At 41.7% G+C, this 115,343-nt stretch carries 114 protein-coding genes, 14 tRNA genes, 3 rRNA genes, 8 pseudogenes and 1 riboswitch (2 of these 140 only partly in view); of the genes and pseudogenes, 108 read left to right on the plus strand and 31 right to left on the minus strand.

Translation table 11 applies throughout. The features are described from left to right. The 5 genes from JNUCC1_RS11780 to JNUCC1_RS11800 form a co-directional block, all read right to left on the minus strand. Window positions 1-72 carry the 5' portion of an ABC transporter permease gene (locus JNUCC1_RS11780; RefSeq protein WP_156645689.1) on the minus strand. The gene continues 705 nt to the left of window position 1, outside the view, so the window shows 72 of its 777 coding nt (coding positions 1-72); the start codon lies at window positions 70-72; its stop codon lies off the left edge, out of view. Beyond that, window positions 72-980 (minus strand): ABC transporter ATP-binding protein, encoded by a 909-nt coding sequence (locus tag JNUCC1_RS11785; RefSeq protein ID WP_156645690.1) that lies wholly within the window; start codon window positions 978-980, stop codon window positions 72-74. The genes JNUCC1_RS11780 and JNUCC1_RS11785 overlap by 1 nt, the downstream gene beginning before the upstream one ends. Further along, complete coding sequence (locus JNUCC1_RS11790) at window positions 980-1,183, minus strand: PLD nuclease N-terminal domain-containing protein (RefSeq protein WP_231784198.1); 204 nt, start codon at window positions 1,181-1,183, stop codon at window positions 980-982. The genes JNUCC1_RS11785 and JNUCC1_RS11790 overlap by 1 nt, the downstream gene beginning before the upstream one ends. Window positions 1,184-1,914: 731 nt before the next feature. Beyond that, window positions 1,915-3,408, minus strand: a complete 1,494-nt coding sequence (locus JNUCC1_RS11795) for a glycine betaine uptake BCCT transporter (RefSeq protein ID WP_156645691.1) — start codon at window positions 3,406-3,408, stop codon at window positions 1,915-1,917. A 168-nt stretch (window positions 3,409-3,576) separates the two neighbouring features. Further along, window positions 3,577-3,999 carry a helix-turn-helix domain-containing protein gene (locus JNUCC1_RS11800; protein ID WP_231784199.1) on the minus strand — a complete coding sequence of 141 codons (423 nt, stop codon included), beginning with the start codon at window positions 3,997-3,999 and terminating at the stop codon, window positions 3,577-3,579. Between the two features lie 174 nt (window positions 4,000-4,173). Here JNUCC1_RS11800 and JNUCC1_RS11805 point away from each other — a divergent pair, with 174 nt between their 5' ends. Next, complete coding sequence (locus JNUCC1_RS11805) at window positions 4,174-4,467, plus strand: hypothetical protein (protein WP_156645693.1); 294 nt, start codon at window positions 4,174-4,176, stop codon at window positions 4,465-4,467. A gap of 132 nt (window positions 4,468-4,599) precedes the next feature. Here the strand turns inward: JNUCC1_RS11805 and JNUCC1_RS11810 are convergent, their stop codons facing one another. Continuing rightward, window positions 4,600-5,157 (minus strand): GNAT family N-acetyltransferase, encoded by a 558-nt coding sequence (locus JNUCC1_RS11810; protein WP_156645694.1) that lies wholly within the window; start codon window positions 5,155-5,157, stop codon window positions 4,600-4,602. Between the two features lie 245 nt (window positions 5,158-5,402). Then, window positions 5,403-6,305, minus strand: coding sequence for a TIGR01777 family oxidoreductase (locus JNUCC1_RS11815; protein ID WP_156645695.1), 903 nt, complete (start codon window positions 6,303-6,305; stop codon window positions 5,403-5,405). A gap of 52 nt (window positions 6,306-6,357) precedes the next feature. Here JNUCC1_RS11815 and recX point away from each other — a divergent pair, with 52 nt between their 5' ends. Next, entirely contained in the window at window positions 6,358-7,176 is an 819-nt protein-coding gene (recX, locus tag JNUCC1_RS11820) for a recombination regulator RecX (RefSeq protein WP_156645696.1), read from the plus strand. Window positions 7,177-7,228: 52 nt separating this feature from the next. Here the strand turns inward: recX and JNUCC1_RS11825 are convergent, their stop codons facing one another. Further along, window positions 7,229-7,888, minus strand: coding sequence for an SDR family NAD(P)-dependent oxidoreductase (locus JNUCC1_RS11825; protein WP_156645697.1), 660 nt, complete (start codon window positions 7,886-7,888; stop codon window positions 7,229-7,231). An 85-nt stretch (window positions 7,889-7,973) separates the two neighbouring features. On the opposite strand from JNUCC1_RS11825, the gene JNUCC1_RS11830 reads away from it, so the two are divergent. Next, complete coding sequence (locus JNUCC1_RS11830; protein WP_156645698.1) at window positions 7,974-8,300, plus strand: YfhH family protein; 327 nt, start codon at window positions 7,974-7,976, stop codon at window positions 8,298-8,300. Between the two features lie 670 nt (window positions 8,301-8,970). On the opposite strand, the gene JNUCC1_RS11835 is transcribed toward JNUCC1_RS11830, so the two are convergent. Next, window positions 8,971-9,957 carry a metal-dependent hydrolase gene (locus tag JNUCC1_RS11835; RefSeq protein WP_156645699.1) on the minus strand — a complete coding sequence of 329 codons (987 nt, stop codon included), beginning with the start codon at window positions 9,955-9,957 and terminating at the stop codon, window positions 8,971-8,973. A gap of 82 nt (window positions 9,958-10,039) precedes the next feature. On the opposite strand from JNUCC1_RS11835, the gene mutY reads away from it, so the two are divergent. From mutY to perR, 8 genes are all read left to right on the plus strand, one after another. After that, complete coding sequence (mutY, locus tag JNUCC1_RS11840) at window positions 10,040-11,107, plus strand: A/G-specific adenine glycosylase (RefSeq protein ID WP_331713768.1); 1,068 nt, start codon at window positions 10,040-10,042, stop codon at window positions 11,105-11,107. An 81-nt stretch (window positions 11,108-11,188) separates the two neighbouring features. Beyond that, entirely contained in the window at window positions 11,189-11,353 is a 165-nt protein-coding gene (locus tag JNUCC1_RS11845) for a gamma-type small acid-soluble spore protein (protein WP_156645700.1), read from the plus strand. Window positions 11,354-11,926: 573 nt separating this feature from the next. After that, on the plus strand, window positions 11,927-12,460 hold the full coding sequence (gene ntdP, locus JNUCC1_RS11850; RefSeq protein WP_156645701.1) for a nucleoside tri-diphosphate phosphatase: 534 nt from the start codon (window positions 11,927-11,929) through the stop codon (window positions 12,458-12,460). A gap of 30 nt (window positions 12,461-12,490) precedes the next feature. Next, window positions 12,491-14,257 carry an ABC transporter ATP-binding protein gene (locus JNUCC1_RS11855; RefSeq protein WP_156645702.1) on the plus strand — a complete coding sequence of 589 codons (1,767 nt, stop codon included), beginning with the start codon at window positions 12,491-12,493 and terminating at the stop codon, window positions 14,255-14,257. A 129-nt stretch (window positions 14,258-14,386) separates the two neighbouring features. Further along, window positions 14,387-14,812 (plus strand): potassium channel family protein, encoded by a 426-nt coding sequence (locus JNUCC1_RS11860; RefSeq protein ID WP_156645703.1) that lies wholly within the window; start codon window positions 14,387-14,389, stop codon window positions 14,810-14,812. An 85-nt stretch (window positions 14,813-14,897) separates the two neighbouring features. Continuing rightward, on the plus strand, window positions 14,898-15,848 hold the full coding sequence (locus JNUCC1_RS11865) for an NAD(P)-dependent oxidoreductase (protein WP_156645704.1): 951 nt from the start codon (window positions 14,898-14,900) through the stop codon (window positions 15,846-15,848). Window positions 15,849-15,850: 2 nt separating this feature from the next. Further along, complete coding sequence (locus JNUCC1_RS11870; RefSeq protein WP_156645705.1) at window positions 15,851-16,408, plus strand: cob(I)yrinic acid a,c-diamide adenosyltransferase; 558 nt, start codon at window positions 15,851-15,853, stop codon at window positions 16,406-16,408. A gap of 109 nt (window positions 16,409-16,517) precedes the next feature. Then, complete coding sequence (gene perR, locus JNUCC1_RS11875) at window positions 16,518-16,961, plus strand: peroxide-responsive transcriptional repressor PerR (RefSeq protein WP_156645706.1); 444 nt, start codon at window positions 16,518-16,520, stop codon at window positions 16,959-16,961. Between the two features lie 117 nt (window positions 16,962-17,078). Here the strand turns inward: perR and JNUCC1_RS11880 are convergent. Further along, window positions 17,079-17,429, minus strand: a pseudogene (locus JNUCC1_RS11880) (YgzB family protein); the annotation flags it as partial. Window positions 17,430-17,868: 439 nt separating this feature from the next. Here JNUCC1_RS11880 and JNUCC1_RS11885 point away from each other — a divergent pair. From JNUCC1_RS11885 to JNUCC1_RS11980, 20 genes are all read left to right on the plus strand, one after another. Next, window positions 17,869-19,435 (plus strand): 16S ribosomal RNA (locus JNUCC1_RS11885). A 186-nt stretch (window positions 19,436-19,621) separates the two neighbouring features. After that, a 23S ribosomal RNA gene (locus JNUCC1_RS11890) occupies window positions 19,622-22,542 on the plus strand. Window positions 22,543-22,672: 130 nt separating this feature from the next. Further along, a 5S ribosomal RNA gene (gene rrf, locus JNUCC1_RS11895) occupies window positions 22,673-22,788 on the plus strand. Together the 16S, 23S and 5S rRNA genes with 14 tRNA genes alongside form the textbook arrangement of a ribosomal RNA operon. Before the next feature lie 75 nt (window positions 22,789-22,863). Continuing rightward, window positions 22,864-22,938, plus strand: a tRNA-Asn gene (locus JNUCC1_RS11900). Window position 22,939: 1 nt separating this feature from the next. Beyond that, window positions 22,940-23,032 (plus strand) — tRNA-Ser (locus JNUCC1_RS11905). Between the two features lie 23 nt (window positions 23,033-23,055). Further along, window positions 23,056-23,130 (plus strand) — tRNA-Glu (locus JNUCC1_RS11910). A gap of 13 nt (window positions 23,131-23,143) precedes the next feature. After that, window positions 23,144-23,219, plus strand: a tRNA-Val gene (locus JNUCC1_RS11915). A gap of 79 nt (window positions 23,220-23,298) precedes the next feature. Continuing rightward, window positions 23,299-23,375, plus strand: a tRNA-Met gene (locus JNUCC1_RS11920). 58 nt (window positions 23,376-23,433) lie between these two features. Then, window positions 23,434-23,510, plus strand: a tRNA-Asp gene (locus JNUCC1_RS11925). Between the two features lie 19 nt (window positions 23,511-23,529). Then, window positions 23,530-23,605: transfer RNA gene (locus tag JNUCC1_RS11930), tRNA-Phe, on the plus strand. Between the two features lie 17 nt (window positions 23,606-23,622). Then, window positions 23,623-23,707: transfer RNA gene (locus JNUCC1_RS11935), tRNA-Tyr, on the plus strand. Between the two features lie 10 nt (window positions 23,708-23,717). Next, window positions 23,718-23,791: transfer RNA gene (locus JNUCC1_RS11940), tRNA-Trp, on the plus strand. Window positions 23,792-23,801: 10 nt separating this feature from the next. After that, window positions 23,802-23,877: transfer RNA gene (locus tag JNUCC1_RS11945), tRNA-His, on the plus strand. Window positions 23,878-23,887: 10 nt separating this feature from the next. Further along, window positions 23,888-23,962 (plus strand) — tRNA-Gln (locus tag JNUCC1_RS11950). A gap of 4 nt (window positions 23,963-23,966) precedes the next feature. After that, a tRNA-Gly gene (locus JNUCC1_RS11955) sits at window positions 23,967-24,041 on the plus strand. A 16-nt stretch (window positions 24,042-24,057) separates the two neighbouring features. Next, a tRNA-Cys gene (locus tag JNUCC1_RS11960) sits at window positions 24,058-24,131 on the plus strand. Window positions 24,132-24,174: 43 nt separating this feature from the next. Continuing rightward, a tRNA-Leu gene (locus tag JNUCC1_RS11965) sits at window positions 24,175-24,256 on the plus strand. Between the two features lie 132 nt (window positions 24,257-24,388). Then, window positions 24,389-25,462 carry a 23S rRNA (adenine(2503)-C(2))-methyltransferase RlmN gene (gene rlmN, locus JNUCC1_RS11970; RefSeq protein WP_331713769.1) on the plus strand — a complete coding sequence of 358 codons (1,074 nt, stop codon included), beginning with the start codon at window positions 24,389-24,391 and terminating at the stop codon, window positions 25,460-25,462. 969 nt (window positions 25,463-26,431) lie between these two features. After that, window positions 26,432-27,028, plus strand: coding sequence for a YczE/YyaS/YitT family protein (locus JNUCC1_RS11975; protein ID WP_442915498.1), 597 nt, complete (start codon window positions 26,432-26,434; stop codon window positions 27,026-27,028). A 27-nt stretch (window positions 27,029-27,055) separates the two neighbouring features. Beyond that, window positions 27,056-27,625 carry a Uma2 family endonuclease gene (locus JNUCC1_RS11980; protein WP_231784200.1) on the plus strand — a complete coding sequence of 190 codons (570 nt, stop codon included), beginning with the start codon at window positions 27,056-27,058 and terminating at the stop codon, window positions 27,623-27,625. 55 nt (window positions 27,626-27,680) lie between these two features. On the opposite strand, the pseudogene JNUCC1_RS11985 reads toward JNUCC1_RS11980, so the two are convergent. The 6 genes and pseudogenes from JNUCC1_RS11985 to JNUCC1_RS12010 all read right to left on the minus strand — a co-directional run bounded on the left by JNUCC1_RS11985 (window position 27,681) and on the right by JNUCC1_RS12010 (window position 32,187). Next, window positions 27,681-28,936, minus strand: a pseudogene (locus JNUCC1_RS11985) (ABC transporter permease). Beyond that, a complete protein-coding gene (locus JNUCC1_RS11990; RefSeq protein WP_156645709.1) occupies window positions 28,929-29,828 on the minus strand; it encodes an ABC transporter ATP-binding protein in 900 nt (299 codons plus the stop codon). The pseudogene JNUCC1_RS11985 and the gene JNUCC1_RS11990 overlap by 8 nt, the downstream one beginning before the upstream one ends. A gap of 676 nt (window positions 29,829-30,504) precedes the next feature. Continuing rightward, on the minus strand, window positions 30,505-30,990 hold the full coding sequence (locus JNUCC1_RS11995) for a hypothetical protein (protein ID WP_156645710.1): 486 nt from the start codon (window positions 30,988-30,990) through the stop codon (window positions 30,505-30,507). A 17-nt stretch (window positions 30,991-31,007) separates the two neighbouring features. Then, complete coding sequence (locus tag JNUCC1_RS12000; protein ID WP_331713770.1) at window positions 31,008-31,208, minus strand: helix-turn-helix transcriptional regulator; 201 nt, start codon at window positions 31,206-31,208, stop codon at window positions 31,008-31,010. 101 nt (window positions 31,209-31,309) lie between these two features. After that, window positions 31,310-31,852, minus strand: a complete 543-nt coding sequence (locus tag JNUCC1_RS12005; RefSeq protein WP_156645712.1) for a DUF2812 domain-containing protein — start codon at window positions 31,850-31,852, stop codon at window positions 31,310-31,312. Then, on the minus strand, window positions 31,849-32,187 hold the full coding sequence (locus JNUCC1_RS12010; RefSeq protein WP_156645713.1) for a PadR family transcriptional regulator: 339 nt from the start codon (window positions 32,185-32,187) through the stop codon (window positions 31,849-31,851). Before JNUCC1_RS12010 ends, JNUCC1_RS12005 begins: the two co-directional genes overlap by 4 nt. A 122-nt stretch (window positions 32,188-32,309) precedes the next feature. Between JNUCC1_RS12010 and JNUCC1_RS12015 the strand changes: the two genes are divergently transcribed. From JNUCC1_RS12015 to JNUCC1_RS12030, 5 genes and pseudogenes are all read left to right on the plus strand, one after another. Continuing rightward, window positions 32,310-32,819 carry a hypothetical protein gene (locus tag JNUCC1_RS12015; protein ID WP_231784201.1) on the plus strand — a complete coding sequence of 170 codons (510 nt, stop codon included), beginning with the start codon at window positions 32,310-32,312 and terminating at the stop codon, window positions 32,817-32,819. A 171-nt stretch (window positions 32,820-32,990) separates the two neighbouring features. Beyond that, window positions 32,991-33,706, plus strand: a pseudogene (locus JNUCC1_RS19285) (sodium:solute symporter family transporter). Window positions 33,707-33,730: 24 nt separating this feature from the next. Beyond that, window positions 33,731-34,354, plus strand: coding sequence for a sodium:solute symporter family transporter (locus JNUCC1_RS19290; RefSeq protein WP_331713771.1), 624 nt, complete (start codon window positions 33,731-33,733; stop codon window positions 34,352-34,354). A 124-nt stretch (window positions 34,355-34,478) separates the two neighbouring features. Then, window positions 34,479-35,681, plus strand: a complete 1,203-nt coding sequence (locus JNUCC1_RS12025) for a DUF418 domain-containing protein (protein WP_156645715.1) — start codon at window positions 34,479-34,481, stop codon at window positions 35,679-35,681. A 123-nt stretch (window positions 35,682-35,804) separates the two neighbouring features. Then, window positions 35,805-36,536 carry a Fic family protein gene (locus tag JNUCC1_RS12030; RefSeq protein ID WP_156645716.1) on the plus strand — a complete coding sequence of 244 codons (732 nt, stop codon included), beginning with the start codon at window positions 35,805-35,807 and terminating at the stop codon, window positions 36,534-36,536. 52 nt (window positions 36,537-36,588) lie between these two features. Here JNUCC1_RS12030 and JNUCC1_RS12035 read toward each other — a convergent pair whose 3' ends face one another. Continuing rightward, complete coding sequence (locus tag JNUCC1_RS12035) at window positions 36,589-37,605, minus strand: hypothetical protein (RefSeq protein WP_197431726.1); 1,017 nt, start codon at window positions 37,603-37,605, stop codon at window positions 36,589-36,591. A 302-nt stretch (window positions 37,606-37,907) separates the two neighbouring features. Between JNUCC1_RS12035 and JNUCC1_RS12040 the strand changes: the two genes are divergently transcribed. From JNUCC1_RS12040 to JNUCC1_RS12065, 6 genes are all read left to right on the plus strand, one after another. Beyond that, window positions 37,908-38,216 (plus strand): DUF4181 domain-containing protein, encoded by a 309-nt coding sequence (locus tag JNUCC1_RS12040; RefSeq protein WP_156645718.1) that lies wholly within the window; start codon window positions 37,908-37,910, stop codon window positions 38,214-38,216. A 145-nt stretch (window positions 38,217-38,361) separates the two neighbouring features. Further along, window positions 38,362-39,429: an RNA-guided endonuclease InsQ/TnpB family protein gene (locus JNUCC1_RS12045; RefSeq protein WP_331713887.1), complete on the plus strand. Its 1,068-nt coding sequence runs from the start codon at window positions 38,362-38,364 to the stop codon at window positions 39,427-39,429. Window positions 39,430-39,610: 181 nt separating this feature from the next. Further along, window positions 39,611-39,730, plus strand: a complete 120-nt coding sequence (locus JNUCC1_RS19515) for a DUF4181 domain-containing protein (RefSeq protein WP_442915499.1) — start codon at window positions 39,611-39,613, stop codon at window positions 39,728-39,730. Between the two features lie 31 nt (window positions 39,731-39,761). Continuing rightward, window positions 39,762-40,178 carry a PaaI family thioesterase gene (locus JNUCC1_RS12055; RefSeq protein WP_156645720.1) on the plus strand — a complete coding sequence of 139 codons (417 nt, stop codon included), beginning with the start codon at window positions 39,762-39,764 and terminating at the stop codon, window positions 40,176-40,178. Window positions 40,179-40,205: 27 nt separating this feature from the next. Beyond that, on the plus strand, window positions 40,206-40,397 hold the full coding sequence (locus JNUCC1_RS12060; RefSeq protein WP_156645721.1) for a hypothetical protein: 192 nt from the start codon (window positions 40,206-40,208) through the stop codon (window positions 40,395-40,397). 37 nt (window positions 40,398-40,434) lie between these two features. Next, a complete protein-coding gene (locus JNUCC1_RS12065) occupies window positions 40,435-40,626 on the plus strand; it encodes a DUF6366 family protein (RefSeq protein ID WP_156645722.1) in 192 nt (63 codons plus the stop codon). A gap of 96 nt (window positions 40,627-40,722) precedes the next feature. Here JNUCC1_RS12065 and JNUCC1_RS12070 read toward each other — a convergent pair whose 3' ends face one another. After that, window positions 40,723-41,706 carry a DUF3231 family protein gene (locus JNUCC1_RS12070; RefSeq protein ID WP_156645723.1) on the minus strand — a complete coding sequence of 328 codons (984 nt, stop codon included), beginning with the start codon at window positions 41,704-41,706 and terminating at the stop codon, window positions 40,723-40,725. A gap of 301 nt (window positions 41,707-42,007) precedes the next feature. Between JNUCC1_RS12070 and JNUCC1_RS12075 the strand changes: the two genes are divergently transcribed. The 11 genes from JNUCC1_RS12075 (at window position 42,008) to JNUCC1_RS12120 (ending at window position 49,029) form a co-directional block, all read left to right on the plus strand. Beyond that, on the plus strand, window positions 42,008-43,291 hold the full coding sequence (locus JNUCC1_RS12075; protein WP_156645724.1) for an IS110 family transposase: 1,284 nt from the start codon (window positions 42,008-42,010) through the stop codon (window positions 43,289-43,291). A gap of 478 nt (window positions 43,292-43,769) precedes the next feature. Beyond that, on the plus strand, window positions 43,770-44,114 hold the full coding sequence (locus tag JNUCC1_RS12080; protein ID WP_156645725.1) for a TIGR04104 family putative zinc finger protein: 345 nt from the start codon (window positions 43,770-43,772) through the stop codon (window positions 44,112-44,114). After that, entirely contained in the window at window positions 44,092-44,835 is a 744-nt protein-coding gene (locus JNUCC1_RS12085) for a class I SAM-dependent methyltransferase (protein WP_156645726.1), read from the plus strand. The genes JNUCC1_RS12080 and JNUCC1_RS12085 overlap by 23 nt, the downstream gene beginning before the upstream one ends. Window positions 44,836-44,964: 129 nt before the next feature. Further along, the gene (locus JNUCC1_RS18750) at window positions 44,965-45,192 is read left to right on the plus strand and encodes a hypothetical protein (RefSeq protein ID WP_231784202.1); all 228 of its coding nucleotides are present in this window, start codon (window positions 44,965-44,967) and stop codon (window positions 45,190-45,192) included. Then, window positions 45,167-45,463, plus strand: coding sequence for a hypothetical protein (locus tag JNUCC1_RS12090; protein ID WP_156645727.1), 297 nt, complete (start codon window positions 45,167-45,169; stop codon window positions 45,461-45,463). Before JNUCC1_RS18750 ends, JNUCC1_RS12090 begins: the two co-directional genes overlap by 26 nt. 379 nt (window positions 45,464-45,842) lie before the next feature. Next, entirely contained in the window at window positions 45,843-46,469 is a 627-nt protein-coding gene (locus JNUCC1_RS12095; protein WP_156645728.1) for a class I SAM-dependent methyltransferase, read from the plus strand. 702 nt (window positions 46,470-47,171) lie between these two features. After that, window positions 47,172-47,351 carry a hypothetical protein gene (locus tag JNUCC1_RS12100; RefSeq protein WP_156645729.1) on the plus strand — a complete coding sequence of 60 codons (180 nt, stop codon included), beginning with the start codon at window positions 47,172-47,174 and terminating at the stop codon, window positions 47,349-47,351. A gap of 133 nt (window positions 47,352-47,484) precedes the next feature. Further along, window positions 47,485-47,625, plus strand: coding sequence for a hypothetical protein (locus JNUCC1_RS12105; protein WP_197431728.1), 141 nt, complete (start codon window positions 47,485-47,487; stop codon window positions 47,623-47,625). A 202-nt stretch (window positions 47,626-47,827) separates the two neighbouring features. Further along, the gene (locus JNUCC1_RS12110) at window positions 47,828-48,094 is read left to right on the plus strand and encodes a hypothetical protein (RefSeq protein WP_156645731.1); all 267 of its coding nucleotides are present in this window, start codon (window positions 47,828-47,830) and stop codon (window positions 48,092-48,094) included. Beyond that, window positions 48,078-48,428 carry a type II toxin-antitoxin system RelE/ParE family toxin gene (locus JNUCC1_RS12115; protein WP_156645732.1) on the plus strand — a complete coding sequence of 117 codons (351 nt, stop codon included), beginning with the start codon at window positions 48,078-48,080 and terminating at the stop codon, window positions 48,426-48,428. The genes JNUCC1_RS12110 and JNUCC1_RS12115 overlap by 17 nt, the downstream gene beginning before the upstream one ends. A gap of 286 nt (window positions 48,429-48,714) precedes the next feature. Further along, the gene (locus tag JNUCC1_RS12120) at window positions 48,715-49,029 is read left to right on the plus strand and encodes a sigma factor (protein WP_156645733.1); all 315 of its coding nucleotides are present in this window, start codon (window positions 48,715-48,717) and stop codon (window positions 49,027-49,029) included. 35 nt (window positions 49,030-49,064) lie between these two features. Here JNUCC1_RS12120 and JNUCC1_RS12125 read toward each other — a convergent pair whose 3' ends face one another. After that, window positions 49,065-49,391, minus strand: coding sequence for a hypothetical protein (locus JNUCC1_RS12125; protein WP_156645734.1), 327 nt, complete (start codon window positions 49,389-49,391; stop codon window positions 49,065-49,067). A gap of 272 nt (window positions 49,392-49,663) precedes the next feature. Further along, window positions 49,664-49,766, minus strand: a riboswitch (SAM riboswitch). A gap of 300 nt (window positions 49,767-50,066) precedes the next feature. On the opposite strand from JNUCC1_RS12125, the gene JNUCC1_RS12130 reads away from it, so the two are divergent. The 5 genes from JNUCC1_RS12130 to JNUCC1_RS12150 all read left to right on the plus strand — a co-directional run bounded on the left by JNUCC1_RS12130 (window position 50,067) and on the right by JNUCC1_RS12150 (window position 52,822). Then, window positions 50,067-50,795: an ABC transporter ATP-binding protein gene (locus tag JNUCC1_RS12130; RefSeq protein ID WP_331713772.1), complete on the plus strand. Its 729-nt coding sequence runs from the start codon at window positions 50,067-50,069 to the stop codon at window positions 50,793-50,795. 57 nt (window positions 50,796-50,852) lie between these two features. Beyond that, window positions 50,853-51,626, plus strand: a complete 774-nt coding sequence (locus JNUCC1_RS12135) for an ABC transporter permease (protein WP_156645735.1) — start codon at window positions 50,853-50,855, stop codon at window positions 51,624-51,626. A gap of 222 nt (window positions 51,627-51,848) precedes the next feature. Next, window positions 51,849-52,115, plus strand: coding sequence for a type II toxin-antitoxin system Phd/YefM family antitoxin (locus JNUCC1_RS12140; RefSeq protein WP_156645736.1), 267 nt, complete (start codon window positions 51,849-51,851; stop codon window positions 52,113-52,115). Then, window positions 52,105-52,410: a type II toxin-antitoxin system RelE/ParE family toxin gene (locus JNUCC1_RS12145; protein WP_156645737.1), complete on the plus strand. Its 306-nt coding sequence runs from the start codon at window positions 52,105-52,107 to the stop codon at window positions 52,408-52,410. The genes JNUCC1_RS12140 and JNUCC1_RS12145 overlap by 11 nt, the downstream gene beginning before the upstream one ends. Window positions 52,411-52,624: 214 nt before the next feature. After that, window positions 52,625-52,822, plus strand: a complete 198-nt coding sequence (locus JNUCC1_RS12150; protein WP_156645738.1) for a cold-shock protein — start codon at window positions 52,625-52,627, stop codon at window positions 52,820-52,822. A 263-nt stretch (window positions 52,823-53,085) separates the two neighbouring features. Here JNUCC1_RS12150 and JNUCC1_RS12155 read toward each other — a convergent pair whose 3' ends face one another. Together JNUCC1_RS12155 and JNUCC1_RS12160 are read right to left on the minus strand one after the other, a co-directional pair. Then, a complete protein-coding gene (locus JNUCC1_RS12155; protein ID WP_156645739.1) occupies window positions 53,086-53,730 on the minus strand; it encodes a hypothetical protein in 645 nt (214 codons plus the stop codon). Window positions 53,731-53,847: 117 nt separating this feature from the next. After that, window positions 53,848-54,162 carry a hypothetical protein gene (locus tag JNUCC1_RS12160; protein ID WP_156645740.1) on the minus strand — a complete coding sequence of 105 codons (315 nt, stop codon included), beginning with the start codon at window positions 54,160-54,162 and terminating at the stop codon, window positions 53,848-53,850. A 398-nt stretch (window positions 54,163-54,560) separates the two neighbouring features. Between JNUCC1_RS12160 and JNUCC1_RS12165 the strand changes: the two genes are divergently transcribed. The 4 genes from JNUCC1_RS12165 (at window position 54,561) to JNUCC1_RS12180 (ending at window position 60,165) form a co-directional block, all read left to right on the plus strand. Beyond that, on the plus strand, window positions 54,561-55,553 hold the full coding sequence (locus tag JNUCC1_RS12165; protein WP_197431729.1) for an Ltp family lipoprotein: 993 nt from the start codon (window positions 54,561-54,563) through the stop codon (window positions 55,551-55,553). 675 nt (window positions 55,554-56,228) lie between these two features. After that, window positions 56,229-57,548, plus strand: a complete 1,320-nt coding sequence (locus tag JNUCC1_RS12170; protein WP_156645741.1) for a cytosine permease — start codon at window positions 56,229-56,231, stop codon at window positions 57,546-57,548. After that, a complete protein-coding gene (locus JNUCC1_RS12175; RefSeq protein WP_156645742.1) occupies window positions 57,545-59,095 on the plus strand; it encodes a hydantoinase/oxoprolinase N-terminal domain-containing protein in 1,551 nt (516 codons plus the stop codon). Before JNUCC1_RS12170 ends, JNUCC1_RS12175 begins: the two co-directional genes overlap by 4 nt. Continuing rightward, a complete protein-coding gene (locus tag JNUCC1_RS12180; protein WP_156645743.1) occupies window positions 59,092-60,165 on the plus strand; it encodes a DUF917 domain-containing protein in 1,074 nt (357 codons plus the stop codon). Before JNUCC1_RS12175 ends, JNUCC1_RS12180 begins: the two co-directional genes overlap by 4 nt. A 734-nt stretch (window positions 60,166-60,899) precedes the next feature. Here JNUCC1_RS12180 and JNUCC1_RS12185 read toward each other — a convergent pair. Both JNUCC1_RS12185 and JNUCC1_RS12190 read right to left on the minus strand, forming a co-directional pair. Next, window positions 60,900-62,132, minus strand: a complete 1,233-nt coding sequence (locus JNUCC1_RS12185; protein ID WP_156645744.1) for an ISL3 family transposase — start codon at window positions 62,130-62,132, stop codon at window positions 60,900-60,902. Between the two features lie 73 nt (window positions 62,133-62,205). Continuing rightward, window positions 62,206-62,664: a hypothetical protein gene (locus JNUCC1_RS12190; RefSeq protein WP_156645745.1), complete on the minus strand. Its 459-nt coding sequence runs from the start codon at window positions 62,662-62,664 to the stop codon at window positions 62,206-62,208. Window positions 62,665-62,865: 201 nt separating this feature from the next. Between JNUCC1_RS12190 and JNUCC1_RS12195 the strand changes: the two genes are divergently transcribed. The 8 genes from JNUCC1_RS12195 to JNUCC1_RS12230 all read left to right on the plus strand — a co-directional run bounded on the left by JNUCC1_RS12195 (window position 62,866) and on the right by JNUCC1_RS12230 (window position 73,984). Further along, window positions 62,866-65,331, plus strand: coding sequence for an AAA family ATPase (locus JNUCC1_RS12195; RefSeq protein WP_156645746.1), 2,466 nt, complete (start codon window positions 62,866-62,868; stop codon window positions 65,329-65,331). Next, complete coding sequence (locus JNUCC1_RS12200) at window positions 65,306-66,358, plus strand: 5-methylcytosine restriction system specificity protein McrC (protein ID WP_156645747.1); 1,053 nt, start codon at window positions 65,306-65,308, stop codon at window positions 66,356-66,358. The genes JNUCC1_RS12195 and JNUCC1_RS12200 overlap by 26 nt, the downstream gene beginning before the upstream one ends. Before the next feature lie 95 nt (window positions 66,359-66,453). Beyond that, on the plus strand, window positions 66,454-66,954 hold the full coding sequence (locus tag JNUCC1_RS12205) for a hypothetical protein (RefSeq protein WP_156645748.1): 501 nt from the start codon (window positions 66,454-66,456) through the stop codon (window positions 66,952-66,954). Window positions 66,955-67,103: 149 nt separating this feature from the next. Then, window positions 67,104-67,976 (plus strand): GIY-YIG nuclease family protein, encoded by an 873-nt coding sequence (locus JNUCC1_RS12210; RefSeq protein WP_156645749.1) that lies wholly within the window; start codon window positions 67,104-67,106, stop codon window positions 67,974-67,976. Between the two features lie 101 nt (window positions 67,977-68,077). Next, window positions 68,078-68,551 (plus strand): hypothetical protein, encoded by a 474-nt coding sequence (locus tag JNUCC1_RS12215; protein ID WP_156645750.1) that lies wholly within the window; start codon window positions 68,078-68,080, stop codon window positions 68,549-68,551. Between the two features lie 154 nt (window positions 68,552-68,705). Continuing rightward, window positions 68,706-71,069: an EcoAI/FtnUII family type I restriction enzme subunit R gene (hsdR, locus tag JNUCC1_RS12220; protein ID WP_156645751.1), complete on the plus strand. Its 2,364-nt coding sequence runs from the start codon at window positions 68,706-68,708 to the stop codon at window positions 71,067-71,069. 17 nt (window positions 71,070-71,086) lie between these two features. Further along, window positions 71,087-72,553, plus strand: a complete 1,467-nt coding sequence (locus JNUCC1_RS12225) for a class I SAM-dependent DNA methyltransferase (protein ID WP_231784203.1) — start codon at window positions 71,087-71,089, stop codon at window positions 72,551-72,553. Next, window positions 72,554-73,984: a restriction endonuclease subunit S gene (locus JNUCC1_RS12230; RefSeq protein WP_156645753.1), complete on the plus strand. Its 1,431-nt coding sequence runs from the start codon at window positions 72,554-72,556 to the stop codon at window positions 73,982-73,984. Between the two features lie 268 nt (window positions 73,985-74,252). Here JNUCC1_RS12230 and JNUCC1_RS18290 read toward each other — a convergent pair whose 3' ends face one another. From JNUCC1_RS18290 to JNUCC1_RS12245, 4 genes and pseudogenes are all read right to left on the minus strand, one after another. Continuing rightward, the gene (locus tag JNUCC1_RS18290; RefSeq protein WP_197431730.1) at window positions 74,253-74,507 is read right to left on the minus strand and encodes a hypothetical protein; all 255 of its coding nucleotides are present in this window, start codon (window positions 74,505-74,507) and stop codon (window positions 74,253-74,255) included. 82 nt (window positions 74,508-74,589) lie between these two features. Then, window positions 74,590-74,781 (minus strand): annotated as a pseudogene (locus JNUCC1_RS19520) (zinc-binding dehydrogenase); the annotation flags it as partial. A 28-nt stretch (window positions 74,782-74,809) separates the two neighbouring features. Continuing rightward, window positions 74,810-75,346 carry an RNA polymerase sigma factor gene (locus tag JNUCC1_RS12240; protein ID WP_156645754.1) on the minus strand — a complete coding sequence of 179 codons (537 nt, stop codon included), beginning with the start codon at window positions 75,344-75,346 and terminating at the stop codon, window positions 74,810-74,812. Window positions 75,347-75,421: 75 nt separating this feature from the next. Further along, a complete protein-coding gene (locus JNUCC1_RS12245) occupies window positions 75,422-75,649 on the minus strand; it encodes a helix-turn-helix transcriptional regulator (protein WP_156645755.1) in 228 nt (75 codons plus the stop codon). Between the two features lie 370 nt (window positions 75,650-76,019). Here JNUCC1_RS12245 and JNUCC1_RS12250 point away from each other — a divergent pair, with 370 nt between their 5' ends. The 4 genes from JNUCC1_RS12250 to dnaB are packed head-to-tail and all read left to right on the plus strand — an operon-like array spanning window position 76,020 to window position 78,578. Next, on the plus strand, window positions 76,020-76,193 hold the full coding sequence (locus JNUCC1_RS12250; protein WP_156645756.1) for a helix-turn-helix domain-containing protein: 174 nt from the start codon (window positions 76,020-76,022) through the stop codon (window positions 76,191-76,193). A gap of 53 nt (window positions 76,194-76,246) precedes the next feature. Further along, complete coding sequence (locus JNUCC1_RS12255; RefSeq protein ID WP_156645757.1) at window positions 76,247-76,969, plus strand: DnaD domain-containing protein; 723 nt, start codon at window positions 76,247-76,249, stop codon at window positions 76,967-76,969. Next, the gene (locus JNUCC1_RS12260; protein WP_156645758.1) at window positions 76,966-77,292 is read left to right on the plus strand and encodes a hypothetical protein; all 327 of its coding nucleotides are present in this window, start codon (window positions 76,966-76,968) and stop codon (window positions 77,290-77,292) included. Before JNUCC1_RS12255 ends, JNUCC1_RS12260 begins: the two co-directional genes overlap by 4 nt. After that, a complete protein-coding gene (gene dnaB / locus JNUCC1_RS12265) occupies window positions 77,289-78,578 on the plus strand; it encodes a replicative DNA helicase (RefSeq protein WP_231784204.1) in 1,290 nt (429 codons plus the stop codon). The genes JNUCC1_RS12260 and dnaB overlap by 4 nt, the downstream gene beginning before the upstream one ends. 149 nt (window positions 78,579-78,727) lie before the next feature. Here the strand turns inward: dnaB and JNUCC1_RS12270 are convergent, their stop codons facing one another. Continuing rightward, on the minus strand, window positions 78,728-79,612 hold the full coding sequence (locus JNUCC1_RS12270; RefSeq protein WP_156645759.1) for a LysR family transcriptional regulator: 885 nt from the start codon (window positions 79,610-79,612) through the stop codon (window positions 78,728-78,730). A gap of 166 nt (window positions 79,613-79,778) precedes the next feature. Here JNUCC1_RS12270 and JNUCC1_RS12275 point away from each other — a divergent pair, with 166 nt between their 5' ends. From JNUCC1_RS12275 to JNUCC1_RS12340, 14 genes and pseudogenes are all read left to right on the plus strand, one after another. Continuing rightward, on the plus strand, window positions 79,779-81,515 hold the full coding sequence (locus JNUCC1_RS12275; RefSeq protein WP_231784205.1) for a thiamine pyrophosphate-requiring protein: 1,737 nt from the start codon (window positions 79,779-79,781) through the stop codon (window positions 81,513-81,515). A 114-nt stretch (window positions 81,516-81,629) separates the two neighbouring features. Next, the gene (locus tag JNUCC1_RS12280; protein WP_156645760.1) at window positions 81,630-82,721 is read left to right on the plus strand and encodes an NAD/NADP-dependent octopine/nopaline dehydrogenase family protein; all 1,092 of its coding nucleotides are present in this window, start codon (window positions 81,630-81,632) and stop codon (window positions 82,719-82,721) included. A gap of 27 nt (window positions 82,722-82,748) precedes the next feature. Then, a complete protein-coding gene (locus JNUCC1_RS12285; protein ID WP_156645761.1) occupies window positions 82,749-83,876 on the plus strand; it encodes an FAD-dependent oxidoreductase in 1,128 nt (375 codons plus the stop codon). 75 nt (window positions 83,877-83,951) lie between these two features. Further along, complete coding sequence (locus JNUCC1_RS12290; protein ID WP_156645762.1) at window positions 83,952-85,616, plus strand: peptide ABC transporter substrate-binding protein; 1,665 nt, start codon at window positions 83,952-83,954, stop codon at window positions 85,614-85,616. Between the two features lie 144 nt (window positions 85,617-85,760). Further along, window positions 85,761-86,699 (plus strand): ABC transporter permease, encoded by a 939-nt coding sequence (locus JNUCC1_RS12295; protein WP_331713775.1) that lies wholly within the window; start codon window positions 85,761-85,763, stop codon window positions 86,697-86,699. Then, on the plus strand, window positions 86,699-87,631 hold the full coding sequence (locus tag JNUCC1_RS12300; RefSeq protein WP_156645763.1) for an ABC transporter permease: 933 nt from the start codon (window positions 86,699-86,701) through the stop codon (window positions 87,629-87,631). The genes JNUCC1_RS12295 and JNUCC1_RS12300 overlap by 1 nt, the downstream gene beginning before the upstream one ends. Window positions 87,632-87,745: 114 nt before the next feature. Then, on the plus strand, window positions 87,746-88,798 hold the full coding sequence (locus JNUCC1_RS12305; protein WP_156645764.1) for an ABC transporter ATP-binding protein: 1,053 nt from the start codon (window positions 87,746-87,748) through the stop codon (window positions 88,796-88,798). Beyond that, window positions 88,795-89,678 (plus strand): annotated as a pseudogene (locus JNUCC1_RS12310) (ABC transporter ATP-binding protein). The gene JNUCC1_RS12305 and the pseudogene JNUCC1_RS12310 overlap by 4 nt, the downstream one beginning before the upstream one ends. Window positions 89,679-90,095: 417 nt before the next feature. Continuing rightward, a pseudogene (istA, locus tag JNUCC1_RS12315) lies at window positions 90,096-91,614 on the plus strand (IS21 family transposase). Then, window positions 91,611-92,329: pseudogene (istB, locus tag JNUCC1_RS12320) on the plus strand (IS21-like element helper ATPase IstB). The pseudogenes istA and istB overlap by 4 nt, the downstream one beginning before the upstream one ends. Before the next feature lie 55 nt (window positions 92,330-92,384). Then, a complete protein-coding gene (locus tag JNUCC1_RS12325) occupies window positions 92,385-92,885 on the plus strand; it encodes a restriction endonuclease (protein WP_156645765.1) in 501 nt (166 codons plus the stop codon). 52 nt (window positions 92,886-92,937) lie between these two features. Beyond that, window positions 92,938-93,153: a hypothetical protein gene (locus tag JNUCC1_RS12330; RefSeq protein ID WP_156645766.1), complete on the plus strand. Its 216-nt coding sequence runs from the start codon at window positions 92,938-92,940 to the stop codon at window positions 93,151-93,153. A gap of 173 nt (window positions 93,154-93,326) precedes the next feature. Then, window positions 93,327-94,289 (plus strand): methyl-accepting chemotaxis protein, encoded by a 963-nt coding sequence (locus JNUCC1_RS19060; RefSeq protein ID WP_156645767.1) that lies wholly within the window; start codon window positions 93,327-93,329, stop codon window positions 94,287-94,289. Between the two features lie 176 nt (window positions 94,290-94,465). Beyond that, the gene (locus JNUCC1_RS12340) at window positions 94,466-94,792 is read left to right on the plus strand and encodes a hypothetical protein (protein WP_156645768.1); all 327 of its coding nucleotides are present in this window, start codon (window positions 94,466-94,468) and stop codon (window positions 94,790-94,792) included. Between the two features lie 123 nt (window positions 94,793-94,915). On the opposite strand, the gene JNUCC1_RS12345 is transcribed toward JNUCC1_RS12340, so the two are convergent. Beyond that, window positions 94,916-96,118 carry an IS110 family transposase gene (locus JNUCC1_RS12345; protein WP_156645769.1) on the minus strand — a complete coding sequence of 401 codons (1,203 nt, stop codon included), beginning with the start codon at window positions 96,116-96,118 and terminating at the stop codon, window positions 94,916-94,918. A 291-nt stretch (window positions 96,119-96,409) separates the two neighbouring features. Between JNUCC1_RS12345 and JNUCC1_RS12350 the strand changes: the two genes are divergently transcribed. Next, complete coding sequence (locus JNUCC1_RS12350) at window positions 96,410-96,574, plus strand: hypothetical protein (RefSeq protein WP_156645770.1); 165 nt, start codon at window positions 96,410-96,412, stop codon at window positions 96,572-96,574. Window positions 96,575-96,947: 373 nt separating this feature from the next. Next, a complete protein-coding gene (locus JNUCC1_RS19065; protein ID WP_269448172.1) occupies window positions 96,948-97,076 on the plus strand; it encodes a hypothetical protein in 129 nt (42 codons plus the stop codon). Window positions 97,077-97,124: 48 nt separating this feature from the next. Here JNUCC1_RS19065 and JNUCC1_RS12355 read toward each other — a convergent pair whose 3' ends face one another. After that, window positions 97,125-97,268 (minus strand): hypothetical protein, encoded by a 144-nt coding sequence (locus JNUCC1_RS12355; protein WP_156645771.1) that lies wholly within the window; start codon window positions 97,266-97,268, stop codon window positions 97,125-97,127. 281 nt (window positions 97,269-97,549) lie between these two features. On the opposite strand from JNUCC1_RS12355, the gene JNUCC1_RS12360 reads away from it, so the two are divergent. The 16 genes and pseudogenes from JNUCC1_RS12360 (at window position 97,550) to JNUCC1_RS12435 (ending at window position 110,998) form a co-directional block, all read left to right on the plus strand. After that, window positions 97,550-97,906, plus strand: coding sequence for a hypothetical protein (locus JNUCC1_RS12360; protein ID WP_156645772.1), 357 nt, complete (start codon window positions 97,550-97,552; stop codon window positions 97,904-97,906). Window positions 97,907-97,993: 87 nt separating this feature from the next. Next, on the plus strand, window positions 97,994-98,545 hold the full coding sequence (locus JNUCC1_RS12365; RefSeq protein ID WP_156645773.1) for a hypothetical protein: 552 nt from the start codon (window positions 97,994-97,996) through the stop codon (window positions 98,543-98,545). 58 nt (window positions 98,546-98,603) lie between these two features. Further along, window positions 98,604-98,786: a hypothetical protein gene (locus JNUCC1_RS12370; protein WP_156645774.1), complete on the plus strand. Its 183-nt coding sequence runs from the start codon at window positions 98,604-98,606 to the stop codon at window positions 98,784-98,786. Between the two features lie 155 nt (window positions 98,787-98,941). After that, window positions 98,942-99,886, plus strand: coding sequence for a YecA family protein (locus tag JNUCC1_RS12375; protein WP_331713776.1), 945 nt, complete (start codon window positions 98,942-98,944; stop codon window positions 99,884-99,886). 226 nt (window positions 99,887-100,112) lie between these two features. Beyond that, window positions 100,113-100,499 (plus strand): NUDIX hydrolase, encoded by a 387-nt coding sequence (locus tag JNUCC1_RS12380; RefSeq protein ID WP_156645775.1) that lies wholly within the window; start codon window positions 100,113-100,115, stop codon window positions 100,497-100,499. A 166-nt stretch (window positions 100,500-100,665) separates the two neighbouring features. Next, on the plus strand, window positions 100,666-101,124 hold the full coding sequence (locus JNUCC1_RS12385) for a hypothetical protein (protein WP_231784206.1): 459 nt from the start codon (window positions 100,666-100,668) through the stop codon (window positions 101,122-101,124). Between the two features lie 24 nt (window positions 101,125-101,148). Continuing rightward, window positions 101,149-101,742, plus strand: coding sequence for a TetR/AcrR family transcriptional regulator (locus JNUCC1_RS12390; protein ID WP_156645777.1), 594 nt, complete (start codon window positions 101,149-101,151; stop codon window positions 101,740-101,742). A gap of 150 nt (window positions 101,743-101,892) precedes the next feature. Next, window positions 101,893-103,056, plus strand: coding sequence for a DUF418 domain-containing protein (locus JNUCC1_RS12395; RefSeq protein ID WP_156645778.1), 1,164 nt, complete (start codon window positions 101,893-101,895; stop codon window positions 103,054-103,056). Window positions 103,057-103,783: 727 nt separating this feature from the next. After that, on the plus strand, window positions 103,784-105,577 hold the full coding sequence (gene ltrA, locus JNUCC1_RS12400; RefSeq protein ID WP_331713660.1) for a group II intron reverse transcriptase/maturase: 1,794 nt from the start codon (window positions 103,784-103,786) through the stop codon (window positions 105,575-105,577). A 215-nt stretch (window positions 105,578-105,792) separates the two neighbouring features. After that, window positions 105,793-106,626, plus strand: a complete 834-nt coding sequence (locus tag JNUCC1_RS12405; protein WP_156645779.1) for a DUF5700 domain-containing putative Zn-dependent protease — start codon at window positions 105,793-105,795, stop codon at window positions 106,624-106,626. Window positions 106,627-106,779: 153 nt separating this feature from the next. After that, entirely contained in the window at window positions 106,780-107,622 is an 843-nt protein-coding gene (locus tag JNUCC1_RS12410; RefSeq protein ID WP_156645780.1) for a hypothetical protein, read from the plus strand. 317 nt (window positions 107,623-107,939) lie between these two features. Next, a pseudogene (locus JNUCC1_RS12415) lies at window positions 107,940-108,466 on the plus strand (DinB family protein). A 24-nt stretch (window positions 108,467-108,490) separates the two neighbouring features. Next, on the plus strand, window positions 108,491-109,057 hold the full coding sequence (locus JNUCC1_RS12420; RefSeq protein WP_156645781.1) for a DUF4256 domain-containing protein: 567 nt from the start codon (window positions 108,491-108,493) through the stop codon (window positions 109,055-109,057). Window positions 109,058-109,451: 394 nt separating this feature from the next. Beyond that, window positions 109,452-109,838, plus strand: coding sequence for an immunity 22 family protein (locus tag JNUCC1_RS12425; RefSeq protein WP_156645782.1), 387 nt, complete (start codon window positions 109,452-109,454; stop codon window positions 109,836-109,838). Between the two features lie 30 nt (window positions 109,839-109,868). After that, entirely contained in the window at window positions 109,869-110,561 is a 693-nt protein-coding gene (locus JNUCC1_RS12430) for a hypothetical protein (protein ID WP_156645783.1), read from the plus strand. After that, window positions 110,519-110,998: a hypothetical protein gene (locus JNUCC1_RS12435; RefSeq protein WP_197431732.1), complete on the plus strand. Its 480-nt coding sequence runs from the start codon at window positions 110,519-110,521 to the stop codon at window positions 110,996-110,998. Before JNUCC1_RS12430 ends, JNUCC1_RS12435 begins: the two co-directional genes overlap by 43 nt. Window positions 110,999-111,143: 145 nt before the next feature. On the opposite strand, the gene JNUCC1_RS12440 is transcribed toward JNUCC1_RS12435, so the two are convergent. Continuing rightward, the gene (locus JNUCC1_RS12440; RefSeq protein ID WP_156645785.1) at window positions 111,144-111,842 is read right to left on the minus strand and encodes a YetF domain-containing protein; all 699 of its coding nucleotides are present in this window, start codon (window positions 111,840-111,842) and stop codon (window positions 111,144-111,146) included. A gap of 1,592 nt (window positions 111,843-113,434) precedes the next feature. On the opposite strand from JNUCC1_RS12440, the gene JNUCC1_RS12445 reads away from it, so the two are divergent. Continuing rightward, window positions 113,435-114,445, plus strand: coding sequence for a M24 family metallopeptidase (locus tag JNUCC1_RS12445; RefSeq protein WP_156645786.1), 1,011 nt, complete (start codon window positions 113,435-113,437; stop codon window positions 114,443-114,445). Window positions 114,446-114,491: 46 nt separating this feature from the next. Next, on the plus strand, window positions 114,492-115,343 hold the 5' portion of the coding sequence (locus JNUCC1_RS12450; protein WP_231784207.1) for a M20 metallopeptidase family protein. Its footprint extends 393 nt past the window's final position; 852 of the gene's 1,245 nt are visible here — the first part of the coding sequence; its start codon is at window positions 114,492-114,494; its stop codon lies beyond the right edge, outside the window.

Genomic DNA, 115,343 nt, shown 5'->3' on the forward strand with positions numbered 1-115,343 from the left:
TGGCACCCAGATCCACTTTTTATTTCGCCAGTTTTCCAGAACTTCTTTCCGAAATAAAGCATTCCATTGCATTATGCAGTCACCACCCTCATAAACATGTCCTCGAGTGAAGCACGATTAATACTGAAGTATGTGAGCGGCCAGTTTTCTGCAGCGGCCTTTGTTAAAATGCCTGCACGGGCAGCCTCAATGTCATGCGCGATGACGTGCAGCATGTCTTTGTCGACGTAGGCGTTTTCCACCGAATCAAGTTGATTGACCAGTGTTTGGAATGGTGCGGGGTCCGTGTCAAAAGAAAGCTCCAGCTTGGTGGTTTGATACTTTTTCCGGAGGGTTGCCAGTGAACCGGACTCGACCATCTGGCCTTTGTTCAACAAAAGCAGCTCATCACTGACTTCATCGGCATCGCTTAAAATATGTGTGGAAAAAAGAATCGTCATATCCTGCTTGAGTTCTTCCATAAGGGTGAGCACATCGCGTCTGCCGATTGGATCGAGAGACGAAACCGGCTCATCAAGCATCAGCAATTTGGGCTGATGAATCATCGCTTGAGCAATGCCAAGCCGTTGCTTCATGCCCCCAGAATACTTCCCTATACGCTGACCTTTGGCATCCGCAATCCCGACTTTTTCCAACAGATTATGGGCACGCTGCTGAGAATCATTTTTTGAAAGCAGGGCAAGCTCTCCGCTGTAGGTGAGAAATTCCATCCCGGTCATCCAATTGTAAAAAGCGGGATACTGGGGCAGGTAGCCTATGTATGAGCGAATGTCATCCCCTTGTTTCATCCCTCTGAACGTTACTGATCCCTCTGTCGGTTTAAGCAGACCCGCCATCGTGCGTAAAATGGTTGTTTTTCCCGCACCGTTCGGACCGATCAGTGCAATGGTCTGGCCTTCTTGCAAGGTGAAATCCACATGATCGACAGCCGGTTTGCCGTCAAAATGCCTTGATAAATTCGAAACCGTAACAAGTGCCATTACTTTTGCCTCCTTCCGAAAATGAAATAAGCAATCGGTCCAATCAAGTTGACCAAGAGGATGATCAGCAGCCACATCCATTTCGGCCCGTTCGTTTCATCAGCTTTCACCCAATCAACAAGCGCCACGATCATGAGAATCAATTGAATGATGACAATCGGCAAAAGCATCAGCAATAAATTAGAATCCATAAGTTCAGCCATAACGAATCTCTCCTTTCATAGTGTTATACGAATGAGCAGAAGAAAAGTTCGGATAAAAAAGAGCCCAACCGATTGATGTCAGTTGGGATCCTTTTTTATAAGGTTGTATTCTTATAAGTTTCTGCTATTTACTAAGGCACAGTATCTCAAAACCACGAAGTAAGAGAACGTGAATGAACCCCTTATGCGTGAGAGAGGACCGTGATTTACGCTCCGGGAAGTGGCTTTAACTTTATCACAGCTCAAGTGCGACATCTGTTCAAGAAACCCGCTTTCACAGTGTCTTCTAGCCGCGGGCACGGCCTCACCCTCCTTGCCCCGGCGAGGGGTATGTCGACGTTGTCCGCAAAGGACGGTTTTAGTCGACCTTCCTTAAAATACGCTTGCTGTGGGGTCTTCGGACTCGTGCTGTTCCCGCAGGAGTCGACTTCCCTCCGCTCCAATCACTTTACTTAATTCAGTGGCTTGGACGGTTCTACTCATATAAGAGTTAGAGAATAACCTCTCATACCAAGCTCGGGGAAAACACGGAGACTCCTATGGGAGCTAAAGCCTAGATGAGACCCCGGAGGTCGTCAGACTGAGGAGGCTCATCAGCGCCCATGGAAAGCGCAGTGTTTTCCCCGAGCGGTTGCTAGAAGCAGTCATTTCAAGTTTTCTCCAGGCTTTTATGTCACCTATTTGTTGAGCAGGGATCACTTTATAAAGCAGCCTGTTATAAACCCTACAGGTTATTTCTTCTTCAATTCCTGCACGTCTTCTTCATTTGATAAAGCCTTGAAGAGGGCGAACATCATCAAAATCATGACGAACGAGAATGGTAAGGCTGCCGATATGATCGTGTTTTGGATGGCTTGGAGACCGCCAACGTATAACAGGATCAGGGCAACGGCAGACTGAGCAATTCCCCAGACGATTTTGACCTGTGCAGGTGGAATGAGAGACCCATTGGTCGTTTGCATCCCGAGTACGAATGTCGCTGAGTCGGCTGATGTAATGAAGAACGAGCCAATCAGCAAAATAGCAATAACCGATAAGATGATCGACATCGGCATCTGGTCAAACATGTTAAACAAAACAAGTTCAGTCGCATATTGACTTAAATCTACTCCGCTGTCCTGAATCGTTCCGGCTGTTGTGCCAAAAACCGCATACCAGATTGAGATAAACAATGTTGGGATGACAAGCACGCCGGTGATAAACGAACGAATTGTGCGGCCGCGGGATACGCGAGCGATGAACATCCCGACAAACGGTGCCCAGGAAACCCACCAAGCCCAATAGAAAATCGTCCAGCCGTCAAGCCAGCCACGATTATCGCCTTCAAGTGGCGCGGTTCTGAAACTCATTTCCAAGAGATTTTGCAAATACAGACCAAACGTCTCTGTAAACATATTTAAAATCAGCAGAGTCGGTCCAATAATGAGGACGACGATCAGTAACAAGACAGCCAAGACCATATTCGTGTTGGATAAGTATTTGATCCCTTTTCCGATCCCAGACCAGGCTGAGATTAAAAACAAGACCGTAACGACGGCAATAATGAAAAATTGCGATGTAAATCCAACTTCTATTCCAAACAGATGGTTAAGCCCGCCATTAATCTGAGCGGCACCAAATCCAAGTGTTGTCGCTACACCAAATACAGTAGCAAATACCGCGAGTACATCAATCAAAACGCCCCACGGACCATTCATCTTATCGCCAAACAAAGGCTTAAGCGTTGCGGAAATCAAGCCAGGTTCTTGCTTGCGGAACTGGAAATAAGCAAGTGATAGGGCGACCATGGCATACATGGCCCATACGTGGACCCCCCAGTGGAAATAAGCAGCAGATAACGCTTCTTTAAAAGCTTGAGGCGTACCTTCTTCAGAAAGAGGTGCATCAGATACGTAGTGAAACAGGGGTTCTGCAGCACCGTAAAACACGAGACCGATTCCCATGCCCGCGGAAAACAGCATGGCGATCCAGGTTGGTGTTGAGAAATCCGGCTTGTCATCATCCTTGCCAAGTTTAACTTTCCCGTAAGGACTGACAGCTACAATAATCGATAATAAGACCATTGCTGACATGAGCAGCATATAATACCAACCAAATGTCGTTGCAACAAATCCTTTAATATTTTCCGTGATTACTTTTGCTTCTTCAGGATAAAGAACCCCAAGAATTACTCCAATGGCTACGAGTGCTAATGTGATGTAAAAGACTTTCGATACTTTCCTCATATTCTCTCCCTTTGTTAAAATGGTATGTTATTTAACATACTCAAAAAAGATAAAGCGTGCAAGCGAATACAGTTAAAATTATCTTATTCCCATTTTTAAAAATTTTAGTATTATTTTACAAGCCATATAAAAACGCCGACAGACCACGGAAAACCCAGGTGTCGACGTTTAACTGTGATATAAATCAAATTCTTGCATCATCGCATTCATCAGCCGAAAAAGAGACTGCTGTTTTTTGAATGGCATGTCTTTTACGTGATAGATCTGTTCTTTCACATCAGGATGCATCATTAAATAATCTGCCAAGGCGACCGTTTCCGCATCTAATGGTTTGAGACCGGCCTGATATTCGCGCTCGGCATCTTTCATAAGATCGTCCCTGAGCCGGTGATTGCTGACGAGCCGGTCCAGTGAAATATGAAAGAGCTGGCTCATCCGGGTGAGCGCATCAATATCTGGTTTAACAGCGCCGTTTTCCCATTTGGCAATGACCGAACGGGAAACAAGCATCAGATCAGCCAGCTGCAATTGGGTCCAGCCGTTCTGTTCACGATAGTATTTAATGTTGTAAGCCAACCGTTCGATATCCATAACCATCACGCTCTGCAATAGGATAGGGACCGCGCATCATAAGCCGGTTCCCGTATAGTAAATTTAATCCTATCATGATTAAAATGGTTCTGGAGATATTGTTTGTTCTTAATAGGAACATATAGTAAAATGTTCATTAATAGAACAAAAAATCTGAAAAGGAAGGTGATATAAATGATTGGGTGCTTAATGGTTGACCATCCGACAGTGTCTCCGCTTTCTAAATGCAAAATGCTCAGGGCTAGTTTCTATGCTGAGGACTATGAAATAGAAGTCCTTTCACAAGCTCGTGTGATGGTGATCGTTTACAATGCAGACCAATATGACATTTGGCAAGCAGCTGGGATGTTTGAAGCTGCAGGCATTAAAACAGGGTATGGCTTTGCGCAGTCCAAAGGAGAAGCAATTGCCGACGCATTGAAGCATTTGGAAAATGACATGCATGAAGAAATTGTCCCTCAGGTTTAAATTGTTGATAACTGATCAGTTACTCACAAACTTACACACAAATAAACACCCACAACAAGCGCCCGCATCCAGATTATCCACACTCATCCACAGATAAATGACAACTTATCAACAAGCACACATCTAAAAACGTTAAGAAACTTCTTCATCCCCAGTAACTGCTGTCTCCATTTGAGCGTTTGTGCACACCGCATAAGCTGTTTTTGTAATGGCAAACAAGTCATACACATCTTCTCGTTCATTGATCGCTTTATAGACATCCGGATATAAATGGTTAGCAGGTACGGCATAAGGCAATTTGGCTGCAGCTTTGGCTGAGCGCACATTTGTCCGGCGGATCTTCATAAATACTGTTTCAATGCCCAGTTCTGTGAATAACTCGCTCAAAAACAATTCTTTCGCAAGTTTGTTGTATCCCTGCCCGAAGTAGGGTTCGCCGATCCAAGTGGCCAAGAAACCAGCATTGTTCTCAACATCAAATAAATTAATGGTACCAATGGGCTGAAGATAATCATCTGTAATTGTCCGAGAAATCATTGTGCCTGCCGCTTCTGCTTCAATGGTTTGTTTGGTTAGGAAGTAAAGTTCGTCGGAAGAATAAGCCTTGTGCCTGACGTAAGGAAAAACGGCAGGGTGCGCCATTAAGTCATAAAGACCAGGAACTTCATGTAATTCACGTTTTTTGAGCATAAAAAATACCCTCCTGTTCTCCAGGGGGTACCTTGAAAAGAACGGCAAAACAGCCGGCCATACCCACCCTCGAATTTAAGTTAGCTTTCAACTGAAATTCGGGGTGGGAATCGAACCCACTAGAACCAGCACCCAAGCTGGTGGCGCACCATTTGCCTTCCCAGAAACCGCTCATTTTATTGTTTGGTTGAACTTATTTTACTATCATTTATATGAAAAGGGAATACTTTTTTGCAACAAAACGATCATTTTTCAGCTTCTTTTTCCAGGATGCTTTTCAAGGCGGTTTCAGCATCGGTATACCGGAAATGGTAGCCGTTAAATTGTGCTTTCTGCGGCAGGACGTATTGTCCCCTGACGATCAGTTGGCTCATTTCACCAAGGGCTGTCCGGATCATAAAACCGGGGGCAGGCAGCCAGTGGGGCCGGTGGAGCGTGCGTGCCACGAGCTTCATAAAGATGTCGTTTTGTTTCGGGTTGGGGGCTGTCGCATTAATCGGGCCACTGATGGCGTTGTTGTGCAGACAAAATGTAATCAGTTCAACGACATCATCAATATGGACCCATGAGAGCCATTGTTCCCCGTCACCGATTTTTCCACCGGCAAAATACTTCACCGGAAGCTTCATCATGGAAAGCGCTCCGCCATCTCCAAGAATGACTCCAAATCGAGTGTACACCGTGCGGATGCCCAACTTTTCCGCTTGAGAAGCGGTTTTCTCCCAAACTGAAGAGACATGAGCGAGAAAGTCATCGCCTGGGGTTGTCGTCTCCTCGGTGAATATCTTTTCCCGGCTCATGCCGTAATATCCGACGGCAGATCCGTTCACCCATACAGCTGGCTTCTGATCCATGGTCCTTACAAGATCGAGCACTTTTTCCGTGATGGAAATGCGACTCTCTTTGATTGCTTGTTTCTTCGCCTTGGACCAGTAACCGAATATCGATTCACCGGCCAAGTTGATAACGGCATCGATAGCCGGGAGATCCTGCGCTGTTATATCATAGGAGACATAGGTGACAGAAGCCTCGTTTTCGTGGTGATCAGGCGAGCGCGTCAAAATAAACAGCTTGTGCCCGCCTGTCTTGAGGTGTTCGGTTAAGCGGCTTCCGACAAAGCCTGTCCCCCCAGTTAAAAGAATATTCATAGCTTCAACCCCTTTAAGGATGTTTTTGGTATGATAGAAATGAGGTGATGATATGGCAACAATTACACGTATCACAACACAGAAAAAACAAAAGCAGCGATATAACATCTATCTTGACCGCGGTGCCGGTGAAACATTCGGGTTCGGTGTCGACGAAGCAGTTCTGATCAAACACCGGCTTCATAAAGGCATGGAGCTGGATGATGCGTTCATGAACACACTCATAGATGAAGACACGCAGTACAAAGCTTATTCCCTTGCCATCAATTATTTAAGCTACCGGATGCGGACAAAAAAGGAAATCTATGATTATTTAATTAAAAAAGAGATCCATCCCGAGCATGTGGAAAGCGTGATGCAACGGTTAATCGACGAGCAGCTTGTGGATGACCGCCAGTTTGCTAAGATGTTTACAGAAAGCAGGATCCGCACGTCGGCAAAAGGGCCTGGCCTGGTAAAAAAAGAATTGCTGGAAAAAGGCGTGCCTGCTCTATATGCAGATGAAGCTGCTTCACTTTATACATATGCTATACAATATGACAAAGCAGCCCATTGGATGCAGAAACGTCTGAACAGATCCAATCGCGATTCTTTCCGGCAACAACTGCAGAAGTTACACGGTTTTCTGCTGCAAAAAGGTTTTGACCAAGGTGTGATTCAAGATGTGCTTGATACGGCCGCTGAACATCAGGATGACGGACAAGAGTGGGAGGCACTGCAAAGCCAAGGTCACAAGTTGATCCGGAAACATCAGTCAAAACGGCAAGGATTCGAATTGCAATCAAAAGTTAAAGAAGGTCTTTATCGCAAAGGTTTTCCAATGGAATTGATCAACGCATTTATAGAAGAAACTTTTCAAAGTGAGACATAAATCATAATAAAGGAGGGCAGTGCGCCGAACGCATCATGCCCTTTAAAGCTTATTATTGATCGATGATAATCTCTCTCCGGCCATCATCTTCCTGGAAAATGTGCTGGGCCACACCTTCTGGACCTTTCAGATGACTGGCATCTTCCACATGTGTTGACTCTTTCCAGAACGGCGTATTCATGCCGCCCATATAAACGGATGTAATCGAATAGTCCTTGTCTTTCCATTCTTCCTGCAAACTTTCAGCAAAACCTCTAACAGCAAATTTACTTGCGGCATAGACAGATTCATGAACTTTGCCGCGTAAACCTGCAGTGGAAATAATCATAAGGATCCTGCCGTTTGTCGCTTTGATGAGCGGAAGCGCCGATTGCACGGCATAAATGGAACCTTTCACATTTGTATTAAACGTTTGTTCAATATCTTCGTTGGTATAATCCTCAATCGGACCAAAACGGCCAATACCGGCGTTGTTAATGAGCAAATCGAGTTCACCGATTTGCTGAAAAGCAATTCCGACAGACGCCTGTTCTCGAATGTCGCATAAGACGACTTCTGCTTGTCCGCCGCTTTGCAGGATTTCTTCCTGAACCATGTGAAGTTTCTGGACTGTGCGTCCTAGTAAAAAGATTTTGTAACCATTTTTAGCGTATTCGAGAGCAAGGGCGCGCCCCAGTCCGCTGCCTGCTCCTGTAATTGCTGCATTTGGCATGTTTAAGCACCTCATTATAAAAAAGTTATTTGTTTCTATTGTCCTAAACTCTTGCTAAAATGTAAAGGTGAAGGAGCTGAAGAAAATGAATTACAGATATAGTGATTATTCGATCGAGCAATTGCGCGAAATTGCCGCAGAGCATAAGGAGAAAGCTTTGAAAGCAGAGCGGCTCGGCGATTACAGTGAAATGCAGATCCATGAGCGTAAGCAAATGGTGGCTATGGCGTATATGCTGAACCCTGAGGATTATAAACCTGGTGAGGTTTACGGCATGAAAGGCGACCCCGGCCACCGGTTTAAAATCAATTACATCAACGGCGTCTTTGCCTGGGGCCACAGAGTAAACCTATTGGATGAACTATACGAAAAAGAAGAAGCCGTCCCAATCTCCATATTGGAAGAGCAGTAACCCTAAGGCAGATGTTTATGACTGCCTCTGGCGACCGCTCGGGGAAAACACTGCGCTTTCCGCGGGCGCTGCTGAGCCTCGGGCCCACAGGACGTGGGTCATGAAGGCGTTGCGACAGGACGTCGCGGTTTTAGCCTTCCTTCTCCTATACCGCGCTCCGGGGTCTCACCGAGGCTTATCCTCCCGCTGGAGTCTCCGTGTTTTCCCCGAGCTGGGTTAGAGCGAATAAATGTTCTCGATGATTATGTGTGCGCAGCCGTCCAAGCCACTGACTAACATAAAGTGATTGGAGCGGAGGGAAGTCGACTCCTGCGGGAACAGCACGAGTCCGAAGACCCCACAGCGAGTACATTAAGGAGGGTCGACTAAAACCGCCCTTTGCGGGCAACGTCGACATACCCCTTGCCGGGGCAAGGAGGCTGAGGCCGTGCCCGCGGCTAGAAGACACTGTGAAAGCGGGTTTCTTGAACAGATGTCGCACTTGAGCTGTGATAAAGTTAAAGCGACTTCCCGCAGCGGAAATCACATTCTACTTATAAAGCATATTGATTTGTATTTACCTTAAGTAACCAGAACGTTTTTTAGTGTTTATTCTCTACTTAGCAGTTTGTGTCATATGTTCGTTAAAAAAAGGTAAAAAAAGGCTGCCGCGGGGGCAACCTTTTTAGGATCAGACGGGGTAGTCGCTGATGTAGAGTTTGTTTCTCAGTTTGTGTTCTGAGTAGATCCAGCCGGTGTAGGAGCTGGTGATTTCGCCGTTGGTGTTGATTTGTACGACGGCGACGAAGGGGTATCTATCCCTTGCCCGGTAACGCAAGTCGGTAAACCGGACTTCTGTAAAATCACCATATTCGTTAATCACCCAGCGGTAAACAGGTGAAAATGATAAGAAAGCGGCGATGTTTTTATCGGTCTGAGCAAGGCGCATAATCGGTGTGTCCGGCAGCGGCTTGCGGTCAAACGTGTCGACAATTTCAATGTGACCGTCATTCACAGCGCCAACATGAAATTGACTTTTAGTTGTAATTGCGACACGCCAAACGTTTTGTTTAAGGGTCGGTGAGGTCGCAATTTTTTCAACATCGCCATAATAATCCTTGATTTTATTGACGATTTCCCTTTTTTCCATATAGCGTTTAATATAGTACAGAAAAATCACCGCGTAAATCGTCAGCCACGTCATGCCAGGGTCTAGTCCAATAGCCCAAGCGATAATGCCTGCGATATGCAAACCGAAGATATATGGGTCAAATGTGTTGATAAACCCGTAAGCGACCCACCTTCTGGAAAAAGGCCTGAACGCCTGGGTTCCGTACGCGTTGAATATATCAGTCAGGACGTGGACAATGACCGCTAATGCTGTCCAAGCCCATAAATGCGGATAGCTGACGGAGGGGACGAAGGCATGAATAATGCCTGAGATAAGAACGCCCCACATTAATACGGCCGGCAGAGAATGGGTGACACCACGGTGATGTCGGATATACGTCGCATTGTTTCTTAATTTTAAAACAGTATCGAAATCCGGCGCATGTGACCCGGCAACTGTACCGATGAGCACAGCATTAAACAATGCTGGATCTGCGCTGACAGCCGGATCAAGTGTTGCCAGTCCGCCTAAAGCAACACCCATAACGATATGGGTTCCAGTATCCATTTATGGTAAACCTCCTTGAAGATGGTTTTTATAAACGTACAACCTAATAGTATCATTATAACATGAGAGGTGTTATTTATTCGTGCAACCTATATTACAATATATTGACACTTCAGCTTTTCAAAACGATTTGCTCGAGTGGTATGACCGGAATAAACGTGATCTCCCATGGCGCGAAAATCAGGATCCCTACAGCATCTGGGTATCGGAAATCATGCTTCAGCAAACCCAGGTTGATACGGTTATTCCTTATTTTAATCGATTTATGTCGCAATTCCCCACTGTGTTTGACCTTGCTAAAGCAGAAGAACAAGACGTGCTCAAAGCGTGGGAGGGTCTGGGTTACTATTCCCGTGCACGCAACTTACAAAACGCCGCCCAAACAGTTGTTGAACTTTACAATGGTGTGATTCCGTCTGAAGTGAAAGCACTTGGTGCGCTTAAAGGCATTGGTCCCTACACACGCGGGGCGATTTTATCAATTGCCTTCAATCAGCCTGAGCCCGCGGTTGACGGAAATGTGATGCGTGTGATTGCCCGGCTGCTTAAAATTGACGACAATATTGCGGAACCTGCTGTTAAGAAAAAATTTGAAACCATCGTGAGAGACCTAATCCCTGATCACGATCCATCCTCTTTTAACCAAGCTGTGATGGAACTTGGGGCGCTTGTCTGCACACCGAAAAACCCGATCTGCAATTTGTGTCCGGTTCAATCGCATTGCCGCGCATTTGAGCACAATGTGGTTTCAGAGCTTCCCGTTAAAGCCAAGGCCAAAAAGAAAAAGACAGAAGTGTATGCCATTGTGCTTTTGCAAACCGAGGGCGGGGATGTGATTATAGAAAAGCGTTCTGATCAAGGGTTGCTTGCCGGTTTATGGCAGTTTCCGATGATTCCCGTTGGAAATATCGGTTTTGAACATATGGAAACCTGGCTTCAAAATGAGTACGGACTTACGGTAAAGCACTTGGATTTTGCTGAAGATCTGAAGCATGTATTTACACATAAGATCTGGAAACTTTCCGTGTATACCTCTGAAGTGGAAGTGGCCGGTCATTTGGACGAAAGACTTAAATTGGTTCAGAAATCAGATCTCGACCATTATCCATTTCCAGTTTCACACCAAAAAACCATGCAGCATCTGAAATGATTATTTGTAGTTTTTACCAGTTTATTATGTGGATAGTCTAAACCGTTCCGGGACAAATTAATGCATGCGGAGGTGATAAGAATGGCTAAAAAACCAAACCAAACTCAATCCGGAACGAACGTTCAGCATGTAAAGAAACAAAACCAGAAAGCACAACAAGGCCAATATGGCACTGAGTTTGCTTCTGAAACCGATGTGCAGGAAGTAAAAAAGCGTAACCAAAAGTCACAGCAAAACAAAAAGTAACCTCATTTCAGAGGAAAAAGGCGTCCGCATAAGGGCGTCTTTTTTATCGTCTAAATAGCGACACAGAAAAATTCAAACTCAATAATCAAGGTGAGAGCGTCGTGATCTGCGCTGCGGGCAGTCGCTTTCCGCGGGCACGGCCTCAGCCTCCTCGCTCGCAAAAACCGCTCGCTGTGGGGTCTTCGGACTCGTGCTGTTCCCGCAGGAGTTCGACTGCCCTCCGCTCCGATCACTCCATGCAATTCAATGGCTTGGACGGTTCTACTCACATAAGAGTTAAAAATTAACCTTTCACACCGAGCTCGGGGAAAACACGGAGACTCCAGCGGGAGGATAAGCCTCGGTGAGACCCCACAGCGCGGTAGCGCGAGGAGGCTCAGCAGCGCCCGCGGAAAGCGGAGTGTTTTCCCCGAGCGGTTGCATGTGGCAGTTATTAGATTTATTTATATCGTTGCGATGTGTGGATATTGTGATAGTGTTATCGTCCCTTATTTTTTAGGAGCATTATCCTTTATGTTTATGGCGCGTACTATTATAATGAAGGAATATTGTCGAGATGAAAGGAAGATTTTCATGGCTGGGCCAGCTTCAGGCGCGCATATTCAAATTGAAAGCTATAAACATAATGGCTCCCTGCACCGGGTTTGGCATGACAGTTTTGTTTTAAATGGCACGGAACAGGAGTGCATCATTGCCAATGACAGAACGCTGGTGAGTGAAAGTGACGGGCGGTCGTGGGTGACGCGAGAGCCGGCTGTCTGCTATTTTCATGCTGAAGTATGGTTTAATGTGATCGGCATGATCAGGGATGATGGCATTTATTATTACTGTAATATCGGATCTCCTTTTGTTTACGATCAGAACATGAACGTGCTTAAATACATTGATTATGATTTGGATGTTAAAGTCTATCCGGATATGACTTATGATCTTTTGGATGAGGATGAGTACGAAGCCCATCGTATTGAAATGGGCTATCCTGACAAACTTGACCGCATCCTCAAATCCCAAGTGGAGGAGTTGCTCCTCATGATTAGGCAGCGGCGGGGGCCGTTTGCGCCGGACTATGTGGATTGGTGGTATGAGCGTTTTTTAACATACAGATAGCACGCATTATGAGTTAAAAGAGGTATGGACATGCATACGATTAAACAATACATGAAATTTGTAAAGCCGTATAAATGGAAAATCGTTTGGACGATTCTTGTCGGGATTATAAAATTCGGGATCCCGCTTTTGATTCCGCTGATTTTAAAATATGTGATTGACGACATAATTGGGGCCAGCGATATGGGACAGGCGGAGAAGACGTCTCAGCTTTTGTGGCTGATGGGGATTGCATTTGGTGTGTTCCTCTTAGTCCGCCCGCCTGTTGAGTATATTCGCCAGTATTTGGCCCAGTGGGTCGCAAATAAGATTTTGTATGATATTCGTGATAAATTATTTGATCATCTGCAGCGGCTGAGCCTTGGATTTTACTCACGGACCAAAACGGGGGAGATCATTTCCAGGATGGTCCATGATGTGGAGCAGACGAAGACGTTTGTTGTAACAGGGCTGATGAACGTGTGGCTGGATCTGGTTACGATTATGATCGCCGTCATCATCATGTTGACAATGAACGTTCCGCTGACGATTGTGTCGATCATTTTGTTCCCGTTATATGGCATATCTGTGAAATACTTTTATGGACGCTTACGCAATTTGACGCGTGACCGGTCCCAGGCGCTTGCTGAGGTGCAAGGACATTTGCATGAACGGGTCCAGGGCATTCCGGTTACCCGGAGCTTTGCCCTGGAAGATTATGAGCAGGGGCAGTTTGACAACCGTAATGGAAACTTTTTGACCAAAGCATTGAAGCATACGGATTGGAACGCAAAAACCTTTGCTGTAATGAATACCATCACTGATCTCGCCCCACTGCTAGTCATTGGTTTTGGCGGTTACCAGGTTATTAACGGATCATTGTCCGTCGGTACCATGGCGGCGTTTTTCGCCTATATGGAACGGGTGTACAGTCCGCTGAGACGTCTGATCAACTCATCCACGGTGTTGACACAATCCATTGCATCGATTGACCGTGTGTTTGAATTGATGAATGAAAAATACGATATCGCGGATAAAGACAATGCCAAGAAGCTCGGCCGTGTGGATGGTTCAATCCAAATTGACAATGTTTCGTTCCGTTATGAAGAAGAAGAAGCAGACGTGTTAAAAGGTGTGAACTTGAATGTGGCCAAGGGTGAAACGATCGCTTTTGTCGGTATGAGCGGTGGCGGGAAGTCGACGCTGATCAGCCTGATACCGCGTTTTTACGATGTGACGGGCGGCTCGATCAAAGTCGATGGTCATGATGTCCGGGATGTTCAGGCCCGTTCGCTTCGGGACAATATCGGTATGGTGCTGCAGGACAACCTCCTGTTCAGCGAATCGATTTCTATGAATATCCGCATGGGGAATCCTGACGCAACTGATGAAGAAGTGATCGAAGCGGCCAAATCGGCCAATGCGCATGAATTTATCACTGAACTCGCTCAAGGGTACGATACGTTGGTCGGTGAAAGAGGCGTGAAACTCTCTGGCGGGCAGAAACAGCGTATCGCCATTGCGCGCGTATTTTTGAAAAATCCGCCGATCCTGATTTTCGATGAAGCGACATCTGCGCTTGATTTGGAAAGTGAGCATACGATTCAGGAAGCGATGGAAAAATTGGCTGCGAGGCGCACGACGTTTATTGTCGCCCACCGTTTGTCGACGATTACACATGCCGACCGGATCGTGGTGATTGAAAATGGTGAGATTCAGGAAGTTGGGACTCATGATGAGCTGATGGCCCGAAAAGGCAGTTATTACGGGTTGTATGAAATCCAGAATCTCGGCCATCCGGAACATTTGGGAACATAGGCCTCAATAAACATCCGAACCAATTTGCTGTGACGCAAATCGGTTCGGATTTTTTGTTTGGGGGATAGACAAGGTTTGGGGTGGTGTTGCATATCATCTTATCAAGGTGGTACGGGAGGCGGTTTGGAAATGGCTTGGGTGTTTGTCATTCTGTTTGCGGTGATTGTCGTGCGGAGTTTAAGCGTGTTCGTGCTGTTTAGGGACAAGACCGAAAGCGGTTTTGCGGATACGCGGTTTTCACTGGAACTCTTTGTCACGCTCCTGATGATATATGTCACCGTGATCATCGGGTTTGGTGCGATCTATTTTATTCTATCCCTTAAAGGGGTGGTCCTTGTTGAGCATAATGAGCTGAAGCGTTTGAGTGTGATAGGGTCGATTTTACATTCGATGTATTTCAGCGGGGTGACGATGCTGACGATCGGGTACGGGGATATTGTGCCGGTTGGCATCGGGCGGCTGATTGCGATCGTGCAGGCATTGATCGGTTACGTGTTGCCGGCTGCCTTCGTTCTCAAAATTGTTCAGGCATCCCAATATGAACGATCACGCTGAGTTGCGGTGGCCTTTTGTTGATTTAAAACCATGGAAACGTTTAATATGGAAGAAATGAACATATAAAGGGAGTAGGTATTGACAGATGCATATTTTATTCTCAGCAAAAATTTCTGAAAAACATCGAACAGCGCTTAAAAACAATCATGCTGATCTTACATTTAACTTTTGTGAAGGCATGGAGGAGGCAGAGAGTTACCTGCCGAAAGCGGATGTGCTGGTCACTTATGGGGAAGATGTGACCGAAGCCCATCTCGAAAAAGCGAATCAGCTCAAATGGATCATGGTCATTTCGGCGGGAATGGACGAGATGCCGCTGAAGACCTTGGAAAAGAAAGACATCCTCGTGACCAATGCACGCGGCATTCATAAGGTGCCGATGGCAGAGTACGTCATTTCCATGCTGCTGCAAGTTTATCGCAAGGAAAAACAGCTTTTTGAATATGAAAACGACCATGTTTGGGGAAAACATGCCCACATGGAAGAGATCTCAAACCGCAAGATGCTCGTAGCAGGGACAGGCGCGATCGGACAGGAAGTGGCACGGCTCGCCAAAGCTTTCAATATGACTACGGTTGGTGTATCCCGGAGCGGCAGACAGGTAGAGCACTTTGATGAAACCTATCCTAATACAGAATTGGAAGGTCTGCTTGGCGATGTGGATTTTGTTGTATCCGTTATGCCGAGTACACCTGAGACATACCATTTCTTTGAGCAGCGGCATTTCAAAGCGATGCCTGAGCATGCCGTCTTTTTGAATATGGGCCGGGGTGATGCCGTCTCGAGCGATGTGATGCTTGAAGCCGTTCAGAACGGGGATATTGCTCATGCGGTCTTGGATGTATTTGAAGAAGAACCGCTTCCTGAAGACCATCCTTTCTGGGATGAAGCGAACATCACCGTTACGCCGCATTTGTCGGGCGTGTCTTCGCAGTATGTAACCCGTGCACTTGGTATTTTCGAGCAAAACTTGAACGTCTTGAAGCAGAACGGCACAGAATTTGTGAATCAAATAGACGTAACCAGGGGGTATTAATCATGCGCATTTATACACGATCAGGTGACAAAGGAAAGACATCGCTCATATATGGGCAGCGTGTTCCGAAAAATGATGTCCGAGTAGAAGCTTACGGGACGTGTGATGAGGCCAATTCAATGATTGGGCTTGCTTTAAGCTTTCTTGATGGAGAGGACTGGAGCGGTAAAAGCGATTTCGTTGACCACATTCACCGGGTACAGACCATTTTGTTTCATGTCGGTGCTGAACTGGCAACACCGAAAGAAAAAGACGTGATGTGGCAATTGAAGCAATCGCATATAGATGAGCTTGAACAGCAGATCGACGAATGGGACAAGGATTTGGACACACTTAAAAACTTCATTCTTCCATCCGGCCATAGTGCATCCAGTGCGCTTCACACTGCCAGAACGATTGCCAGACGTGCTGAACGGGCGGCTGTCGGCCTTGGTGATGAGCTGGGCAATCCGCTTGTCGTACAATATTTGAACCGGCTGAGTGATTATCTGTTTGTCGCAGCGAGATTTGTCAACAAACAGCTGGGCGGTACCGAAACACATTTAAAAGCGGACGTATAAGGCCACATTCGTTGACATATGTATAGAAAACAGGGTAAACTAATTATAAAGATTATAAGATGATAATTCATTCGATATCGGATTATATATGAAAGTGAGGTGCATGACGATGGAAAATGATAAATTACATCACGCGATAGACACATTAAAAGAATCTGGTGTACGCATTACACCACAGCGTCATGCGGTCCTGGAGTTTTTAATGAATGCTGAAACACATCCTACTGCAGACGAGATCTACAAAGCACTTGAAGGGAAATTTCCTAACATGAGTGTTGCTACAGTTTATAATAACTTGCGTGTGCTTCGTGAAATCGGTCTGGTCAGAGAATTGACTTATGGCGATGCATCCAGCCGTTTTGATGCAAACGTGTCGGATCATTACCATATCATCTGTAATGAGTGCGGCAAGATCGTGGACTTTCATTATCCGGTCCTCGATGAGATTGAGTCGCTCGCTGAACAGGTGACAGGCTTTGATGTGACCCATCATAGAATGGAAGTTTACGGCGTATGTGAGGAATGCGGCAGTAAACAAATGGTGAAACATTAGTATAAGGTGCTTATAATAGAACAAATAAAAAACCAAATGCATATGCTGCATTTGGTTTTTGTGTTTATGATTCATCTTTTTAGCTTTGGCTTTGGCTTCGGCTTTAGCGGCTCTTATATAGCTGCGTTTATTGTATTTCTCATCAAACTCTTTGCCCTCAAGATCTTTATCTAGCGTGAGCGGTTGTTTACAATGCATGCAAGCATCCACACGTCCAAGCATTTTGGTCGGCTTCTCGCAGTTTGGACAAATAATCGGCAATGCTCGTGTCGAAAGCGTTCCGATCCATACGTAAACCACACAACTGAAGGCGATGAACAGAAGTCCGATTAAGAAAAATATCCACATCAGCCATTCTATTTTCTTCGTCAAAATGCCTCCATACATAAAAGCAAACCCGACAAAGATTAATATAAGAGCAAAAGATCTTATTTTATTTATCTTACTTGAATAAACAAGCTGCGGCATACTATACCTCCTTACTTCCATTAAGCATTATAGCATAATTTTGTCTGAAAAAGATATGAAATGAATTGAAATACCGCGCCTGAAAGTGTGTGTTTCCATTGTTTTAGACATTTTTCTTATGAATGAATGAAAAAGTGTTGACTTTAAAATCTGAGCGTGGTAAATTATTGTTTGTCGCCAAAATGATAAGCGACCAACCGAAAAAACTCGAAAAAAACATTTTAAAAAAGTGTTTGACTTACGTTTCTCGGTGTGTTATATTAATAAAGTCGCTTTTGAAGAGCGCACAGCAATTTTGTTCCTTGAAAACTGAACAAACAACGAAGCAGATGTCTGTAAAACAGATGTCAGAGGTAAGAAGTTTTAAACTTCAAACCCTGAATCAATTTTTTAAGAAGCTAAGACCGTTCATCGATTGGTGTCGATGAACACCCAAACTTTTATGGAGAGTTTGATCTTGGCTCAGGACGAACGCTGGCGGCGTGCCTAATACATGCAAGTCGAGCGCGTGAAGCAGGCAATTGCCCTTCGGGGCATGCGCCTGTGGATCGAGCGGCGGACGGGTGAGTAACACGTGGGCAACCTGCCTGTAAGACTGGGATAACTCCGGGAAACCGGAGCTAATACCGGATAACGCCTTTCATCGCATGGTGAGAGGATAAAAGATGGCCTTTGGCTATCACTTACAGATGGGCCCGCGGCGCATTAGCTAGTTGGTGGGGTAAGAGCCTACCAAGGCGACGATGCGTAGCCGACCTGAGAGGGTGATCGGCCACACTGGGACTGAGACACGGCCCAGACTCCTACGGGAGGCAGCAGTAGGGAATCTTCCGCAATGGACGAAAGTCTGACGGAGCAACGCCGCGTGAGTGATGAAGGTTTTCGGATCGTAAAGCTCTGTTGTCAGGGAAGAACAAGTGCCGTTCGAATAGGGCGGCGCCTTGACGGTACCTGACCAGAAAGCCCCGGCTAACTACGTGCCAGCAGCCGCGGTAATACGTAGGGGGCAAGCGTTGTCCGGAATTATTGGGCGTAAAGCGCGCGCAGGCGGTCCTTTAAGTCTGATGTGAAATCTTGCGGCTTAACCGTGAGCGGTCATTGGAAACTGGAGGGCTTGAGTGCAGAAGAGGAGAGTGGAATTCCACGTGTAGCGGTGAAATGCGTAGAGATGTGGAGGAACACCAGTGGCGAAGGCGACTCTCTGGTCTGTAACTGACGCTGAGGTGCGAAAGCGTGGGTAGCAAACAGGATTAGATACCCTGGTAGTCCACGCCGTAAACGATGAGTGCTAGGTGTCAGGGGGTTTCCGCCCCTTGGTGCTGAAGTTAACGCATTAAGCACTCCGCCTGGGGAGTACGGCCGCAAGGCTGAAACTCAAAAGAATTGACGGGGGCCCGCACAAGCGGTGGAGCATGTGGTTTAATTCGACGCAACGCGAAGAACCTTACCAGGTCTTGATATCCTCTGCCAGCGCTGGAGACAGCGTGTTCCCTTCGGGGACAGAGTGACAGGTGGTGCATGGTTGTCGTCAGCTCGTGTCGTGAGATGTTGGGTTAAGTCCCGCAACGAGCGCAACCCTTAACCTTAGTTGCCAGCATTTAGTTGGGCACTCTAAGGTGACTGCCGGTGACAAACCGGAGGAAGGTGGGGATGACGTCAAATCATCATGCCCCTTATGACCTGGGCTACACACGTGCTACAATGGATGGAACAAAGGGCAGCGAAGCCGCGAGGTGTAGCAAATCCCATAAAACCATTCCCAGTTCGGATTGCAGGCTGCAACTCGCCTGCATGAAGCAGGAATCGCTAGTAATCGTGGATCAGCATGCCACGGTGAATACGTTCCCGGGCCTTGTACACACCGCCCGTCACACCACGAGAGTTGGCAACACCCGAAGTCGGTGGGGTAACCTTTATGGAGCCAGCCGCCGAAGGTGGGGCCAATGATTGGGGTGAAGTCGTAACAAGGTAGCCGTATCGGAAGGTGCGGCTGGATCACCTCCTTTCTAAGGATATCTAGCATAGATGCCCGTCAAATGGCATCACAGCTAAATTAACGGAAAGACATCACTTCGTTTGTTTGTTCAGTTTTGAGGGAGCAAATCTCTCAAAACTTTGTACCTTGAAAATCAAATAAGAGCAATCAAGACATCAAATAAATCGTATGTTTATTCATTGAAATAAAACACGCCAGTTAAGTGAATAAGGGCGCACGGTGGATGCCTTGGTACCAGGAGCCGAAGAAGGACGGGACTAACACCGATATGCCTCGGGGAGCTGTAAGTAAGCTTTGAACCGAGGATTTCCGAATGGGGGAACCCACTGTTCGTAATGGAGCAGTACGCACATCTGAATACATAGGATGTGTGAGGCAGACCCGGGGAACTGAAACATCTCAGTACCCGGAGGAAGAGAAAGCAAAAGCGATTTCCCAAGTAGCGGCGAGCGAAACGGAATCAGCCCAAACCGGCAGGCTTGCCTGTCGGGGTTGTAGGACACACCATATGGAGTTACCAAGCTGTTTGTTAGACGAATCGATCTGGAAAGATCAGCCAAAGACGGTAACAGCCCGGTAGTCGAAAAGAAGCAGCCTCCGGTGTGGATCCTGAGTACGGCGGAACACGAGGAATTCCGTCGGAATCCGGGAGGACCATCTCCCAAGGCTAAATACTCCCTGGTAACCGATAGTGAACCAGTACCGTGAGGGAAAGGTGAAAAGCACCCCGGAAGGGGAGTGAAAGAGAACCTGAAACCGTGTGCCTACAAGTAGTCGGAGCCCGTTAATGGGTGACGGCGTACCTTTTGTAGAATGGACCGGCGAGTTACGATTGCATGCAAGGTTAAGTGGTAGACACGGAGCCGCAGCGAAAGCGAGTCTGAATAGGGCGTTTGAGTATGTAGTCGTAGACCCGAAACCGTGTGATCTACCCATGTCCAGGGTGAAGGTCAGGTAACACTGACAGGAGGCCCGAACCCACGTATGTTGAAAAATGCGGGGATGAGGTGTGGGTAGGGGTGAAATGCCAATCGAACACGGAGATAGCTGGTTCTCTCCGAAATAGCTTTAGGGCTAGCCTCAAGATCAGAGTACCGGAGGTAGAGCACTGATTGGACTAGGGGCCCTCATCGGGTTACCGAATTCAGTCAAACTCCGAATGCCGGATACTTATGCTTGGGAGTCAGACTATGGGTGATAAGGTTCATAGTCGAAAGGGAAACAGCCCAGACCGCCAGCTAAGGTCCCAAAGTATACGTTAAGTGGAAAAGGATGTGGCGTTGCACAGACAACCAGGACGTTGGCTTAGAAGCAGCCACCATTTAAAGAGTGCGTAATAGCTCACTGGTCGAGTGACACTGCGCCGAAAATGTACCGGGGCTAAACGTATCACCGAAGCTGCGGATTGTTCTTCGAACAATGGTAGGAGAGCGTTCTAAGTGCTGTGAAGTCAGACCGTGAGGACTGGTGGAGCGCTTAGAAGTGAGAATGCCGGTATGAGTAGCGAAAAAAGAGTGAGAATCTCTTTCACCGAAAGCCCAAGGTTTCCTGAGGAAGGCTCGTCCTCTCAGGGTTAGTCGGGACCTAAGCCGAGGCCGAAAGGCGTAGGCGATGGCCAACAGGTTGATATTCCTGTACCACCTCGTGACCGTTTGAGCGATGGGGGGACGCAGGAGGATAGGACAAGCGCACCGATGGACGTGTGCGCCCAAGCAGCGAGGGAGTTGGATAGGTAAATCCGTCCAACAATCCCAATCTGTGATGGGGAGGGAAATTGAGTACCGAAGTGTCTGAATCCACACTGCCAAGAAAAGCCTCTAGCAAGGTCACAGGTGCCCGTACCGCAAACCGACACAGGTAGGCGCGGAGAGAATCCGAAGGTGAGCGGGAGAACTCTCGTTAAGGAACTCGGCAAAATGACCCCGTAACTTCGGGAGAAGGGGTGCTCCTTTAAGGAGGAGCCGCAGTGAATAGGCCCAAGCGACTGTTTAGCAAAAACACAGGTCTCTGCGAAGCCGAAAGGCGAAGTATAGGGGCTGACACCTGCCCGGTGCTGGAAGGTTAAGGGGACGCGTTAGAGCCTACGGGCTCGAAGCGTAGAACTGAAGCCCCAGTAAACGGCGGCCGTAACTATAACGGTCCTAAGGTAGCGAAATTCCTTGTCGGGTAAGTTCCGACCCGCACGAAAGGTGCAACGACTTGGGCACTGTCTCAACGAGAGACCCGGTGAAATTATACTATGCGTGAAGATGCGCATTACCCGCGACAGGACGGAAAGACCCCGTGGAGCTTTACTGTAGCCTGATATTGAATGTTTGTACAGCTTGTACAGGATAGGTGGGAGCCTTGGAAGCGTGAGCGCCAGCTTACGTGGAGGCACCGGTGGGATACCACCCTGGCTGTACGACCATTCTAACCCAGGGCCGTGATCCGGTCCGGAGACAGTGTCAGGCAGGCAGTTTGACTGGGGCGGTCGCCTCCCAAAAGGTAACGGAGGCGCCCAAAGGTTCCCTCAGAATGGTTGGAAATCATTCGCAGAGTGCAAAGGCAGAAGGGAGCTTGACTGCGAGACCTACAAGTCGAGCAGGGACGAAAGTCGGGCTTAGTGATCCGGTGGTTCCGCATGGAAGGGCCATCGCTCAACGGATAAAAGCTACCCCGGGGATAACAGGCTTATCTCCCCCAAGAGTTCACATCGACGGGGAGGTTTGGCACCTCGATGTCGGCTCATCGCATCCTGGGGCTGTAGTCGGTCCCAAGGGTTGGGCTGTTCGCCCATTAAAGCGGTACGCGAGCTGGGTTCAGAACGTCGTGAGACAGTTCGGTCCCTATCCGTCGTGGGCGCAGGAAGTTTGAGAGGAGCTGTCCTTAGTACGAGAGGACCGGGATGGACACACCGCTGGTGTACCAGTTGTTCCGCCAGGAGCATAGCTGGGTAGCTACGTGTGGCAAGGATAAGTGCTGAAAGCATCTAAGCATGAAGCCCCCCTCAAGATGAGACTTCCCATCACTTCGAGTGAGTAAGATCCCTCAGAGACGATGAGGTTGATAGGTCTGGTGTGGAAGCGTGGCGACACGTGAAGCTGACAGATACTAATCGATCGAGGACTTAACTAGCGTAAAGTACGATGATGACTTGACCTCTTATTTGATTTTCAGGGTACAAAATCCAACATATTTTATACAATAAGCTTGATTTTTCCTGAAAATCGCTTATAATATTGTATGTGACTAAAATTCATAAAGGTCTGGTGGCAATAGCGAAGAGGTCACACCTGTTCCCATGCCGAACACAGCAGTTAAGCTCTTCTGCGCCGATGGTAGTTGGGGCATCGCCCCTGCAAGAGTAGCTCGCCGCCAGGCTTTTACCAGATTTGCCAACTTGGATAAGTTTTTAAATCCGGGCAAAAAATATGAGCTATAAACATTATTTTCTAATCCACAGTAGCTCAGTGGTAGAGCAATCGGCTGTTAACCGATCGGTCGCAGGTTCGAATCCTGCCTGTGGAGCCATGGAGAGCTGTCCGAGTTGGTCGAAGGAGCATGATTGGAAATCATGTAGGCCGCTATCGCGGTCTCGAGGGTTCGAATCCCTCGCTCTCCGCCATTTATTACTTAGAATCTTAGCACGGCCCGTTGGTCAAGCGGTTAAGACACCGCCCTTTCACGGCGGTAACACGGGTTCGAATCCCGTACGGGTCACCATGATTTAAAATACGGAGGATTAGCTCAGCTGGGAGAGCACTTGCCTTACAAGCAAGGGGTCGCAGGTTCGAACCCTGCATCCTCCACCATTTATAACCTGTGGTCACATGCAGAATTTATATGCATAACATATAAACGCATGGTTAACAGTTCAATATTTTTTTATATCGCGGGGTGGAGCAGTCTGGTAGCTCGTCGGGCTCATAACCCGAAGGTCGCAAGTTCAAATCTTGCCCCCGCAACCAAATTATTTTAACTGATGAAATCAGTTAAAAATCAGTAGTACTTTAGTGCAACCAAATTGGTCCGGTAGTTCAGTTGGTTAGAATGCCTGCCTGTCACGCAGGAGGTCGCGGGTTCGAGTCCCGTCCGGACCGCCACTTAATTTAATAAGAATCAGGCTCGGTAGCTCAGTCGGTAGAGCAAAGGACTGAAAATCCTTGTGTCGGCGGTTCGATTCCGTCCCGAGCCACCACTCTTATGTATTTTCTTGGAGGGGTAGCGAAGTGGCTAAACGCGGCGGACTGTAAATCCGCTCCCTCAGGGTTCGGCAGTTCGAATCTGCCCCCCTCCACCATTTAACATATAGGGGTATAGTTTAATGGTAAAACGAAGGTCTCCAAAACCTTTGATGTGGGTTCGATTCCTACTACCCCTGCCATTTTTATATGGCGGTCGTGGCGAAGTGGTTAACGCACCGGATTGTGGCTCCGGCACACGTGGGTTCGATCCCCACCGGTCGCCCCATATAACACATTGGGCTATAGCCAAGCGGTAAGGCAACGGGTTTTGGTCCCGTCATTCCCAGGTTCGAATCCTGGTAGCCCAGCCATTAAGCGGAAGTAGTTCAGTGGTAGAACACCACCTTGCCAAGGTGGGGGTCGCGGGTTCGAATCCCGTCTTCCGCTCCATTTACTTTTTATGGCTGGCGGCATAGCCAAGTGGTAAGGCAGAGGACTGCAAATCCTTTACCACCGGTTCGAATCCGGTTGCCGCCTCCAATACTTGACTGATTGCCTTCAATTCATTTAAACTTTATCATATGCCTGAGTGGTGGAACTGGCATACACGCAGCACTCAAAATGCTGTGCCGCGAGGCTTGTGGGTTCGAATCCCACCTCAGGTACTAATTATAGAAACGCTTGTACATCATCCGTTGTACAAGCGTTTTTCGTTGGTCACAGGACCAGGCATCATTGAAGTATCCACGATCTTATAGTACAATAAATAGATTGCAATAACGAATGAGGGTGAGAACGTGAGTCAAACATCAATTTACGGATTAACATATGACGCTCTGCAGTCTTGGTTAATGGAACATGGTCAAAAACGTTTCCGGGCTGAACAGGTTTGGGATTGGCTGTATAAAAAGCGTGTTGGCAAATTTTCCGAGATGAAGAATTTAAATCAAGCTACGATTGCTTTATTGGAAGAGCATTTCGTATTGCATACATTGGATGAAGAAATTAAACAAGAATCTGAAGATGGCACGGTTAAATATTTGTTCCGTTTGTCAGATGGCAACTTAATTGAGACCGTTCTGATGCGTTTTAACTACGGGTTAAGCGTATGTGTCACGACACAGGTTGGCTGTAATATCGGGTGTTCGTTCTGTGCCAGTGGTTTGCTGAAAAAGAGCCGTGACTTGAACGCCGGTGAAATTGTTGAGCAGATCATGAATGTCCAAAAGAGTCTGGATGAGAAAGGGAACGGCGAACGTGTGAGTCATCTTGTTGTTATGGGCATCGGTGAGCCTTTCGATAACTTTAATAATCTGATGGACTTTATCAATGTCGTCAACGACCATAATGGGCTAGATATCGGTGCCCGTCATATGACTGTTTCGACAAGTGGTCTGGCGCATAAGATCTATGAGTGGGCCGATGCCGGGACACAGGTGAATCTTGCTATATCACTGCATGCGCCAAACAATGAATTAAGAACCCAGATCATGAAGATCAACCGGGCTTTTCCAATTGAAAAATTGATGAAGGCTGTAGATTATTACTTGGAAAAGGTGAACAGACGCATCACGTATGAATATATTATGTTAAGAGACGTGAATGATCATGTGGAAGAAGCAGAACAGCTCGCAAAACTGCTTAAAGATAAGCGGCACTTGAGTTATGTGAACCTGATTCCATATAATTCCGTTGATGAGCACAACCAGTATCAGCGCAGCCATACCGAAGTCATTCAGACATTTGCAGATGTGTTGAAAAAGAGAGGCATTAACTGCGGCGTCCGCTGGGAAAACGGTGCTGATATCGACGCAGCATGTGGCCAGCTCAGAAGTAAACAGGTTAAAAAGAACAAACGCGATGCTGTTTGATTATAAATAAAAAACGTTGCTTAAGTGCAGCGTTTTTATTTATAATCCCTGTTAAAGGATTGGTGCATTGCAGATAGAACCTTTTGAGCTAAATTGCGAATCAGCGAAAAACAAACTTAAATCCCTGGCCTGGGAAGTTTTAGGTTGCAACTCGTATAGTAATTTCATGCGATTTTCCGATATAGCTAAGTTAAACAGCATATATGTTTGTGTGAGCACCGTGATTTGCGCTTCGGGAAGTCGCTTTCCGCGGGCACGGCCTCAGCCTCCTCGCTCGCAAAGATCGCTCACTGCGGGGTCTTCAGACTCGTGCTGTTTCGACGAACACGACGTTCTAGTGTCGGCGTTGGTCACAGGACGTGACCGTTCTTAGCCGACCCGCAGGAGTCGACTTCCCTCCGCGCCAATCACTCTATGTTATTCAGTAGCTTGAACGGTTCTGCTCAAGAAATCAAGTATGAACGTGAATATTTCTTGAGCTACTGACTAATAGGTATGATTCTTTATTTAGTCGTAATCTCGGCTTACTTATGGGTGTTTATTTACTTATGTTTTTTCTATTCCTATAACCCGCATTCACACTTTTATCCGATCTATCCACAATGGCGAGAATAAAGATCTTCTCACACAGCTCGGGGAAAACATGGAGACTCCTGTGGGAGCAAAAGCTAGATGAGACCCCAAAACGCGCAGCGCGAGGAGGCTCATCAGCGCCCACTGGACGCGCAGTGTTTCCCCCGAGCGGTTGCAAGAGGCAGTCATTAGTCACTTCGCAGTCTAAGGAAACTGTGTCTTTATCACTTTTGACATTGTTCAATAAGCAATTTTTCAATAAAAGCATTTAGCAACAGGGTAAAAGGTTAACGTGATACAATAGAGTTAGAAATGGAGTACGTGAGGAAGGGAAGGGTTTATGTGGTTTTGGCTTTGCGGTTGTTGTTTTATATTGGTGGCTTATTGATATTCAGCATGGGCATTACAACTGCCATTAATGTGCAGCATCTCGGCATACACCCTTGGGATGTGCTCAACGTGGCCATGTACGATAAGCTCGGTTTGACCATCGGCTCGTGGACAGTGATCATCGGGCTCATCCTGATTATAACATCATTAATACTTGATAAACGCTATGTAAAACTGGGCACGTTCTTGAACTTATTCCTTGTCGGGATCTTTGTTGATTTCTTCCTATGGGCTGATTTCCTGCCAAGTGCCCACCATACATGGGTGGATGTCATCACCATTATTTTCGGGATTGTACTGATGGGGCTGGGCGGTGGCATGTACAACGCAGGCGGCGTCGGCTCCGGACCAAGAGATGGCTTTATGCTGTCGATTTCAGATAAAACGGGCATGTCGATCGGCAGAGTGCGCATCCTAACTGAGAGCCTGGTCTTGGTCATTGGGTTGCTCCTCGGAGGCCCTGTATTCATCTTTACATTTGTATTTACCTTTATTCAAAGTCCATTGTTTCAGTTTTCTTACCTTAGACTTTCAAAAGTGGTTGAAACGGTCAAAGCTTATCAGGTGAAAAATAGATCGGAACAACGGGTGAATCAAGCATAGTGGTGAAAAGACGATAATCTAAAAAAGATGGTGACTATATTGGCTTTGTTTAATGAAAGGCATAGCTCATATCGCGATTTCCAGTCTTTACGCGAAGCAACTGATGACATTTTAGAGTTTATCGATGGGTATATTTATATGGCGCCGTCACCGGGGATCAAACATCAGAAAATATCTTCATACTTACATGGAGAGTTGTACAATGCCTTGAAAAACAGCGGATGCAATGTTTTTGCTGCCCCTACCGATGTATTATTCGATCATGTTGATGATGAAAGGAAGAAAAAGGTCGTACCGGATTTGTTTGTTGCCTGCGATCCAGACAGCTTTACTGAGAATGAACATGTCGGGCCGCCAGAATTCATTATCGAAATCCTTAGCCCATCCAGCAGATCTCATGATATGGTCACAAAACTCAATCTTTATATGAACAGTGGGGTCAAGGAATATTGGATTGTCGATCCTGTAAAACAACACATTATGGTCTACACAAAAGATGAGAACAACGAAGTCCAATTTGATTTGGTTACAGAACCAAGTATTGCTGTTTCCAAGTGTTTTCCCGAATTCAAGATTGACCTTGCTATCTTATTTTAAAAAGGCGTGCTCATTCCTATTGGAAGAGCACGCCTTATGTGTTCTGAGTTCACCGTTATGAATCTTTTTTCGATAGTGCCAATGCTTTTTTAAAGTCTTTAAGGGAGCTGGATTTACCATACATAAGCACGCCGCCCCGGTAGATCCGGGCACCTACTGCGGCAAAGAGCACGATCGTAATCACTAGGATGCCCATTGACAGTGCAACTTCCCATGCCGGAATATCAAGCATGCCAATCCGCATGAACATGATCATCGGCGTAAAGAAGGGAATGTATGAACTGACGGTCACGATTGTTGATTGCGGTGCGTTCAGTCCGAACATGGCAATGAAGAAAGCAATCATTATCAGGAAGATCATCGGTGTCAGGAATTGCTGCACGTCTTCCACCCGGCTGACGAGTGAGCCGAGCATTGCGGCCATGGTAGCGTATAGCAGATAGCCAAGAATGAAAAAGACGACCGCATAGACATAAATCACCGGTGACGTGTTTCCGAGTCCAAAGAATTCAAAGACACCGCCCGTTAATTCATCCTGTTTGGATTGAATCACCCCGTATCCCGCAACGATAAAGATTGAGACCTGGGTCAGGCCAAGCAAGGCGATGCCGACGATCTTGGCAAACATGTGCGTCACAGGAGAGGCACTTGAGATTAACAGTTCCATAACGCGTGATGATTTTTCATTGGCGACATCTTGAGCAATCATCATTCCGTACGTCATAACCGACATATATAGCAGGAACAGCATGACATACACAATCCCGCGCGCCTGATTGAGTTCTTCATCGGTTTTCGCCGTTTCATCAAGGGCGACTTTTTCGAATGAGACCGGGGTTTGAATATCAGCCAGTGTCGACTGGTCAATTCCGGCTTGTTCTGTAGCCATCGCCACCTTCATTTGCTGAAGCTGTTGCTGAATCGTGCCATGAACGCCGGAATCGGTGATCGTGTTGCTGTAGTATATGGCTTGCGGCAGCCCCGAGTCGTTCAAGGACAAGGTGACAAGGCCGTCATATTCACCCTCAGAAACCTGTTCTTTAGCAGCATCTTCCTCACCACTCAGCTGTACGAGTTCAATGTCTTCGTTTGTCTTTTCAGCCCCTGCTTCAAAGGGGTGAACAGTTCGTTGGTGTCATCGAGCACGGCAATGGTGTCAGGTTCATCCCCGCCGGAAAAGGTCTCAATAATCGTTTGGATATTGGCAAGCCCCACAATAAGTGCCAGCGTCAGCACCGTACTGATCAGGAATGATTTCGTTTTAAAACGGGTCATAAACGTATGAGACATAATGATCCAGAATTTATTCATACGAGGCACCAACTTTCTCTATGAAAATATCATCGAGTGAAGGCTCTTCAAGTTCAAATTTGCGAATAAACCCTTGCGACTGCAACTCTTTGAAAATAGCTTGTGAGACATCTTCATTCTCAATTTGCAGCTCACAGCCTTCTGTAACCGGCTTAAACTGGACAACTCCAGGAAAGTTTTTCAGGAAATCCAGGTTGTCATCTGAGTGGATGATCAGATTTTTCTTGCCGTAAGAACGTTTGATATCGCGGAGATCGCCCTGGACAACCTGACGACCTTGGTGAAGGATGCACAAATGTCTGCACAGTTCCTCAACGTGATCCATTCGGTGAGACGAAAAGACGATCGATGTGCCGCTGTTTTTCAAATCGACAACCGCTTCTTTGAGCATCTCGACGTTGATCGGGTCGAGTCCGGTAAAAGGTTCATCTAAAATAAGCAGCTCTGGCTTATGTATGACAGCAGAAATGAACTGGATTTTTTGCTGATTTCCTTTTGAAAGCTCTTCAACTTTCTGGTCCAGATATTCAGGTACTTTGAAACGGTCGAGCCAGCTTTTAAGTTCTGACAAGGCATCTTGCTTGGTCATGCCGCGAAGTTTGCCCAGGTAGATGAGCTGATCCCGAACCTTCAACTTCGGATACAGCCCGCGTTCTTCAGGGAGATACCCGATCAAATGGCTTTTATTGTAGCCGATCGTATCCCCGTTCCAAGCGATACTGCCTTCTGTTTGATCCAGGAGCCCGAGAATCATACGAAAAGTCGTCGTTTTCCCAGCTCCGTTACCCCCGAGAAATCCGTACATTTCGTTGTCAGGAATTTCAAGAGAAAGATCGTCAACAGCCGTGTGCTGCCCGAACTTTTTAGTAATGTGATCAAGTACTAATGTCAATATACTCACTCCTTATTTAAATAGTAATACGTATAGCGACGGTGGAAAGTTTCTGTTAGACCTGTGTATATGGTATTGCTTTTTGTTAAGATAGCGTATTTGTAGACTGCGAACTGAGTAAACCCACTATGCTTTTATGTGAGAGTCGTGATTTTCGCTCCGGGAAGTCGCTTTCCGCGGGCACGGCCTCAGCCTCCTCGCGGAAGACCACCGCTGTGGGGTCTTCGGACTCGTGCTGTTCCCGCAGGAGTCGACTTCCCTCCGCTTCAATCACTTCATGTTAGTCAGTGGCTTGGACGGTTCCTCTCATATAAACGTTAGGGAATTAACCCTCCTCACCAAGCTCGGGGAAAACATGGAGACTCCAGCGGGAGGATAAGCCTCGGTGAGACCCCAGAGGTCGATATAGGGGAAGGAAGGCTAAAACCGCGCCGTCCTGTCGCAACGCCTTCATGACCCACCTCCTGTGGGCCCAAGGCTCAGTAGCGCCCTCGGCAAAGAAGACACTGTGAAAGTGAACTTCTTGAACAGATGTCACACTTTAGCTGTGATAAAGTTAAAGCGGAGTGTTTTCCCCGAGCGATTGCCAGGAGCAGTCATTCCATGTTTTCACTGGTTCGCATTTTCGTAAGAATTTTAACTGTAAAAGCCCTAATCTATCAGAAAAAGTTCTTTGTCAAAATGATTCTGTGTGCTTGGGTCGCATGAGTGTGATGATTAATCCGCCGGCTGCGAATGGGATTCCGAGCAGGAGGTACCACCAGACGTGGGTGGCGATGGTGATGACCGTAAATATGAGCACAGAGAGACAGATTAATATAATTCCCCCTGCCACGTAGGGTGGTTTGAACGGTTCTTCCCGTGATAAATTCACTTCCATAATGACAGAGGTGATCCCCCAGCTGCCCACATGCCCAAGCAGAAGAAGAGACAGGACCATGGCCATGCTCATTTCTATACCGATCATGGTCAGCGTCAGGAAAAAGTATATAAGCACCAAGGTGACATACCACGCAAATGACTTGGCTTTTGTCCGTATGTGCACATGTACCTCATCCAGTCCGCGTTCCTTTTTTAATTTTATGCGCGCATACCCCCATCCTATAAGCCCACAAATCATGCCACCGTAAACCCCAATTAATCCGCCGATTGACACATCCATTGCCTAGTCGCCCCTTTTTAAAGCTCATCCTCAAACACAAACACATCTTCAATCTTGCAATCAAACTGCCGGGCAATCCGAAATGCCAGTTCAAGCGAGGGGTTGTATTTTCCCGATTCAATCGCCACGATAGACTGCCTTGAAACCCCAACACGCTTTGATAGATCTTCTTGTGTGAACTTATGCTGTTTACGCAGCGCTTTAATTTTGTTTTTCACTATAATCCCCTGCCGATCTTTTGACAAGTTACCTTGACATTTTCATCGTACAGGAGGTTTTTTAAAATGTCAAGGTAAGTTGACATTTTTGTTAGAATCAATCAGCAATGGAGCTTTTTTAATTTCCTAACTTTCCATGCATACCCGAAAAACGGCAGGGCAGTAAAAATCAGAACGAGGTAGGCGAGACCGCCGAAAATGAGGGCGAGCGTTCCAATAAAATCCGGCATCCAGTTGGAATGGCTTAATTCCCTTAGCACGTATAACAGCAATATGGCGAATAGAGCATATAAAGCAGCGATTCCGGTTTTTCGTTTTTCAGTTTCATACTTCGTGAGCAGCGAGCTGTTGTCGGTGTAAATGGGAGGTGTCCCAGCCGGTGCCCTGAATATGTGCATTGAATTTCCAGCAGAACAGACATGTGACCAACCGCCTTCCTCGAAGTAAGAAAAATAATCACTGTCAGCATCCTTCTGATAGTCGAGTGCGAATGCAACATCTTGCGGCGTGCCTTGTCTGAGTTTATAACCAAATGGGGTAAAACTTTCTAAAATCCAGCCTTCTCTTGCAAAGCGTTCCAGCTTTTCCATGTCGCCTTCTTCTGTAAATGCCAGTCCGCCGCTGGAGATGTACTTTTTCTTCACAATTGATCTACTCCTTTCTCTGTGAATATCACTTCAGCTTGGTGAACCATTTGCCGCCGTCGTTCCACTTCTTGCTTGAGCAATTTAATCCCTTTGTCAGTTGCCTGGTAAGTTTTCTTCTTCTTGTCACCTTCATCGATGAGCTCAATGAGCCCGCTTTTCAATAATTTTTGAATGGTTGTATACATCGAAGCTGGCCCAATCACAAACGCGCCATCGGTCATCGATTCAATCGTCTTCATGACAAGATAACCGTGCTTGGCTTCGACGAGTGATAATAAAATATAATAGGCCGTATCCGTGAGTTCCCTCATCTCGGGTTTTTCTTTCGCCATTAATTTTAGACCTCCTTCGTATATCATGATGTGATATATCATAACCAGATTATATCATAATATGATATATGTCAACTGTGTGAGGAAAAGTTGTGAGGGGAGAGCTTTGAAATGTTTTTTGAATGCTAGGGGAAGAGAAGGGAGGGGTGAGCGGAGAAATAAAAGAGCCGAGCGAAGAAATAAATAGCATGAGCAGAGAAATAAAAGTGGTGAGCAAAGAAATAAATGGCATGAATGAAGAAATAAAAGAGCGGAGTGAAGAAAATAAAGGAACGAGCAAAGAAATTAATAGTGTGAGTGAAGTGAATTCAGTGCTGAGCGCACCGAATAATGGTGCGAGCGCGTCAAATAAAGAGCTGAGCGCATCGAATAATGGAGTGAGCGCGTCAAATAAAGAGCTGAGCGCACCGAATAATGGTATGAGCGCGTCAAATGAGGAGCTGAGCGCATCGAATAACGGCATGAGCGCCCCAATAAAAGCAGTGAGCGCTGCAGAAAAAGGGTTAAGCGCTCCAATAAAAGTAGCGAGCGCTCCAATAAAAGCAGCGAGCCCCCCAATTAAAAGCCCAAGCGCCCCAATCCCGCGCACTCCTCTCACCAAATATGCATGTTTGCAAACCTCCCCCGCATAGAATGATAGAAAAGTTGACCGGGGAAGGAGGGCAATCCACCATAAGCAGGTCTAAATGTAAACGCTATCAATCGTACAAAGGAGGGGCATGATGAATAACGTTATTCTGTTTGAGTTCATTATTTATTTTGCGGTGATTATTGGGATTGGTTATGCGACGAGCCGGACGACGATGAGTCATTCGGTGTTCCTTCTGGGCGGGAAGAAGCTGCCGGGCTGGGCGCTGGCGTTTTCGGAACGGGCGACGGGGGAGTCGGCGTGGCTTCTGCTCGGGTTTACAGGGTTTGTTTTCACCACTGGTCTTGCCGGGGTATGGGTTGCGGTTGGGATCGGTCTGGGGATCATATTTTCCTGGCTGTTCTTGGCCAAGCGCTTCATGAGAGAGACCGATAAGCATGGGGTGCTGACCTTGCCTGATTTTCTCGCGGTCAGTTTTGGGGAAAAGGCGAACCTGATCAGGTGGATCGCGAGTATTTTGATTGCGAGCTTTTTCATGTTTTATGTGGGGCACAGCTGGCAGGCGCGGGGAAGCTGTTCTTTACAACGTTTGACATGAGTCCGAAAGTCGGGATTGTCCTTGCGACGATTGTCGTTCTTGGGATTGCGTTCTTCGGCGGATTTGTCTCGGTGGTCTGGACGGACATGATTCAGAGTTTGATGATGCTCACGACTTTGGTCGTGTTGCCGATTGTTGCCCTCATCTATATCAATACGAATGATTTGTCGATCAGCACATCACTCATCGAAGCCGGGGATTCGTTTAATTCCTGGTTTGGCGGGCGACCGGTTTCACACTCGGGGTGCTGTTTTTTAACAACTTTTCCTGGTTCTTCGGTTATCTCGGGGCCAGCCACAGCTCAGCGCCCGTTTCATGGCTTTGAAAAATGACAGAGAAGCCAAGCAGGGATTATCGTGTCGATTACATGGACGGTACTTGCATATATCGGTGCCTTCCTCATCGGTCTTTCAGCGATTGCCATATACAAACAAGGGTCCTTCGCCGATACGGAAACCATTCTCCCTCATATGATTCTCGACCTGATGCCGACTTGGATCGGCGGTTTGCTGCTGGCAGGGATCCTCGCTGCGATTATCACGACTGCGAATTCTCAGCTACTTGTGGTCACAAGCTCGGTCAGTGAAGACATTATTCACAGAGCGCTCGGTATTCGTCTAAGCGATCGCCAGCTCGTCTGGCTGTCGCGCTTCGTGATTCTCATTTCAGGTGTGATCGGCATGATCATTGCGCTATCGTCACAGTCGCTCGTGTACCTTGTTGTCAGTTGGGCCTGGGCGGGGGTCGGGTGTACGCTCGGACCGGCGATTCTCATGACCTTTTTCTGGAAAAAGTACTCCAGCACTGGCGTCGTTGCGACCATTCTATCTGGTTTCGTCTTCACAGTCGTCTGGATCAGCACCGATTTGGATGAGCAACTGACAGCACGGTTTGCAACGTTCTTTGTCGCAGCTTTCTTCGGCATCGTGTTCAGCTTGCTGTTTCCGGATAAAAAGAAGGAACAGCCCGCTGACGTTTAACGCGTGCCCCCAACCAAGGCGTCCATAGAAACGGCCGTGGACGCCTTCTTTATAATAAAGTTTGAAAAATTATTAACATAGCCTATAATGAGGAAAGATATATAGAAACAGGGGGATATTACGCATGAGATCATCACCAATTTCACAAAAAGAACGGATCTACACGATTGACATCATTAGGGGCTTTGCGCTGTTTGGCATCTTTCTCGTCAACATGCCGGCGTTTCATTCGGCGGATTTTATGAAATCAGTTTATGGATTTGAAGTGTCGTACACAGGACTGGACTACTGGGTGGATGTGTTTTTCACCTTATTTGTCGAGATGAAATTTTTCACCACGTTTTCGTTTCTTTTTGGCCTTGGGTTTTACATTTTCATGAGCCGGGCCGATGCGAAAGGCTTGAAAACGGCTACCCTTTTTCTCAGGCGAATGCTTGGGCTGCTTGCGTTCGGCGTTGTTCATCTGATCGCTTTATGGTACGGGGATATTTTGCATACATATGCCATCGCTGGTGTGTTCCTGCTGTTCTTTTACAAACGGAAAATCATGACGATGCTCATCTGGGCCGCGAGCCTGCTGTTTGTGTATAACGCCTTTCTTGGGCTCACACTGCTGGTGCCGAGCAGCTTTCTGGAGAGCATGGAAGCTTCCGAGTCCAGTCTGATGGCGAGCTTCCTCAGGGAGTATGTGGCCGTCTATGAAAATGCTGGATATATCGAATGGGTCACTTACCGGCTGGGAGCTGAGCTGCCCATTATCCTAATCAACCTGATCCCAGCGCTGATCCCGGTTTTTGCGATGTTCTTGATTGGACTTGCTGCAGGGAAAGCCGGGATTTTCCACAATATAGCCGGGCACCTTCCGCTCATTAAAAAGATCTGCCTGATCACAGGGCTCATCAGTTTACCGCTCGTCGTGCTTCTGGGGTTATTCAAAATGGATATCCTCGACTGGGGTGTTAAGCAAATTTACATCGTTCAGCTTTTAACAAGCATCGGCAGCACGTTCATGAGCCTGTTTTACGTAAGTGCGCTGACGCTGGTCTTGAGAAAAGATACGTGGCAACAAGCGCTGCGCCCGCTCGGATTCACAGGTCAGATGGCCTTGACCAACTACTTAATGCAAACCGTCATCGCAATTGCTATATTTGTTGGATTCGACCTATACGGGAAGGTCAGCTTGGTCACCGGAACCCTGATCTGCCTTGCCATATTCGCCGTACAGATGATCTGGAGCACACTCTGGCTCAAAACCTTCAGATTTGGCCCATTCGAATGGCTCTGGCGGTCATTCACGTACCTTAAAATTCAGCCGTTGAAAAAATGATAGTGGAGGGGGCTAGGCCCCTAGGATTTTCAGCCTAGGGACCTGGCCCCCAACTTTATACTTATGGGTTTTTCATATATAATCGTATAACTAGATGTTATGTTCTACATGGAAGGTGATGAAATGTTTGGTCGTATTGATCAGAAAAAAGCACGCTTGGACAAAAGACGTCCTTTACCTAAGTACACATTGCAAAGTTTGCGTGAAAAGCTACTGCTCGAATGGACATACCACTCAAACGCAATAGAGGGCAACACCTTAACCTTACAGGAAACAAAAGTCGTACTTGAAGGGATAACGGTGGGTGGTAAGACCATGAGAGAACACTTGGAAGTAATTAATCACCGCCATGCTATTTCTTATGTTGAAGACATCGTTCAGCACCAAGAGCCTTTATCAGAATGGCAAATTAAAAAACTGCACCAGCTGATCCTAAAAGATATTGATGATCAAAATGCAGGTGTCTATCGTCTAGAACAGGTGTTTATTTCAGGCGCTGCACATATACCGCCTGCACCATATTTTATAAAAGAAAAAATGGAAGCGCTCATAACATGGTACGAACAGGAAACACCTTACATGCATCCATTGACTCGCGGTGCGATGCTCCATGCAATATTTGTGGGAATTCACCCTTTTGTTGACGGAAATGGCCGTACATCACGTTTGTTACTGAACTTAGAGCTAATGAAAGAAGGTTTTCCCCCGATTGTGATCAAAGTACAAAACCGACTCAGCTATTATCAGGCTTTAGATAAGGCTCACACAAAAGGGGAATATGAGGACTTTATTCAGCTTGTTGCTAAAGAGGCGGAGGATTCTTTGGATCTGTATTTAAGTGCAGCCGAATCCTGAGCAGAAGCAAAAACCCTTGAGCAGTCCGCCTGTCCAAGGGTTTAACGTTTTCCTATTGAAGTTCACCAATCAAAACAGCTTCCATGTCCGTGACTTTAAATTGCGTGTTTTCCGCGCTAATATAGATTTCATCTCTGCCACTCACATCAAATTCAAAATCTATTTTTTCTCCTGGCTTAATGGTGCCGATGACTTCAATCACTTCTCTTTCACTGTCAAGCAGTCTCAGCTCCATTGGGTCGTCGCCTTCTTTGTGATATAGGAATCCAGAGAACTTCTTATAGTTCGATTCAGGGTGCAGCTGAAGCTTACGGGAAATCGGATCAATCTCTGTCATCTTAATGCCTTGCTCATAATTCTCACCGTCAATGGTCACATCTGTCGCTTCATTCGTAATGTAAATCATTGAATCATGGGAACGGCCGACCCCGAGATCATACACATCCGTCGGTTCACCGCGCAACCCGAACTCGACAGTCTGGTCACGCCTTAAATAGTTAACCGGTGTCTCCAAATGCTTCATGATCAGACGCTCAGGCAAATAGAGCTTACCCTCAAACTCAATGAACTTATACTGGTCAACTTCATCATCTGATGGTGCAAAATAATCGTCCATCGATTCCAAATAAAACTGCCCGACATCAAGCAGTGCACCTTCCTCTTCCTCGTGCATCGGCTCATAAGTGAAATCTCCCTTCCCCTTATAAACCTCAGCCGTGCGTTTCTCAGGATCATATGTAATTTCATAATCAAGCAAAGACGTCACAAACTCAGATTCCACATATTTATGTTCTTCATGCTCAATCAGAATCGTGTCTTCCTCGTTAAAATCAGAGACTGCTTCCTGATCCAAAAGCACCTCTCCCACGTCCAGGACATTCACCTCATTAGCAAACGTCTCTTCCTCTATGACTTCCTCTTCTTCCGTATCTGTCTCATCTTCTTCAATTGCATCTGCTTCTGTGTTTGCATTGTTTTCTTCAGATGCAGCGGCTTCCGCATTCGCACCCGACTCTTCATCTTTACCGGAACATGCGTCAAGCAGTCCCACAGTCATCACGACTGCCAAAAGCCCTAACAACCATTTTCTTCATCAATCTCTTCCTCCAATTTTTAAAAATGTTTAAATGACATAAATTCTAATGTAGCATTAAGTTTAAACAAACACAATGGACTTACTGCCTAGTGCTTTAGTAACGAAAACCAAATCTATTAATGTAACCAATACCCAAAGTAAATTAATACCACTTTTACAAAAAATTGTTTTTATTGATTCCAGATGATAAACTTCTTATCATGAGTGATTATTTTGAAAAAATGGTTATTGCTGAAGTATAAACATAAGGCTGAGCTTGAAGAAGGGGAGGTTGAATGGGAACGGTAAATTATGGCATTGATTCATCGTTTTGGCTGAAGCTTCTTTTCATATTGGTGTTGGTCGGGGTATTGCTGTATTCATTTAATGCGATTATGAGAAGGGTTCTTAAAGTTGAAAAAAGGAAATTGTTCTCACTTGATCACGTGAATTCATTGCACAAGAAAATGGATTGGACCATTAGAATGACTTTTATTGTCCTACTGATTTTTGGAGGGATCATCAATATCTTAAGACAGCCAGAGCCAATTTTAATTCTTCAACCATACATTTTAATGATTATGTTGGTCTTTTTACCGTACTAATGAGCGGGAAAGCCCATTCCTTCAGGTGTGGGATGAGAGCGAATATATTAAGACATGATCTTAAAAATAAAAGGGTCAAAACAATTAAAATAAAACTGGAACATATGTTCTTGATTTGATATAATACAGTTGAGGAGGTGAAATGGTGCCAACAATTTCTCTGAAAGTAGAATTGCTAAAGCCGACAATAGAAAAACAAAATGTGTTTCAAACAATGACACAAACAAACACGGATTTCGCTAATTGGCTTTTGACTTATGACGATCTGAACAAAGCGACATCCAAAGTTTTCAAGCTGTTCTCATCCAACAAACAACTGCCCTCAGCAGTTGTTAATCAAACGATTCGGGATGTAAAAAGTCAAAAGAGACACCAAAAAGCGAAAAAATATAAACGACTCTGGTGTGCTTTCAATAACCAAAACGCCAAAATAGAATATGACAGCCTTTATAAAATCAGCTTCCCGACACTTGAAAAACGCATCGGCGTGCCTTTGGTCGTCCGACCGTTTCAGCAAAAATGGCTCGATAAGATTTTAAACGGTGAAGCCAAACAAGGTACGGTTGACCTTTTTAAAAAGAGAGGCCGCTGGTTTGTGACAATTGCCATTTCCTATGACGTAGAAAAAACGAACAATGAGAAGGTATTGGGTATTGACCTTGGGTTGAAAAACATCGCCACATGCAGTGTCGGCACGAAAAGTTTATTTTTTAAAGGCAATCAAATAGCCTTCAAAAGAAGAAGATTTTCTTCAAGAAGACGCAAGCTGGGCAAGCTGAAAAAACTTCAAGCTATCAAAAAATCAAAAGATAAAGAGTCCCTTTGGATGAGAGAAATGAATCATACCATATCCCGTCGAATCATACGCTTTGCCAGGTCCAACGGTGTTGGACTGATCAGAATGGAAGATTTGACAGGTATTCGCATGGCTAAATCAAAAAAAGAGGCAGGCAGAAACCTGAACAATTGGAGTTTCCATCAGCTTCAGACATTCATTCAGTATAAAGCAGAAATGGCAGGCATCACGGTTGAATATGTCGTGCCAAATTATACATCGCAAACATGTAAATGCGGAAATTGTGACAAGCAAAACCGCAATGGTTTGATGTTCAAATGTAAAAAGTGTAGCTATAAAAACCACGCGGCTTTAAATGCAAGCATCAATATCGCAAAAGCCCTGTCAGGCATCTCCAAACATAAACAAGTTATATAACTCGTGTACCGGTAACAGGTATACCGCCAATTGCGGTACAATTCATAACGCAGTTGGACGGGCCATGGCAGCCCCCTTAACTTGAGGCTAGTTCAAAACCGAAAGGGACTGCGAACGTCTTAGCACTCGAGAATCCCACTGCTTTAGCTGTGGGAGTGTCAAGGAAGTTCTCAGAGCGGTTATAGAATGGAAATATGCAAAGGAAAGAAACGCTTATATTCTAACGCTCGCTCAATTAGGATTCGCGATAGTACTCATATCTTCCATGCTTGTGACGGATTTTTTCCGTATGTTTGGGTAAGGCATCGTATATCTTAGGGAGGCATTCACAAATGAGTGAGAACCATATTTTAGACTCCGCAAAAGCAGTTTTGGAAGCGCAATCTTTTAGTCGGCTCGTTGGCGCACAATTAAAAGTGTTCCGGTCTGGAGAAGTTGTGTTGGAAATCCCAATAAATGATAACTTGTTGCAGCAGCATCAATTTGTTCATGGCGGTGTTCTCAGTTACGCTGCTGATAACGCCTTAACCTTTGTAGGCGGTTCGGTTTTAGGCCCCGAAGTGTTGACCTCAGAGTATAAAATCAATTACATGAGACCCGCTGTGGGTGAGAAGCTGATTGCACGTGCAAGTGTGATCTATTGTGGAAAGCGACAAGCCGTCTGCCGTTGTGATGTGTTTGTTCAAGATGGTGAAGAAGAAAAATTATGTGCCACCTCACAGGGAACGATTATATCTGTTTCAGATTAGAGCTTGTAAACATCAAGAGGAAGGCAGTTGTTGCCCCATGGTTTGGGTCAGCCGCGATTGACGCAGGTTGGTGAAAATCAAGACTCTGCTGCTCTGGCAGATACAATGCGTGATGTAGTGGTTGCTTCCATGGTACTTGTCACGGCTGCCATTTTAGTATTTTTTTTTCAGATCGAAATAGGGGTCCATTGTAAAGAATCAGCCGCAGTTATTAAATAAACACTGTGACTGAAATCAGGTTCTCGGGAGTGAATATATGAGTAAGGGGTATGAAACTTCAGAACAAAGAAAAGAGAGATTAAGGCAAGCAGAACTAAAAAGTTCATCAAGCAGTATGCACGGCAGAAACCTTGCTGATTTGGCCGGTGGGCCGGGTTGGAAAGGTACTGGAATAGTTATTTTAATATTGTTATTAGCTTATTTAGGCTATACTTTTTTCTTCCGTTAACCGGCGTAATCGTGTAGCAACCTTATGATTTTGAATAAAGAGTGATTCTAAAGCACACGGTGGAATAGAGAACGCGTTATGTTTCTCCATTCAAAATCACAGATCCATCTTAGGCGGTTCTTCCAACCAGCCCTTAGCTATCATAAGGTGTATGCCTTCACGCTGGTATTGAAAAATGCTTTTTCCAAACATGGCATTCTTCACCTGCAAGTCATTACGCAGACTGAAACCAGCCCCAAAGCCATTTCCGCTCATGCTCAGTCCGCTTAAAAGATAGTTGCAGAACATCATAAGCTTATCAGAGAAGGGAGGCACGGTTGAATTTGTCACAGTTCCACCATGAGTTGCAGGTGGGTGGATATCGTTGTCAAGAAGGACCTTAGAAACAGCACTGATTTGTTTCTTGGAAAGCGCCTTGCCAGCTAAAAAGTGTTTTTTTACATCACTGTCTTCGGTGGTTTTGCTGAAACCTTCCATTAATTGCATCCCTGTAATGTTGGTCTCCACAGAACGGTAAAGCGGCCCGAATTCAACGACACTCAGCTCCCGCTTTTGCCCCAATATGTTTGTCCCTTTTGCATAGGTTTTATCAGACACAAAGCTAGTGGATGCCGGCATGTTTACAAGGGTGGGACGTGATAAAAGGGAATGATCAAGAAGATATTCTGTAAAATATCTAAAATAGGTCTCGGTCAATTTGGAGAGATCCTGATAAAACGATATGACGTCTTTTCGGTAGGATAAAGTTAAATGCAAGGCGTACAGACCAATGCTGATTTCTTTTAACACTCGGCAGAACATGATATCAAAGCCATTATCCCATAATTTTGGTGCTTGCAAATTAACATCTTTTTCGGTGAAGCCCTCAGGAATTGCCGCACCTTCATTTTCCAACATTGTTTTGATTTCAACCACCTTGGCATGAAGTTCTTCATGTAGGCTCGACATAAGATTTTTGCCTGTCTCATCATCGGCTTTTTCAATAAAATACTCCAATATGCGCAATATCATCGTCTTTTTTTGATAAGTCAACCAGAGCGAACCAAGCTCAGAGGAACTCAATTTAGGGTTTTGCATCATTCACAGCCTCCAACACACATATTTTATTGTATTTTTTGATCATTGACGATAAATATGCATCCCTTTATCCCATATAAAACATGAGTATGGAGAGCTGTTATAAAAAAAGAATATGTTGATGCACAGAGAACATATTATTGGGACTGTGCATTTGATGGTAAAACAAAATTAATACGTTAATAATAAGGAGCATTCCTGTAATGAAGAAATTTGAGGTTTGAACAGAAAAGAGCCCTCTTGGTATAGTACAGGGTGTCATGATCATGACCCCGAATTAAATAAATACCAAGGAGGACTCGCAATGAATTATAACCAAAATCACAAAATCGCGCAAATCACAGAATTCACATTGATCGTGGGGATTGACATCGCAAAAGACAAACACGTAGCTCGCGCACAAGATTATCGAGGTATTGAATTTGGCAAACGATTGATCTTTGAAAATCGAATACACGGTTATCAAAAGCTGCTTGATTGGGTAGCTAGGCTTCAAGAGGAAAACCAAAAGACACATGTCATGTTTGGCGTTGAACCGACTGGCCACTTTTGGAAGAGTCTAGCCTACTACCTGAACGCCAAAGGTTATGACTTTGTGTTAGTTAACCCGATGCATGTTAAAAAAAGCAAAGAGCTGGACGACAATTCGCCCACAAAAAATGATACGAAAGACGCACGTGTTATTGCACAGATGGTTAAGGATGGTCGATACTCTGTACCGAACCTTCTTGACGGTGTTTATGCCGAGTTAAGGGAAGGGATTAAATTACGAGATCAACTCACCAAACAGCTGATGATTGTCGAAGGACGCATCCAAAACGCCATACAACGGTATTTTCCGGAGTTTGATGATGTGTTTAATGACTGGAATGGTAAGACAGCTATTTGTACACTGCGTGAATTCCCATTTCCATCTGATATTCAGGATATGACCCCTGAAGACGTGCTTTCAACGTGGAAAACAGTCGTTAAAAGTGGTGTGGGCATCAAACGTGCCAATCAGCTTGTCCAAGCTGCCCAGAAAAGCATTGGTGTTCAGATAGGTTTGCGCTTTGCCAGGCAGGAATTACAGACTCTGCTTGATCAATATGAATTGTACAACCAACAACTTGTGTCATTGGATAAAGAGATCGAAACACTTATAACAGATCTACCTGGAGCTAAAGAAATGATGGCTATTAAAGGCATTGGTCCCACGACAGTGGCCACGTTTTTCGCCGAGGTCGGAGACCTCTCCAACTACAGTCATCCCCAGCAAATTGTAAGTATGGCTGGTCTATCCTTAAAAGAACACAGCTCGGGTAAATTCAAAGGGCAAACACGAATAGACAAGCGTGGACGCAAGCGATTGAGAAGAGCGATCTATTTAGCTGTGCGCCCACTGGTAGCACATAATTCGACGTTCAAGACATTGCATCATTATTACACCACGCGTCCCGATCGTCCTTTGAAAAAGCAACAATCTCTGATCGCTTTGTGCGGTAAGTTGATACGTGTCTTATTCGCCATTGGCACGAAGCAGTGTGAATTTGATGGAAGTAAACTACTACAAGGACTACCTGAATTACAAACAAGTCAGGTGGCATGAATATTGATGTTAACTACTCCACGTAGATAAGTGGTTCTGAATGAGCGATTAATAAACCTTTTTAATTCATTTGGGATGTTTCAACAAATGCATCTGATGGCCTTAGGATTGAACAAACACCAATAGTGCAGAGTCGGAGCTTATTTAACCCATTCGGGCAATAGACCCAGCTAAGGAGCATTTCCGACCTCCACCTTGTGGATACGCAGGACGAAGGAATGTATGGATAATAATCCCGTGATACATGGGAGGGTGAGCGACCATAAGTTGTGTGGAGATTTTCAGCACGGTTATCACGTCTCTTGTCACCAAATGTTCACAGTTTGGGCGTTAGGATGGCATAGACTACGTCCGAAATTTCCGAAATCAACACCTGATACTCAACCCGCATTCAATATGTCAATGAAGTGTTTGAGTAATTCTAAGAAAGTAAGAGCATTTTGGAGATATTTTAATTATATAGAGGGAGGTACTTTTTATGCAAAAATGTCTAAACTGTAACAGACGTTTTAGCTGGGGCCAAGTGTATCGGTCGTTTTTAGGCTTGTTATACGGCTCAATTGAGTGTCATCACTGTGGTGCAAAACACAAAATAACCATTTCCGGACGGTTTATCGTGACTGCCTTAACCGTTTTGCCCATGTTGATTTTCATGTATTTCCTCTCAGACTTAAATCTTCTACCCACAATAGGCATAGGGCTGGTCATTGCATTTGCGGGTTCTTTGATTGCACCGTATGTTACCCCATTCGATGTCGTATCGTTGAATGAAATAGATGGGGACGGAAGGAGAGGGATGAATGAAGCAAAACATTTACGATGACCCGCAATTTTTCAAGAACTACATCACATTGCGCGAGAGCGGTGTTACTTATAATGATTTTATCGAACAGCCGGCCATCAAATCCATGATCCCGGACCTGAGGGGCAAAACAGTATTGGATCTGGGCTGTGGTGATGGACACTTTTCAAAGTACTGTGTAGAAAATGGCGCCCAAAAGGTCATAGGCGTTGATATTTCGGAAAATATGATCGAACGGGCTAACAAGATAAACAGTGACCAGCGAATAGAATTTATGCGTTTGCCGATGGAAGACTTAACGTTCGCCGCCGGTCAAACATTTGATGTGATCATAAGCTCGTTAGCTATCCATTACATCCGAGATTATTCGGCCTTGATTCAGAACATGTACGAAATGCTCGCCAACAACGGCGAATTTATTTTTTCCATAGAACACCCAATCGTAACAGCCCGCAAAGGCAGCGGTCATTGGGTCAAGGATGAGGAAGGGACAAGACAACACTGGGCTTTAGACCATTATCAAGAGGAGGGATTAAGAGAACATGACTGGTTTGTCGACGGCGTTGTGGTCTATCACAGAACCATTTCCACCTTAATCAACACCCTCATTGAAAATGGCTTCGCGTTAAATCGCATCCTGGAGCCCCAGTCGACCCCAGCCGGCATAGAAAAAATGCCAAAGCTTATCAATGAGACGCGCCGGCCTTCTTTTCTGGTGTTAAAAGCCACAATAAAACCGTAATGGTGAATGATCGATGGCACCATTACGTATGTTAAGCTGGGGAGTAGCCAAAGATGCTAGGTTGCTTTGATAGAACGACCTTTACGTTTGATAGAAGTCGTTCTTGCTCTGATAGAATGCGTTCTTCGTTTGATAGAAGTCGTTCTTGCTTGGATAGAAAGGAATCCTCGTTGGATAGAAAAGGTTCTTGCTTGGATAGAAGACATTCTTCCTTTGATAGACCCTGCACGAATCTTGATTTCACATAAAAATATTGGAGGGCGTTCATCCTTAATCATCACAGGTTTGATTTATGGGCTGACCACTACGGTGAAACAGCTTCTATTGTGTTATGATAAAGGTAAAACAAGGCGGTGATTTTGTGGGGTATATAGAATCTTCAGAAGAACTTATGAGTCAGATAGCAAATATGGATCGTGATAATTCTGTTTTTCAATTTTCTATACCGGGAAAGGGGAAGTTCACTCTCGTCCTACAGGAGGAAGACGAACCTTCAATTAAGGCGGATGTGGAAAATAATCCCCAACTTAAACAGATGATCGAGGAAAGCAAAAGTGAGTATAAAATGAGAAAAGGTATGTCAACTGCAGAATTGCTGGATTCACTTTCAGCAAAGGATTTCGAATAGTGGACACTAAAAAGGTTATTTGGCTGCCGGCTGTAAGGGAAAAGCTTCTGCAGTTTAGAGGGTTCAAGCGAAAGAGAATTAGATAATTCACCAAGCAATTGTCGTGCAACGTTGTCTCATAACAAATCAAAATGCACATAAGTATATTCAGTTGAAAGCAGCCAAGGCGCCGCGTTGCTTTGATAGAACGTCATTTACGTTTGATAGAAGTCGTTCTTGCTCTGATAGAATGCGTTCTTCGTTTGATAGATGTCGTTATTGCTCGGATAGGAAGGCATGTTCGTTGGATAAAGGCGGTTCTTGCTTGGATAGAAGCCATTCTTCCTTTGATAGGCGCTGCACGAATCTTAATTTTACATAAAATATTGGAGGCGCATTTATGCTCAACCATCATGGCTTTGATTTATGGGCTGATCATTACGATGAAACAGTCCAGTTAAGTGAGGAAAACAATCATTATCCTTTTGCGGGATATAAGGAAATCCTAAATGTGATTTTTAATGAGGTGATGCAGACACCGAACGCCAAGGTGCTGGATATTGGTTTTGGGACAGGTGTCTTAACAAGCCAATTGTACGCCAATGGACACCAGATCGACGGGATCGATTTTTCGAGAAAAATGATCGACATCGCACATGCCGCGATGCCGAATGGAAACTTGATGAAATGGGATATAGCAAAGGGCTTGCCTCCCGAGATTCAAGATGAAAAATATGACGCCATCATCAGCACGTATGCGTTGCACCATTTAGCAGACGAGGCCAAAGTGGAGTTCATTACTGATCTATTACCCCTGCTCAAAAAGGACGGCAAAATATTCATCGGTGACGTAGCTTTTGAAACACGGGAAAAGCTCAATCAGTGCCGTCAGGACAGCATCGACTACTGGGATGACGATGAGTTTTATTTCGTTTTTGATGAATTTAAATCTCGGCTGGAAAATATGTGTCACTGCGAGTTTCATCCGATTTCTCATTGTGGTGGGGTGTTTGTGATTTCGAAATAATGGCAGGGTGATTTTTTCGAACAGATAGATTAAACAACAGTGTTATTCATAAAATGGGGGTAAAGAGATGGAATTTGTCATGTGGGGTGCCTTAGGTTTGGCCGGTGCTGCTTTTGCACTGGCTTCCCAACAAACAGACAAGATTAAAAAATTAGAAGCGCGAATTAGAGAACTGGAGAAACAATAAATGGTTCTGTTTTTACTGATGAGCGCAGTTGCTGTACAAGGTTTGTCCAACAGACAGACCATTTTTGTATTTTGAAAGGAGGTATGAAAAATTACTGAAAAGAAGGACCCCAAAAACTCTGAGTGGAGATTAACTATGTTAGCACCGTTTGTATTCCTCGGAGGAAGCATTGGAAGTCAAATTGTGTTTTTTTCGGATATACCTTATATGCCGCCTATATATGGATGTTTGACGGGCGCATTATTAATAGTCGCTTACAATGCTGCTTGCGTATTTTATAATAGGATGAAAAACAATAAGGCAGGGGGAAAGCGGTAATGAAAAAAATTTTTCAATTAGAACCGCTGTCTTTCAGTTTAGAAAAAAAGTATTGATGCCTTTGAAAAAAGGGAGCAATTTTTACAGCTCCGTTCAAAAGTTCTGCAGGTAGAGCAGGAAAGAATCAGTGGAGCAGAAACACTCAGTATTTCTGAAACAAGAAGGAGACTAAGTGAGCGAGCAAATGAAGTGCGAGATTGAATTCTGCCTTCAGTCTGGGAAGACTTAAAAAGATTCAGGGTTATTATTTGATACAGTTTGATTTGCAAACAGCAACGAAGGTCAGTAATCATATATTAAATACGATTGAACGACTGGTGGATTTCCCGGATTCGGGTTCCATGACACCAAATACATGGTTGAATGAACAAGTTTAATGAAAAAGACAAATAAGAATTTCATCAATCGGGTAATTGCGTACAACGTGGTGTCAGAATCGGACACAATTCTTTCCTGAAACGGGCCAGATTGTTACAGAAAAAGGAGTGATTTTTGATGAGCATTATAGGTATGAGTATTGGAATTATAATAGGTATAATTTTGGGACTAATCTTTAATAAAATTGTATGGGGTATAATTTTTGGAATTATAGGTGGAGCAGTTATAAGTTTAATGTTTTCTAATAAAAGTGATGAAGTAAGTGATTCTTAACAATACAGCTATCGGGCGCAGTTGTTGAATAAGTGATGGTCCCTTAAAGAACCATTTTGCGGTATAAGATTTAATGGGAAAAAATGGGGTGGGTAAAATAAGTGTTGCTTTTAAATAAAAACTGCAAAAGCGAATTTATTGATGATCTCCGAGACAATCATTACGTATGTTATAATTAAAAAAAACTTTTGGGGTGATAAGAATGGGTGCATTAAGCAAAAATGTACAAAAAGAACTTGCAAATGCATTAGATGATAAAGATGAGGCTATGTTTGTGGCAAATGGGAAGCTGTTCTCGCTTGAAGTACATGATACTGATTTAGAAGATGAAAATCTCAGCAATCTGGAGGTTAAAATTGAATCCTATCCGGAATTAAAGGAATCACTCCAGCGATATCTCGATAATCCGGACATGAAAAGGTATACCGCAAATGAATTAAAGGAGCGACGGTATGACCAAAGACGGTAACCGGAAATTTTCAGTTCATTTTACAGAGGAATTTAATAGGTGTTTAGATCAAATTCAAGCCTTCTTTGCAGAGCAAGGGGAAGATGTGCTTGAATGGTGGTTTTCTAAAGAAGATAACATGATTGACGAAATTGATCGTCTGTTATCTTCTTTTCCATATGCTGGGAAGGTGGTTGAGCAGGGAACTTTTAAAGGTTTGCGTTGCCTTACTTACGGAAAGGGGCGGCACCGAATATTAAATTATCTGGTTTTTTATGCGGTTAATGAAAATGAAGAAAATATTGATGTTATTAACATTTTGCCATCTCGTTCTAAGCGAAAACGGATAAAATAATTTAAGAATCGGGCCATATTCTCTAATAAGGGATTAGCACCCCTTATTGAAGAAAAGGGCCAGAAGAGCATGGGGCCGGTTCTCATGCTTCCTTTTCATAGTGTAAAAGCATCGAACCGTTCCCATGCTTTCCCCGCTCTAAATCGTCAGGGACTGACACGGTTACACCATTATTTGATATTTCCAGTCTGATAAGTAAAGCTAGAAGGAAACAATTTTCTTCTAGCTATTTTTTTGAAACTTTTTCAAAGGTTGATTGCTCTAACGGGTGAAAGGAGGTTATAAATTGGATCATATATCTCTCGTTAAGAAGGCTATAAATGGAAACGAAAAAGCCTTTGAATCGCTTGTGAAAATTGAAAGTGAGAAATTGTATAAAACGGCTTTTCTTTACGTCGGTAATAAAGATGACGCATTAGATGTTCTCCAAGAAACGATTTATAAAGCCTTTATATCAGTCGATCAAGTAAAGCAGCCCCAATTTTTTAGTACATGGTTAACAAAGATTCTGATCCGCACGGCATATGACGTCATAAGGAGAAGAAAGAAGATCGTTCTTGATGGGAAGAAGCATGGGTCCGGTTCTCATGCTTCCTTTTAATAGTACGGAAGCGTCAGAAACGTCCCCATGCTTTCCTACATCAACACATACTCCAAATAATTCCCCTCAAAATCCCTGATCTCAAGGCCACCTTCCTCCAGCGCTGACCAAATATACCTGTCCAAAGCGTAAGGAGACCGATCCTGAAGCGACGACAGCAGACCCTCCGATATGATCAGGTTTATCGTTTCGTCTCTATTCCTGACCGACACCACATAGCTATGCATTTTGATCACTTCGACCGCATATGCCTCATCCCACTCCTGCAGCTGCCTTTGAACAGTCCCAGCAACATGATGCAAAAACCTCTCCCCATCATAACCCTTGGACATATACCCGCGAATGAAACCTGTTGTATTCATGTGACATTCCTCCTATCTGTTTCCCAATAGGCCTATCAAGGCAAACATCAAAAGCGGAAGCGCCTTGATCACCCCCGAAAATCATAAGCAAGACTGTGTAGTGGCGTTTTGTGCCAAGGAACGATATTGCTTATGACTCAAGGGGTAGGCGCTGGAGCTGGACGGCGCTGTTATGATCGATAATCTAAGCTCGTAAATATGCTGCCTTCCCTTAGAGCAAATGAAAAAGCCCTTTGCTGCATATGAATGCATACAAAGGGCCTGAGCACCGTTCGTTATCATTCAAAGCAAGCTTTGCTGGAAGGAGCACCTTACCCACGGGGCAGGTTGCTGTGAAGTCATTGAGCCAGTGCTCTCGTTCACTCTTGATAACCTTATTGAGTTGCGTTTATTATAGCATACTTTTATTTGTGAATACAGGTTTGAGATAATCAGGAGGTAAAAGATATCATAAATTAAGAAAATTGATACTTCAAGTTCGAAATGGTAAACTAATTTTAATCTATGATTATTTTGACAAATGGTTAGTACGTTTTCTTTTTTCATTTCGGAACACATATTCACAGGTCCATTGGCTTAGTATTTATAAAGAGACAACTAACGGTTAGCTATGAGGGTAATGAAATGAGTCATTTTACCTTATTCGTGAACTAAAAAAAGAAGAGGAGTTTTAATGTGACCCTATTATTAGTTGGAAATATTGGTAAAGAAATTAAAGGAGTAAGGGTTTTGAACGCTATAAACTTTTCATTAGAAAAAGGAGATGTTGTGGGACTGATTGGGGGAAATGGCGCTGGAAAGACAACGCTCATGAAAGTGGTTTTAGGTTTGACGAATTATCAGAATGGTGTTATGAGGGTCGAAGGGAAAGAAGTCTCGCACGTTAATCATTCCCCTATCAAAGTAGGCGCTTTAATTGAACATCCTGGGATATATCCCTTTTTAACCGGCTATGATAACTTAAAACTATTTTTTGAAGGGAAAAATAATGAGGAAATCAATCGGATCATCAATGATTTAAATATGTCCGAATTTATACATAAAAAAGCTAAAACCTACTCATTGGGGATGAAACAAAAATTGGGCATCGCTTTATCCTTTTTAAATAATCCGCAAATCATTTTTTTAGATGAGCCTATGAATGGATTAGACCCTCAGGCTATCCGGGATGTGCGTAATGCCATTCTAAAACGTACTGATAAAGGCGTTGCATTTTTCATTTCCAGCCACATATTAAGTGAGTTAGAGAAGGTGACCAACACACTTTTAATTGTAAATCAAGGCGAAATTATTTCAAAAACAACCGTAGAAAAGATTAAAGAAGATGCTGAAGACGGGGATTTAGAAACTGCATTCTTACAAGTATTAGATGCAAAGAAACATTCAACACCTACGCAATCTTAGGGTGGAATAACAAAGAATATCAAACACGTATTGTGTTGGGGGACGGGGGAGAATTACATGGGTACATTAGTCAGACAGGAACTATTCAAATTATATAAAAAGAAATCGACTTTCATTCTATTTGGTGCTGTAACGATAATAATGATATTCATTTCTGTTGTTTCTAAAACAAAACCGGATATCTTTGAACCTAAAAGTATGTTTACCTCTGCATATGCCGCTTATGCCTGGATCGTTTTTATCATGATTATTCAGGCCAGTACAATCATTACTATGGAATTTCAATACGGGACAATTAAAAACCTTCTTTACCGTAATTATACGAGAACACAGGTGATCATAAGCAAATGTATTACATTGTTTATTTATTCAATCGTTCTATATGCAAGCACATCAATTATAGCAATCATTCTAAAGTTTTTTATGTCCCCCGATTTGGGTTTTTTGGATAAAGCAAATGGAAGTATGAATCTATTACAGACCTTTCTATTCAATGCTTTAGGCAATTTTGTAGGTCTATGGCTGCTGATCAGCCTGGTATTATTATTGTCTTGTGTTTTCAGGAATACCGCAGTTGCCATTGTAATTGGAATTATATTCTACTTTGCTGCCTCCATCGTGTCGGGTATTATGTTCTTGGCTATTGAAAAGTGGGAGATATTAAAATGGAATCCCCTTAATATGTTAAATTTGAGCAACCAAATCAGTAGTGGTGGCGAGATTGCATCATTGACACGATTATCCATAGGCCAGTTATTTGCCGGTAATATTATATATATCATCATTTTTCTTTTTCTGGTTTATGTGGTTTTTAGAAAAAAGAATGTATAACGGAGACCACTATGTGTGAACCTTAGCTGCTGAAGCATGGGGCCGGTTCTCATGCTTCCTTTTTCTAGTACGAAAGCGTCAGAAACGTCTCCATGCTTCCCAAAACATTGGTAATACTATAGAAATGTTATGTTATTAAAGGTGTGTGGGTATTTTTCCTTTAATTTGTATGAAAATAAGGGTATAATTATATCAATATATTGATACAAGGAGTGTAGAGTCATGATCATAAAACCATCAGCAGCATTAAGAAATGATTACTCTGCAATATCGCATCTTGCAAAGGAAACCAAAGAGCCCATATATATAACAAAAAATGGCGAGGGGGATATGGTCCTTATGAGTATTGATGCCTTTGAAAAAAGGGAACAAATTTTACAGCTTCGTTCAAAAGTTCTGCAGGCAGAGCAAGAAAGAATGAGTGGAGCGAAAACCCTTAGTATTTCCGAGACAAGAAGAAGACTAAGTGAGCGGGCAGATGACATATAAAATTGAAATTCTGCCTTCCGCCTGGGAAGATTTAAAAAAGATACAGGATTATTATATGATACAGTTTGATTTGCAAACAGCAAAAAAGGTCAGTAACGGTATAATGAACACGATTGAACGACTGGAGGATTTCCCGGATTCGGGTTCCATGACACCAGATGACTGGTTGAATGAACAAGGTTATCGTATGGTCATTTCTAAAAAGCATGTAGCAATTTATCGTAAGATCGAGGATGCGATTTATATTTATCATATTGCTGATACACAGAGAGAGTATACAAAATTGTTTTATTAATGGGCCAGATCATTCATTGAGAAGTCCCTCTGAATAAAAGTACAAAAACAGTATCTTTTCTCAGCAACACGTGCTATACTTTGAGTAACTTAATTGTTCGTCCTAGCAATACAGGATTAATGTTATAACATCTTAGCTTATATCGTCGTCTTGAATTATAGAAGTGAGCAATCAAAGTAATATACGTGCACAATGCACAACGGAGGAATTTTAGATGAACACAGGTACAGTAAAATGGTTTAACGCAGACAAAGGTTTCGGTTTCATTGAAGTTGAAGGTGGAGACGACGTATTCGTACACTTCTCAGCTATTCAAGGCGAAGGTTTCAAAACTTTAGACGAAGGCCAGCAAGTTACTTTCGACATTGAAGAAGGTAACCGCGGACCACAAGCAGCTAACGTTGTAAAATAATAATTGATCGTGAAAAGCCCTTCTATCGCAGAAGGGCTTTTTATTTTTGTGTGGGAAAATCAACTAGAAGGGTGTCTGTTATCAAAGAGGATTTTGCGTTTTCTTGCTCGAATGGCTCCTAAATTCTATTTGTATGACTTTCGATTATCAGAACGATTTCTTCAGACGTATGATGTCAGAGTGCACACTTATCATCTTTTTATTACAGAACCAGAAGACAAAAGCATCAAGAGACTGACTTTAGTTACTCCTATACTGGCAGCTTACTCCAACCTATCTATTTCAGCTTCAACTTCATCAAACATATCAAATCCCTTAACCATTACAAATTGCCCTGTTGAAAAAGTATCCATATTGCCTTCTTCTGCGCCATCTGCTATGATTTTAGCGCCCTCAGCCATTGTCATAAAGGCCCGTACGGATAAATCATTTAATTCTATAAACTCATCTGGTACAAGACCTTCGTTATCCATCCCTTGTAAAGCCGCAGCAACCAATTGAATTTTAGTTGCATTAAACCTCACATCTGTCTGCCATCTATTCGTTTCTATGACAGACCTATCATTATTTGCCTCACTAAAATTCTCACCAAGGTCACTGAGAATAGTCGATACGCTGTTAAGCGACGAAGACAGATTGCTTAAATAATCAGGTTCCATATCTGTATCAGTACTGGTGGTTTCCGTGTCATTCATTTCCACATCAGCAACGCTATCTGCATTGTCATACAGATCTTTATCTTCTATTGGCAAAATTATATCCTGTTTCTCAGCCAGATTCACAGCTTTTAGCTTCGAATGTGTACCTGTCTCACCAACGTTTCTAAGCTGGTCGTTATCGCTTGTGCAGCCAAACAGTCCCATTACCATAAAAACCAGTACAACAATTGGAATAACCATCTTTTTCATTTCAAATAACTCCTTTTTGTTTTGATGTTCATGCTTAGCAAAACGCGAGAGAAGGAGTTTATAATGTTCATTTTAGTTACTATTTGTGCCATACCGACTACTAATGAAGCGCCCTGTTTACTCCACCCCAATCCCACCAACCGACTGAATCATCGGTATAAAAACCGATGAGATAACCTTAGTATATTCATAAACCGCTTCGGATATATCAAACTCTTCATCTTTCTCGTCTTCCTTGTTCAAATAATGCTGAATCACAGCCAGGCCAAGCAAAGCCATACCGTATTTGTACTGTGATTGAACAACATTAATCTGTTCCGTTTCTTTATGTTTCGCAAGCTCGGCAAGCAAATGATCATTCTCGATATTCACGAAAAAGTCATACGTTCCTTCACCACTGTCAAACACCCGCAATGCGCCCTCGCTTTCCATGAAGATGCTTCTTTGTGGCTAAAATAACAACTCGTATTAAGCTTGTTAAGAAATGTTTTTAAATATGATTGATAATTCTTGATAAAAGTGTTAAAATAATTCAAACATTAAAGTTAAAAAGCCTCTTATGGTGCTTTATAAGGGCGAGTAAATTAGAAACCACACCTCTGTAAAACAACGTTTATTTGATCCACTATTAATCTTTCACATGTTCATGTGACCTTATTCCATTGTGTATTATGCAGCCTTTATCTTTATATCTAACCTCGAAGAAATCAACAATACAACTAACGGCAATTATGTAAGATCACCTAGAACAGCTATTCCAAAAGAAAGGAGGGGTATGATTGTTGCGTTGTCGACTGGCATAAAATAATGAATTCAGGGGGACAAACCAAATGGATGATTTATTTCTATTCTTATTTTTAATATCTTTTGCCGCGTTAATAATAGGTTTAATCAAGCCGGAATTTGCATTGAAATGGCTTCCTGAAAACAAAAGGAATAGGAAATTTGCTGGTATGTATTTCGGGGTAGCCGCAGCATTGTTTTTTGTTTTAGTGGGGGTTACTGTATCACCTGAAAATGAAAGCGCTGTTAAAGGTGATCAGTTAGAGCAAGAAGAAAAAGAAAAAGAAGAGCAGGAGCAACAAGAAGAGGAACAACAAGAAAAGGAAGAACAAGAACGGAGAGAAAGAGAGCAGGAGCAAAAAGAGAAGGAAGAGAAGGAAAAGCAAGAGCAGCAAGAAAAAGAGGAACAAGAACAGAAAGAAAAAGAAGAGGAGGAGAAGAAAGCAAAAGAGCGTGCTGAAAAGGAAAAACAGGAGCAAGAAGAAAAAGCAGCACAGGAACAGAAAGAAAAAGAAAAGCAAGAACAAGTAGAACAAGAGAAGAAGGAACAGCAAAAGAAGGAAAAACAAGAAAAACCAAAAAAGAAAGCAGCAAAGAAAGAAAGTGCTGAAACAATGTCACAACAACAAGCGGTACAGATGGCCAGAAACTATATCAACTACACAGCTTTTTCACAGAGTGGTCTCATAGAACAATTAGAATATGAAGGTTTTAATAAAAAGGATGCCACATACGCAGCAGGAAAAATAGATGTCAATTGGAAAGAGCAAGCAGTGGAGATGGCCAACAATTATTTGGATTACGATGCCTTTTCGAAAAAGGGTTTAATAGAGCAGTTGATGTATGAAGGGTTTAGCAATGATCATGCCGCATATGCTGCTGGAAACGTAACTGTGGATTGGAAAGCACAAGCAGTCAAGATGGCTGAAAACTATTTAAACTATGACGCATTTTCAAGAAGCGGTTTAATAGAGCAGTTGAAATATGAGGGATTCAGTGGTGAAGTAGCTACTTATGCTGCGAATGAAGTCGGTTTGTAGTTTGTTGGAAATCAATAAGCATTTATATGTATCAAAAGCTATTGCAGAAGCACGGGGACGGCTCGAACGGCTCCCGTGCTTCTTTTAGTGATTCGATTTTTTTTAACTTTATTAAGCAGGACTAGCAACCTACTTGATACCTTTCCGCATGAGCTCCCTCTGCAGCTTAAAATAACTTTTGTACACATCAACACGATTGAAATCTATCACTTGGCGTTTGGGAATCTACAATGTAGTTTCCGTACAGTGTTCACTTACATATGAATTGCAGTGTTTTAACCGTTTTTCTGGTATACCTTGAAATAAATACTATTTATGAATTGAGTAGGGTAGAGTTCTCCCTAAAAAAATAAAATTTTCATGTATGCGCTATCTATACTGTGGTACTAAGTTTCAATGAAGCATTCAGTTTCAAAGTATATATAAAAATTGAAAATTTCTTGCTTAAAGATGTTGACGTAATTTTGTTTACTCATTATACTATTCCCTAATAAACAACGACGCTTTATCAAAATAAAGCGACGTCACAAAGTATTTTTAGGATGGGAGGATACATAATAGGTGCTCAACTTGCTTTTAGTTTTCTGAATGATCATAAGAAGATGAAATGAAACAAATTAATCTTTAACTTGATACTTTCTAACTGCATGAAAATATGATAGAAATGAGGTCGTTATGATGGATGATATTACACAAGACTTTGAACGCGAACCTGTCCCAGCACACTTGAGAAGAAATTGGGTGTCATTGAGTCTGGTATGGATAGCAGTCGGCATTGACCTGTCATCCATGCTTCTGGGGGTTCAATTGTCCGGCGGACTCAGTCTATCAAAGGCCATATTCGCCATTATTGTGGGCTCCTTAATATTAGGCGTCATGAGCGGATTTTGCGCTTATATCGGAGCAGTAACCAATTTATCGACAGCCATGATATCGCGAATTGCTTTTGGGGAAAACGGTGCGAAAATAGTTTCAACCGTATTGGCAGTCTCACTTTTGGGCTGGTTTGGTGTCCAAGCTGGTTTTTTTGCACAAAATGCTCAGATGGCTGTCAGCGAAGTTGTTGGCATTAATATAAGTGAGAATATATTGGCCGTTATTGGTGGTCTGTTAATGATGACCACGGCCATTATCGGATACCGCTCCATAGAAAAGTTAAGTATCTTTGCCGTGCCGTTGCTGTTCATTCTGGTTATGCTCTCGTTATATTTAGCCGTGAATAAACACGGCATGCCATCGTGGGAGGCCGTGCCTCAATCGGGCGCGTCACTTTCAACTGGAGTTGCTATTTCACTGGTCATAGGTATTTTTGTCGCTGGTACTGTGACGACCCCAGATGTGTCAAGATGGGCCAAATCCCGCACAGGAGCGTTTATAGCAGCCTTCTTTGGCTTTTTAATTGGCAATTCATTTATGCTTGTCATGGCGGTTTTGCTGTCCAAAGTCATGTCAGAAAGTAATTTGACGTTAATTTTTCTCGGAGTTGGTCTCGGAATTCCATCCTTTTTTGTCTTAACTCTTGCACAATGGACCACCAACACTAACAATCTTTACGGATCAGGATTAGGATTAGCTGTATTATTTCAGAACGTTCCTAAAGGTTTGATGACATTATTTGCTGGTCTATTTGCGACTGGTTTAGCCTTCTTTGGGATTTTTGATCACTTTGAAGCATTCTTAAACTTAATATCAATATTTGTACCACCTATAGGCGGGGTGTATCTATCAGAATACTTTTTCTTGAATAAGCGAAACTTTGCTTTTAACACTGCCATCCAAAATTGGAGAGGTTATTCTATCATTGCCTGGCTGGCAGCATCATTCATATCCTATTTAACATCACCGGCTCCTGCAGGCCTTGAGCTTATGACACTGACAACTGTGCCGGCTCTGGACGGCTTTTTAGCCGCTCTCATACTGCAGGTGATCATTGGTTATGTATGGGGACGTTTTAAAACAACACGATCAACCGAACACTGGGAGGAAGCAAAATGAAAATTGGAATTGATGTAGGCGGTACGAATACCGACTCAGTTTTAATCGATGGAAAAAAGGTGGTAGCGTCAGTTAAAGCCACCACCTCAAAAGATGTGCTTCAAGGCATTACCAATTCACTGCAGAAATTGTTTACACAAGCATCATCAGAGGACGTTGAACTGGTGATGCTTGGGACAACCCATTTTGCCAATGCGCTCGTAGAAAGGAAGGGACTATCGGAAACAGCTGTCATAAGGTTTGGTTATCCTTATGGAAATGCTTTGCCGCCGTTTGTTAATTTCCCCGAACAACTGAAAGCACAAATCAAAGGGCCTGTGTATATGATGCCGGGCGGCCATGAATTCGATGGGAGTCACATTTCACCTTATGATGAAAAACAAGTTTACGAGGTGGCAAAAAAACTCCAGAACGACAACATAAAAGCCGTGGCCATTTCATCCCCGTTCAGTCCTGTGAATAATGAGATCGAACAAAGAACAGCGGATATTCTGAAAGCAGAAATTCCTGATCTTGCGGTTACCATTTCATCAGATATTGGTTCAGTTGGTCTGTTAGAAAGAGAGAATGCTGCCATATTAAACTCGTCATTGCTCCTGACAGCCGAACGCATTGTGAGTGCTTTGAGGCGATCATTAAATGAAATTGGCCTAACCTGTCCATTCTATTTGACACAGAACGACGGCACATTAATGAACGTCGATTACGTCCAGCGTTTTCCTGTATTAACTATTTCTTCCGGACCGACTAACAGCATGCGCGGAGCTTCCTTTTTGTCAAACACGAACAATGCCCTGGTGATCGATGTCGGCGGTACAACAACAGATGTCGGCGTTTTGATCAACGGCTTTCCGCGGCCAGCTGCCAATATTACCGAAATCGCCGGCGTCCGAACGAATTTCCGCATGCCTGACGTATTTTCACTCGGCCTGGGTGGCGGGACAAACGTGCGGTTCAATGACCAGCACCTTCCGATTATTGGCCCAAAAAGCAGCGGCAGCCAAATTCATAAAGACGCTTATATTTTTGGCGGCAGGACGTTAACCATGACCGATATCGTTGTTGCCGCAGGATATCAACAGATCGGGGATGCTCGCAATGTGCCACTAACAAAAAACGCAGCACACGACATCCTCCAGCATGCACGGGACATGCTTTCAGTCACTCTTGACAAAATGAAACCAAGTCGTGAAGAGATACCAGCCATTCTTGTTGGTGGCGGTGCGATTATTTTTAATGACATTACAGAAGGCGTTTCAGAAGTCATTCGTCCTGAACATGCATCAGTTGCAAATGCCATTGGCGCTGCCATTTCGCAAATTGGCGGAGAAGTAGACCAGGTGATTTCGCTTGAAAACCTCTCTCGAGCAGAAGCTGTTGAACAGGTGAAAGAACAAGCAATCGAACAAGCCATCCATGCTGGTGCAGAACCACGATCAGTTGAAATTGTTGAATTCTCGGAAACACCGCTTGCATATTTGCCTGGAAATGCTTCACGCTTTTCAGTCAAGGCGGTAGGTAATTTGAAAGAAGGTCAGATACAATGAATTGGAACATTACAGAACAAGATGCTGAATATATTGCACTAGGTGCCGGCGTACTCGGTACAGGCGGCGGAGGTGACCCATACCTGGCCAAGTTGCAGTTAATTGAAATGCTGCGAGCAGGCCACAAGGTAGAAGTGATCACAAGTGAAGAGGTGAACGACAACCAGCTTGGTTGCGGCATTTCCGGCATGGGCGCACCGACCATTGGTATAGAAAAGCTACCTGTCGGTGATGAAATGTGGCAAACGGTTAAATCACTCCAAAATTATTTACAAAAAGACTTTTCCTTTATTGTTATCGGTGAAATTGGCGGCGGAAATGCGATTGAAGGATTGATTGCTGCCGCATCAGCCAATCTACCGGTAGTTGATGCCGATCCTATGGGACGCGCATTCCCGGAACTGCAGATGGATACATTCATGATTAACGATGTGAGCCCATCCCCATTTGGATTGTCTGACGGAATTGGCAATTCAGCCGTGCTCACCGTCAACGATGCCGAGACGGCCGAACGTGTGGGACGGGCCTTAACCATTGCCATGGGCGGCTCCAGTTCATTGGCACTTCCTGTGATCACCGGACGCCAACTAAAGGACTTCGGCATTCACGGGACGTTATCCTTATGCCATACAATTGGAAAAGCAATCATCCAAGCTAAAAAAGCCAAGAGTGATGTCTTTAAATCTATTGCTGAAGTTGTCCCGGCCAAGCGGCTTTTTACAGGCAAGGTCGTGGACGTTAACCGCAAGACCACCGGCGGCTTTGCCAAAGGAGAAATGATTCTCGAGGGATTAAACGACTTCACTGGATCCGAACTCACCGTCAACATACAGAATGAATTCCTAATGGCGTACCAAGACGGTCGGCCTGTTGCCATGGTACCTGATTTAATCAGTGTACTCGACTTGGAAAGCGGTGATCCCATTGGCACCGAATCACTCAGATATGGCCTGAGACTGGAAGTCATCGGAATGCCAGCCTCACCTAAACTGCAAACAGAAAAGGCGTTGCCAGTTGTTGGACCGAAAGCCTTTGGATATGATATCGAGTTCGAACCGATGGAAATTTAATTTGTGTTAAATAGATATACGTATTGATAAGCCAGGCGTACATAGTAGCCTGGCTTATTTTATGCATTTATTAATAGAATGTATCTCCATGCTTGCGTTTGGGCATATACTCGTGAATAAATCCTGCAGTATTCATGTACATTCATCCTTTTTGTTTCCCGATAGGTGTCAAGCCAAACAAAAAAGCCCTTTTCTGCACGTGAATGCAACTAAAAGGCCTAAGCATCGTTCGTCATCATTCAAAGCAAGCTTTGCTGGAAGGGGCGCCTTATCCATTGTTCAGGTTGCTGTGAAGTCATTGAGCGAGTGCTCTCGTTCAATCTTGATAACCTTATTGAGCACGCATATAATTAATAATTTAATGCTTTTTATAGATTTTTTTCAGATGTTATTCTGTCTCTTTCATTTTTGGTCGAGTGCAAAACCTAATTCCTCCGCTAATTCTAGCAGAAGTACTGTACATCGTTTTGAATATGAATCTGCAAGTCTGCAATATTCATCAAATAGTTTTTCTTCATTTACATATTTAACTCTGTAGATTCCCTTAGTTATTAAGAATGGCTCTTCGCTATTTAGTATTGAAAAAACAAAATAGTAGTAATACTGCTAACCTATCATTCCTTGTTTGCGGCTTGCATTGTCTTGTATGCATTAGAGCTAGTCAAGGAACCCACTTGACAAGCTCTAATGCATACAAGGTAGTGGTCGTCAAGCAAACAAAGGAATAACTGCAGTCATGATTGTTTGATCAAATCCAGCTTATTGACTGTCGCATATGCCATGGCAATAAAATTCTCGGCTGTACGATAACCTCGGGCTTTTCTTTTGACCGCTTGAATCAGACTGTTAGTCCCTTCAATCAGACCGTTGGTCATCTTACTTTCGAACCACCTTAAGATACCATCCTGGTGCCTCTTTAAAGATTTGGCGGCATCAATCATTGGTTTAAGTTGAGAACGTGTTGCCCAATTGTACCATTCGTTAAAGTAGAGTTTGGAAATAATGTAAGACCGTGTCCACATGTTTTGAAGCGATAACTTCATGCGGTATGCGCGTCCTGTTTTTAAGTCCATGTCCTTGAGTTTTTGAAATTGAGCTTCCTGCTTTTTAGTTAGATTTCCCTGGTTTTTCAACCATACGTAGCGTGAATTTTTGAGTTCCGGTTGTGTTGCTTGTTCTTCTCTACGTACTTGATCCAACGCTTCATTGACCAATTTCATTACATGAAATTTATCGAAAGTAATTGAAGCATTTGAGAAGTTCTTTTCAATACCTGATATAAATGATGGAGACATATCACAACAGATATCCTCAATTTGGGAGCGTGAGACCCCTTTATGATCAAGATGGAGGCAGAAATCCTGTAGAACGTCCGCGCCTTTTCCTTTGGTGGCAAATATCAAGCGTTTTGTATCCATATCAATAAAAAGCGTGATATATTTATGCCCTTTGGCGCGAGACGTTTCATCCATGGCAACGCGTTTTAATTCCGATACATCCATGTCTTCCATTGCTTTATTGACATAATAATTAAACACACGCCAAAGGCGAGTATCATGTTCACCAACTTTACGAGCGACTGCGGCAACAGGCATCTCAATCATTAACGATAAAAGATGTTGTTCAAAAAGAAAGGAAAATCCCGCACCAGAGCGTGCCCATTCAATGTGCACTGTCCGTATTTTACCACAAGCATCGCACTTTACTCGTGGCATTCTTGCCCGAAGCAGGGTTTGATACTGCCAGAAATCAAGGTGTCTCCATGTCCGATCTTGATCCAGGGTATCATGAACTTTACATCCAGATTTACCGCAGTTGGGGCAGGAAAATTCGGCCCCTGACCTATATTCAATATAAATGTGCAACGTGTTTTCTTCTTTGGCCAGTTCATGATGAAATACGTACCATGGTTCAGGTATTTCCAGTGCTGACTGAAACACATCATACCGCTCTTGAAAATCTTGCATAACGAATCATCTCCTGGGTAATTTTATAGTTTTTACCCAGTATAGACAGTGTTATGAAACTTTAGACTCAACATTAAATAGCGAGGAAGCTTAAGAATTCATTTGTTTCTTTTGCTTTCAACTCGAAATCATTCTCTTTTAAAATAAAGTATTCAATTTGAGCTTTTATCTCCTCTGGAATTAGATTTTTTGGAATTATGATCGTTACTAAAGCCTGTATATGGGGTGTTTTTAGTTTATTAGATAAGTAGGCACGATGGTTACCGCCATTACTAACTGTATACTTTCCATTTGGAAGTTTACATAGATGAAGCGTGAAAGGAGATTCATTAGTCCAACCGTTTGCGTATACTGATGACTTTAGTTTTTTCATTTTCTCGTCATTTTTAATCTTATTTGGATTAAGTGAAAGACCTATAATATCACGAGGGTCAACCCAGGCTATTCCATAATCAACTGTATCAAATTCATGATATGAATTGATAATTCGTGCTGAATTTTTCCATCGCTTTTTATTTAAGATACCAAACAAAGTATCACCGCCTTTATAAATTATATTTCGCGCCAAGCAAAGTTATTACTATTGAGATGGTTGTCAATCCGATACTTCGCTGGAGGTTTTAAGCGTTTAGAGTCCAACTCCATTATGATTAAAAATTCTATAACTATAGCAGCTGGAGTAAAGAAATTTTTTTGATATACTTAAACCAAAGACATAACGGGGGTAAAACGTATGCCAAAGTGGATTTTCCAAGGGAACCCAAAGCAATTTACTGTGAATAAGGACAAGTTTCCTGATTTACATGATATTAATCAATATGTTAAAGATGGAAAGATCATTGACTGGAGTATTCGGCAAAAACACCATACCCAAGAGATTATGGTAGGGGATCAAGTGTTTATTTGGCGTTCAGATGGCGGTGACAAGAATACAGGCGGCATCATTGCACTGGCTGAAGTGTATTCAGAACCGTCTAGTGAGGATGGAGAGTATCCGCAAGTTGAATTGAAGGTTAAAGAAACCCGATTAAATGAGTCTGAAGGTATGGTTATGCGTCATCACTTAAAAGAGCTGCCCGAAGCCAGTAATTTATTGATTATGCGACTGGCTCAGTTAACCAATTATAAATTAACAGATGACGAGTTTGACATGCTATTAAAGTTTTGGAAGCAGCCTGAACTGCTACGGACAAGGGTTGATAAGTCATTAGTTGAAAAGTATCTGTTGTATTATAAAGAAGAATATGAGGGTTTCTCCAATGAATTTAAATATCTGAAAGAGAGCTATAAATACTTTCAGCAATTCAAAGACCCGGAATACATAAAGACGATGGAATGGGAAGATTTTCAGCTCATTGGTCAGCATGTTAATGCATATCGAATGGCCATTGCCAGGAGTCGTGCCTTTGGTCAGATGAATGCCAATTCAATTGATAAGTATCGTGAAAGCTTTTTGTATTTGGTGCATGGTGACGATCCGTTGGAGAAGCGAATGGATCAATTTTTGAATAATGACCAATATAAATTATTTGGTGTTGGCGCCAATGCACTCAGCGAAATCATCGGCAATATTTTCCCAGAGGCGTACTGCTTTTATAATCAAAGAGATCGTGTAGCGGTTGAAAATGAATTGGACATTAATCCCGGTTACCAAAGAGGGGATACATTTTCAACGAGATTTATGAAGTTTCAACAGGCCATTAAGGCACATAACGTTGCAGAGTTATATGAAAAAATTATCGGTCGAAAAACCGATTTGCCGGTTTATTATGAAGTAGATCAGTTTTTCAGTTTTATTTTTGATAAGAATAAAGACAAGCACTCGCTTGAAAATGAGTTGCCAAAGTATTGGTTAGTTGCTGCAGGAGAGAACGGTAAATATTGGCCGTATTTTAAAGAACAAGAACAAATTTCAATCGGCTGGAACGAACTCGGTGACCTTAGAAAGTATAAAGATAAGAAGGAAATTGCCGAGACGCTTAAAGAAACACACAACTATGAGCACACCCCTAGTAATGATGCCCTTGCCAACGAGCAGTTTGTAAGAGAAATGAAAGAGGGAGACTATGTTTTTGTTAAAATTGGCCGTTCTAAACTGGTTGCTTATGGTCAAGTAACCTCCCCATATCAATATAGCCAAGAAAATGGGGACCAGCATTCCTTTCGTGATGTTGACTGGATTAGAATAGGTGATTGGGATGTGTCAGATTTACCGATACATCAGAAGACACTGACGGATGTTACGGCTTATGAAGATTATTTGAATGATCTTTTACAAAGGATTGAAGTCATTAAAGAACCGGTCGCTGACTATAAAGTAAATGAAAGTGAGCCCTATACGACAGACGATATAACACGGGACCTGTTTATGGATCTTGAAAGTGTAGAAGATGCCATCGAATCATTAGACTATAAAAAGAACATCATCTTACAAGGCCCTCCAGGTGTGGGGAAAACGTTTGTCGCGAAACGGTTGGCTTATTATCACTTAGGCACTAAAACACCGGATCATATTGAAATGATACAGTTTCACCAATCCTATTCCTATGAAGAATTCATTCGTGGATTCAAACCTGATACGGATGGTAATTTTGTCCTTCAAGACGGTTTATTTTATCAATTTTGTAAAAAGGCTCAGGAGCACCCTGAAGAGAACTTCTATTTCATTATTGATGAAATCAACCGCGGCAACTTATCAAAAATATTTGGTGAAGTCATGATGCTTATCGAAGCCGATAAGCGTGGAAAGGAATTCGAAATTCAAACGACATATAGTCAAGCGGGCGAGCAATTTTATATTCCTGAAAATGTATACGTCATTGGCACGATGAATACAGCAGATCGGTCGCTAGCCATGGTCGATTATGCACTGCGCCGGCGGTTTGCATTTATCGATTTACAGCCTGGGTTTGAAACAGACTCATTCAAAGCATTCCTGCAAACTAAAGGCGTTAGCCAAGGTTTTATTGAAACAATCGTTTCACTTATGAGAGAGATTAATACAGAGATCGTGAATGACAAAGTCAATCTCGGTAAAGGATTTGAAATTGGCCATAGTTATTTCACGCCAGATCAAGATATTCAGGATGAACAAGCTTGGTTTGAACGCGTTCTACGGCTCGAAGTAGAGCCGCTACTAAAAGAATATTGGTTTGATCAGGAGGATAAGGTTGATGAACTCCTCAGTAGATATCAGTAGAATACCAGTCAAAAACATCTACTATATGCTGGCGTACGCATGGGATCACCCTTATGAAAGTCGAATGATCGACGTATTTGGTGAAGATGAGAAAGACATTATCAATTTATTAAGCAAGATCCTGATCATCAAGGTAAAGCCTTTAATCAAAAGAGGTTTTTACAGAGAGTATCAACCGCTTAATGAAGAATCAGGCGTTCTCCGAGGTAAAGTACTTTTCAAAGAATCGATTGAGAAGTTCTCTTATAAAAGAGGGAAAATGCACGTCGAACATGAAGAACTTTCATATGATATTTTGCATAATCAATTAATCAAAGCAACGATGATGAGACTATGCATGTATGAACACCTGGAAACGAAATATCATGATGAGCTAACACAGCTATTGTTATATTTTCGCAGTGTTTCAACCATTGATTTAAAGCCAAAATTATTTCATCAGGTTACATTGCACAGAAATAACCAACATTACCGGTTTGTATTAAACATTTGCCAGTTTATATCGGAAAACGTCCTGTTGCATGAGGGTACAGGACATTCCGCCTTTTATGATTTCTCCCGGGACCATATGAAAATGGCAAGGTTGTTTGAGAACTTTGTAAAGAACTTTTACCGACGTGAGTACCCAGGCTCCAATGCCAGAAGCGAAATACTCGACTGGGGGGCGAAGGGTGAGAATATCGAAAATCTGCCACTCATGCACACAGATATCTCCATGGAAGTTGGCGATCAGAAATACATTATTGACACGAAGTTCTATCAGCACGGATTAGTAGAATATAAGGGAAAGGAAATTGTCCGAAGTGGGCATTTGTATCAGATTTACGCGTATTTAGAGAATGACAAGCGAAAGCGGAAGGGTGACCAGGCGGTAGGGATTTTGTTGTACCCGAGGGTGAACCAGACGTTTGCGTTGGAGTATGAGGTGCAGGGGTTTGTTGTGAAAGTTTGTAGTGTTGATTTAGCGGTTAATTGGAGGGTGATTGAGGAGAGGTTGAGGAGGATTTTGGTTGAGGGGTTATTTTAGGTCAGGGTACTGACACTTGTTTTCACCAATTTTAAAAGCTAAAAGTGTTAAAAACTACTTGGTGGTTACACCTTTATATCATAGGAGGGGTTTTAATGAGTAAAAAATTAAAAGACGTATTGAAACAAAATGAAATTAATCCAGAACACCTATCCGTATCAGATATTAAAAAAGTATCTAAACTACGACAAGAGTTGAATGATGATAATTTGGCTCAAGAATACTTTAAGTTTTTTGCGGGAGCATTACCTGAAATGTTAACAACTTTAAGAGATTTTGCTTCACAACACTTAGGTAAAGAGGTTATTGAGTCAATCAATAAGAGAATAGAAACATTAAATAAAATATATGAAACTGAAAAAGATATAGAAATATTAAAAATGATACAAGAAGAAATATCTGACTTATTTGACAGAGTTGAAAGGGAAGCTGATAAACAAAGGGATTGGTTATTGAAATTATCATATGGTGCAATCGGATCTGCTGCACTACTTGGAAGTGTTGCTATCGGTGTTAAAAATAAGGAAACTGGTAAAAAAAATAGCCGAAGAAGGAATGAAGCTAATAAGAAGGGGGTAAGTATTTTGCTTTGGTAATTGTGGAAATTATTAAATGAGAGTCGCTTAATTAAAGGGTGAAGTTAGGAATCTATCTCGTGAATGCGGCATGATTTCTTTAGATGACAGTTATGGTTGTATAGATTAATTCGTTTAACATAAAAAAGTTACTATTCGGTAGGGTTTTTATGCTGATCCTTCTACACGGGTTTCTCGTAGAGAGAAATCCAAACGTTATCAGAACAGTCGAAGTGTCTAGTATGACCATATACACAACCATATTTCCTAGAACGAAATTAAAGGATTTTCTTGCAAGGGAAGAATCCAAAAAGCCTGGATGTTATATGCTGCTTGGCGACGACATGAATAATCCTGATAAAATGAGAGTCTATGTTGGAGAAGGGGAATCAGTCGACTCAAGACTTAAAAGCCATGCTTATGGTGAAAAACAGAGAGATTTTTGGAATGAGGCGATTGTGTTTACATCAAAAGATGATTACATTACCAAGACGCAAATTCAATACCTTGAAGCCGAAATACACAAGCTCGTTTATGACGCTGGTCAAGCAGAATTAGATAATACTCAAAGGCCCTCTAGTCCAAATTTGTCGGAAGTGGATACAGCGGAAATGGAGCATTTTTTAGATGCCATTAAATTGATTTTATCATCCATTGGTGTCGATATTCTTGAACCAAATAAAATTAAACCAGTTGAAAAGTCTGCTGAAGAAGTGACTGTCTATCACTTTGGGGTAAATGGTGCAAAGGCTGAGATGAAAATTGAAGAAGATAAGTATATTGTTCTCCAAGGCTCAACCGCTGTAATGAAAGATCGCCCTTCTATCAATCCAGCAATTAAGAAAATGAGGGATTCATTGGTTGCTAGTGGTGTATTGCGTGAAAATGACAACAAAGGCCTCTATGAATTTACAGTCGATTACATATTTAACAGTCCGAGCTATGCAGCTGCGGCTATAGCGGGGGGAACGGAAAATGGACGAAGACAGTGGAAGTATCATGGTAAGTCATTAAATGATATGGAGTTGGAGGAATTAGATTAGATTTGAAATTGGGGAGTTATTTCTAGTGTAGTAATACTTTTAAGGGTGAAGGATATTCAATTTGTTTTTACTCGCTTAGAAGAAGAGGAGGAGAAAGGCAAATGAAAAAGGAACTAGTAAGTTACAGGTTAGGTGGATGGTGTTATTACGGTGTCAACACTGCACAAAACCCTGCATTTAAGGACACAGATCATGTAGGTAAATTTATGACGTTTGGAAAAGGCGATATCTCAAATGATACCCAGGAAATAATACTCAAAGCAATTAAACAAGGGGTCACGCCATTAATTAAACACACCGATCCTGAGACACAAGAGGTTAATTCATATGCAAAAGACGCATCCAAAGATGACTGGGTCATCATTTGGTATTCCACTGATGAAGACAAACACTTAAAGGGTTTAGCGAAATTTTTAATTGATCATGGCCTAGTGAGGAAAACCAAAACGGGTAGATACTATAATATTTCATTTAAATATGACACACAAACCCAAAAAGGAGAATATGGAGAGCAATTTAAACCGCCGATTGCTTTAAAAGATTTAATGGATTTGAATACAGGGGAATTCTATTAAACTTCAAAGAAAGACTTACCAGGAAAATTAAAGCTGACGTTGCAACGACTCTTATGGAAATAAAGTAAGGGTTCTTTTTACTACTATGATATAATGGATGTAGACTTATAGTCCTATTTTAGGTTAATGCACAAAAAAGGTAGGAGGGTATGAATTGAGCAAAAGCCACTTATCTGAAGAAGATATCAAAGCAAGATATATAACACCGGCAGTAACAAATGCTGGTTGGGATCTACATTCACAGGTTAGATTTGAATATCCATTTACTGCTGGAAGAATAATTGTGCGTGGAAATATGTCAGCGCGCGGAAGTAAAAAGCGTGCGGATTATATGCTTTCTTACAAAAGTAATTTACCTTTAGCGATTATAGAAGCGAAGGATAACAATCATTCTATCGGAGCAGGCTTACAACAAGCTATAGACTATGCAAAGCATCTTGATATACCTTATGTATATGCGTCGAATGGTGATGCGTTTGTGGAACAAAATTTGTTAACGGGTGAAGTTAAGGAAATTCCGCTAAATGATTTTCCGTCACCAAGTGCTTTATATCAACGTTATAAACAAGATAAAAACATAACAGACGATGAAGAACAAGTCATGTTAGAACCATATTATTACATTCCAGGTTATAAAGAGCCGCGTTATTATCAGCGTGTAGCAATTAATCGTACTGTAGAAGCTGTTGCAAAAGGAAAAGACAGGGTCCTATTAGTATCCGCAACAGGAACGGGTAAAACATTTATGGCCTTTCAAATTATACATAGGCTTTGGAAGTCTAATGCGAAAAAGCGAATTTTGTTTTTAGCGGATAGAAATGTTTTAGTAGATCAAACGATTTCAGGTGATTTCAAACCATTTGAAGGCAGTATGACAAAGGTGCAAAAAAGGAAGCTAGATAGTTCTTACGAGATTTATTTAGCTTTGTATCAGCAATTAGTGGGCGATGATGGCGAAGAAGCTTTTAGACAGTTTCAACCAAATTTCTTTGATTTAATTGTAATAGATGAGTGTCATCGTGGTAGTGCTAAAGAAGATTCAGCATGGAGAAAAGTGTTGGAATATTTTTCTTCAGCCACACATATTGGTTGTACGGCGACCCCTATTGAAACAGAAGAAGCGTCTAGTATAACCTATTTTGGTGAGCCGATTTATGAGTACTCTTTAAAACAGGGAATCGATGATGGCTTTTTGGCACCGTATAAAGTTATTAGAATTGGGTTGGATAAAGACTTGGAAGGATACCGTCCTGAATCTGGAAAAGTAGACAGGTATGGATATGCAATAGAGGACCGTGAATATAATGTAAAAGATTATGATAGAAAACTGGTAATTGATGACAGAACGAAAACAGTAGCAAAAAAGATAACAGAGTTTCTTAAAAATAAAAATAGGTTTAGCAAGACCATCGTGTTCTGTGTAGACGTTGAACATGCAGAAAGAATGCGCCAAGCGTTGATCAATGAAAATACGGATTTGTATAAAGAAGATCATCGTTACGTTATGCGCATAACAGGAGATAACGACGAGGGCAAGGCACAGTTAGAAAATTTCATTGATGAAGAAAGCCCTTATCCTGTTATAGCTGTAACCAGTAAACTCATGTCAACTGGTGTTGACGCTAAGATGTGTGAATTAATCGTATTAGAAAACAATATCAACAGTATGACAGAATTCAAACAAATCATCGGTCGAGGAACAAGACTTTTAGAGGAATATGGTAAAACATACTTTACGATTATGGACTTTCGCAATGTGAGCCGTCATTTCGCAGATCCTGATTTTGATGGGACGCCTGAAGTAGTGATGGATGTTACAGAGGAAGATCCAGTATATGATTCTAATCCAGAAGACCAACCAGAAGAAGGAAATTATGATGGGTTTGATGGGAATGACGTTATAACAGATCCACCTTACGACTTCCCACCTGAAGATATAGATGGGGAAGAAGAACCTAGGAAATACTATGTAGGTGATGTCCCTGTAAATGTTATCTCTGAACGTGTCCAATACATGGATAGAGACGGAAAGTTGATTACTGAAAGTCTTATAGATTATACAAAGAAAAATATTATAGAACAATATGCGAAATTGGATGACTTTCTTCAGAGATGGACACACGCAGAGCGAAAACGGGCTATTTTAGATGAATTAGAAAGTAATGGTGTTTTTTTAGAAGCAGTACAAGAAGAAATAGGGAGAGAGGACCTTGATGAATTTGATTTAATATGTCATTTGGCATATGACAAGCCTCCCCTAACAAAAAAGGAAAGAGTAGAGAACGTAAAGAAGCGTCATTACCTGTATAAGTATTCTGATACAGCCCAAGAAGTCATCCAAGCATTACTGGATAAGTATGCAGATGATGGAATCAAAGAAATAGAAGATACTCGAGTTTTAGAATTACAGGAGTTTAGTGAAATAGGTAGTCCCTTAAAGATTGTTAAGGAATTTGGCGGAAAACAAGGTTATTTAGAGGCTGTAAAAGAGTTAACAGATGAATTATATTATGCATAAAGGCGGTTTAGATGAGCATGAGTGGATTTGTAAAAAGAATACAAAATGTCATGAGAAATGATTCAGGTGTTAATGGGGATGCACAAAGAATTGAACAAATTGTTTGGATGCTATTTTTGAAAATATATGATGCAAAAGAACAAATTTGGGAATTGTACGAAGATGATTACCAATCCATTATTCCTGATGGCTACAAATGGAGAGATTGGGCGGTTGATGAGAAAGATGGTGAAGCATTAACAGGTGAATCATTATTGGAATTTGTGAACAATCAGTTGTTTCCAACGTTGAAAGGTATTGAGATTGACGAAACAACCCCTATTCACAAAGTGATTGTAAAAACAGCATTTGAAGATGCCAATAATTATCAAAAAGATGGTGTGTTACTTAGACAAGTCGTTAATATAATTGATGAAATTGATTTTACAGAGTACAAAGAACGGAACGAGTTTGGTGCTATTTACGAATCTTTTCTAAAAGACTTGCAAAGTGCCGGTAATGCAGGTGAGTTTTATACACCACGTGCAGTAACAGATTTTATGGTAAAAGTAGTCGATCCAGTGTTAGGGGAGAAAATTGCAGACTTTGCTAGTGGGACAGGCGGCTTTTTAACATCAGCCTTAAATGCTTTAGAAAAACAGATCGGCAATTCTTTAGAGAACCGGGAATTATATAACCAATCAGTTCATGGGATTGAGAAGAAATCATTGCCTTATTTGTTGTCTTTAACTAATATGTTGATTCATGATATCGATGAGCCGTACATATTACATGATAACTCTTTAGAAACAAACTATCGCGACATGCGAAAGATGGAAGCCTATGATGTTATTTTAATGAATCCACCGTATGGTGGAAGTGAAAAAGAAAGTGTAAAGGCTAATTTCCCTACAGAGTTGAGAAGTTCAGAAACCGCTGACTTGTTTATGAATGTTATTATGTATCGTCTCAAAAGAAATGGAAGAGCAGCTGTTATTATTCCAGATGGTTTTCTCTTTGGAACCGATAATGCGAAATATAATATTAAACAAAAATTATTTAACGAATTTAATGTGCATACGGTCGTAAGAATGCCGCCAAGTGTATTTGCTCCATATACTTCTATTCAAACGAATATTATCTTTTTTGATAACAAAGGTTCAACAAAAGAAACGTGGTTTTACCGAGTGGATATGCCTGAAGGGTATAAACACTTCTCTAAAACACGTCCTATGAAACTAGAACACTTTCAAGGAGCCATGGACTGGTGGAATAATCGAGAAGAGATTGAAGTTGATGGTCATCCAAAAGCGAAGTGTTACAGCTTAGAAGAGATTGAAGCAGGAAATTACAACATTGATTTATGCGGCACACCTCAAAAAGAGGAAATTATTTTAGATCCTTTGGATTTAATACAAGAATATCAAGAAAAACGTGCCTCTTTAAATGATGAAATCGACTATGTATTAAAACAGATTACATCGTTAATTGGAGGTAAGGAATAAATGAACGCACAAGATTTGAAAAATAGTATTTTGCAATTGGCAATTAAAGGGAAATTAGTGGAACAGCGAGAAGAGGAAGGAACAGCGGAAGAGCTTTATAGAAAAGTACAAAGAGAAAAACAACGTTTAATTGAAGAAGAAAAAATTAAAAATCGGAAGAAACTACCAGAGATCGCTGAAGATGAAATTCCATTTGAAATTCCTGATAATTGGAAGTGGATAAGATTAAATGACGTAGGTATAACTCAAACTGGCAATACACCCCCAAGGAAACACCCAGAAAATTTTGGTGATTATATACCCTTTATTTCACCTGCTGATATATTAAATGGTCAAATAAATTATGAAAATAATGGTCTTTCTGAAGAAGGAATGCAAAAAGGCCGTGTTATTTCCAAGAATTCAATTTTACAAGTTTGCATAGGTGGGTCTATTGGGAAGTGTGCTATAAATCTACATAAAGTATCTTATAATCAACAGATTAATGCCATACATCCTATTCTTAATGATTATGTATTTATATACCATGTATTGGACTCTGATTTTTTTAATAATGCTATTAAAAGCCACTCCACAGGAACAGCTACCCCAATTATCAATAAGGGAGCGTGGGAAAAGTTAATTATCCCATTGCCACCACTCAAAGAACAAAAACGAATTGTTTCTAAAGTCCAGGAATTAATCCCATTAATTGAACGATATGGCGATGCTTATACAGAAGTGAAGGAATTAAACGAGAAATTTCCTGTTGAAATGGAAAAGTCTATTTTGCAATATGCTATTAAAGGAAAGTTAGTCGAGCAACGTGATGAGGAAGGAACAGCGGAAGAGCTTTATAAACAAATACAAGAAGAGAAGCAGAGGTTAATTGAAGAGGGGAAGATTAAGAAGCAGAAGAAATTACCGGAGATTACTGAAGAAGAAATACCTTTTGAGATACCAGATAGTTGGGAATTAGTTAGGTTAGGAGACATTATAGAATTAATATCTGGTCAAGATATGCCTTCTAGCATGTATAATGAAAAAGAAAAAGGTATTCCATATATAACTGGAGCAAGTAATATAAAAGAATCTAAAGTAATTATTAATCGTTGGATTGAAAGTCCAAGGTCCGTGGCTTTAGAAGGAGATTTATTGTTAACTTGTAAAGGAACAGTTGGTGAAACAGCAATTTTATGTGAAAAAAAAGTACATATAGCTAGACAACTGATGGCCATACGACCTATTTTGTGTGATGTTAATTATTTAGAGTTTTTTATTAATAGTTATATAAATAAATTGAAGAAAAAAGCAAAAAGTATGATACCAGGAATAAACAGAAAAGATGTTTTAGAAATTATTATACCATTGCCGCCCCTCCAAGAGCAAAATCGTATAGTGAATGGAATTGAAGAAATATTCCCATACAATAAACAACTAATGAAAAAATAGTTATTGTTATAGGTATCAATCCCCCACCCTGCTAATGATTTAACGTAATAAACAACTAAATTAAGCTTTCATCCGAAGGGACCGAAGGTGAGGAAGTATAGGATCGGTTCTCGTGCTTCCTCATCTCTTATTGATTGAATTAGAACCTTATACGGTTATCGACTATTTATTGCTAGAGCTTTAAAGCAGAGGGAGGCTGTTGTCAATCTCAATAATCTTGTTGTAATTATGAAGGGTTGAAACAGCATAATGAAGCGGGTGAGATTGCTTACCATGAAAAGAGACAACGGATGAACAGGGAGTAGCTGACTTCAAACGGTAAAATAATCATGGCTCCATACTCTAGGCAGGGAACCATGATATTTTTTTGCATTATGATATCTGAGTTGTTATACGATAAAAAGACAGGCTTAATGGTTTTACCGCTCTTCATATCTTCAAGTGCCTGATTCAACTCATCAATAGGATGCTTTTTAATAAGTTTATCAAATGTGAATCGCTCCTCTTTATAATATGAAATCAACTGAGGAATAAATACACAGATAACCCTTGAGTCTCTCCGGTAACGGTACGATTTTGCATCACTAAATCATTCAAAATATCTATTACCACATTATCTCCAACGGCACACCTGCAATTTCACCTTCAACAGCCAAATATTTAATGCCTTGATCAATTACAAATGGAATACCGGTTATATCAAAAGCACACGTCGACCCGCCATTTATTATTTCCCGGATTTTTGCTGCTGGGTCTTTTTCTTTTTTACTATTTATCGTATGTGTGGCACCAGGTTCATTAGCTAATTTAAAGTGAAACTACCTACTACGCTAAAATCTCCCTAACAATGCTCTCTTTCTCAGCCATTTGCAGCTTCCTCCTTGCTCCTCGTCTCCAACTATTAACAGCATCAATTGTAGTTTGATGCAAAAACGCAATCTCTGAAGTTGAATGTCCCTCGATGGTGCAGTGAAGCCAGGTCCATTGGTTGTGGGTCAGATGATGTTTCAGTTCTTGTATGGCGGATTCCTGGAGCAATGAGGCGGGCAGGTCTCGATGTGGGGGTTCGCTGCTCATATGATGTGATTCATCTTGAAGGTCTTGATATGTATCGCTGTAGTGCTGGTGTTCTCTTTGGTGTTTTCTGATGTGATCGATAAGACGATATTTAATGGTGTAGTTAAAGTAAGTTGACATTGGCCCTTTGTCAGGCTGGTATGTCTGGTGTGCATTCCAGAGCGCAATCAGGCCTTCTTGGAAGAATTCTTGGTGAGGATCGTGGATGTTCAGTTTGTGCAAATGGTAATGAATGCGCTTTCGGTTTTGCTCGTAGATCTCTTCAAATGAGTAATGTCTGTTCATGTAAGAACTCCTTCTATGGGATGTAAAAGAGGGGGATAGAGACGAAGATGCTGAAGAAGGTTCGTAAAAACAAGATCACATTTTTTCTTTGAGATTATTAATCTCATCTGCTGGAACATCAAGCACTTTAAGTATTTTAAAATACTTGTAATTGGATATGTCATATTGACCGCCTTCCACTCTGCTCAGGTGGTGCTCATCCATACCGACTTGCTCGGCCAGCCACGCCTGTGTCTTCCGATTTCGATTTCTATGTTTACGTATAAGCTTTCCTGCTTCTCTTGTGAAATCCGATTTTTCCATACCAAACCCTCTTTTCAAGGGTATTATCCTAAAATATTAAGAATTTTAACATGCCGTATTTCACATATTTATTGGTTAGAGTAAACAAAGTTGTATTCAAGAGAATTTTCATCTTGTTATTTAACCGGAAAACACAATATATAGTTTTTAATTTAAACCATATATAGATTTATAAAAATAAAATAATTTAAATAAAAAATTAAATAAGCCGTCGAAAATAGTTAAAAAGTCTCGAAGCGACAGTCTCGCAGTGCCTGTCACTTCCCGATTGATGTCGTTTTTTGTCGAACGATAATTTAACCCAAAATGCCCCTTTTTGTCTGCTCGGTTCGATTGTATTAATGAGCGGCGAAGAAAGGGGGTGTTTGTTATGGAACGAGAGCATATGACGGTTAAAGAACTTGCAGCTTATCTGGGTGTGCACACAGATACGATCTACAAAATGGTGCTGATGAATAAAATTCCGCATTTTAAGCTGTGCAGCAAGATTCTTTTTACACGTGATGTGATTGAGGAGTGGATTCGGGAACAGGAGCTTCAGTAAGTGGAGCTCCTATTTGGCGTGGGAAAATTTAATCAATCAAAGGAGAGATTAGGATGAATTATATTAAAGAAATGAATGCTTTCAAGGAATGGAAGACAACGAACAGACTGACGCCGAGCGCAGTTGCGTTGTGGTATACGCTGATGGCGATAAACAATTCGGCGAGATGGAAGCACTCGTTTAACGCACCGAATTCACTTGTACAGCAGCTCACAGGCCTGTCGAGACAGGGAGTTGCCGATGCACGAGCTCAACTTTTGGAAAATGGATTCTTACGTTATGAAAAAGGAAAACGAAACGATGCGCCAGTCTACCAAATGGTGTCATTAGTCCAATCAGTTGACCTATCACTTGACACAACGGTTGACACATCTGCTGACCAGGACTTGACCATACATAAACATAAACATAAACAAAAAAGCAACAGCAGAAGCGCGCACGAGGAAAATGATTCGCTGGTCGTTTATGAAGAGAACTTTGGCAAGGTTATACCGATCGTCAGGAAAGCGCTATTGGAGTGGAATGACAAGCTGGGGGATGAAGCTGTTATTCATGCAATGAACCTGACCGTCCGAAGGGGCGGTAAATCACTCGGATACATCGAGCAAATTTTAAAAGAGTGGGCGAAAGCAGGATTAACGTCATTGGACGAGGTACTGGCTTATGAAGCCGATAAAGAAGAAAAACGCAGTCATAAAATCGTGGTTAAGGAACAGTCACAAGAAAGCTATCATGCGATATTTGAGGCGTTTAGACAAGGAGGTGAAATCGAATGACGCAGGACGAAGCTTTGGACATTTTAGAGACAATCAAAGAGGTTTACCCGAAGTTTCAGGTCACCCCTAAAAAAGTGGCAGTACTCGTGCCGCCTCTGAAAAAAATGGATTACCAGGGTGTCCTTGATAAGTTTTCCCACCATGTGGCCAACAGCCCATATGCCCCGACTCTAGCTGATATTGCAGCATACCCGCCGGAGGAGAATCTGTACTTGGAGCAGATGAAACAGTGGCGGGCAGAAGCGGCGAAGGTCTCCCCTGAGGTCAAGGAGCGATTCCGGGTTGCCATGCACAAACTGATCAAGGAGAAGACGGGGACATGATGGTGGCAAATTATGAAGCAGAAGCAGCTGTGCTTGGGGCAGTGCTCATTGACGGGGCGCTGTTTAAAGACCTGGAAGTACAGGAGGAGCATTTTAGCAACAGGCGCCATCAGGTCATTTACCGGGCGATGGTGGAGGCGGCAGCCAGTGGTGAGTTCATTGATCTCGTCGTGGTCACCACCCGTCTCGGTTCAGCCATTCAGCAGGTCGGCGGTACCGAATATCTGCTGGAAATGGCCGAATCCGTACCCAGCACGGCAGGTTTCAAGCACCATGAGCAGCTCATTTTTGCCGCTTATCGTTTGCGGAAATCACGGGAATGCGCCATCAGATTCAGTCAAGCACCCAATGATGGTCACTTGGATACCCTCATAACTGATTTGCAGACAATCCGGGAAACTGGAGCCATCCAGTCGGAGAAAACGACCTATGAATATCTTTTGGAAATCACGGATGAAATGGTGGCGCCGCCTGATCAACCTTCCGGCTGCATGACAGCTTATCAAGACCTGGATGAAATGACCGGCGGCATGCAACAGGGCGACCTGATCATTGTCGCCGCCAGACCATCCGTCGGAAAAACAGCATTCGCTCTGAACCTTGCTGCAGGACATTGCAAGAACGGCGGATCGTCACTCGTGTTCAGTCTGGAAATGAGTCAAAAACCCCTTCTGCACCGCATCATCTCTGCAGAAGGGTCCATCAGCGGACAAAAGTGGCGCGACTTTTCCTTCTCCAAGAATGATTACCAAGAAGCCTTCCATGCCGTTGGCAAAATATCTGAATGGGATCTGGCAATCTACGATCAAAAGCACACCATCATGGGCATCATCGCCACGATTCGAAAACAGGTCCATGACAATCCAGATGGCCGCCACTTGATCATCATCGATTACCTGCAGCTGATCACCCCTGCCAGCAGGCGAGAAAGACGCGACTTGGAAGTCGGTGAAATCACCCGGGAACTCAAACTCCTAGCCATCGAACTCAATATCCCAATCATCCTCCTCTCCCAGCTGTCCCGAAGCGTCGAATCCCGGCAAAACAAACGCCCCCTCATGTCCGACTTGAGAGAATCAGGCAACATCGAACAAGACGCCGACGTGATCTTCTTCTTGTATCGGGAGGATTACTATGAGAAGCAGAAAGACCAGGACCGGATTGAGGTGATTATTTCGAAACAGCGGAATGGACCGACTGGAGTGGTGAAGTTGGGGTTTTTGAAGGAGTTTGGGCGGTTTGTGGAAGTGAAGAAAGCAGGGAGTGACAGGCACATTATAATATAAATGTCTCTCGACATGCCTTTCGATTGAAAAAGCCATATTCGACAGAATATGGTTTTCAAATGACTATGCCTCAGCTTTTATGATTCATGAAACTAGCGTAATGCTTACGTTTGAAGGCTTGGATAGCAGCAAGGCTCTTTGTGATTTAATTATACGGATTTAGATACATAAGTATTTTCAATGTGTTTAATAAACGCTTTAACAACAGGTGAGGTATACATGCCTTTTTTAAATATAACTCCAACTTGAAGCGATGGCAGTTCCTCCTCAATTTCCAATGCAAGCGTATTATCTCTGTTTGAAGGGTTGATATAAATCTTCGGCAGTATTGTAAAACCCTCATTAAGAGTCGCCATTTTAATAAGCGAATACACATCCGGCGATTCAACTGTTGGATTTAATTTGAACCCCTTACTCTCACAATATAGATCTATGACCTGTCTAATGTAATATTGAGCCGGCATGAAAAATAATGGATATTGAGATAGATACTTTAAATCAACCTTTTTTTGTGAAGGAACTTCATGGTTAATCGAAGTGATTGCATGTAAATTTGCTGAAAATAATGGTATTGTTTCGAGCTGCTCATGGTATGCAGGCAAAAAAACAACACCCAAATCAATCGAAGAATTTAATAGCCTTTCGATTGTCTTTTCAGTTTTTAAAACAGATATTGAAACTTTGACATGGGGAAATTGCTTGTGAAAGTTGAGCATTGGTTCAAATAGCAATTGGTTTCCTGAACATCCCACGCGAATTTCGCCGCGGGTAGTTTTATTAAAATCCTCTATGGATTTAGTTGCTTGGTCGATTTCCAACAAAATACGATTAACATGCTTTAATAGAATATAGCCTGTATCCGTTATCTCGACCTTCCCGCCGTCTCGGTGAAATAAAACTGTATTTAGCTCGCCTTCTAAATTTCTAATTTGCTGGCTGAGTGTTGGCTGTGAGATGCCTAGTTGGTCTGCAGCACGACTAAAATGAAGTTCTTCTGTAACAGCAAAAAAATATTTCAGCAACTTTAGTTTCATTTACATACACCTCTTAATCACCTATAAATTTCCAGCATAGTCTGTGCCTATAGTATGTATAGGAAAATCTATATTGAATAGTTAAACAATACATGATAGTTTCTTAATAATCAATAAAAGTAAACGCTCTTGAAGTGGCGATTGTTTGAAAGGCAGGAGGAAATTATTGAATAAATATACAACAAGTATGGCTTTTTTGGAAGCTCTCCAAGAAGCCGGTGTCTCGTATTTGTTTTCAAACTTTGGAAGTGATCATCCAGCATTGATTGAGGCACTTGCTGCAGGAGAAAAAGAAGAGAAAGACTTACCGCGTGTCGTTATGTGCCCGCACGAAATGGTAGCGATCAGTGCTGCACATGGTTATGCACAAGTTACGGGTAAGCCTCAGGCTGTTATCGTTCATGTTGAGTGCGGGACACAGAATTTAGGTGCGGGTCTCCATAATGCATGGAAGGGTGAAGTTCCTATTTTAATATTTGCCGGAAAATCACCTTACACACAAGAAGGTGAGTTACTGGGAAGCAGGAATGAATTTATTCAATGGATACAGGATGTTCCTGATCAAGGTGGAATTGTAAGAGGATATATGAAGTATATCAATGAGATTCAAACAGGTTTAAATGTAAAACAATTGGTTTATCGATCTTTGCAGATTTCCCAAACGACCCCCAAAGGTCCAGTATATCTTATGGGGGCTCGCGAAGTAATGGAAGAAGAAATTCCGAAAGCGACGGATTTAGATATAGATCAGTGGAAACCTGTAGCGCCTGCTGCTTTACCTCCTGGAGAAGTTACTACAATTATAGAAGATTTATTAAAAGCAAAAAACCCTTTGGTTGTGACGTCTTATCTAGGACGAAACAAGAAGGCTGTTACAGAACTCGTTTCTTTTTGCGAAAGAATGGCTGTACCTATATTAGAATCCGTACCTTCTTATATGAATTTTCCACCTGATAACACTCTTCACATGGGTTATCAATGGAATACAAAAAAACAAAATGAGGTATTAGAAAATGCTGATTTCATACTGGTCGTAAACAGCACAGTCCCTTGGATACCTTTAAAAAATAAACCTTTAAAAGAGGCGATTGTTTATTATATTGACGATAATCCTTTGAAAGACCAAACACCACTTTGGTATATTCCTTCAAAACAATTTTTTGCAGCAGATGCAGAAACAGCCTTAAAGCAGTTAAATGAAAAGTTAGAGCAAATAACATTGGAAGATGACATTGTTGTAAGTAGAAGGGCAAAAGTTAAAGAGCTTAACCTTCAGAAAGTAAAAGCCCAAAAAGAGGCTGAACAACTTAGTGATAATACAATGACTCCTGAGTATGTTCTTGCGTGCATAAGGCAAGTAAGTGACGAAAACACTATTATTATCAATGAACTTATATCGAGCTATGATGTCTCTTATCAACATTTAAATATGAATCAGCCCGGATCTGTGTTTACAAGTGGGGGAGGTGGACTTGGCTGGAATGGCGGGGCAGCGATTGGGGCTAAGTTAGCTGATCCATCAAAAATGGTTATCAATCTTACTGGTGATGGCAGTTATATTTTTAGTGTCCCATCAGCGGTTTATTGGATGGCTCGAAAGTATCAAACTCCTTTTTTAACCATTATTTTTAACAATGAAGGCTGGCTATCTCCAAAGTTGTCAACATTAGGTATTCATCCGGAGGGCGTAGGGTATCAAACAAAACAATTTTTCACGGATTTCACCCCTGTATCAGATTTATCAAAAATAGCTGAGGCAGCAGGGGGAGCTTTTGCTTTAAAAGTCACCCAAGCAAATGAGTTAACAAACGCTTTGAAAAAAGCGATCGAAGCGGTTCATTCAGGTCAAAATGCTGTATTAGATGTTTATTTACCCTCAGTCAAGAATTATGGGAATAAATAAATATAGGGTTATTAATAATTAAAATTTTTTCAAAACAAAAAATCTTATATTGCCTTTAATATGTTTTTAAGGTACTATAATTTATTATAAAAAATTAATAGGAGGGGTTGGACAATGAAAGTTGCTGTATTGGGAGCTGGCAGTGTCGGAAGTGCATTAGCTGGTTATTACGGAATGAAAAACCTTGATGTTCGTTTATATGAACTTCCTGAATTTGAAAAAAACATTAAGCTCATTAAAGAACAGGGTGGTGTATATCTTTCTGGTTCTGTAGAAGGGTTTGGACAAGTCGGGTGTATTACAACGGATATGGAAGAAGCGATTTCCGGCGCAACAGTTGTATTTGTCACTGTCCCGGCATACGGACATAAAAAAGTAGCAGAAGAGTGTGCGAAGTATCTAACAGAAGGACAGGTTGTGGCGATCAACTCAGGATCAGTATTTGCGGCACTGGAATTTGACAGAATCGTAAAAATGGAAGGTAATGAGAAAAACATAGCAATTGTAGATATTTCCAATCTAATGGGATGCAGAAAATCCTCCCCCGGAGAAGTTAATATCCACGGAATGAGAAAAGAAATAACTGTAGCTGCGATAGATCATGAACATGCGAAATTTGCGGTAACCAAGTTAGAACCACTGTTTGATAATGTTGAGACCACATCAGGTCTTCTGGAAATAGCATTAAATAATAATAGCACATTGATGCATCCAGCTCCCGCAATTCTAAATGCCGGATGGATTGAAACTTCAGGAGGAAATTTTGATTTTTATTGGGGCGGCATTTCACCTTCTGTCGGTAAAGTGATGGAAGCAATTGACTCAGAACGCATTCACATTGGTAGACAGCTAGATTACAATTGCATGTCATTCTTGGATAAGGTCAATCAATTGAATGAAAAACACCTGGGTTCCATTTATGAATATATATCAACTAATCCCTCCCTAGGCGGCCCAAAAATTGGCTCATCTGTATGTCCCAGCAATCTACAGGAACGATATGTTTCTGAGGACGTGCCATATGGATTGGTTCCTTATTCCGAACTGGCAAAGAAAATAGGGATACAAACGCCACATATCGACTCGCTCATTACACTGGCTTCTCGAATGAATGATATAGATTACAGACAAGAAGGCCGTAATTTGAAAGCGATGGGAGTTGAAAATAAAACGATAGCAGAGATTAAGCAACTTTTGATTAACTAGACGATCACTATAAGGGAGGAAATAGATGTGGATGCGGATGTAGCAGTTATAGGCTTAGGGACCATTGGCAGCATGACATGTTGGAATTTATCTAAAAAAGGGGTTTCTGTCTTAGGTTTCGAACAGTTCGGAATCGGACATGATCGCTCTGCGCATGGAGGCGGATCAAGAAGGTTTGTAGTTGCTTCAAGTTCAATGAACCATACGGCCTTTAGTAAAGAATCACATCAATTGTATCGTGAGCTGGAAGAGGATACCGGGCAGCAATTACTATCCTCAGGCGGTACACTAACAATTGGAGACCCTAATACGGATAGGATGAAAAATGTCATAAAGTGTGTAGAGGCGTACAATATACCTCACGAAATTTTAGACAAAGATGAAACCAAAAGACGCTTTCCCATGCATGATCTCTTTGATGGGGAAATCGCGGTCTTTGATAAGTTGGGTGGAGTGCTGAGACCCGAGCAAATAGTTGTCACTGCTGTAAATCGCTCTCGTCAATTAGGTGCTAAAGTCTACACCTACACTAAAGTGACTGGGATAGAACCCGATGCAAACGGTGTGACAATTCATACTGACAACGAACAAACATTTAGGGTTGGTAAAGTTATTATTTCAGCTGGACCATGGGCTAACGAAGTTTATCCTGATATAAAGAATATATTTGAAGTGCATAGAATTATTATGACATGGTTTGTTCCAAAAGATACTGCTCAATTTACAGAAGATAAGTTTCCAAACTTCTCCAGAGTAAGCGGAGATCGACATATAATCGGTACGCCTATAATCGATGGAAGACTTGTAAGAGTCAGCGGAGCCCATGCTATGAAGGTTTTAAATAATGCAAACGAGTTTGATAAAAATGTGGATGTGCAAGATATTCTTGAGGTAAGAGAATCCTTGAAACACCTTATGCCAGGAATTAATCCGGATCCTGTATCCACTATCCCATTTATGGATGGATACACTACTGATCAATTACCATTAGTGGGTGCAACAAAGAAAAGCAAAAACATTTTATTGATGTGTGGTTTCTCGGGATCAGGTTTTTCTCAAGGCTCTGCCATGGCAAACATTGCGGGTAAGTTAGCAGCAGGTGAAAAAGTTAGTCATTCAATAGACCATCTTTCTCCTAAAAGATTCGATCTATAAGTAAAAACATCACTTTTCGGGATCGGGTATGATATCGGATTTAAAGTTTTTCATACATTAAAAGGAGGCTCTACTATGAAAAAAGTAAAATATTCTTTGCTCGCTGTACTAACAGGTATGTTTTTAATGCTAGCCATCGGATGTTCAGAACAAGGAAGTGCTTCAAACAACAATGATAACACAGCTACAAATGGTGATGGGTCACCCTCAGGTAATCAAGAATTAAATATGGCCCTTGATACAGACCCTCCTACATTTGATCCGAGAAAAATTGGTGATGCGACTTCTGATGTTTTATTGCATCAAATGTTTGAGGGGTTAATGCGGCTAGATCAAGATGATAATCCAAAAGAAGCTATGGCTGAAACATATGAGGTGTCAGATGATAAACTCAAATATACATTTACAATAAGAGAGGACGCTAAATGGTCTAATGGGGATCCGGTAACAGCAGAAGACTTTGAGTATGCATGGAAATGGGTACTTAATCCTGAAAACCCCGACACCCCCGCTGCGGATCAGATGTTTGTTATTAAAAATGCGAGTAAAGCTAAAGCTGGAGAAGTGGCGGTAGATGAAATAGGAGTCAATGCAGCAAATGAAAAAACGCTAGAGGTAGAACTTGAGTTTCCAGCGAATTATTTCTTAGATCTATTAACAAATTCAGTGTCTTTTCCAGTAAACAAAGAAATTGTTGAGAATAACTCTGAATGGGATCAAGAAGCTGGGGATGATTATGTCACAAACGGACCATTTAAGCTCGAAGAAAGAGTAAATAAAGATAAAGTAGTATTAGTTAAGAACGAACATTATTGGGATGAGGAATCAGTGAGTTTGGATAAAATTAATATGCCGATCGTTCCTGATGAAAATACAATTTACAACCTTTATGAAAATGGTGAAATTGATTTTGCTGGAGATCCAGCAGGAACGCTCCCCTTGCCGGCTATAAACGCTTTAAAAGAAGAAGGGAAACTAAATAATCAAACGAGTGCAGGAACGTATTACTATGCATTCAATATTCAACAGAAACCTTTCGATAACGTTAATATAAGAAAAGCATTTTCATACGCCGTCAACCGGGAACAAATCGTGAATAATATTACGAAAGCTGGACAAAAACCAGCTATGGCATACGTTTCCCCGCCAATTTGGGAAGAAAATGAGGAAGGTTATTTTAAAGATAATGATGTGGAAAAAGCTCAGGAACTACTTGAAAAAGGGCTTCAGGAAGAAGGGTACGACGACATAGAAGATTTACCAGAGATTGAGATAACTTATAATACTTCAGAAGAACATGCTTCTGTTGCTCAGGCTATACAAGATATGTGGAAAAACACCCTAGGAGTAGAAGTAACACTTAATAATAAAGAATGGCAAGTTTATCTTGATAGTATAGATCAAGGTGAGTTTCAAATCGCCCGCTTGGGATACGGTGCTAAAGTAAACGACGCATTTGTGGATCTAAATGCTTACTCTGAAAAATCTAGAGGAAAAAATTATATGGACTGGGAGAATGAGGAGTTTCAAGACTTGATGAAGCAAGCACAACAAGAAAAGGATTCAGATCAATATAAAGAGATTTTGCGAGATGCAGAAAAAGTCTTAATGGATGATGCGATAGTATCACCTCTTTATTTCTTGGTATCCTCTCATGTAGCAAAGGATTATGTTCACGATGTTCACATAGATGTCCTGGGAAGAATCCAATTGAAATGGGCTTATCTATCAGAACATTAGACAGATTGCTAAGCAGAGTGTAGTTAATAGGGAAAGTTGTAGCGGAGGGAGGCTTTTAAGCTTCCCTCTCAGCTCATCTCATGAATAGTTTTCTCAAGAGTTAAAACGATAAGTGGATATAACCGATTTTGGAGGTGTTAACCAGTGAAAATGTATTTATTAAAACGAATAGGGTTTATTGTTTTATCACTATTTATAATTGTTACGATTACTTTTTTTCTAATGAAAGCTGCGCCTGGGGGACCTTTTGCTTCTGAAAACAACGATTTGCCTCCTGAGGTGAAGGAACAGCTCTATGAAAGTTATGGCCTGAACGATCCAATTCATATTCAATACTTTAAGTACTTGAAAAGGGTTATTACATGGGATTTAGGGCCTTCTTATAAATATACAGGACGAGACGTAACTTCAATTATAAATGACAGTTTCCCATATTCTTTTGTTTTAGGAATAGAAGCTATTTTGCTGGCTGTGGCTTTAGGAACTTTTCTTGGAGCTATAGCTGCGTTAAAACATAGGAAATTTGGAGATCACTCTACAATGGTTTTTGCAGTCTTAGGTATATCAATACCTAATTTTCTTTTAGCAACATTGTTGCAATACGTCCTTTCGATTAAGCTCCAAGCTTTACCAATTGCAAAGTTTGATTCTTTTTGGCATACGATATTGCCTGCGATGGCTTTGGCTGCTACACCTTTAGCTTTTATTGCAAGGTTGATGCGCTCCAGTATGTTGGAAGTATTAAACGCCGATCACATAAGTACGGCAAAAGCAAAAGGATTAACGAGAAGAGCGGTTGTCTATAAGCATACTGTTAGAAATGCTGTATTACCTGTTGTTTCTTATATTGGACCCCTTGTAGCAAGTGTTTTAACGGGAAGTTTCGTGATTGAAAAAATATTCGCTATACCAGGGCTGGGTAATGAATTTGTAGATAGTGTTACTAATAGAGATTATACAGTTATTATGGGTACGACAGTTTTTTTCAGTGCTTTGCTATTAATAACTATATTACTCGTTGATTTGCTTTATGGCCTTATCGACCCTCGGATTAAGATTACTGAGAAAGGGCGGGGAAGTTGATGTCACAAACGAACGGTAATTTCACAAAAGAAGACTTTGATTTTACAGATGACAGTGATTTGTATGATGGTGAAGAGATTGCTGGTGAAACATCCAGTTACTTGAAAGACACGTGGCGTTTATTTAAACAAAATAAATTAGCTGTTTTCGGTATAGTTTCCATTTTAATCATGGGGATTATGGCTTTAGTAGGGGGATCTATATCTGGACACAATTACTATGATAATAATTTAGTTAATGCCAACCAATCGCCTTCTGCTGAGCATTGGTTTGGCACAGATAATCTGGGGAGAGATATTTTTGCCAGAACATGGTATGGAGCTAAAATATCTTTATTTATAGGCCTCATGGCTGCTCTAATCGATTTAGTGATCGGTGTCATTTGGGGGATTACAGCAGGTTTTTTGGGCGGGAAAGTCGATGAATATATGATGCGCGCTGCTGATGTTTTATATGGTTTACCATATTTGCTGGTAGTTATTTTATTGTTAGTCGTTTTACCGCAAGGGCTTTGGACTTTGATTATCGCTATGTCCATCACCGGGTGGATCAATATGGCTAGGATCGTTCGTGGAGAAGTTCTTAAGTTAAAATCCGAAGAATATATCATGGCTGGGATTGTATTAGGAGCGAGTAAGGTTAGAATAATGACGAAGCATCTTATTCCGAACATTTTAGGGCCAATCCTGGTTACCCTAACTTTGACAATTCCAACAGCAATATTTACTGAAGCATTTTTGAGTTATCTTGGTTTAGGCGTACCTGCCCCGCTTGCAAGTTGGGGAACCATGTCATCTGATGCATTGCCAGCTTTAAGGTATTATCCATATCAAATATTCTTCCCTTCGTTTTTTATTTGTTTGGCGATGCTGTCATTTAACCTAATAGGAGATGGTTTAAGAGATGCATTGGATCCAAAAGAAAGAACCTAAGAGATTAACAGGAAAAAGAAACCTTAGGCATTGAAAAGAATGCTTGTGAGAAAAACAGAAGAATTATAAAAAGGTTTCAGAGACATGATACTAAACAATTCAGGAGGCTCGCAGATGAACAAAGTACTCGAAGTAAATGATCTTTCGATATCATTTGACACTCATAATGGTGAGGTGGAAGCTGTTCGTGGGATCACATTCGATTTGTATGAGAAAGAGACCTTAGCGATAGTTGGTGAGTCTGGATCAGGTAAAAGTGTCACAGCACAATCAATCATGAAGTTAATATCAACCCCACCTGCACGCTATAAAAGCGGCTCTATTGTATATAAAGGCGAAAATCTTATCTCAAAGTCCGAAAAAGAGATGGAGAAATATAGAGGGAAAGAAATAGGAATGATTTTTCAAGACCCAATGACATCCTTAAATCCGACGATGCGAATAGGTAAACAAATCATGGAAGGTCTCCTTAAAAATGAAATGATCAGTCGTAAAGAAGCGAAGAAACGTACGATAGAACTATTGGAGATGGCAGGTATACCTAATGCGACCGACCGTGTGGATAATTACCCACATCAGTTTTCCGGTGGAATGCGCCAGCGTGTTGTTATTGCAATTGCTCTTGCAAGCAATCCAAACATATTGATTGCAGATGAACCTACAACGGCATTGGATGTTACGATCCAAGCTCAAATTCTGGAATTAATGAAAAACATTCAGGAGAAAACAAACAATTCCATCATATTCATCACACATGATATGGGGGTAGTCGCAAATGTAGCAGATCGTGTGGCAGTCATGTATGCTGGCAAAATCATCGAGATAGGTAGAACAGATGAAATATTTTACAATGCTAAACATCCTTATACTTGGGGGTTATTAGGTTCTATACCCACACCCAATATGGAAAAAGGTGATTTGGTTTCTATCCCAGGAAGTCCCCCAAATATGTTAAAACCTCCTGTAGGGGATGCATTTGCTCCTCGCAATGCTTATGCACTTAAAATAGATACCAAACAAGAACCTCCAATGTTCAAAGTATCCGATACACACTATGCAGCGACGTGGTTGTTACATGAAAATTCACCAAAAGTTGAACCCCCGGAAGAAGTCAAAAAGCGTATGAAAGGTATATCCAGCAAGCAAAAAATTGGTGATGAAAAATGACGAAGAAAATACTCGAAGTAAAGAACTTAACAAAAGCATTCCCAGTCGAAAGAAAAAAGTCATTTAAAGCTGTTAATGATGTATCGTTTGATGTATATGAAGGAGAAACCTTTGGATTAGTTGGAGAATCAGGTTGTGGTAAAACAACAATGGGGCGTACCATTGTTAATCTTTACGAGCCTACTAATGGAAAAATAATTTTTAATGGTCAGGATATTCATGGAGCTAAATCGCCAAAACAGCGAAAACAGTTTAATCAAAAAATGCAAATGATATTTCAGGATCCCTATGCCTCATTAAACTCTCGAATGACAGTTAAAGATATTATTGCAGAGGGAATTGATATTCATGGATTAGCATCATCTAAAGAAGATCGCACTAATCAAGTGAGTCAATTGTTAAGCTTAGTGGGACTAAATGACAGTCACGCTAACCGATATCCACATGAATTTAGCGGGGGTCAACGTCAAAGAATTGGTATAGCCAGAGCGTTAAGTGTCAAACCGGAATTTATAGTAGCCGATGAACCTATATCTGCTTTAGATGTTTCTATCCAAGCACAGATTGTCAATTTATTAAAGGAACTACAAAGAAAACAAGGCTTAACATTTTTGTTTATAGCCCATGATTTATCGATGGTAAAATACATTAGCGATCGTGTCGGTGTTATGTATAATGGACACCTTGTTGAAATAGCTGAAAGCAATGAATTATATAATAACCCTTACATCCTTATACCAGGTCTTTATTATCTGCTATACCTGTACCAGATCCTGTGTATGAGCGTAGTCGTCAACGGTTTGCATACGAGGCAACTCAAGACAATACTTCAAATTCTCAGTTGCGTGAAGTGACCCCTGGCCACTGGGTCCGTTTGTAAAATAACAGGTCAGTCCCCACGTCATTCCAGTTTTCAAGTGACAAGGGACTGACCTTTGCTATCTATTAATTCCCGTGTGGCATGGGGACGGTTTTTAAAGGGGTTAATCGGAAGTTTTACGCTTAAGAAAGCACAAAAACGGACATCATCTGCCCATTGTGTCTTCTTTTAATCATATGTAACTACTTATAACAAAATTTGATTGCATAAGGAGAATGAAATCGCGCTTTCCGATACGGTTAAGTTGAGTTTTTCGAAGGAGTTTGGGCAGTTTGTGAAAGTGGGGTGTTTATGGCACACTAGAAATGTAGGAAACGGCAGTTAATTTATGTACCTATAAAAAAAGCCACTTGCCAACATCCAAAAAATTACATACACTCCTGTTTGGGCAATACTTTACGGGAGGTAGTATAGGAGATGTTAGCAATGGCTGAAATTAATTATATCAGATGTGAAACGAATAAAAAAGGTCGCAGCTATGCAGAAGTAGCACGACAGACGGGGATAGATAGTCGGACAGTGAAGAAGTATTCCGATATGGAAGATTTCAATCCAAAAGAGCCTATCAAACAAAAAAGAAGATCCCCTGTCATGGACCCGTCAAACCTATTATCGATGAATGGCTGATGGAGGACTCCAAAAAGAAAAAGAAGTTTCGTCGGACTGCGAAACGAATCTATGATCTATTAGTAAAACACCACCAGTTTACAGGTTCTGACCGTTCGGTCAGGGACTATATTTCCAAACGAAAGCGAGAGTTAATGGAAGAGAGTGAAGAGGCAGCTCTTCCTTTAGAAACAAAGCCAGGGGCTGCTCAGGTGGATTTTGGTGAAGCGCCTTTCCTACATGAAGGCGAGGAAGTCGTTCGGCATTTCTTAGTGCTTTCCTTCCCTTACAGCAACGCATTTTTATATCAGGTGTTTCCGTCTCAGAATCGAGAGTGTTTTCTTCAAGGTTTAGCGAATATATTTGAATTTCTTGAAGGGGTGCCGCATACTATCCGTTTTGATAACCTGTCACCTGCCGTCAAAAAGTACTGCCGGAAGGAGAACGTGTGCTCACAGAGGAATTTGAACGATTCGCTGCACACTATGGGTTTTCTTACGAATTCTGCAATCCGAACAGCGGCAATGAGAAAGGCCATGTGGAAGCCATGGTAAAGTACATCCGCAATAATTATTTGTTGCCAGCTGTTCCATACAATCGTTTGGCAGACTTAAATGAACAAGCTTTTGTCTGGAGTGTAGGTGATCGGGAAAGAGCTCATTACGAAAAAGCACTGCCGATTACCGAACTACATTCGGCAGACAAAGAACGATTATTGCAATTGCCAGGCAAGGCATATGAATGTATTCGTTATGAACATTTGAAGGCAGATAAATATGGATTTATCCGGATTGATCGAAAACAGTATTCTACGTCACCTCGCTTCGCCGGGCAAGCAGTGACAGTCAGGCTTTCATTTGATCAGGTGACCATTCTAAATGAAAAGAATGAAATTCTAACCACCCATCCGAGACTCTATGGAAGCGAACGAAAAGCGATGAATTGGCAGCCATATTTAACCTTGATGGCCAAACGTCCAACGGCATTAAAATACAGCTCTTTTTATGACCAGCTACCTGAAGAATGGAAGGTCTACTTTGAAGCCTGTTCGCCGGAAGAGAAGAAAGCCGGATTGAGTTTACTGGCCGTTCTTCTGAAGGATCAGGACTTCCACTTGCCGACTGAGGCATTACATATGGCCTCAGAGCACGGTCATCCAACCGCTGAATCGATCAAGCATGTCTACTATCAGTTAGTTAATGGGCGTGGCATTCGGGAGACACTGTCGCTTCCGCGACTGCCGAAGAAAATACCGGCGGCAGAACCTACTTCACGCGGGCTTACCCATTATGATCAATTATTTACGATAGCCGGGGGTGAGCAGGTATGAAGGAGTTGATCGAAGAACACGCGAAGCGATTAAAACTTAGTTGGATTCGAGAACATTATCATGAGGTGGAAGCTGCCTCTCACGAAGAGTTTTTACTGAAACTATTCGAAAAGGAAATCGAGCAGCGCGAAGAACGGAAATTAAATCTATTGATCAAGCAATCATTATTGCCAGATATATCCGGCAGGCAGTTTGAGTGGGATGGCATTCATATGAACAGTGATCTCTCGAAAGAAGATGTATTAGCGGGGGATTTATCGATAGGAAAGAAAATCTCATTTTATATGGCGGCGTAGGTGTAGGTAAGACTCTTTTAGCCTCTCTTTGCGGCTGGAATGCAATTCATCAGACAAAAAAGAAAGTGCGCTTTTATACGGTGGCACAGCTGGTAAATCAGCTGCTTGAAGCCAATGAGAAAGGGTCACTGGGCAAACTTTATAAACAGATTGAGAGTTTAGATTTATTGATATTAGACGAACTAGGCTATGTGCCATTGCATAAGCAGGGAGCAGAGCTCCTGTTCCAAGTCATCAACTTGTGTTATGAACAGCGAAGTGTAGTCGTCACTACGAACCTACAGTTTGGACAGTGGAATCACGAGTTTGGAGATCCCATTCTAACAGAAGCGTTTATTGATCGTTTGATTCATTACTCGCATTTATTGGTGTTCAACCGAGAAAGTTTTCGGCATAAAGAATCGTTACTCAATCATTAAAAAAGGATGTTGGCAAGTAGCTACATTTTTAACTTCCAATTTATACATTTTCTACTTGCCAAATACAATTATGGCAAGAAGACATTTTCGTCTGCAGCGAAAGCAAAAAGAGGCTGAGCTTAGAAAACAGGAATTAGAAAGATTGGGTAACTTAAACAGCTTAAAGAAAATGACGCCGATTGATTTTGAATACTACATAAGTGATTTGTTTCATCAGATGGGGTTTGATGCACATGTGACTAAGGCAACGGGGGATGGCGGTAAGGATATTTTGATTTATAAAAAAGACTTCCATGCCATTATTGAATGTAAGAGATATGTGAAACAAAAAGTGACACGGCCACACGTACAGAAATTTTATAGTGCTATAATCGATTGTAAAGCTGACAAGGGTTATATAATCACAACAGGTGAATTTACAGCACAGGCGATTTCATATGCAATAGGCAAGTCAATTGTATTAATTGATGGGCGGCGACTGATCAGGATAATCGAGGATATTACACAAGGAGCGGAACAGGGCGCTCATGCAGACATGATCTTGAGGCTGACTTAATGTTAACGGGCCTAGGTTCTTTTTCATTGAACACACACAGGTGGGGATTATTATGGAACACAATACAGAAGAACAGATCTTAGAGGAATTAAAAAATATCAATAAGTCGTTAGACCACTTGAATGAGAAGATGGACCTTATTGAACGTGATGAGGACACAAGTACGACTTCGGATATTTTAAAGTCACTGTTGCTTGGGTTGTTGCTTGTTGGTCCAGCCGCAGCTAATAATGGTAATCTGGCAAGTTATCCAAAATTGGTTTTTTAGCTGAAACCAGTAGATAAAAAGGTGATAAAGGAGAAAGTTCACACCGTTTCAGAGCTTGAAAGCCGCTAAGTCTCGATACATAGTCAAAAAAGACATTACTAACCTAAAACCAAATAATGCATGAATTAAAATCCTGGAAAATAAAATACACCCTGAAAGAAGTGTTACAAACCATGAAAACCTTATTTCATTCTAAAAACGACTTGCTCTATATCGAAAAACTAGAAGAGAAGATTGATGAGTTAAATGCTGAGCTGGATGAGGACAAGAACCGGTTACAAATCTTCCTGAATGATCTACATAAAGAATTATTGGCGGTCGTTAAGCAGCATGATTATGTTAATACGCAGCATGATGTGTTAGGCGATATGTTTTTGCAGCTGCACCAGAAGTTTCAGAAGGTGGAAGACAGTACGATGGAATCCATAGAGGTTTCTAAAAAGATGTTAGAGCAGGGGAACACGCTGTATACGTCGTCAAATGAAATGGAGAAGGCTTCTGAACATAGCAGGAATTCGGTTGAAGAAATCAATACGGTTATTAACAATTTAGGTGAGCAATCCAAACAGACATCGGCAAGCATGAGCCGTCTGGAAGATAGGTCCAATCAAATTAAAAACATCGTCGATATTATCGATGATATAACGAAACAAACCAATCTGCTGGCTTTAAACGCTTCAATAGAGGCTGCCCGAGCAGGTGAACAAGGCAAAGGATTTGCTGTGGTTGCAGACGAGGTACTCAAATTGGCTGAGAACTCATCTAACAGTGCAAAAGATATCGCTGAATTGGTGGAAAAGATACAAGAAGAAATTGAAGATGCCAATAAAAATAATTTATCAAACATCACCCTGGTAGAAGAAGGCATTGAATCAAGCAAAATCACATCGGAACAAATCGATATTCTTATGCAGCATATTAATATTGTGCAGAAAGAAGTAATAGGATTATTGGATCATATTGAAGATCAAAAGAAAAACACAGAAGACATTGTCTATAACTTTGATGAGACAACACGTTTATTCAATGAAGCAGATGATACAATTGCCAAACACATTGAAGATGCTGATGTGGTTGGAGAGGAATTGTTGAATGGGATTAGTAAGGTTAAGACTCTGCTTGAGGATGTAAAATAGTTTTTTGATACATGGGGGTGGTTCTTATGCTTTCTTTTATATTGTGGAAGCATCGGATCCGATCCCGTGCTTTCTCACTGGTCCCGTGGATACATATTTTCAAGAGAAGGGTGCAGTTGAGGAATAAGCAGTGTGCCGTTATAGAGCCAGATTGTTGAATACGCTAAGGTGGTGAAATGATGAGTAAAGATGAAGGTATGTTTGAAAAATTTATCGAAGACGAAATGATGGATATTGAAACATTTAATCTCATTTACGATTTTGTTGCATTGGAAAATTTCCGTCAAGGTGAGTATGAAGGCAATATGTTTGTTATTAGAAAGATAAATGCAAATCATATACAGTTAGAAGATGAAGTAGCGACAGAAAACACCTCCATTCCAACGGTGTATACATATACAAAAAGAAGTTTCTATCGCTTTTACAATCACATAAGCAAAGTTTGTAAACTATGCCAGAATCGGGGGCGTTTGCAGCGTAGCGGTATTCGAGATACCAGCTAATAGTTGTCAATACTTTGGGCTAAAAAACCTTAAAAAAACATGTTACACTAAAATTGGGCATGCCAAAAGCCCTTATAGTTGATAACAATAAGGGTTCTGAAAAGTAAGATAATTTAATGATCATTATGACTGATCTACAAATACTTTCTTGCTGCTTAGTATGGCATGAATCCAATGAACAAGCTTATTAGCACACGCAATGACGGCAACTTTGTGTAGTTTTCCTTCATTCCGCTTGCGTTGATAAAAGGCAATGAGCTTTTTGTTTCGATTTTTAGCTAGACCGCATTGAACAGCCGAATAAAGCGCTTGACGCAGTCTTGATGAGCCTCTTTTTGTGATGTTGTTAATGGATGCCTTGAATTTGCCTGATTCAAAGACACTTGGATCCAATCCGGCAAAGGCTACCAACTTCTTAGGATGATGAAACAGGTTGATATCCCCAATTTCGGAAACGATTGTTGCAGCAATCTTATTTCCGATTCCGGGAATGGATTGAAGAAATTCATAGTCTTCAAAGGTCTTCGCTAGGGCGTCTATCTCTTCTTTTAATTTGGATAGATGCTCCTGGAATTGAAAAAGCATCTTAATGTACATGTTCAGGCTAACAAGCTCTCCATGACAAACTGGAGACTGAAAAGGATTGCGTTTTGCTGCTTCTTTTAGTTGGGATGCTTTATCCAAAAACCATGCTTTAGAGCGTCTGGCTCCGAACTGTCGCATTTCATCAGCTAGCTCTTGTGGCGTAACTCCTTGAATATCCAATGCGGTTGGATAATGCGCTAAAGTGTTCAACGAAAGCGTTCCATAAAGGTCACTAAAAACGCTTTGGAATTCAGGGAAGACCTGATCTAAAGCAGCCTGAAATTGAAGCTTAACACCAACATAGCTTTCTGTTAATGCGCTGTGCTGCCTTGTTAAGAGACGCAAATTCAGGGCTTTCTCCGTCTTCTTTTGATAGTATTCAAAATCTTCCTTGTAGTATAGCTCTCCTAAATGAAACGCATCTGCTTTATCGGTTTTCACCTTGCGTAGGCTTGTTTTTCTGGCCTCATAGGAAACCACCGGATTGATTAAGCAGTACGTTATGTCTTGATCCTCAAGAAATTGCAGTACAGGCATGTGATAATGCCCAGTAGATTCAAAGATCACAACCGGAGGCTGACCAGAAACCTGTTCCACCTCTTGATAAAACCGATAAAAAGCATGAAGTCCTTGTAGATCATGAGCAAATTTAAAGCTTTGCTTATAAGTCTTTTTCCTCTGTAGGAATGCTTGGACCTGGCTTTCGCCTTTTGCGATATCCAGACCAATAACAGGATCCATATGAAATACAACTCCTTTAATAAATTCGCCGGTACGCCCCTACATCACTTGTAGTGTCATAGCTTCGCTTTTTATACGGGGTCCATGCCCCAACCAGCCTCAAACATGTTTCTACAAGGAGGGGGTGGACAGTATTACGGACGGGATCAAGTCCCACGGGCCATTGCGTCCTACCCCGGCTACCTCAAGCATAAAACCTATAAAAAATAGGTCAACCAGAAATGACTGGCTAACCATATAATACGATCGGGCCATTTAGCGGAATAATAAATTTAAAGGAGTAGATAACTTATGAAAATTAATTGGACATTGTTCTATTCATATCTTGTTGTATGGATTGTTGCAGGAGCAGTGGTATTTAATGATATAATTCCAATGATTATTTTTATAATTTGTGGTGGAGTATGTGGCGGTTTAATACTTGCTACTAAAAAGAAGCAACAGCAATGTAGTTAAATAAATATATAAAGAATTTTTATTCATTCAACGGGCGCAATAACGGGATAAAGTTATGCGTCCAAATTTCCATTGTTGGACCATACTGTTTAAAGAAAAACAGTAAAATAAAGTGAGGAGGATATGGGAGTTCCTTGATATCGGGCGCGTTCTTTGTTTAAGAGTTGTGTCTCTAACGTGATCATGATTGTGAACAAAGCTAATTGAACTTATAACAATCCTTATTCGAGGGAGGGTAATTATCAAAAAAACTTTCATTCCAACTGACTACCTAAATGATGATGAAAGAAAGCTTCTAGTAGAAACAAGAAAACGGATTAAAAGCAGTAATGTAAATGAGCTATGGTACTACGAAATTGTCCTGGATCTCCTGATGAAACAGTCCTACAGCCGATATAGAAAACGAGAGAATGAAAAAGAGAAAGTGAATGAGGAAGATGCAGCCTTATTCATTCTTAGCTCTCCAAATTCAGATGAACGTCGTCGTTTCTTAGATGATTAAAAAAAATAATAAAAGTGCTAACTGAATGAGGGCACAATGATCTGAGATCTAAATCCATCTCTTCTTTTCATTCTCCTCAAAGTACTTTTCACTGACGCTCTTATCACTGTCTTTTTTAAGGTGTTTTTTGATGTTTTCTTTATCTTTGTTTGTAAGTTTCAACTTCTGTTTTTTATTTTGTTGATCTGACATTAAAAAAACCTCCTTCTTGTTTTTCATTATACGCAAAATGATTACGAAAAAGAAGGAGATAAAGGTGAAATCGCTGTTATGGGTGTCAGTCCCCCACACTGTAAAGCTTTAAGTTGTCAGAGGCTTGAGCCTGTTTACACCTAACGCGCTTCTGCGCGGGAGGTAATGGGATAGTCCATCGAATAATCTTGGGTTGATTTGTGGTTTGCTATTCATTTTGTAAGCGCTTTAATTATGACGCGACGGAATATTAATTTTGATTTACATAATCTGCAGGAATTTTGTTTACTTTTATTGAAATATATCTAGAAGAAGTACTTGGAATTGTCATTAAAGTGAGAAACAAAAGTGTTCACGCCCTTCTTAATAGTCAATATCCCTTCATAGCGTTTACATCTTCTCGCCAAGGAGATGAACATCATTTTCCTTTCATTGACGACGTGGAACTGTCAAATATCTTTAATCCGTATTACGAAGTCTTAAGTTTTGAGCAACTGAATAAGCCTGTAAGGTATCATCAGCAAGGCACAAACATTACTCTTGAAAATGAAAACACATTGCACCAAGCGGACTTGAAGCAACTTGCCTTTTGGAAGCCGAAAACAGTTGGAGAGATTGTATTCAATTATTGGGATTAATTTTTGCTATCAGCTAAATGAGTAATGAAGCACTTTGCCTGAATCAGGCCCCGTTTTAAACATCCGGCTGTAAAGGGGGAAGTTATTATGGCATATATTTTCGGTGGGTTAATCTTTATTTTCTTCAAAACAAATTTCAGTTTTTGGGATATCGGAGTGATTTATTACATCACCAACTTCATTGGATATGTATTGATACTCTACGGGGTAAACGAATTGGGGAGATCAAATCAACGCATTTTAAAAGTCAGACCCTATGCCATTTTTATGATTGCTCATAGTATGATCGTTTTCTTATTGAATGTTACAGGTCATTCACCGTTGACGATGGCGATGTCAACGACGCTACAATCAATAATAGCTTTAACGGGTGCTGTGTTTGTTGCTGCTGGTATGTTTATGACATTTATAATTATTTTCCAATTGGTAGAAGGTTTAACAGGCAATATGAGTGAAAAGCTCTTAGAAAATCTAATAACCATTATGATGTTAGTGTTCATATTGGCGGGTATCACTTCTATCCTTGGTTTAATGCCATTGTTAGTATCCAATATAATGGGTGCTTTATTATTGCTTGAGGTGTTATTTTTGATTCGTTATTATTACGTTTTCCTGGGGAGGAATGAATCACATACATAGAAGTTCTGTTCTGGCTGGTGGTTAATCCTTTTTCAAGTAAACGGGAGGAGGATTCAAGGTGATTAAAAAAGCTATGCCCTATGCCTTGATATTTTTTGTGACATTCACGTTATGGCAATGGTTATTCAGGCCGGAAGTTCAATGGATAGATAATATTGGCGTTTCTGTTGCTGTATTCTTAGGTTATCTATTTTTACAATGGGTAAGTAAGCCATATAAGTATAAAAAAGATGAAAGCTGAACCTTTGGCTAACCAAAGCAGTTGTTATGAAAGGACAGTGTTCTGTGTTTTTCCTTCAGTATAGGAGCGCAATGTACACAGATGATTGAACCAAAATGTAAAGCACAATTTTTAAAAGAAGTAGTCTAACTCAAGTCATTCAAGGAGCTGGTACCGTGGCGAAACTGAAAAGAAATGACCCATGCCATTGTGGGAGTGGAAAAAAGTATAAAAAGTGCTGCATGGATCGTGATGAGAAATTTTCGGCGATGCAAGCAGAAGAGACAAAACATGAGGAAATTGCACTTTTATCGTATGAGGAAGTGAATGCGTTAACAACTGACGAGATTATTGAGCAGCTGCAGCGGCTGGGCGTGCCGTTTGATGAACAGACGTTTTTGAAGGATGTTGAGCGGTTCTATTCTGCAGAAGAGGTGTCTGATCATTGGTTTGATCAATATTCCCTTGTGATTAATGGGCCAATGGAAGATTTTCCTTGGTTTGCGGCTTGGGTGCTGTGGGATAGGCTGGCACCGCGTGAAAATATTTCGATGGAGCACATGGATGATCTTATTATAAAGGGTACTGATTACTTAGAAGAAGGCAAATTCGCGTTGGCTTGTGATGAGTGGTGGAAGGTCTGGGAAGGCATCACTTATAGAATTGATCGCCGCTATAAGGACTTTGATTATTTGGATGACCAGTATAGCGGCACATTTTCCATTAGGGATTTCTTTCATGATCTGGAGTACGCGCTGCTTAATGCGGGCTCTGAGGATACCGCTTATCTTAATAAACGGATTCAATTTTGTGAGGCGTTTTGCACGTTCTTCCCTGAAGCAGATGAAGAGATTTATCATAGCATGAGACGCGCAATAATTGATTCATACGGTGAATTAGGTGATTTTGATAAAGCTGATGCTGAATGTAAGCAGTTGGCAGCCGAATTTCCTAAGAACCCATGGAGCTATACCGTATGGGGAGATCTGTTATATATCCATAAAGAACAGGACCTTCACCGGGCGAAAGAACTGTATGAAAAGGCCATCTCACTTGCTAAGGATAAAATGGACGCAGAAATGAATGAAGAACGATTAATTGATTTGAAGCAGGAGTTGTAAGGGAGGGGTAACAATGACGACGATGAGTTTAGGTGTCCCCAGTTTAATATTACTCCTTGTGCTTGCCTTGCTTGTAGGCGGGGTGTGGGCGGCAGTTCGGTTGGCGAAAAATAGATAGATGAGGTATGGGGGAGCCGTCCGCCACTCTGTTAAAGATTTAAAGTGACAGGTGATGCTCTCAATCAGGCCAGATTGTTAAACATTTTTCTTGGTTTGGAGGATATAAATGAAAAGTTGGTCAGGTTCAGCAGCAGTTTGTTTTAATGAAAACGGTGAATTATTGATGGTAAGGGCATTCGGCTCGGATGAATGGGCGGTCCCTTCTGGAGGAATAGAAGAAGGTGAAACCCCGGAGTGTTGCTGTATAAGGGAAGTAAAAGAAGAGACAGGGTATGATGTGGAAGTTATTGAAGAACTGAAAATTAAAGAGGTTACAATTCAAGGTATAGAAGTAAAAACATATTATTTTAGAGTAGAAAAAAATGGTGAGAGTGATGGTTTCGAAGACCCTGATGGTATCATAGCTGAAACCGATTGGAAGTCAACAGATGAAATAAAAGTATTAAAGCACGCCTATCCCGATGATAGGGGTTTTTTACTTCAACAATTTTAATGTAGAATCTTTAACAAAGGGGCGGTATTACAGTGTAAGGGCATTCGAGAATCGGGCCATATTGTTGAAGAAAGCTTTTTTAACTTGACAGGGGAGTTATTAGATGATAAATTTTGATTGACCAATCAAAATAAATATTATTTAATCAAAATGGAGGCTGGCTGAAGTGAGTAATAAAGTGGATGAATTTAACGATCTTCCCCGTTGGTTTCAACGTATCATCCCATTAATAAGTGTTATTTTGTCTGTACTTGTAATTTCATATGTTATGTATCTATATAACCAAGAATCATTAGAATTTATCCAATGGGTCCGTTTGATTACCTTTACCATTATGGGCGTGGTGTTAATATTTTCTGCCATTGTTTATGTGTTCAATGCAGAATTATCTTGGAAATGGTTAATAGGTGGATTAGGATTGTTGCCTATATTGCTTTTGTTACAACTTTTTATATTTCTTATGACGATTATAAGAATGATTACTAACTCAATCTTTCAAGGAAGCCTTCCTGAACCGATTCAAATGTTTATTGAAAACTACCCAAGTAAATTTGATGTGGTTATATTATCAGTACTTTTTATCGTCGGGTTATTATGGATCATTGATAAGTTGAGAAAAAAATAAGAATGAGGAAACGGAGGAACTACTATGGTGGATCAACCATCTTTTATAACAGAGGCAAGGCGAGAGCAAATCATTAAAGCTACAATTGAGGTGCTCGATGAAATCGGCTTTGTAAATATAAGCTTGGCTAAAATTGCAAAAATGGCCAAGGTTAGTACTGGATTAATCTCCTATCATTTTGAAGATAAGGAAGATGTGTTGAATAACACGTTAGTTTATTTATTAAAAATACAATTTGATTTTATAAAAGAAAGAGTATCAAAAGAAGAATCTGCATATGATCGACTAATTGCTTTCATTGATGCTTCTTTAGCTTATCAAGGAACGCATAGGGTTAATAATATCGCACTGATTGAGATTATTTTTAATGCACGTACGGAAGATAATGTTCCTTATTATAAGTTATCGACTGATGAAGAAGATCCGTTGTATGTGTATTTGGAGGAGATTTTACATTATGGACAAGAGACAAATGAGTTTTCTGAATTCAGCCCAAAGAGCCTTTCTATCATGATACAAGGAGCAATTGCTGAAAGTATGCTTATGAATGGAGAAGGATTTAACTTAGAAGCATACAAGAATGATTTAGTAAATATGGTGACAAAAATGATTAAATAGACCATTTATTATCGATTGGATTCAGTACTGATCCAAAATAAAACAACTTTATGACGAGCATCGTAGCTTACACAGGAATGTGCACATTAACACATCACTTTTAAATGACTTTATTGTCACTACACAACTCTATAAACTAGGAGAATCATTATGGCTGAGTTATATACTGATAAAGTAACTCAAAAGAAACGTGCAATATCTTTAGATATCGCACGGGGGTCTATGCTCTTTTTGATTATAATTGCACATATACCATTGTTTTTATACATGATAGAACCAGGTGTAATAACAAAAGTAGCTGGGAGTACACCTTTAGACCATTTCTTAAATTTTTTAATGGAAATTATAGTAGATAATCGCGCGCGTCCATTATTCGCAATACTGTTTGGTTATGGTCTAGTCATGATTTACCGTAAACAATGTGAAAGAATGGGTGTTGATGAAGCAAACCGCATTATAAAAAGACGATGCTGGTATTTAATATTGTTTGGCGCTATACTCGCTGGTATGGCAGGTGGACAAGACATATTAATGACATATGGTATTGCTGGACTCATAGTAGTTTCTACCTTGAAAAACGATAACAATAAGATTAAGAAATATGTGTTTATTTCCACAACCATGTGCCTTATTTATATACCAATCTTGTGGGGCGGTGTCTTATTAGGTAACCAATCTTATGGATTACCGGTAGCATTAACTGGTCAAGAAACATACTTAAATACAATGCTTGATCGACTGATATCTATACCTATTATTCCATTGTTTAATCATATCTTCTTCCCTGTTATCCCCATAGTACTAATGGGGATTTGGTTAGGAAATTTAAACTTATTAATTAAGCCACACGAGCATATAAAACTGCTAAAGCAATTAACGGTTGGTTGTTTAACTATTTCACTGGTAGGTGCCATACCACTCGTACTGATAAATGATGTTTGGTTTCCTAGTCTCTTTATCGCAGGAGTAGCATATGGTATTCATGTACTCACTGGTTTTGCCGGTGGTGTAGGCTATGCAGCACTATTTGGACTATTGGGATTAGGCATTAACTATAACGGCGTAATCGTAAAAGCAATCACAGCAATGGGGAAACGTTCATTAACATTTTTCGTCATACACGAAGTTTTGATTGTTATACTACTGTCTCCAATCGCGTTCAATTTAGGTGCATACTTAACTGTCACAACTTCCGTACTACTAGGCATCGTTATGTGGGCCGTTACGTTATCAGTCGCATATTACATGGATTGTCGTCAATTAGAAGGTCCATTAGAAAAATACATGCGTTATTTGACTTATAAAAAATGCTAAACACTATTCCATAAACGGGCGCGCGCGACAAGCTTTGCTATAAACGCTACCAAGCGTGAAAGGCGGAGAATTCATAAATGAATTCTAACTTTACAACCAAGGAAGGGAATGACGGAACCATGTTTCCCAAAACCATCCCGTCAATACTCCTGCATGCGTTGTGACTGACAGGTTACAGGGTTTGAAGTACAGGTGGATAAGGCAGAACGAAGGCTGAAGCCACTCCCACGGAGAAGGTATGCCAACGGATATGCCCTACGGCTGAAAAACTGGATATGGTGAGAATGGCTTCAAAGATATGGAGCTGACGAATAACCGAATATACAGGTCTAAAGTTTGAACATAGGGAAACTTATGTCCCATCCAACGATGGGGTGAGTGGTGTGCAGTAAAAATGCGCCCTATGAAACACGCTATACCGAACAAAGGCGGTATCCAGCTCACAGGCTTCCAGGGGACACCTAAGTTCAGTACGGATAGCTAGGTTGTAAGGGACTTGGAAAACAAGGAACGTTGAAACAAGGACTGTCATCCGAAACGTTTGCTATAAGACTTATGCCGAAGGGCATTTATCCTTGTGAGGGTAGGGGCATGACTGATGAATTTCCTGTAATGGGAATGGAGGAACAGCCCCAAGTCTAATAAAATGAAAAGTTATTTTCCATACGTGCATTGCACCGGTCGGGTAGGAACGTGGGAACATCACTCCAACAGGAGGGATGCCACAGTGCAAGCTTTACGATATTGGGATTACTACGATATGACGGAAACGTTTACGGATTTATATGATAAAAGTTTGAATCAACAAGCTTTTTCACATCTTTACGATGTTATCATATCAAGAGAAAATATCTTGCTTGCTTATCGTACTATCAAGTCCAACAAAGGGTCTAAGACACCTGGAACGGATAGAAGAACGATAAGTGATATGAAAAAATGGTCTGAAGAAAAACTCATGATGGAAATCCGAAACCAGCTAGAAAACTATTGTCCGAAAAAGGTTAGACGAAAATGGATTGAAAAAGATAATGGAAAGTGGAGACCCCTCGGCATCCCTTGTATATTAGATCGAATCATTCAACAATGTTTTAAACAAGTGCTTGAACCGATTGCGGAAGCCCAGTTCTATAATCATAGTTATGGATTTAGACCATTACGTTCTGCGCATCACGCCATGGCAAGAATTCAATCTTTAATCAATCAAGCCCATTTTCATTTTGTGGTGGACATTGATATAAAGGGATTCTTTGACCATATTAACCATACATTGCTTATTAAGCAACTATGGAATATGGGAATCCAAGACCGAAAAGTACTAGCTTGTATTGGCAAAATGCTCAAAGCTGAAATAGATGGTGAAGGAACACCATCTCAAGGCGTTCCGCAGGGTGGATTGTTATCAACTTTACTTGCAAACGTTGTGCTGAATGACCTCGACCAATGGGTTGCGGGACAGTGGGAATTCTTCCCTCTTTCCAAATCTTTTCAATCTAGGACTGGTGAAACACTAGCCAAAAAGCGTACTAATCTGAAGGAAGGCTATCTCGTTCGCTATGCGGATGATTTTAAAATTTTATGTAAGGATGGAAAAACAGCCCAAAAATGGTACCATGCCGTGAGGCTATTTCTCAAAGACCGTTTGGGACTGGATATTTCGCCTGAAAAATCACAGATAGTGAATTTACGGAAAAGAGAATCCGAATTTCTAGGATTCACCATCCGAGCTGACAAAAAGGGTAAAAAGCGTGTTGCACGCACTGGCATTAAAGCGAGTAAAAAACGCAAAATCAAAGAAGAGGCTAAGAAACTAATTCGGAGAATTAGAACCTCTCCCTCGGCAATGAATGCGTTGCTTTTCAATAGTTTTGTTTTAGGAATTCATCAATATTTCAAAAGGGCTACCAAGGTTAATCTCGAGTTTTCACGTCTTGCCTATGATTTAGGTGCGTTCATTTACAATCATCTTAGACCAGTGGGCAAATACGGTCATCCAGCTAATCCGCCACCAACTTATAAAAAGATGTATCCTAATAGATTTAAAACATTTCAAATTGCTGGTGTATATCTATTCCCACTTTCGGATGTAAAAACGTTGAATGCCTTTGGATTTACTCCAAAAATGACGCCTTTCACGGAAGAAGGAAGGAATATGATACACAAAAAGCTGCGTTCAGACATCCAAAGCGAAATAGGCTTACTCATGAAATCAACACTTCCAAACCGAAGTATTGAATACATGGATAACCGAATCAGCAGGTACAGTATGAAGATGGGAAAATGTGAAATCACAGGCGCTGAATTGCCTGCGGCTGATGTTCACTGTCACCATTATGTACCATTAAGCCTTGGCGGAAATGACCAATTTGATAATCTCCGTATCCTTCATAAAGGAATACACAAGTTAATCCATGCCACTAATAAAAAGATGATTGATGGACTTATAAAAGGATTTCAGCTTACTGGAGACATGATAAATAAAGTCAATCGTTTCCGTAGGAAATGTGAGCTTGAAACGATTTAAAAATTCCAAACATGAAGTAACGAGGAACTTATAACTCAGTATATTTTGTTAGATGGAACGCGGAGTGCGGGGAAACCTGCACGCTCCGTGTGGAGCAGGGGAAAAGCTGGAGATGACCTCAAAGGCTTACCTATTGCAAACGATTGTGGAATAAGTATTGTGTCTGGTTTTAAAAAGGGTCTTTTTTTGAAGAAGACGTGGAGGTTCAATAGGATATGGAGATTATAAATTTAGCGGAAAAACAGATGAATGGGGGCACAGACTGTAATGTCCTAAGCGGTCCGTTTTTTAGAGAATATTTTCGATCCTTCAATTCTAACGCTAATTTCGAACAAGACACCACTCAACTTATGCGACTGTATACTTTGCAAGATGTATCTGAAACAATTTCCTTTTTGGAATCAATGGCTGAAGAAGTGCTTTATCGCATTAATGACGTTCTAAATAGGGACGCTGATTTCGACATTATAGTCTTTTTTGGCGATTGCAGCTATGATGGTCACGGAATTTTAATTGACAAGCAGCCTTATGTGTTTTTCGATTTAAATGCCATAATACCACGGCTTGATTTTTATAATTTTAATGCCTTTATTACACATGAGATGCTACATGCATTACATTATTCTCTTAATCCCGATTTTTATCGGGGGAACTTTCGCGCGGTTGAAGAAAGGTATCTAAAGTTATTACTTTCTGAGGGGATAGCCACGCACCTTAGTTATGTCATATCAGAGGAAAAAATAGAAGATACTTATTGGTTTGGTTATCTTAAATCAGAACACGTGTGGGATTGGGTGAAAAACTGCGAAACAATGAAAGCTGATACTGGAGCCGATTTGCATCGGGCAATTGATGCAGGCAAATTAGATAACACCTTGTATAACCGCTTATTTGGCATTGAAGATTTTACAAAGCTTACTTCATACCGGACAGGTTACTACTATGGTGCAGAAATTGTTAAAGATTTTCTGGCAGATAGAGAAGATGTGAATGAAGTATTAACGCTTGATTATAGTAAAGCAAAAGATATAATACATGATTATTTTTGATCTTTGTTTCAAAATGTCTTGCAAAACCTAGAAGCAGTTGTGGAAGAAGCACTGTGCCTGAATCGGGTCAGTTAATGAAATAACATGCTTAAAATAACCAGTCAGGGGAGTTAACGCGTAATATGTATCTATTAAATTTTGGGAGTGAATATAATGGATAATATTGAGCTGAAAAGTTTAGTACCTGAGTTTCTAGAGTTTTACAAAAAGGCAGAGCGTGAGGGGATAGACAGTGAACAGCGGTGGAAATTATGGAAGGAATATTATAATTTTGCAGCAGTGCCTCCCGGGAAGGAAGGGGAAAAGCTTGCACGGGTATTATTGGATGAATCTTGGGATAAATACAGTCAGAAGATCAATTATATAAGTAATTGGACATTGCCTCATTATCAAGAAGTCGACCAATATCTAACGAAGATAAAAACCTTATTAGGGTGTGAACAGCCAATCAACTTAGTATTGATTTATTTTGTTGGCGCGTTTGACAATAACCCTTTTGTAGCCCCATACGATGAAGGGCGATTAGCATTGTGCCTTCCAATAGAAACTGAAGTCTCAGATATCACACTTCCTCACGAACTCACGCACATAGTACATTCAAGAACCGCGAGCTTGAAGGTAGAATGGGAAAGAACGATTGCCTCACTGATATTACAAGAAGGATTAGCAACGCAGGTCAGTAAATACATAATCCCAGGAAAAGAAGATAAATATTATATTGAACATAAAGACGGTTGGTTTGAGTCTTGCAATTCTAAGAGAAATGATATTTTAAAGGGGATACTTCCGTATTTAGAGGATTCTACATCGGAATCTCTATTTAAATTCACATTTGGTATGGGGACTACAGATACTGAAAGAGAAGCATATTTTGCCGGGTGGGAAATTGTAAATGGTTTGCTGGAAGAAGGAGTAACTTTTAGAGAAATTGCATCTGTCCAAGAAGATGAAATGCCTGATTACTTGCTTGAAAAATATCCTATGTTACTCAATTAACGGAATGCAGTTGGTGTAGAATGAATGTGGTTCAAGCGGCTTATATTGGTGAGGAGTATATTGCTAAGACCGTCTTATTATGCACCGTGCCATGGGGGGAGATTCTTGTGCTTCCTTTTTATGGTGTGGAAGCATCGGATCCGTTCACATGCTTCCACTATGTATGGAATTTTCATAGTAGGAACTTTCTCCATTATGATTAATGATTTGCCAAGCCATTCTCAACACAATGCAGGGTATACCTGATCAAGAAATAAATGAATGTATTATTCAAATTATCGTATCGCTATCACATATTAAACAAGGGGGTATAACTTATGGAAGACCAAAACTTATTCAAGATTATGGATGTACCCGGGTTTGATCAGAAAATAGGCGAATTAGTTTCTATGATGAATTACGCAAGATTTACCACCCTAAATGCAGTAAAGGGACTTACTGTGGAACAGCTCGATTATCTACAAGACGAGAACAGTAATACCATAGGTTCACTTCTCTTGCATATGGCAGCTGTTGAGTTTGGTTTTCAGGTTGAAATATTCGATGAGAGAAAACCAAATGATGAGGAAAAGAAGAAATGGGGAGCAGCATATGCACTCGGGATCGAGGTCGTCAGGAGATAAAAGGACAACCCCTTGAGTATTATTTAGAGAGGCTTGATAAAGTGCGGGAGAGGACGTTGAGAGAATTGAAAAGTCGTAGTGATGAATGGCTATATGAGGAAAGACCTTGGGACGGACTGCCTTCAAACAACTTTTTTATTTGGTTTCATGTTTTTGAAGATGAGATAAACCATAGAGGTCAAATACGATGGTTGAGAAGAAGGGCAGAAGAAAGCCTTTAACAACAAATAAAGGGAGATTAATATATGTTGAATGGAAATAAGGTGTTATCACAGGACCAGCGTGGAGAACTACTCAGAACTTTGAAGGACCGTTTTGAGAAAAAAATGCACCGCCATGATAGTCTTGAGTGGGCTAAAGTACAAGCTAAGCTCGAGACTGATGTTGAAAAAATGTGGTCGCTCAATGAAATGGAAAGAACCGGTGGTGAACCGGATGTTGTTGGCTATGATGAAAAAACGGATGAATACATTTTTTACGATTGTTCATTAGAAAGTCCAGAAGGCCGCAGAAGCGTTTGTTATGATCGTAAAGCACTTGAGTCAAGAAAAAAGAACAAACCAGAAAATAATGCTATTGATATGGCGTCTACCATGGGTATTGATCTTTTGACGGAAGAGCAGTACCGGGAGCTGCAGAAACTTGAACATGTCGATTTGAAAACATCAAGCTGGGTGCAAACACCTGCCAATATTAGAAAGCTTGGCGGGGCAATCTTTTGTGATCGCCGCTACGATACAGTCTTTGTATACCACAATGGAGCGCAATCCTATTATTCTGCAAGGGGGTTTCGTTGCTCGCTAAGGGTGTAAATTTTGCATGGGGAGCTGAGCATTGCGCTAGAATTGGGCCATTTAATGGAATAAGACTTTCTGAATAACGATGAGGATCGTGCAAGAAGCCAATATTATTTAAAACAAAGCATATTGCCTAGTATAGGATTGTGATGCTTACTACAGTTCGTCACTCCACCTTGCCGATGTATTGCAGTTTGACAGTGTTATAGAGTATTCAATAATTTCATAGGTAATCATTTATAGCCAGTGTATGGATTCTGCACTTGGGCCAATCTTGAATAAAAATCAGTGTTCAATAGGTTTGCTAGTTGAAATAAAACAAGAAGAAAAAGATCTGGTTGACAAGACTTAAATGAATTTCCGGATAATCCAATTTAATTTGTGGTCGAAAGGTTAAGGAGATCATTTCATGACAAGTTACGTATCATTGTGGTTAGGAGTATTTCCAGATTTTGAAGCGGTAGATCAATATATGGAGGTTAAATACACTGAAGATGGAGATAGCATTCCCTCTGATTTTGAAAAGGATTCCCGGTTGGGATATTACGACAGAGTTACTGTAGAAAAAGATTGGATGCCGGATGCAGGTGACGAAATAACAAAAATGTTAGCAGGCTTTTCCTATGACGACCAAATCATCAGCCAGTTTATGGGAAGTAAAGTGACATCTCGATATAACACAATGATCTTAGTGTACGGTTATAATTATTATGATGAAAGTAGTGTTATTAATTCGATAGATAGTAAGAGTTATAAGATTGATTATATCGGTAACGCGGCTTATAAACATGAATAATTTATCGAGATTCGCGGGGGAGGTGTTTGAATGGAGAAAGTAAGTCATGAACCGTTTCAATATACGAATCGGCGACAAAAATCAGAAAAAGTATTTGGCTATATTATTTTGATTTTATTTGGTCTGGGCTCTTTAGGGGCGATTTTCTTCGGTGTTTATTTACTCTTTCTTGAAAATGATGAATGGATTGCATCATGTTTCTTAATCCCTAGTGGGTTGCTATTGCTATGGATTGCTTGGATAGCATATGTTCATAATGTCAGGAAAAAAGACATTATATACGACTATGTTCTCTATGAAAATGGAGTCGCCGAAGAATGGCATGATCAGAAAGGGAACAAGGTTAAAGAAAATCAGATCACTTTTGGTGATATGGATAAGGTGCTTATTGGTAATTATGTTGATCGCATGCCCGGGGGAAAGGGGCGTATTGATTATTTCAGATTCGGTGTATTGGTCATTGTTATGTATCAAAATAACTATTTTATGCAGCACATTTTCCAAGCTGATGAGTTAACGGTATGGCTTAGCAGAATGAGAGATAAAGACATTTCTTTATTTTATACACCCTATGATTTAAAGCAGGCATTTTTAGACCGCGCGCAATTCGATATAGATTTCAATAATATTAAGGGTATTCCCTGGGAGGAAGTTGAGCAAGAACCCCGGTTGGCCAAGAGATGCATAGCAATCCATTTACAGAATGGCAAGATGAAGACATAAAAGAAATGAAAAAGAATAGAATACGGAAACGCTCTAGGCGGGTGGATTGGTATGTGACGGCCGCAATATTTATCTATGCGCTGTTTACCGGTGCAGTCATTTTGCCACAGGTGCCACTGGATGACGGAACATTCGATGTCGCGTCTGATCTTTTCTTTTCCGCTGTCTTATTGGTGAATTTACTCATCCCTGTTATTTTTGTTTACTGGCGCAGCTATACAAAGTGGTATATGCCGTTTAGTTACTTTTTGTCCGCATCGTTCGGGAATTGTTTGGCTTTGGTTTTAGTCCATTTGTTTTCTTCCGGGCCATCTTTATATGGAGCAGCACTATTTACAAATGTTATGTTCCTGATCTTGTTGTGGTATCCAGCGCTAGCTATTATAAAGCTGGCAAAAGTCGTTATTATGTTCATATACAGACATAATTTGATTTAACTTCCTTTAACTTATGAGCGATTTTCAAAATCAAGGGGACGGACGGTTCTTATGCTTCCTCTTTATAGTGTGGAAGCATGAGAACCGTATCCATGCTTTCACCTGCATTAAACAGAGCTTTTCTTCATAGTATTTCAAGCAACATTCAGCGAACGATATCATCTTTTTCATCGAAATAAAGGGTTCCATCGACCTGCATTTCCGCATAAAAAATTTGGTCCAATGAGTTGATTCCAGCCTGTTTCATCTGCTTTTCAATCCAGTCCATATTCAGGCCTAAGTCAGTTAGATTTTGTCTGTTCACCGTTCCGTCAGAAATGACCTCGGTCCCAATCGGATATACGTTTGGTGTCGCGCCGGGGAGGTTCATGTCGCCTTTAGTGACGCACTGCTTGATTTCCTTTTTCATAACGGAAAGTTTTCCGCTCGTCTCGAAAATGGCATATTCTACATCAGATATGAAGAAAATATTTTTTTGCCTGAGCAGGGCGATCAGGGAATCAATGTCTAAGCGGGCGCTGCGCAAAGAATCCTCCATAATTTTCCCGTTTTTAATAACAATAAGCGGGGCGCCTGTTGTCAGTTTGCGTGCTTTCCTTGATTTGATGTCGATATATCCCATTAGCAGTGTAAATAAAGCCCATCCGACCAATGCAATAATACCGTTTTGAATGCTTAGGTTTTCACTGGTTACAAGTGTTCCAGCAATGGTTCCAATAGCAATCGCCGAAACAAAGTTAAAAAATGTCATCTGACTGATTTCTTTCCTGCCCATTATTCTTGCTAAAGCAAAGAGCAGTATAAATGATAACACGATTCGAAGTACCAATTGATTAATCTCCATTTATATCCCCGCTTTTCCTGTTACATTATTCGAGTATATATTTCACCTCTATTGTGTGTTGATGCTACGTGAATATTCATCTTTTTGAAGGGTGGGTAAATCGAGGGATCCTATAAATAAAGACATCTCCTAGTTCATCGTTATTTCGTATTACATGTTGTATAATAAACATAACATTCAAAGGAAACAGTTTAGACAGAACTCATAATATCAGGCATAAGTTCCAATCGGATGCAGCACTACAAAATGCAACCGCTTTAATTGTTAAGTGGGCTCAAACGGATGGTGAAAAACATAAAAGAGCTAAAGTGAAAATGGTTATGGGGGGTCAGTCCCCCACTCCGCAAAAGCTTTAAACCGTCAGGGGACTAACCCCGTTCTCTGCTGATATTACAAGAAGGTTTAGCAACGCAGGTCAGTAAATACATAATCCCAGGAAAAGTAGATAAATAATATATTGAACATAAAGACGGTTGGTTTGAGACTTGCAAATCTAAAAGAGATGATATTTTAAAGGGGATACTTCCGTATTTAGAGGATTCTTCATCAGACTCTTTATTCAAATTCACATTCGCTATGGGGACTACAGCTACTGAAAGAGAAGCATATTTTGCCGGAAGAAGGGAGTAACTTTTAGAGAAATTGCATCTGTCCAAGAGGAGGAAATGCCTGATTAACTTGCGTGAAAAGTATCCTATGCTACTCAATTAACTGAATGGAGCTGGTGTAGGATGAATGTAGTTCAAGGGGCTTATACTGGTGAGGAGTATATTGCTAAGAGCGTCTTATAATGCACCGTGCCATAGGGGAGACTCTTGTGCTTCCTTTTTATGGTGTGGAAGCAGCAGAGCCGTCCCGTTGTTTAGTCTGTTGCTCTCGTTCTGAGGTGTTTTGCTCACGTATGTGGTGGAGTTGCTCTCGTTCTGAGGTGTTTTGCTCACGTAAGTGTCGGAGTTGCTCTCGTTCTGAGGTGTTTTGCTCACGTAAGTGTCGGAGTTGCTCCCGTTCTGAGGGGCTTTGCTCACGTAAGCATCAGATTTACTCCCGTTCGCAATAGACGGCAGGTTCTTTTTTATTACCGGCCTTGTTTTCATAAACAGTTATTGGACCATACAGCTTTTTAGTTCTAGATGAGTTTTTATCCGAATCGAAGAATGGAGAAAATCAATCATAAAAACATCCATCGATCTAAAAGATGAAGAATGAGAGAATCAGGAGTAGTCAATCTTAAATAATCAACTGGTCGGCCATTTTGTTGAGAAAGGGGAGACTGACTTATGAAGAGAAATATTATATATTTTGTAGCAGGTCTCTTAACTTATTTCTTGGTATCTACTCTAATAGGATTTTTGTAAAAGTCAATTTAGGAAGCTCGGCTATCGGGCGCAAAAACCCTGCAGGTCAACTCTCTGCAGGGTTTTAATTTATCTAAGGCACTGGGAAACCGTTCCTTGGGTAGAATGTGTTCTTCCTTGGATAGAATGCATGCTTCGTTTGATAGATATTGATCTTGCTTTGATAGACAGGAATTCTCGTGTGCTAGAAGAGGTTCTTGCTTTGATAGACGGGGATTTTCGTTTGATAGGCAGTATTTGACTACTAAGGAAGAAGAGCAGCCGGACTGGATTGGAAGGCGCATGGGTGTAAACGGTGCCAAGCTGACAACTTGGCTTGATGAAAGCAAACTCCATTATTACACGGATGAATATTTGTATGGTACAGGAAAACATCCAATGGATATTATGTCTGACTTATTGAAAAAACTAAATCAGGATAAAAAACGAATCGGTGTCGAAATGGGGAGCTATCACTTTTCAGCCATCCAGTATGAAACCTTGAAAAAGCGGCTGCCTGATGCGACTTTCTGTGATGCGACAACTTTAGTCGGCAATGTACGGATGATTAAGTCGAATCAGGAATTGCATTATATGCGGAATGCTGCCAACAATGCAGAGCATGCCATGCAGACGGCGCTTGAATCACTGGGTAAAGGCGTTCCTGAAAACCAAGTCGTGGCAGATATTTATCAAGCACAGCTGACAGGATTTGAAGGCGTGGACGGGGATTATCCGTCTATCGTTCCATTTTTGCTCTCTGGTGTGAAAACATCAAGCCCGCATTTGACATGGGGAAATGGCGTTTTTAGAGGGGATGAACTGGTTACGCTTGAGCTGGCAGGTGTTCATAAACGGTATCACTCGCCGCTTTCCAGAACGTTTAAATTAGGGAACCTTTCAGAAGAGGAAAAGCATCTGGCAGACGCAGTGAAATATAGTCTTAACACGACATTAGAGGCCATTGAACCAGGAAAAACGTGTGGTGATATTACCCGAGTGTGGGTCGACGCGATTAAAGAATACGGTCATGAAAAATATGATCGACTTGGGTATTCGGTTGGTTTTAGTTATCCGCCGAACTGGGATGAAAATACAGCCAGTATCCGTTTGGAAGATCAAACCGTTCTGCAGCCAAATATGACCTTTCACTTAATCCCAGGCATTTGGGAAGAAGATCGAGGTGTCGAACTGAGTGAAACGTTTGTTGTGACGGAAGATGGTTGTGAAACATTAGCTGAATTTCCGCGTAAAGTGTTTGAAATATAAGGAATTGAAAACGCATTCAAATTTTAAATAACATCATCAACTCATTATGAAAGAAGAGATGATTAACTTGGCTCAACGTAAAAAAATCACAAAACAAGCAGAAGAACTAAAAGCGGATTTAGTCAGTTGGAGAAGACGATTTCATAAATACCCTGAACTCAGTTTTGAAGAGCATGAGACTGCTTCGTTTGTGGCAGACCAATTGAATCAGATTGACGGAATGAAGGTACAGACTGAAGTTGCAGGAACAACTGGTGTTTTAGGCACCCTGACTTCTGGTGAAGGACCGACGATTGCAGTGCGCGCTGATATGGATGCATTGCCCATCACAGAACAAAGCAAGAAAGATTATGCCTCTCAGAACGAGGGGGTTATGCATGCTTGCGGACATGATGCGCACACCGCTATTTTATTAGGCGTAGCACATGTGCTGGGAGAAAAAATTCAGCAAAAAGCTATTAAAGGCACCGTGAAGCTGCTTTTTCAACCGGCTGAGGAAAATCCGGATCATAAAGGCAATACCGGGTCGAAATATGTGGTAAGTGAAGGTGTGTTTCAGGATGCGGATGCGGCTTTCGCACTTCATATGTGTCCTTGGCTGGAAGCGGGTGAAGCCCAATTAAATGCCGGATACAGTATGGCGAATAACACTATGTTTAAAGGCACCATCACCGGCAGCGGTGGTCATGGCGCCTACCCGCAGCAGAGCCAGGATCCGCTTTGGATGAGCGGGCCTGTCATGCAGGCACTCTATGGGATTGTTGCAAGGCGGGTTTCGCCGCTAAAAGCCGGTGTCGTGACGGTCGGTAAGTTTCACAGTGGCTCTTCTACAAATGTCATTCCGGAAAAAGCAGAAATCGAAGGAACGATCCGGAGTTACGATCCACAGGTGCAGACA

The sequence above is a fragment of the Lentibacillus sp. JNUCC-1 genome, assembly GCF_009741735.1.
Lineage (GTDB): Bacteria > Bacillota > Bacilli > Bacillales > Amphibacillaceae > Lentibacillus_B.

Coding starts and splice junctions, on each gene's coding strand:
- JNUCC1_RS11785 (WP_156645690.1), bottom strand. CDS start 980: ATGGCACTTGTTACGGTTTCGAATTTATCAAGGCATTTTGACGGCAAA.
- JNUCC1_RS11790 (WP_231784198.1), bottom strand. CDS start 1,183: ATGGCTGAACTTATGGATTCTAATTTATTGCTGATGCTTTTGCCGATT.
- JNUCC1_RS11795 (WP_156645691.1), bottom strand. CDS start 3,408: ATGAGGAAAGTATCGAAAGTCTTTTACATCACATTAGCACTCGTAGCC.
- JNUCC1_RS11800 (WP_231784199.1), bottom strand. CDS start 3,999: ATGGATATCGAACGGTTGGCTTACAACATTAAATACTATCGTGAACAG.
- JNUCC1_RS11805 (WP_156645693.1), top strand. CDS start 4,174: ATGATTGGGTGCTTAATGGTTGACCATCCGACAGTGTCTCCGCTTTCT.
- JNUCC1_RS11810 (WP_156645694.1), bottom strand. CDS start 5,157: ATGCTCAAAAAACGTGAATTACATGAAGTTCCTGGTCTTTATGACTTA.
- JNUCC1_RS11815 (WP_156645695.1), bottom strand. CDS start 6,305: ATGAATATTCTTTTAACTGGGGGGACAGGCTTTGTCGGAAGCCGCTTA.
- recX (WP_156645696.1), top strand. CDS start 6,358: ATGGCAACAATTACACGTATCACAACACAGAAAAAACAAAAGCAGCGA.
- JNUCC1_RS11825 (WP_156645697.1), bottom strand. CDS start 7,888: ATGCCAAATGCAGCAATTACAGGAGCAGGCAGCGGACTGGGGCGCGCC.
- JNUCC1_RS11830 (WP_156645698.1), top strand. CDS start 7,974: ATGAATTACAGATATAGTGATTATTCGATCGAGCAATTGCGCGAAATT.
- JNUCC1_RS11835 (WP_156645699.1), bottom strand. CDS start 9,957: ATGGATACTGGAACCCATATCGTTATGGGTGTTGCTTTAGGCGGACTG.
- JNUCC1_RS11845 (WP_156645700.1), top strand. CDS start 11,189: ATGGCTAAAAAACCAAACCAAACTCAATCCGGAACGAACGTTCAGCAT.
- ntdP (WP_156645701.1), top strand. CDS start 11,927: ATGGCTGGGCCAGCTTCAGGCGCGCATATTCAAATTGAAAGCTATAAA.
- JNUCC1_RS11855 (WP_156645702.1), top strand. CDS start 12,491: ATGCATACGATTAAACAATACATGAAATTTGTAAAGCCGTATAAATGG.
- JNUCC1_RS11860 (WP_156645703.1), top strand. CDS start 14,387: ATGGCTTGGGTGTTTGTCATTCTGTTTGCGGTGATTGTCGTGCGGAGT.
- JNUCC1_RS11865 (WP_156645704.1), top strand. CDS start 14,898: ATGCATATTTTATTCTCAGCAAAAATTTCTGAAAAACATCGAACAGCG.
- JNUCC1_RS11870 (WP_156645705.1), top strand. CDS start 15,851: ATGCGCATTTATACACGATCAGGTGACAAAGGAAAGACATCGCTCATA.
- perR (WP_156645706.1), top strand. CDS start 16,518: ATGGAAAATGATAAATTACATCACGCGATAGACACATTAAAAGAATCT.
- JNUCC1_RS11975 (WP_442915498.1), top strand. CDS start 26,432: ATGGGCATTACAACTGCCATTAATGTGCAGCATCTCGGCATACACCCT.
- JNUCC1_RS11980 (WP_231784200.1), top strand. CDS start 27,056: ATGGTGACTATATTGGCTTTGTTTAATGAAAGGCATAGCTCATATCGC.
- JNUCC1_RS11995 (WP_156645710.1), bottom strand. CDS start 30,990: ATGGATGTGTCAATCGGCGGATTAATTGGGGTTTACGGTGGCATGATT.
- JNUCC1_RS12010 (WP_156645713.1), bottom strand. CDS start 32,187: ATGGCGAAAGAAAAACCCGAGATGAGGGAACTCACGGATACGGCCTAT.
- JNUCC1_RS12015 (WP_231784201.1), top strand. CDS start 32,310: ATGCTAGGGGAAGAGAAGGGAGGGGTGAGCGGAGAAATAAAAGAGCCG.
- JNUCC1_RS12025 (WP_156645715.1), top strand. CDS start 34,479: ATGAGATCATCACCAATTTCACAAAAAGAACGGATCTACACGATTGAC.
- JNUCC1_RS12030 (WP_156645716.1), top strand. CDS start 35,805: ATGTTTGGTCGTATTGATCAGAAAAAAGCACGCTTGGACAAAAGACGT.
- JNUCC1_RS12040 (WP_156645718.1), top strand. CDS start 37,908: ATGGGAACGGTAAATTATGGCATTGATTCATCGTTTTGGCTGAAGCTT.
- JNUCC1_RS12055 (WP_156645720.1), top strand. CDS start 39,762: ATGAGTGAGAACCATATTTTAGACTCCGCAAAAGCAGTTTTGGAAGCG.
- JNUCC1_RS12065 (WP_156645722.1), top strand. CDS start 40,435: ATGAGTAAGGGGTATGAAACTTCAGAACAAAGAAAAGAGAGATTAAGG.
- JNUCC1_RS12070 (WP_156645723.1), bottom strand. CDS start 41,706: ATGATGCAAAACCCTAAATTGAGTTCCTCTGAGCTTGGTTCGCTCTGG.
- JNUCC1_RS12075 (WP_156645724.1), top strand. CDS start 42,008: ATGAATTATAACCAAAATCACAAAATCGCGCAAATCACAGAATTCACA.
- JNUCC1_RS12080 (WP_156645725.1), top strand. CDS start 43,770: ATGCAAAAATGTCTAAACTGTAACAGACGTTTTAGCTGGGGCCAAGTG.
- JNUCC1_RS12085 (WP_156645726.1), top strand. CDS start 44,092: ATGAAGCAAAACATTTACGATGACCCGCAATTTTTCAAGAACTACATC.
- JNUCC1_RS12090 (WP_156645727.1), top strand. CDS start 45,167: ATGATAAAGGTAAAACAAGGCGGTGATTTTGTGGGGTATATAGAATCT.
- JNUCC1_RS12095 (WP_156645728.1), top strand. CDS start 45,843: ATGCTCAACCATCATGGCTTTGATTTATGGGCTGATCATTACGATGAA.
- JNUCC1_RS12105 (WP_197431728.1), top strand. CDS start 47,485: ATGAGTATTGGAATTATAATAGGTATAATTTTGGGACTAATCTTTAAT.
- JNUCC1_RS12110 (WP_156645731.1), top strand. CDS start 47,828: ATGGGTGCATTAAGCAAAAATGTACAAAAAGAACTTGCAAATGCATTA.
- JNUCC1_RS12115 (WP_156645732.1), top strand. CDS start 48,078: ATGACCAAAGACGGTAACCGGAAATTTTCAGTTCATTTTACAGAGGAA.
- JNUCC1_RS12125 (WP_156645734.1), bottom strand. CDS start 49,391: ATGAATACAACAGGTTTCATTCGCGGGTATATGTCCAAGGGTTATGAT.
- JNUCC1_RS12135 (WP_156645735.1), top strand. CDS start 50,853: ATGGGTACATTAGTCAGACAGGAACTATTCAAATTATATAAAAAGAAA.
- JNUCC1_RS12140 (WP_156645736.1), top strand. CDS start 51,849: ATGATCATAAAACCATCAGCAGCATTAAGAAATGATTACTCTGCAATA.
- JNUCC1_RS12145 (WP_156645737.1), top strand. CDS start 52,105: ATGACATATAAAATTGAAATTCTGCCTTCCGCCTGGGAAGATTTAAAA.
- JNUCC1_RS12150 (WP_156645738.1), top strand. CDS start 52,625: ATGAACACAGGTACAGTAAAATGGTTTAACGCAGACAAAGGTTTCGGT.
- JNUCC1_RS12155 (WP_156645739.1), bottom strand. CDS start 53,730: ATGAAAAAGATGGTTATTCCAATTGTTGTACTGGTTTTTATGGTAATG.
- JNUCC1_RS12160 (WP_156645740.1), bottom strand. CDS start 54,162: ATGGAAAGCGAGGGCGCATTGCGGGTGTTTGACAGTGGTGAAGGAACG.
- JNUCC1_RS12165 (WP_197431729.1), top strand. CDS start 54,561: ATGGATGATTTATTTCTATTCTTATTTTTAATATCTTTTGCCGCGTTA.
- JNUCC1_RS12170 (WP_156645741.1), top strand. CDS start 56,229: ATGATGGATGATATTACACAAGACTTTGAACGCGAACCTGTCCCAGCA.
- JNUCC1_RS12175 (WP_156645742.1), top strand. CDS start 57,545: ATGAAAATTGGAATTGATGTAGGCGGTACGAATACCGACTCAGTTTTA.
- JNUCC1_RS12180 (WP_156645743.1), top strand. CDS start 59,092: ATGAATTGGAACATTACAGAACAAGATGCTGAATATATTGCACTAGGT.
- JNUCC1_RS12185 (WP_156645744.1), bottom strand. CDS start 62,132: ATGCAAGATTTTCAAGAGCGGTATGATGTGTTTCAGTCAGCACTGGAA.
- JNUCC1_RS12195 (WP_156645746.1), top strand. CDS start 62,866: ATGCCAAAGTGGATTTTCCAAGGGAACCCAAAGCAATTTACTGTGAAT.
- JNUCC1_RS12200 (WP_156645747.1), top strand. CDS start 65,306: ATGAACTCCTCAGTAGATATCAGTAGAATACCAGTCAAAAACATCTAC.
- JNUCC1_RS12205 (WP_156645748.1), top strand. CDS start 66,454: ATGAGTAAAAAATTAAAAGACGTATTGAAACAAAATGAAATTAATCCA.
- JNUCC1_RS12210 (WP_156645749.1), top strand. CDS start 67,104: ATGCTGATCCTTCTACACGGGTTTCTCGTAGAGAGAAATCCAAACGTT.
- JNUCC1_RS12215 (WP_156645750.1), top strand. CDS start 68,078: ATGAAAAAGGAACTAGTAAGTTACAGGTTAGGTGGATGGTGTTATTAC.
- JNUCC1_RS12225 (WP_231784203.1), top strand. CDS start 71,087: ATGAGTGGATTTGTAAAAAGAATACAAAATGTCATGAGAAATGATTCA.
- JNUCC1_RS12230 (WP_156645753.1), top strand. CDS start 72,554: ATGAACGCACAAGATTTGAAAAATAGTATTTTGCAATTGGCAATTAAA.
- JNUCC1_RS12240 (WP_156645754.1), bottom strand. CDS start 75,346: ATGAACAGACATTACTCATTTGAAGAGATCTACGAGCAAAACCGAAAG.
- JNUCC1_RS12245 (WP_156645755.1), bottom strand. CDS start 75,649: ATGGAAAAATCGGATTTCACAAGAGAAGCAGGAAAGCTTATACGTAAA.
- JNUCC1_RS12250 (WP_156645756.1), top strand. CDS start 76,020: ATGGAACGAGAGCATATGACGGTTAAAGAACTTGCAGCTTATCTGGGT.
- JNUCC1_RS12255 (WP_156645757.1), top strand. CDS start 76,247: ATGAATTATATTAAAGAAATGAATGCTTTCAAGGAATGGAAGACAACG.
- JNUCC1_RS12260 (WP_156645758.1), top strand. CDS start 76,966: ATGACGCAGGACGAAGCTTTGGACATTTTAGAGACAATCAAAGAGGTT.
- dnaB (WP_231784204.1), top strand. CDS start 77,289: ATGATGGTGGCAAATTATGAAGCAGAAGCAGCTGTGCTTGGGGCAGTG.
- JNUCC1_RS12270 (WP_156645759.1), bottom strand. CDS start 79,612: ATGAAACTAAAGTTGCTGAAATATTTTTTTGCTGTTACAGAAGAACTT.
- JNUCC1_RS12280 (WP_156645760.1), top strand. CDS start 81,630: ATGAAAGTTGCTGTATTGGGAGCTGGCAGTGTCGGAAGTGCATTAGCT.
- JNUCC1_RS12290 (WP_156645762.1), top strand. CDS start 83,952: ATGAAAAAAGTAAAATATTCTTTGCTCGCTGTACTAACAGGTATGTTT.
- JNUCC1_RS12300 (WP_156645763.1), top strand. CDS start 86,699: ATGTCACAAACGAACGGTAATTTCACAAAAGAAGACTTTGATTTTACA.
- JNUCC1_RS12305 (WP_156645764.1), top strand. CDS start 87,746: ATGAACAAAGTACTCGAAGTAAATGATCTTTCGATATCATTTGACACT.
- JNUCC1_RS12330 (WP_156645766.1), top strand. CDS start 92,938: ATGGAACACAATACAGAAGAACAGATCTTAGAGGAATTAAAAAATATC.
- JNUCC1_RS19060 (WP_156645767.1), top strand. CDS start 93,327: ATGAAAACCTTATTTCATTCTAAAAACGACTTGCTCTATATCGAAAAA.
- JNUCC1_RS12340 (WP_156645768.1), top strand. CDS start 94,466: ATGATGAGTAAAGATGAAGGTATGTTTGAAAAATTTATCGAAGACGAA.
- JNUCC1_RS12345 (WP_156645769.1), bottom strand. CDS start 96,118: ATGGATCCTGTTATTGGTCTGGATATCGCAAAAGGCGAAAGCCAGGTC.
- JNUCC1_RS12350 (WP_156645770.1), top strand. CDS start 96,410: ATGAAAATTAATTGGACATTGTTCTATTCATATCTTGTTGTATGGATT.
- JNUCC1_RS19065 (WP_269448172.1), top strand. CDS start 96,948: ATGAAACAGTCCTACAGCCGATATAGAAAACGAGAGAATGAAAAAGAG.
- JNUCC1_RS12355 (WP_156645771.1), bottom strand. CDS start 97,268: ATGTCAGATCAACAAAATAAAAAACAGAAGTTGAAACTTACAAACAAA.
- JNUCC1_RS12365 (WP_156645773.1), top strand. CDS start 97,994: ATGGCATATATTTTCGGTGGGTTAATCTTTATTTTCTTCAAAACAAAT.
- JNUCC1_RS12380 (WP_156645775.1), top strand. CDS start 100,113: ATGAAAAGTTGGTCAGGTTCAGCAGCAGTTTGTTTTAATGAAAACGGT.
- JNUCC1_RS12390 (WP_156645777.1), top strand. CDS start 101,149: ATGGTGGATCAACCATCTTTTATAACAGAGGCAAGGCGAGAGCAAATC.
- JNUCC1_RS12395 (WP_156645778.1), top strand. CDS start 101,893: ATGGCTGAGTTATATACTGATAAAGTAACTCAAAAGAAACGTGCAATA.
- JNUCC1_RS12405 (WP_156645779.1), top strand. CDS start 105,793: ATGGAGATTATAAATTTAGCGGAAAAACAGATGAATGGGGGCACAGAC.
- JNUCC1_RS12410 (WP_156645780.1), top strand. CDS start 106,780: ATGGATAATATTGAGCTGAAAAGTTTAGTACCTGAGTTTCTAGAGTTT.
- JNUCC1_RS12420 (WP_156645781.1), top strand. CDS start 108,491: ATGTTGAATGGAAATAAGGTGTTATCACAGGACCAGCGTGGAGAACTA.
- JNUCC1_RS12425 (WP_156645782.1), top strand. CDS start 109,452: ATGACAAGTTACGTATCATTGTGGTTAGGAGTATTTCCAGATTTTGAA.
- JNUCC1_RS12430 (WP_156645783.1), top strand. CDS start 109,869: ATGGAGAAAGTAAGTCATGAACCGTTTCAATATACGAATCGGCGACAA.
- JNUCC1_RS12435 (WP_197431732.1), top strand. CDS start 110,519: ATGCATAGCAATCCATTTACAGAATGGCAAGATGAAGACATAAAAGAA.
- JNUCC1_RS12440 (WP_156645785.1), bottom strand. CDS start 111,842: ATGGAGATTAATCAATTGGTACTTCGAATCGTGTTATCATTTATACTG.